At 62.2% G+C, this 115,343-nt stretch carries 88 protein-coding genes and 1 pseudogene (2 of these 89 only partly in view); 53 read left to right on the plus strand and 36 right to left on the minus strand.

The genetic code is table 11. The annotated features are described in order from the left end of the window. A protein-coding gene (locus tag FPL22_RS09900; protein WP_144230116.1) for a glycoside hydrolase family 5 protein crosses the window boundary here: on the plus strand, positions 1-1,373 show its 3' portion. 247 nt of this gene lie to the left of the window's left edge; only the last 1,373 of its 1,620 coding nucleotides appear in the window; its start codon lies off the left edge, out of view; it ends in the stop codon at positions 1,371-1,373. A gap of 63 nt (positions 1,374-1,436) precedes the next feature. After that, positions 1,437-2,801, plus strand: a complete 1,365-nt coding sequence (locus FPL22_RS09905; protein ID WP_144230117.1) for an alkaline phosphatase D family protein — start codon at positions 1,437-1,439, stop codon at positions 2,799-2,801. Between the two features lie 57 nt (positions 2,802-2,858). Here the strand turns inward: FPL22_RS09905 and FPL22_RS09910 are convergent, their stop codons facing one another. Next, positions 2,859-3,755: a helix-turn-helix domain-containing protein gene (locus FPL22_RS09910; RefSeq protein WP_144230118.1), complete on the minus strand. Its 897-nt coding sequence runs from the start codon at positions 3,753-3,755 to the stop codon at positions 2,859-2,861. A gap of 117 nt (positions 3,756-3,872) precedes the next feature. Here FPL22_RS09910 and FPL22_RS09915 point away from each other — a divergent pair, with 117 nt between their 5' ends. From FPL22_RS09915 to FPL22_RS09960, 10 genes are all read left to right on the plus strand, one after another. Beyond that, positions 3,873-4,718: a PEP-CTERM sorting domain-containing protein gene (locus FPL22_RS09915; RefSeq protein WP_238991371.1), complete on the plus strand. Its 846-nt coding sequence runs from the start codon at positions 3,873-3,875 to the stop codon at positions 4,716-4,718. 8 nt (positions 4,719-4,726) lie between these two features. Further along, a complete protein-coding gene (locus tag FPL22_RS09920) occupies positions 4,727-5,509 on the plus strand; it encodes a tyrosine-protein phosphatase (protein ID WP_144230119.1) in 783 nt (260 codons plus the stop codon). A 47-nt stretch (positions 5,510-5,556) separates the two neighbouring features. Continuing rightward, complete coding sequence (locus FPL22_RS09925) at positions 5,557-6,966, plus strand: glycosyl hydrolase (RefSeq protein WP_144230120.1); 1,410 nt, start codon at positions 5,557-5,559, stop codon at positions 6,964-6,966. Positions 6,967-6,982: 16 nt separating this feature from the next. Beyond that, positions 6,983-8,842 carry a heparinase II/III domain-containing protein gene (locus tag FPL22_RS09930; RefSeq protein ID WP_144230121.1) on the plus strand — a complete coding sequence of 620 codons (1,860 nt, stop codon included), beginning with the start codon at positions 6,983-6,985 and terminating at the stop codon, positions 8,840-8,842. Positions 8,843-9,335: 493 nt separating this feature from the next. Beyond that, positions 9,336-11,882, plus strand: a complete 2,547-nt coding sequence (locus tag FPL22_RS09935; protein ID WP_144230122.1) for a beta strand repeat-containing protein — start codon at positions 9,336-9,338, stop codon at positions 11,880-11,882. 79 nt (positions 11,883-11,961) lie between these two features. Continuing rightward, positions 11,962-15,579: a hypothetical protein gene (locus FPL22_RS09940; protein ID WP_144230123.1), complete on the plus strand. Its 3,618-nt coding sequence runs from the start codon at positions 11,962-11,964 to the stop codon at positions 15,577-15,579. Further along, entirely contained in the window at positions 15,576-16,337 is a 762-nt protein-coding gene (locus tag FPL22_RS09945) for a hypothetical protein (RefSeq protein WP_144230124.1), read from the plus strand. Before FPL22_RS09940 ends, FPL22_RS09945 begins: the two co-directional genes overlap by 4 nt. 118 nt (positions 16,338-16,455) lie before the next feature. Next, positions 16,456-17,628, plus strand: a complete 1,173-nt coding sequence (locus tag FPL22_RS09950) for a GntR family transcriptional regulator (protein WP_144230125.1) — start codon at positions 16,456-16,458, stop codon at positions 17,626-17,628. A gap of 126 nt (positions 17,629-17,754) precedes the next feature. Beyond that, a complete protein-coding gene (locus FPL22_RS09955; RefSeq protein ID WP_144230126.1) occupies positions 17,755-20,373 on the plus strand; it encodes an alpha-L-rhamnosidase in 2,619 nt (872 codons plus the stop codon). Between the two features lie 182 nt (positions 20,374-20,555). Next, complete coding sequence (locus tag FPL22_RS09960) at positions 20,556-22,916, plus strand: glycosyl hydrolase (protein WP_144230127.1); 2,361 nt, start codon at positions 20,556-20,558, stop codon at positions 22,914-22,916. Between the two features lie 104 nt (positions 22,917-23,020). Here the strand turns inward: FPL22_RS09960 and FPL22_RS09965 are convergent, their stop codons facing one another. Next, complete coding sequence (locus tag FPL22_RS09965; protein WP_144230128.1) at positions 23,021-25,528, minus strand: GH39 family glycosyl hydrolase; 2,508 nt, start codon at positions 25,526-25,528, stop codon at positions 23,021-23,023. 241 nt (positions 25,529-25,769) lie between these two features. Between FPL22_RS09965 and FPL22_RS09970 the strand changes: the two genes are divergently transcribed. Beyond that, positions 25,770-26,603: a PEP-CTERM sorting domain-containing protein gene (locus tag FPL22_RS09970; protein WP_144230129.1), complete on the plus strand. Its 834-nt coding sequence runs from the start codon at positions 25,770-25,772 to the stop codon at positions 26,601-26,603. Between the two features lie 78 nt (positions 26,604-26,681). Beyond that, a complete protein-coding gene (locus FPL22_RS09975) occupies positions 26,682-27,731 on the plus strand; it encodes a TolB family protein (RefSeq protein WP_144230130.1) in 1,050 nt (349 codons plus the stop codon). A 5-nt stretch (positions 27,732-27,736) separates the two neighbouring features. Here FPL22_RS09975 and FPL22_RS09980 read toward each other — a convergent pair whose 3' ends face one another. After that, complete coding sequence (locus tag FPL22_RS09980) at positions 27,737-28,780, minus strand: LacI family DNA-binding transcriptional regulator (RefSeq protein ID WP_144230131.1); 1,044 nt, start codon at positions 28,778-28,780, stop codon at positions 27,737-27,739. Between the two features lie 234 nt (positions 28,781-29,014). Here FPL22_RS09980 and FPL22_RS09985 point away from each other — a divergent pair, with 234 nt between their 5' ends. Genes FPL22_RS09985 through FPL22_RS10000 form a run of 4 tightly spaced genes read left to right on the plus strand, consistent with a single transcriptional unit; the run spans position 29,015 to position 32,151 of the window. After that, positions 29,015-29,746, plus strand: coding sequence for a DUF1559 family PulG-like putative transporter (locus FPL22_RS09985; RefSeq protein WP_144230132.1), 732 nt, complete (start codon positions 29,015-29,017; stop codon positions 29,744-29,746). Positions 29,747-29,783: 37 nt separating this feature from the next. Continuing rightward, the gene (locus FPL22_RS09990) at positions 29,784-30,629 is read left to right on the plus strand and encodes a hypothetical protein (RefSeq protein WP_144230133.1); all 846 of its coding nucleotides are present in this window, start codon (positions 29,784-29,786) and stop codon (positions 30,627-30,629) included. 31 nt (positions 30,630-30,660) lie between these two features. Beyond that, a complete protein-coding gene (locus FPL22_RS09995; protein ID WP_162525251.1) occupies positions 30,661-31,428 on the plus strand; it encodes a LamG domain-containing protein in 768 nt (255 codons plus the stop codon). Between the two features lie 18 nt (positions 31,429-31,446). After that, the gene (locus FPL22_RS10000) at positions 31,447-32,151 is read left to right on the plus strand and encodes a GDSL-type esterase/lipase family protein (RefSeq protein WP_144230135.1); all 705 of its coding nucleotides are present in this window, start codon (positions 31,447-31,449) and stop codon (positions 32,149-32,151) included. Here the strand turns inward: FPL22_RS10000 and FPL22_RS10005 are convergent. The 4 genes from FPL22_RS10005 to FPL22_RS10020 are packed head-to-tail and all read right to left on the minus strand — an operon-like array spanning position 32,141 to position 36,038. After that, on the minus strand, positions 32,141-33,007 hold the full coding sequence (locus FPL22_RS10005; protein ID WP_144230136.1) for a helix-turn-helix domain-containing protein: 867 nt from the start codon (positions 33,005-33,007) through the stop codon (positions 32,141-32,143). The genes FPL22_RS10000 and FPL22_RS10005 overlap by 11 nt on opposite strands. Before the next feature lie 53 nt (positions 33,008-33,060). After that, a complete protein-coding gene (locus FPL22_RS10010; protein ID WP_144230137.1) occupies positions 33,061-34,008 on the minus strand; it encodes an NAD-dependent epimerase/dehydratase family protein in 948 nt (315 codons plus the stop codon). Continuing rightward, a complete protein-coding gene (locus FPL22_RS10015) occupies positions 34,005-35,129 on the minus strand; it encodes a phosphotransferase (protein WP_144230138.1) in 1,125 nt (374 codons plus the stop codon). Before FPL22_RS10015 ends, FPL22_RS10010 begins: the two co-directional genes overlap by 4 nt. Before the next feature lie 12 nt (positions 35,130-35,141). Then, the gene (locus tag FPL22_RS10020) at positions 35,142-36,038 is read right to left on the minus strand and encodes a sugar phosphate nucleotidyltransferase (RefSeq protein ID WP_144230139.1); all 897 of its coding nucleotides are present in this window, start codon (positions 36,036-36,038) and stop codon (positions 35,142-35,144) included. An 83-nt stretch (positions 36,039-36,121) separates the two neighbouring features. Here FPL22_RS10020 and FPL22_RS10025 point away from each other — a divergent pair, with 83 nt between their 5' ends. The 9 genes and pseudogenes from FPL22_RS10025 to FPL22_RS10065 all read left to right on the plus strand — a co-directional run bounded on the left by FPL22_RS10025 (position 36,122) and on the right by FPL22_RS10065 (position 46,452). Beyond that, positions 36,122-37,201, plus strand: coding sequence for a substrate-binding domain-containing protein (locus FPL22_RS10025; protein ID WP_238991372.1), 1,080 nt, complete (start codon positions 36,122-36,124; stop codon positions 37,199-37,201). Between the two features lie 353 nt (positions 37,202-37,554). Beyond that, on the plus strand, positions 37,555-38,706 hold the full coding sequence (locus FPL22_RS10030) for a Gfo/Idh/MocA family protein (protein ID WP_144230141.1): 1,152 nt from the start codon (positions 37,555-37,557) through the stop codon (positions 38,704-38,706). A gap of 17 nt (positions 38,707-38,723) precedes the next feature. Then, a pseudogene (locus FPL22_RS18215) lies at positions 38,724-38,852 on the plus strand (LacI family DNA-binding transcriptional regulator); the annotation flags it as partial. Positions 38,853-38,884: 32 nt separating this feature from the next. Further along, positions 38,885-39,745, plus strand: coding sequence for a LacI family DNA-binding transcriptional regulator (locus FPL22_RS10040; protein ID WP_144230142.1), 861 nt, complete (start codon positions 38,885-38,887; stop codon positions 39,743-39,745). 35 nt (positions 39,746-39,780) lie between these two features. Beyond that, positions 39,781-40,431: a PEP-CTERM sorting domain-containing protein gene (locus FPL22_RS10045; RefSeq protein ID WP_144230143.1), complete on the plus strand. Its 651-nt coding sequence runs from the start codon at positions 39,781-39,783 to the stop codon at positions 40,429-40,431. Positions 40,432-40,482: 51 nt separating this feature from the next. Further along, positions 40,483-41,148, plus strand: a complete 666-nt coding sequence (locus FPL22_RS10050) for a type II secretion system protein (protein WP_144230144.1) — start codon at positions 40,483-40,485, stop codon at positions 41,146-41,148. After that, positions 41,145-43,067, plus strand: coding sequence for an endo alpha-1,4 polygalactosaminidase (locus FPL22_RS10055; protein ID WP_144230145.1), 1,923 nt, complete (start codon positions 41,145-41,147; stop codon positions 43,065-43,067). The genes FPL22_RS10050 and FPL22_RS10055 overlap by 4 nt, the downstream gene beginning before the upstream one ends. 69 nt (positions 43,068-43,136) lie before the next feature. After that, on the plus strand, positions 43,137-45,110 hold the full coding sequence (locus FPL22_RS10060) for a sodium:solute symporter family protein (protein ID WP_144230146.1): 1,974 nt from the start codon (positions 43,137-43,139) through the stop codon (positions 45,108-45,110). Further along, positions 45,100-46,452, plus strand: coding sequence for a right-handed parallel beta-helix repeat-containing protein (locus FPL22_RS10065; protein WP_144230147.1), 1,353 nt, complete (start codon positions 45,100-45,102; stop codon positions 46,450-46,452). Before FPL22_RS10060 ends, FPL22_RS10065 begins: the two co-directional genes overlap by 11 nt. A gap of 149 nt (positions 46,453-46,601) precedes the next feature. Here FPL22_RS10065 and FPL22_RS10070 read toward each other — a convergent pair whose 3' ends face one another. Next, positions 46,602-50,255, minus strand: a complete 3,654-nt coding sequence (locus FPL22_RS10070) for a hypothetical protein (RefSeq protein ID WP_238991373.1) — start codon at positions 50,253-50,255, stop codon at positions 46,602-46,604. A 115-nt stretch (positions 50,256-50,370) separates the two neighbouring features. Between FPL22_RS10070 and FPL22_RS10075 the strand changes: the two genes are divergently transcribed. Continuing rightward, the gene (locus tag FPL22_RS10075) at positions 50,371-51,393 is read left to right on the plus strand and encodes a LacI family DNA-binding transcriptional regulator (RefSeq protein WP_144230148.1); all 1,023 of its coding nucleotides are present in this window, start codon (positions 50,371-50,373) and stop codon (positions 51,391-51,393) included. Here FPL22_RS10075 and FPL22_RS10080 read toward each other — a convergent pair. From FPL22_RS10080 to nagB, 3 genes are read right to left on the minus strand one after another with little or no spacing between them, the layout of a single operon-like run. Then, positions 51,384-52,235, minus strand: coding sequence for a PIG-L deacetylase family protein (locus tag FPL22_RS10080; protein ID WP_144230149.1), 852 nt, complete (start codon positions 52,233-52,235; stop codon positions 51,384-51,386). The genes FPL22_RS10075 and FPL22_RS10080 overlap by 10 nt on opposite strands. Before the next feature lie 44 nt (positions 52,236-52,279). After that, positions 52,280-53,677 carry an ROK family protein gene (locus FPL22_RS10085; protein ID WP_144230150.1) on the minus strand — a complete coding sequence of 466 codons (1,398 nt, stop codon included), beginning with the start codon at positions 53,675-53,677 and terminating at the stop codon, positions 52,280-52,282. Between the two features lie 5 nt (positions 53,678-53,682). Then, entirely contained in the window at positions 53,683-55,593 is a 1,911-nt protein-coding gene (nagB, locus tag FPL22_RS10090) for a glucosamine-6-phosphate deaminase (protein ID WP_144230151.1), read from the minus strand. A gap of 74 nt (positions 55,594-55,667) precedes the next feature. Here nagB and FPL22_RS10095 point away from each other — a divergent pair, with 74 nt between their 5' ends. The 6 genes from FPL22_RS10095 (at position 55,668) to FPL22_RS10120 (ending at position 62,300) form a co-directional block, all read left to right on the plus strand. Beyond that, positions 55,668-56,552 carry a helix-turn-helix transcriptional regulator gene (locus FPL22_RS10095; RefSeq protein ID WP_144230152.1) on the plus strand — a complete coding sequence of 295 codons (885 nt, stop codon included), beginning with the start codon at positions 55,668-55,670 and terminating at the stop codon, positions 56,550-56,552. Between the two features lie 65 nt (positions 56,553-56,617). Further along, the gene (locus FPL22_RS10100) at positions 56,618-57,394 is read left to right on the plus strand and encodes a DeoR/GlpR family DNA-binding transcription regulator (RefSeq protein ID WP_144230153.1); all 777 of its coding nucleotides are present in this window, start codon (positions 56,618-56,620) and stop codon (positions 57,392-57,394) included. Between the two features lie 34 nt (positions 57,395-57,428). Next, positions 57,429-58,457, plus strand: coding sequence for a beta/alpha barrel domain-containing protein (locus FPL22_RS10105; protein WP_144230154.1), 1,029 nt, complete (start codon positions 57,429-57,431; stop codon positions 58,455-58,457). Positions 58,458-58,468: 11 nt separating this feature from the next. Beyond that, complete coding sequence (locus tag FPL22_RS10110; RefSeq protein ID WP_144230155.1) at positions 58,469-59,044, plus strand: D-lyxose/D-mannose family sugar isomerase; 576 nt, start codon at positions 58,469-58,471, stop codon at positions 59,042-59,044. 11 nt (positions 59,045-59,055) lie between these two features. Further along, on the plus strand, positions 59,056-60,090 hold the full coding sequence (locus FPL22_RS10115) for a carbohydrate kinase family protein (RefSeq protein ID WP_144230156.1): 1,035 nt from the start codon (positions 59,056-59,058) through the stop codon (positions 60,088-60,090). A gap of 8 nt (positions 60,091-60,098) precedes the next feature. After that, positions 60,099-62,300: a glycoside hydrolase family 2 protein gene (locus FPL22_RS10120; RefSeq protein WP_144230157.1), complete on the plus strand. Its 2,202-nt coding sequence runs from the start codon at positions 60,099-60,101 to the stop codon at positions 62,298-62,300. A gap of 5 nt (positions 62,301-62,305) precedes the next feature. Here the strand turns inward: FPL22_RS10120 and FPL22_RS10125 are convergent, their stop codons facing one another. Beyond that, on the minus strand, positions 62,306-63,460 hold the full coding sequence (locus tag FPL22_RS10125) for a glycerate kinase (RefSeq protein WP_144230158.1): 1,155 nt from the start codon (positions 63,458-63,460) through the stop codon (positions 62,306-62,308). Positions 63,461-63,658: 198 nt separating this feature from the next. On the opposite strand from FPL22_RS10125, the gene FPL22_RS10130 reads away from it, so the two are divergent. Continuing rightward, positions 63,659-64,843, plus strand: a complete 1,185-nt coding sequence (locus FPL22_RS10130; protein ID WP_203235136.1) for a sterol desaturase family protein — start codon at positions 63,659-63,661, stop codon at positions 64,841-64,843. Positions 64,844-64,881: 38 nt separating this feature from the next. Here FPL22_RS10130 and FPL22_RS10135 read toward each other — a convergent pair whose 3' ends face one another. After that, positions 64,882-66,264: a glycoside hydrolase family 16 protein gene (locus FPL22_RS10135; protein WP_162525252.1), complete on the minus strand. Its 1,383-nt coding sequence runs from the start codon at positions 66,262-66,264 to the stop codon at positions 64,882-64,884. Positions 66,265-66,572: 308 nt separating this feature from the next. Here FPL22_RS10135 and FPL22_RS10140 point away from each other — a divergent pair, with 308 nt between their 5' ends. Beyond that, positions 66,573-66,899 carry a YegP family protein gene (locus FPL22_RS10140; protein ID WP_144230161.1) on the plus strand — a complete coding sequence of 109 codons (327 nt, stop codon included), beginning with the start codon at positions 66,573-66,575 and terminating at the stop codon, positions 66,897-66,899. 153 nt (positions 66,900-67,052) lie between these two features. On the opposite strand, the gene FPL22_RS10145 is transcribed toward FPL22_RS10140, so the two are convergent. Next, the gene (locus tag FPL22_RS10145) at positions 67,053-67,256 is read right to left on the minus strand and encodes a hypothetical protein (protein ID WP_144230162.1); all 204 of its coding nucleotides are present in this window, start codon (positions 67,254-67,256) and stop codon (positions 67,053-67,055) included. A 156-nt stretch (positions 67,257-67,412) separates the two neighbouring features. Between FPL22_RS10145 and FPL22_RS10150 the strand changes: the two genes are divergently transcribed. From FPL22_RS10150 to FPL22_RS10170, 5 genes are all read left to right on the plus strand, one after another. Then, positions 67,413-67,739 carry a YbjQ family protein gene (locus FPL22_RS10150; protein ID WP_144230163.1) on the plus strand — a complete coding sequence of 109 codons (327 nt, stop codon included), beginning with the start codon at positions 67,413-67,415 and terminating at the stop codon, positions 67,737-67,739. An 8-nt stretch (positions 67,740-67,747) separates the two neighbouring features. After that, positions 67,748-68,275 carry a YbjQ family protein gene (locus FPL22_RS10155; protein WP_144230164.1) on the plus strand — a complete coding sequence of 176 codons (528 nt, stop codon included), beginning with the start codon at positions 67,748-67,750 and terminating at the stop codon, positions 68,273-68,275. Next, positions 68,275-69,075: a M48 family metallopeptidase gene (locus tag FPL22_RS10160; RefSeq protein WP_144230165.1), complete on the plus strand. Its 801-nt coding sequence runs from the start codon at positions 68,275-68,277 to the stop codon at positions 69,073-69,075. Before FPL22_RS10155 ends, FPL22_RS10160 begins: the two co-directional genes overlap by 1 nt. Before the next feature lie 171 nt (positions 69,076-69,246). Beyond that, on the plus strand, positions 69,247-70,320 hold the full coding sequence (locus FPL22_RS10165) for a glycoside hydrolase family 5 protein (RefSeq protein WP_162525253.1): 1,074 nt from the start codon (positions 69,247-69,249) through the stop codon (positions 70,318-70,320). A gap of 101 nt (positions 70,321-70,421) precedes the next feature. After that, a complete protein-coding gene (locus FPL22_RS10170) occupies positions 70,422-71,195 on the plus strand; it encodes a hypothetical protein (RefSeq protein WP_144230167.1) in 774 nt (257 codons plus the stop codon). A gap of 160 nt (positions 71,196-71,355) precedes the next feature. On the opposite strand, the gene FPL22_RS10175 is transcribed toward FPL22_RS10170, so the two are convergent. The 6 genes from FPL22_RS10175 to panC form a co-directional block, all read right to left on the minus strand. Then, entirely contained in the window at positions 71,356-72,375 is a 1,020-nt protein-coding gene (locus FPL22_RS10175) for a virulence RhuM family protein (protein ID WP_144230168.1), read from the minus strand. Positions 72,376-72,878: 503 nt separating this feature from the next. Then, positions 72,879-76,259 carry a M56 family metallopeptidase gene (locus FPL22_RS10180; protein WP_162525254.1) on the minus strand — a complete coding sequence of 1,127 codons (3,381 nt, stop codon included), beginning with the start codon at positions 76,257-76,259 and terminating at the stop codon, positions 72,879-72,881. Continuing rightward, on the minus strand, positions 76,256-76,669 hold the full coding sequence (locus FPL22_RS10185; RefSeq protein WP_238991374.1) for a BlaI/MecI/CopY family transcriptional regulator: 414 nt from the start codon (positions 76,667-76,669) through the stop codon (positions 76,256-76,258). The genes FPL22_RS10180 and FPL22_RS10185 overlap by 4 nt, the downstream gene beginning before the upstream one ends. Positions 76,670-76,980: 311 nt before the next feature. Next, positions 76,981-79,173: a bifunctional rhamnulose-1-phosphate aldolase/short-chain dehydrogenase gene (locus FPL22_RS10190; protein ID WP_144230170.1), complete on the minus strand. Its 2,193-nt coding sequence runs from the start codon at positions 79,171-79,173 to the stop codon at positions 76,981-76,983. Positions 79,174-79,441: 268 nt separating this feature from the next. Next, complete coding sequence (gene nadB, locus FPL22_RS10195) at positions 79,442-81,046, minus strand: L-aspartate oxidase (RefSeq protein ID WP_144230171.1); 1,605 nt, start codon at positions 81,044-81,046, stop codon at positions 79,442-79,444. Further along, positions 81,043-81,888 (minus strand): pantoate--beta-alanine ligase, encoded by an 846-nt coding sequence (gene panC, locus FPL22_RS10200; RefSeq protein ID WP_144230172.1) that lies wholly within the window; start codon positions 81,886-81,888, stop codon positions 81,043-81,045. The genes nadB and panC overlap by 4 nt, the downstream gene beginning before the upstream one ends. A 105-nt stretch (positions 81,889-81,993) precedes the next feature. Here panC and FPL22_RS10205 point away from each other — a divergent pair, with 105 nt between their 5' ends. Continuing rightward, positions 81,994-83,223, plus strand: coding sequence for an LL-diaminopimelate aminotransferase (locus FPL22_RS10205; protein ID WP_144230173.1), 1,230 nt, complete (start codon positions 81,994-81,996; stop codon positions 83,221-83,223). Positions 83,224-83,297: 74 nt separating this feature from the next. On the opposite strand, the gene FPL22_RS10210 is transcribed toward FPL22_RS10205, so the two are convergent. The 4 genes from FPL22_RS10210 to FPL22_RS10225 are packed head-to-tail and all read right to left on the minus strand — an operon-like array spanning position 83,298 to position 86,991. After that, complete coding sequence (locus FPL22_RS10210) at positions 83,298-83,948, minus strand: PqiC family protein (protein WP_144230174.1); 651 nt, start codon at positions 83,946-83,948, stop codon at positions 83,298-83,300. A gap of 17 nt (positions 83,949-83,965) precedes the next feature. Next, on the minus strand, positions 83,966-84,982 hold the full coding sequence (locus FPL22_RS10215) for an MlaD family protein (protein ID WP_144230175.1): 1,017 nt from the start codon (positions 84,980-84,982) through the stop codon (positions 83,966-83,968). Positions 84,983-85,010: 28 nt separating this feature from the next. Beyond that, positions 85,011-85,850 carry an ABC transporter ATP-binding protein gene (locus FPL22_RS10220; RefSeq protein WP_144230176.1) on the minus strand — a complete coding sequence of 280 codons (840 nt, stop codon included), beginning with the start codon at positions 85,848-85,850 and terminating at the stop codon, positions 85,011-85,013. A 10-nt stretch (positions 85,851-85,860) separates the two neighbouring features. After that, positions 85,861-86,991, minus strand: coding sequence for an MlaE family ABC transporter permease (locus FPL22_RS10225; protein WP_144230177.1), 1,131 nt, complete (start codon positions 86,989-86,991; stop codon positions 85,861-85,863). An 85-nt stretch (positions 86,992-87,076) separates the two neighbouring features. Here FPL22_RS10225 and FPL22_RS10230 point away from each other — a divergent pair, with 85 nt between their 5' ends. Next, the gene (locus FPL22_RS10230; protein WP_144230178.1) at positions 87,077-87,724 is read left to right on the plus strand and encodes an HAD family hydrolase; all 648 of its coding nucleotides are present in this window, start codon (positions 87,077-87,079) and stop codon (positions 87,722-87,724) included. Here FPL22_RS10230 and FPL22_RS10235 read toward each other — a convergent pair. Continuing rightward, on the minus strand, positions 87,717-88,178 hold the full coding sequence (locus tag FPL22_RS10235; protein WP_144230179.1) for a DUF2721 domain-containing protein: 462 nt from the start codon (positions 88,176-88,178) through the stop codon (positions 87,717-87,719). The genes FPL22_RS10230 and FPL22_RS10235 overlap by 8 nt on opposite strands. Positions 88,179-88,264: 86 nt before the next feature. Here FPL22_RS10235 and recD2 point away from each other — a divergent pair, with 86 nt between their 5' ends. The 5 genes from recD2 (at position 88,265) to FPL22_RS10260 (ending at position 95,055) form a co-directional block, all read left to right on the plus strand. Then, on the plus strand, positions 88,265-90,493 hold the full coding sequence (gene recD2, locus FPL22_RS10240) for an SF1B family DNA helicase RecD2 (RefSeq protein WP_144230180.1): 2,229 nt from the start codon (positions 88,265-88,267) through the stop codon (positions 90,491-90,493). A 29-nt stretch (positions 90,494-90,522) separates the two neighbouring features. After that, positions 90,523-91,431: a hypothetical protein gene (locus tag FPL22_RS10245; protein ID WP_144230181.1), complete on the plus strand. Its 909-nt coding sequence runs from the start codon at positions 90,523-90,525 to the stop codon at positions 91,429-91,431. Positions 91,432-91,524: 93 nt separating this feature from the next. Beyond that, entirely contained in the window at positions 91,525-92,145 is a 621-nt protein-coding gene (locus FPL22_RS10250; protein ID WP_144230182.1) for a hypothetical protein, read from the plus strand. Positions 92,146-92,289: 144 nt separating this feature from the next. Further along, positions 92,290-93,672 (plus strand): M16 family metallopeptidase, encoded by a 1,383-nt coding sequence (locus FPL22_RS10255; protein WP_144230183.1) that lies wholly within the window; start codon positions 92,290-92,292, stop codon positions 93,670-93,672. Positions 93,673-93,693: 21 nt separating this feature from the next. Further along, positions 93,694-95,055 (plus strand): M16 family metallopeptidase, encoded by a 1,362-nt coding sequence (locus FPL22_RS10260; RefSeq protein ID WP_144230184.1) that lies wholly within the window; start codon positions 93,694-93,696, stop codon positions 95,053-95,055. A 69-nt stretch (positions 95,056-95,124) separates the two neighbouring features. Here FPL22_RS10260 and FPL22_RS10265 read toward each other — a convergent pair whose 3' ends face one another. Continuing rightward, positions 95,125-96,447 carry an FAD-dependent oxidoreductase gene (locus FPL22_RS10265; protein WP_144230185.1) on the minus strand — a complete coding sequence of 441 codons (1,323 nt, stop codon included), beginning with the start codon at positions 96,445-96,447 and terminating at the stop codon, positions 95,125-95,127. An 81-nt stretch (positions 96,448-96,528) separates the two neighbouring features. Between FPL22_RS10265 and FPL22_RS10270 the strand changes: the two genes are divergently transcribed. The 4 genes from FPL22_RS10270 (at position 96,529) to FPL22_RS10285 (ending at position 99,579) form a co-directional block, all read left to right on the plus strand. After that, a complete protein-coding gene (locus FPL22_RS10270) occupies positions 96,529-97,395 on the plus strand; it encodes a helix-turn-helix domain-containing protein (protein ID WP_144230186.1) in 867 nt (288 codons plus the stop codon). A 48-nt stretch (positions 97,396-97,443) separates the two neighbouring features. Beyond that, complete coding sequence (gene panB / locus FPL22_RS10275; protein WP_144230187.1) at positions 97,444-98,232, plus strand: 3-methyl-2-oxobutanoate hydroxymethyltransferase; 789 nt, start codon at positions 97,444-97,446, stop codon at positions 98,230-98,232. Positions 98,233-98,324: 92 nt separating this feature from the next. Then, entirely contained in the window at positions 98,325-98,888 is a 564-nt protein-coding gene (locus tag FPL22_RS10280) for a flavoprotein (RefSeq protein ID WP_144230188.1), read from the plus strand. Positions 98,889-98,946: 58 nt separating this feature from the next. After that, entirely contained in the window at positions 98,947-99,579 is a 633-nt protein-coding gene (locus FPL22_RS10285) for a phosphopantothenoylcysteine decarboxylase domain-containing protein (protein ID WP_144230189.1), read from the plus strand. 9 nt (positions 99,580-99,588) lie between these two features. Here FPL22_RS10285 and FPL22_RS10290 read toward each other — a convergent pair whose 3' ends face one another. The 5 genes from FPL22_RS10290 to FPL22_RS10310 form a co-directional block, all read right to left on the minus strand. Then, positions 99,589-100,920 carry an acetylxylan esterase gene (locus FPL22_RS10290; protein ID WP_144230190.1) on the minus strand — a complete coding sequence of 444 codons (1,332 nt, stop codon included), beginning with the start codon at positions 100,918-100,920 and terminating at the stop codon, positions 99,589-99,591. Next, complete coding sequence (locus tag FPL22_RS10295; RefSeq protein ID WP_144230191.1) at positions 100,920-102,158, minus strand: MGH1-like glycoside hydrolase domain-containing protein; 1,239 nt, start codon at positions 102,156-102,158, stop codon at positions 100,920-100,922. Before FPL22_RS10295 ends, FPL22_RS10290 begins: the two co-directional genes overlap by 1 nt. A gap of 13 nt (positions 102,159-102,171) precedes the next feature. After that, positions 102,172-104,577 (minus strand): heparinase II/III domain-containing protein, encoded by a 2,406-nt coding sequence (locus FPL22_RS10300; protein ID WP_144230192.1) that lies wholly within the window; start codon positions 104,575-104,577, stop codon positions 102,172-102,174. A gap of 22 nt (positions 104,578-104,599) precedes the next feature. After that, positions 104,600-105,946 carry an acetylxylan esterase gene (locus FPL22_RS10305; protein ID WP_144230193.1) on the minus strand — a complete coding sequence of 449 codons (1,347 nt, stop codon included), beginning with the start codon at positions 105,944-105,946 and terminating at the stop codon, positions 104,600-104,602. 164 nt (positions 105,947-106,110) lie between these two features. Continuing rightward, positions 106,111-107,142, minus strand: a complete 1,032-nt coding sequence (locus FPL22_RS10310) for a LacI family DNA-binding transcriptional regulator (RefSeq protein WP_144230194.1) — start codon at positions 107,140-107,142, stop codon at positions 106,111-106,113. Between the two features lie 258 nt (positions 107,143-107,400). On the opposite strand from FPL22_RS10310, the gene FPL22_RS10315 reads away from it, so the two are divergent. Then, positions 107,401-109,350 (plus strand): beta strand repeat-containing protein, encoded by a 1,950-nt coding sequence (locus FPL22_RS10315; RefSeq protein ID WP_162525255.1) that lies wholly within the window; start codon positions 107,401-107,403, stop codon positions 109,348-109,350. A 62-nt stretch (positions 109,351-109,412) separates the two neighbouring features. Here the strand turns inward: FPL22_RS10315 and FPL22_RS10320 are convergent, their stop codons facing one another. The 5 genes from FPL22_RS10320 to FPL22_RS10340 form a co-directional block, all read right to left on the minus strand. Beyond that, positions 109,413-110,384 (minus strand): polysaccharide deacetylase family protein, encoded by a 972-nt coding sequence (locus FPL22_RS10320; RefSeq protein WP_144230196.1) that lies wholly within the window; start codon positions 110,382-110,384, stop codon positions 109,413-109,415. Positions 110,385-110,549: 165 nt separating this feature from the next. Next, positions 110,550-111,887, minus strand: a complete 1,338-nt coding sequence (locus FPL22_RS10325) for an acetylxylan esterase (protein WP_162525256.1) — start codon at positions 111,885-111,887, stop codon at positions 110,550-110,552. A gap of 140 nt (positions 111,888-112,027) precedes the next feature. Further along, complete coding sequence (locus FPL22_RS10330) at positions 112,028-113,080, minus strand: LacI family DNA-binding transcriptional regulator (RefSeq protein WP_144230198.1); 1,053 nt, start codon at positions 113,078-113,080, stop codon at positions 112,028-112,030. 81 nt (positions 113,081-113,161) lie between these two features. Then, positions 113,162-114,094 (minus strand): nucleoside hydrolase, encoded by a 933-nt coding sequence (locus tag FPL22_RS10335; RefSeq protein ID WP_203235137.1) that lies wholly within the window; start codon positions 114,092-114,094, stop codon positions 113,162-113,164. Positions 114,095-114,195: 101 nt separating this feature from the next. Beyond that, positions 114,196-115,343, minus strand: partial view of a beta strand repeat-containing protein gene (locus FPL22_RS10340; protein WP_162525257.1) — the 3' portion only. Its footprint extends 1,843 nt past the window's final position; only the last 1,148 of its 2,991 coding nucleotides appear in the window; its start codon lies beyond the right edge, outside the window; it ends in the stop codon at positions 114,196-114,198.

Consider the following 115,343-nt stretch of genomic DNA (forward strand, 5'->3'; position numbering starts at 1 on the left):
TCAGTTTCCGCGCCCGCTACGACAACATCGTCCACGGAAAAGAACAGTGGCACGACGGCCGCATCATCCTCGATTTTAAAGACGCCGGTGGCAAACGCCTCGCCAGCCCGTCGCCGCCCTACTTCAAAAAAACCTCCAAAGGGTGGATCGAGAAAACCCTCGAATTCACCGTTCCCGCCGGCGCCGTCCGCCTCGAAATCATGCCCGCCCTTTTCAACGTCAAGGCCGGCACCTTCGATCTCGATGACCTCACGCTCACTCCCGCCGACCCCGCGCCCATCATCGCCCGCCGCGAAGCGCATATCGCCGAACGCGCCGCCGACACCGCCCGCCGCGCCGCCGCCGTTAAACCCACCATCCCCGCCCCGCCCGCCGATAAGATGCCGCCAGCCCTCCGTGTAGTCGGGAATCAGATACAAACCGACACCGGCACCACCGTCTGGCTCCAAGGCCTTGCCATCCCCAGTCTCGAATGGGTTTCCAACGGCGAAAATATCCTCAAATCCACCGAGATCGCCCTCACCGAATGGAAGGCCAACTGCATCCGCCTGCCCGTCCGCGACAATTTCTGGACAGGCAAAGGCCCTTACCAAAAAGACGGCGGTGCCGGCTACCGCCAGTTGATCGAAGACGTCGCCAATCTCTGCGCCACTCACGGCGCTTACCTCGTTCTCGATCTCCACCGCTTCCGCGCGCCCGAGGAAGCCCACGTTGCCTTCTGGAAAGACGCCGCCACCCGTTTCAAAAACCACCCCGCCGTCCTCTTTGAGCTTTTCAACGAGCCGCACGACCTCTCTTGGGATGTCTGGAAAAAGGGCGGCTTTGTCACCGACGAGAAAAGCAACGCGACCATCGTCGCTGAAAACGGTGAAAAGCTCCGCGGCTTCCAATCCGTCGGCATGCAACGCCTGCTCGACACCATCCGTGAAACCGGTGCACAGAACATCGTCATCGTCGGCGGACTCGACTGGGGCTACGACCTCTCCGGCATCCTCAACGGCCACGCCCTCGATGATCGCGGCGGACGCGGTATCGTTTATTCGACGCACGTCTATCCGTGGAAGAGCGCCTGGCAGGGCAAGTTTCTCGCCCTCGCCGATAAATACCCGCTCTTCATCGGTGAACTGGGCGGCGAGGAAAAACCCATGGCCTTCCTCCGCCCCGACCAGCATGAGGATCCCTACACGTGGTCGCCCGACATGCTCGGCCTGATCCAGAAATATAAATTCCACTGGACCGGCTGGTCCTTTCACCACAAGGCCAGCCCGCGCATCTTGCTCTCCCTCGAAACTTACGAACCCACCCCCTACTGGGGCCAATTCGTAAAAGACGCCCTCGCCGGAAAACAATTCGAGTTAAAAAAACTCCGCTAATCCACGCCCATCCTTCCGTCTGTTCTCTGTCCTCTGTATTCCGTCCTCTGTCTTCTTCTCATAATGAACCGCGCTGCAACCGCCCCGATTCTTCGTCCACTCGGATCTCTCCGATTTCCCGCAAATCATCGCCGGAGCTTCTTCGCAGCCATCTTTTCGCTGGTCATTGGAGCCTGCGCGCAAGCCGCGTCCGTCGGCTGGGCCTGGACCGGCGGCGTCACCGAGTCGGTCGCCGTGATCACCGCCCGCATCGAATCCGCCGCCCCCGTTTACGTTAGTATCATGGATTCGGATACCGTTTTCTCTTCAGCCCTCACCGCGCCCATGAAGTCCGGTGCGCTCCACCGGTTTATCCTCGCCGGTCTGAAACCCGACACCGAATACCGCTATCGTTTCGTCGCCGACGACGGCACTGCGGTGGACGACGAACCCCGTTCGTTCCGCACCTTTCCCAAACCCGGCACTCCCGCCAGTTTCCGTTTCGCGGTCGCGTCTTGCGCCAAAGGAGCCAACTCCCCCGTCTTCGACGCCGCCGCCCACCAAGGCGCGCGCTTCTTTCTGCATACCGGTGATTTTCACTATTACGATATCACCGAGAATCGCGTGGAAGCTTTCCGCGACGCCTATGATTTTCACCTTTCCTCACCCCGCCTGCGCACCTTGCTCGCGACCACGCCGCTTTTTTATCAATGGGACGACCACGACTTCGGCCCCAACGACAGCAATCGAAACAGCCCGAGCAGCGAAGCCTCCCTCCGCAACTACCGTGAACTCGTCCCGCACCACCCGCTCGTCGGCGGACCTTCCGATCCGGTGGATCAGGCGTTCATGATCGGACGCGTTTATTTCATCATCTCCGATCTGCGCAGCCAGCGTGATCCCGACGGACGCCGCATGATGAACGCCGCGCAGGACGCGTGGTTGCGCGCCCAGTTACTCGCCGCTCGCGACGCCGGCTGTCCGCTGATTTTCTGGATGAGCTCCATTCCTTGGAATGGCACCGAGCTGCCTGTTGATCGCTGGCAGGGCTACTCCGCGCACCGCGCCGAAATCGCCGATTTCATCAAGGCCAACGGTCTTGCCGGTCGCGTGGCCATTCTCTCCGGCGACGCCCACATGACCGCCATAGACGATGGCTCGCACAGCGACTTCGCCACCGACGGCGGCGCTCCCGTCCGCGTCTTCCAAGCCGGCCCCATCGCCAACCGTGGCAGTTACAAAGCCGGGCCCTACAGTCACGGCGCCCGCTTCGAAACCGCCCCCGGCCAGATGCTCAATTATTTCGGCATGGTCGATGTCCAGGATGACGGAAAACAAATCCGCGTTACTTGGAGCGGACGCGATGGCTCCGATGGCATCGGCGACAAAGTCCTGCAATCCGAACGCGACGCCAAGGGCCCGATCCAATTCGAATTTACGGTGCGTTAAGCGGAGAACCCGCCGCGTCGCCGCCAACGCGTGCGGTCACTTGTCACTGGGTTCGTTTCAGGCATCGAGCGTCCGGTGTATCCGCCGGTATTCCTTCGGGCGCTGAGCCGTGTGCTGCTTGAACCACATCATGAAGTGTGAGTCGGAGCGAAACCCCAGCGTGTAAGCCACCTCCTTCACCGGCATCAGGCTGGTTTCGAGATGGCTCTTCGCGGCCTTCAGCCGTCGCTGCTCCCAGCACTTGCGCAATGTCATTCCGTATTCCGCCATAAACATCCGGTTGAGCTGCGCCTCACCCAGTCCGCTTTCCTTGCGCAGCGCCTCGTGCGGCAAGCCTTCTCGCAATGGCGCCATGTTGAGGCACCGCATCGCGCTCAACACCCGGTCGTCGCTCGTCAAAAGCCGCGAGAGATCCGCACCGCTTTGTTTTTGAATGTTAAACCACAACAGCAGCCACTGCTGGAACAGCACATGAAACGATAGGAACTGCTCATAGTCTGAAAAACAGCTGTAATACCGCGTATCCGCTTCCGGGATACTCTTTCTGACCATGCGCTCCAGCTGCGCCGCCTTGCGCTCCAGCAACGGATGCTCGCCGCCGGCGAACACCAGGCCGCCATTGCCCGACAGGATGTTTTCACCCGACGGCCACTGACACAAAAAGTGCAGCGACAGAATTCGCGCGTCCTCCGAAAACCGCTGCGTCATCTGCTCCGTCGGCACCAGCAGCCACATCCCCGGCCCCGCCTCATAGCGTTTACCCGAAGCCGTGCGCACCGACGCCTTGCCTTGGCGCACATACCACGCCCAGTAGCCGCCTTTCTCCTTGTTCACCTTGCGATCGCGATACACGGCCGGCACCTCGTGATCATAAATCCATTCCAACTCACTGTGCAGATAAGCCCACTCCCGCATGGGAAGACGCGCGTTCTGAGTGACTGCCGGATCATCCATAATGTTTAAAATATATAGTTTTTGTCGCAGTTTCTCAATTCATAAAATTTGGGATCCAAGCGGACGGCCATCACGTTGGGGATAGTTCAATCACCCCTAATCCGTCCCCTTCCGCATATGATGAAGCGCATCTCCCTCCCTGGGCTTACTATTTCCGTCCTCGCCCTAGTCGGCCCCGTGCAAGCAGTCACGCTGATGCTGGATTTCGGTCTCACTCCGGTCATCGACGATGCCGGCCCTGCAGATTCGCGCATCAACAGCCCCTACCACACAGTCAACGGATCGTTCACCGATACAGCCTGGAACCAGATCCAGACGGCGGACATCGCCTCGGGAAACTTGGTCCGGTCTGACAACACGGCCGCCACCGGAATCGCGCTGAACATCGGCGCCACCACCACCAACCTCAGCACCACGCTCAACTTGGCCAGCACCCCCAGCGGAAACTCTGCATTAGGCGGATTCACCAACACGGGCGTTTACGCCGACACCTCGGTTGGCAAAGACGGTATTTTCACCAGCGACGGCACCGGTGGCACACGCGCCGTGGGCTTTCAACTCAGTGGTCTGGCCGCCGGCACCTACGATATCTACATAACCGCTCGTAACACCAGTTTGGGCGGAAACCAGACGCAGAATCTCTACGTCGGCACATCGGCAGCCACGGGAAATTTCAACTTCAGCACCTACACCACCAAATCCCTTACTTATAGCAGCTCGTCGGTTGCCACCGGCAGCTGGACCGAAGACGCCAATTACGTCCACTTCAGCGTGTCGATCTCCTCCGGCGAAGTGCTTAACCTTGCCAGCTACGGCACCGCCGGCGCGGAACCACGCGGCTTCCTCAACTCCGTGCAGATCGTCTCGGCAATTCCCGAGCCGTCCACCTACGCTTCCTTCACAGGCATCGGCGTGCTGGCTCTCTGCATTGGCCGCCGACTTCGCGTTTCCCGCACCCCGTGATCCCAGCTATGAAAACCTACCCCTGTTTCCGTTTTCTTTCATCGAGTGTAGTGGGTTCTTTGATTTTCCCTCTCTCCGTTTTCGCCGCTGACACGCCCACTCCCGCCGTAGCGCCTCCTTCAAAGGCTCCGGCCAAATCGGTTTCCGAGGATCGCCTCATTCCCAACTACCACTCGCTAGGCGAAATCGCGAATCGCACCAACATCGTCCGCTGCGCCAATCCTGTGGACGGTATCGCCACCCGGTTGAAAGGCGCCGAACCCACCGACGCAGACCGGCAGCAGGCCAAGGCGCAGATGCAGCATCTCTATGATTTGGGCATCCGCACTGTCGTCTCACTCCAACGTCAGGAACCCCCGACGCCCGCCCTGCAAAACCCGGAATACACCGCCGTCATGCTCGAAAAGGCCGCCGCCAAGGAGGTCGGCATTACCTACGTCGCCTACTCCATGGCCAACCGCGGCAAGGATGCGCTCTCCCTTCAGTATATGCCCGACGACAAGGTGTTCACCCTCGTCGAGACCATCGGCAACGACATCGTTAAACGCTCCGAGACCGGTGGCGTGGCCTTCCATTGCAAGTCCGGCAAAGACCGCACCGGCCTGGTCGCCGCGTATCTACGAATCAAATACCAACACTGGAGCACGGACCAGGCGATCGCCGAGATGCGCCAGAACGGCCACGTCTGGAATAGTTTCCTGAAGCCCGGACAGTCATTTTCCTGGCACGAAAACCACCTGCGCTCCATCGCCGGAAAACTGTCTCCTGAATCCAAGGCGACGAGCCTGTAGTTGAAGGTTTTCATTGGAGGCGGGCATCGGCACGCTCTCCAGTCGTCGTGCTCTGTCACCTGCCCTCCTTTCTCTTTGCGGTCGCCGCGCTCTTTTTATCGGGGTGCGCCCACACGTCCGAGTATCCCGCACGCGCAGCGACTGTCTTGGGTAGCGTCCAGATCGTCCCTCCCGATGCAACGACCGACCGGGATCGAGCCACCGGCTTCACGCAACCCGGCGATGCGATCGTTTTTTCAGTTCCCGCGCCGCGCGATGGATTTTATCGCCTCGACCTCGTCTACTCAGCCGACGCCGAAAAACGCATTCCCGTCACCATAAACGGCTCCATGCAGGGCAGCCGGCTTTTCCCGAAAACCACCGGCTTCGAAACCAGATCCTTCGGGCGCATCCGTCTCCGCGCCGGCACCAACACCGTGCGCATCGGCACCGATTGGGGCTACGCCGACATCGCCTCGATCCGGATCAAGCGCACCTCGCCACCTCGCGAATTTCATCTCCGCACCACCCCGGTAAACCCCAACGCCTCGCACGAGTCCCGCGCTCTTTTTACCACGCTCACGCGTGAATTCGGGCAACGCACGTTCACCGGCCAGCACGAATCCAACCCGACAGTCCCTTCGCGCCTCGATTACATCACTCGCAACACGGGCGGAGCCACTCCGGCGATTCTCGGCCTCGATCTGATTTACTATTCACCTTCCTGGAATCAGCCCGGCGGCGACGGAGCCATTGAGGCCGCCCGCGACTGGGCGCTCAACCGTCACGGCATCGTCAGCTTATCCTGGCACTGGCTCGCGCCGCTTCACGCCGGACCGCTCATCTGGGACAGCTTCTCCACCAGCAAAACCCCTTTCGACGTCTCCCGCATCGCCGACGAATCCTCTCCCGAATACGCCGCGATCATCCGCGATCTCGATCACCTCGCCGAAAAACTAAAACCCCTTCGCGATGCCCGTATCCCCGTGCTGTGGCGTCCGCTCCACGAAGCCGAGGGCGGCTGGTTCTGGTGGGGCGCCCGCGGCCCCGATGCGACCAGGCAACTCTACCGGTTGATGTTCGACCGGTTTACCCGCATCCACCACCTCGACAATTTGCTCTGGGTCTGGACCTCCACCGACGACGATCGCTCGCTGGACTGGTATCCGGGTGATAACTACGTCGATATCCTCGCGACGGATCTTTACTTCAGTCCCGGAACCCGCGGCGATTTTTTCACTGTTTTTGACCGGCTCCGCGAACTGCACGGCGGCCGAAAACCCATCGCACTCGGCGAATGCGGTTCCATCCCCGACCTCACCGCCGACGCCCCCTGGCTCTGGTTTCTCACCTGGGATGACCTCATTAGCCGCCCCGAGCTCAATCCGGCGGACTTTGTTTATACAATTTTCCGAACACCTCGCGCGATTCTACTGAAGGGCCTCCAATCGGCTTCCCCCGCACCGCACAGTCGCTAACGTTTCGCGCTTCCCCATGCGCAATCTGCTCACCGCCCCGCTCCCCGAAAACGAAATCGCCGCGATCCTCGCCGCCACCGCCGGCCGCCCTTCGCTTCCCCTGCTGGGCGATCCCGTCTGGAGCGCCGTCCGTGATAATCCCGCCATCACCGCGTGGCTCCTGCCGCTGATCGCCCGCGCCGACGCCGAGGCCTCCGAACCGCTCCCGATCCTCACCGACGAACTTTACGCCGACTTCGCCAAGACCGGCGACCGTCTCCCCTTCGAGCGCCCCTACTTCGAACGCCGCCGCCGTCTCGGCCGCGCTGCCATGGCTGTGTTGCTTGGCGACGACGCCACCCGCACCCGCCTGCTCCCTTCGTTTATTAAAAAACTCGGCGAGATCATGGACGAGGAATCGTGGACTCTTCCCGCCCACGTCTGGAACGAACCCACCGGGAAAAATCCGTGGATGATCGACCTCTTCGCCGCGGAAACGGCCAACAACTTTGCCGATCTCCTCGTGGTCTTCGCCGCAGTGATCCCCGCCGATCTCACGCAGCGCATCAAGACCCGCCTGCACGTCCAGATCTTCGAAAACTACGTCAACCCGCGCACCACGTTTCACTGGCTCACCATCACCAACAACTGGAACGCCGTCTGCCACCAGGGTGTTCTCGGTGCCGCCCTCGCGGTTGAGGAAGACCACGCGCTCGTCGCCCGCATGCTGTCAGTCGCCGCCACCCGCCTGCCCGCGTTTCTCACTGGCTACGGCGCCGATGGCTCGACCTCCGAGGGACCCGGTTACTGGTCCTACGGCTTTGGCTGGTTCGCCGAACTCAACGCCCAGCTCGAACACCGCACACGCGGACAACTCTCCCTCTTCGAAGGCGATGAAAAAGTCGCCGCCATCGCCCGCTTCGCCCCGCAAGTGACGCTCGCCGAAGGCCATTTTGTTAACTTCTCCGATGGCGGCCGCACCGGCCGCCTGAGCTCTTCACTCCTCACTTACCTCGGCCAGCGCCTCGCCGACACCACCCTCACGGCGCAAGGCACCGCGATCTACCGCCACCAAGCCGACACCGGTCTCGATTTGGATATTCTTCGCACCGACTTCTTCTACCTCTCGCGCCTCGCGCTCCGCGTCGCCTCGACCGACGTGCTCGCCACCGCCCGCGAACCCGTGCACCCCGACGTCTTCTTTGACGACTACGGCGCCATCGTCACGCGCGGCACCGACGCCGGCGGCCACCTCTGGGAGTTTGCCGCCAAGGGCGGCCACAACGCCGAGCACCACAACCACAACGACTGCGGCAGTTTTCTCCTCAACGTCGACGGCGCGCCCGCGATCATCGAGATCGGCGCCCCCGAATACGTCCGCGCCTTCTTCAGCGACAAACGCTACGACTTCCTCGCCGCCCGCTCACTCGGTCACTCCGTCCCCTTCGTAAATGGCTGCGAACAACCCGAAGGCGCCGCCTTCGCCGCCACCATTCTCAAAACCGAAATCGGCGGTGATCGCGTCGAGTTCTCCGTGGACCTCACCAAATGCTACCCGCCCGAAGCGCGTTGCGTGAGCCTGATCCGCTCTTGGGTTTTTCAAAAATCCGCCGGCCGTATCACGATTTCTGATACCTACGAGCTCGCCGCCCCCGGCGTGATCGAATCACTCCTCATCTGCCCGCCCGCCGTCACCCGCGACGGCGCCGATGCGTTGATCACCACCCCGAAGGCCGTGCTCCGCATCACCCCCGCCACCGGCAGCACGCTGACCGCCGTGGAAACCTGCGATTATCGCGGACACCACGGCACCGACGAGAAAGTCAGCCGTATCCGTTTTGCGCCCAACGCACCCTCCCGCTCGGGAGTCATTGCGTATGAAGTCAGCCTGCGCTGATTCAGCCGGTCCGATCATGCTATAACCCCTAAGGGCCATCGCCCTTCGGACGCCGTGCCCGCGACCGCCCGACCGGTCCGGGTCCCACGCCGGATCCACGCGCCCATAGAGCCCGATCAGGGTCATCCGCACCTTGCCCTGCGCCTGCACAAACAGCGTGAGCACGATTGAAGACAGATGATACGAATAACCCAATCCAGTGCTGTAATAAATACGCCACCAAACTCCTCATCCGTAATCTCAGGCGAGCTACCACTCATGCATTCGCCCCTAAAATAAATTATTATTATTTATTAATTATAAGCATTTTAAGAAATATTAATCCCGCAAAAAACAGTTAAATTACCGGCGCACCCACAAAAACACATCACTTGATATAGTGCTTTACAAATCACCTGAATCAATTCTATGACTACAACCAGCCTCCCCGCCCTGAGCCCCTTTTACCCCTTAAACCCATCGCGGCTTCCGACTGCGAAAATCCCGCCCTCCCATGCCCCTCCACGCTCGCAAGTTTCACTCGCTCTCCAAATTTTGCCGCTTAGGCGCGCTCGTTCTGCCGGCCTTGGCCCTCCAGCCAATCTCAGCCCAGACCACCGGCTTTAACCAGACCGGCGCCGGTCCCCTTGATTACAACACCCCCGCCAACTGGGTCGGCGGCACGATCAACGGCATCTGGGACTCATCCCTCACCCTCACCGGAAACCAAGTGGTGACCTTTGCTGCGGATACCACGTTGTCGAACGGCTTGAATTTTTCCTACGCGGGCAACAACACGCTTATTCTGCGTGGAAGCGCCGCCAACCAGACCGTCATCCTCGGAGGGGACATCACGGTCAACAATGCCTCGGGCCAGCAGATCAACCTGGGAACCACCACTGCGAATCGCGCCCTTACGGTAGACCTGGGAGGCGGCACCCGTAATTTCGTCATTAACAGCGGAAAAACACTCGGCCTCATCAACACGGCCTCGCACGGCAATATCGCCGTAACCGGTGGTGGTCAGCTGAAACTCACCGGCAACGCAGCCACGTCCGATATCTCGGTCTCAGAGGGCTCATCCCTGAACTTCGACAGCAGCTCCGGCACCGGCACGACCCGCGCCAAGAGCGTCACGCTCAACCGCAGCACGCTGTCGATCTCCGGCAACGGCACTTCCAATTCCGTCGACACCATCACGAACGCCCTGACCACCGGCTCCGGTGCTTCCACGGTGACGCTCACCGCGACCAAAAACACCCAGCTCGTCGCCGGCAGCTTTGTGCGCGGCGCAGGCAGCACTGTTCTCTTCCGTGGCACCGGCCTCGGAACCGCCTCTGTCGCGTCGGCCACCGCCGCCACCAGCAACATCGTTTTTAATTCCACCGTCGGGTTGCTTACGGGCTCAGGCTCTTCCGGCACAACGATCGGAATCATCGCCGGTGCCTATGGTGACACTTCGTCGGCAGGCAGTGGATTTGCCACGGGCGGCCTCGTCACTTACGACGCAGCCAACGGCGTCCGTCTGCTTGGTGGCTCTGAATACACCGGCGCGATCATCAACGGTCAGACCCAGCTGGATAACGTCCGCTACGTCGCGACTTCGGGTTCGCCCATCAGCCAGAATCTCACCTCCGCACTCAGCACGATCAACTCCCTCTCCTTTTCCATCACTGGCGCCGGCACCAACTCGGGTGTCACGCTTTCAGGCGACGCGGGGTCGGTGCTCAAAATCGATAGCGGCGTGATCTACGCCTACCAAGGCGTCACCACTGCAGCCGCCACGGATGCCATCACCCTCGCTGTTCCCACGCTTAACTTCAACGGCAAGGAAGCCATCCTCATCGTCTCCACCACCGGCGACTCCAACAATCGCGCCCCTCTCGCGATCAACAGCGAAATCACCAACGCGACCGGCCTCACCAAATCAGGCCCAGGCGTCGTGTTCCTCGGCGGCACTGCGGCCAACAGCTACACCGGCACCACCACCGTCAACGCCGGCACGCTCGTCCTGAGCAAAGGATCCGACGGCACCACCGCCATCACCGGCGATTTGGTCATCAACGGCGGCAGCGTGCAAAACTTGAAGAACGAGCAGATCGCGGACACCGCCAACGTCACCATCAACTCCGGCACTTATACGCTGCAATACTCCAACTTCGGCGGTTCCTATAGCGAAACCATCAACAATCTCAGCCTGAACGGCGGCATCATCAACACCGGCTTCATCGGAAAAAACAACAGCCTCACCCTTAACAATCTGGCGATTACCAACACGGCCTTCACCGCCTACACGCCGGTCATCCTGGCGGGCGGCGATACCGCTATCAACGGCAGCAAGATGGTGCTCAAGGGCAATCTCACCTTCGTGGGCAACACCACCAATACCAATACCGCGGTCATCTCGACGGCCAGCGGCCATGCGTTCAAAGGCGCAGTCGCACTCGACGGTATCCGCACCTTCACCATCGGCGATGGCGCAGCAGCGACCGACCTCACCGTCACAGCGCTCCTGACCAACAACGCATCCACCACCGGCGGCCTCACCAAGACCGGTCTCGGCACGCTCGCGCTCACCGCCGTCAACACCTACACTGGCGCGACCAATGTGAACCAAGGCGTGCTCCTCCTCGGGGTTGCCAATGCGCTTTCCACGTCGAGCCCGATCTCGCTGGGCGGAGGCACCCTCAACGCCGGCGGCTTCAGCCAATCACTCGGCACCGTCGCCCTCACCGCCAACTCGACCATCGATCTCGGCACGGGCGATGTCGCCCTCCTCTTCGCCGCCAGTAACGCCGTCTCCTGGAGCAGCTCGGTGAGCCTGAGTTTCGTCAACGTGAATGCCGGCGACACCATCCAGTTCGGCTCCAGCAACACCGCACTGACCTCCGGCCAACTCGCCCAAATCACGATCAACGGTTTCGCCGCCATGATCGATGGCAACGGCTTCCTCACCGCCTCCGCGATTCCCGAACCGTCCACCTATGCGTTCTTCGCCGGCATGAGCCTGCTCGTGTTCGCCGGCGTCCGTCGCGGAAACCGCTCGTCCCGTCAGGCTTGATTCGCTGAACCGGCGGAGGGCATCCGCCCCGCCGGTTTCCGTTTCCGCCACCCCGTTCGCGCAACATCCTCCCCGAGTCATGAGCCCGCGCCCACGCCCTTCGCCGTCAGCCCTCCGTCGTCCGTCTTTTGATCAACGACGCGGCTTCGCGTTGCTCATCACGGTCACGCTCCTCGCCTTTTTGGTTCTTCTGCTCGTCTCCCTCGCCGCCCTCACCCGCGTCGAAACCCAGGTCGCCAGCAACAGCCAGACGATCGCGCAAGCCCGGCAAAACGCGATCCTTGCCCTCAATATCGCTCTGGGCGAACTCCAGAAATACGCCGGCCCCGATCAACGTGCGACAGCCCGCGCCGACATCGGCACCGCCCTCGACGGCACCCGCCAATGGACCGGTGTCTGGGGCAACGCCTCCAACCCTCAAGGCTCGACCAAGAGCACGCCCGCCCTGCTCCAATGGCTCGTCAGCGGCAATCACACCACCGCGTTTAACGCGACCACCGCCGTCTCCGGCACGCAGACCTCATTCGGTCAGATCATCACGCCACCGGCCGCACAAACCTTCACCCCGACAAAGCCGGTTACCGGCGTCATCGCCGGCAGCGCCGCCACGACTGCGATCACCATTGATGGCACCGACGCTGTTTTACTCGCCGCCAACGGCACCGCCGGCACCACCAACGCCACCGGTTACGTCGCCGCCCCGCTCGTCAACATCAGCGTATCCCCCTCACTCGTCCCCGGCGCGGGCACCTCCGGCGCCGACATCCGTATCGGCCGTTATGCTTACTGGGTCGGCGACGAAGGCGTTAAAGTCCGGCTTAACACCGTCGATCCCAACGTAACTCCGACCGACGCGATGGCCGCCGCCGGCGTCACCGCCGACACGAATTCCCTCTATCGATTGATGAGCCCGCAACGCTTCGGCGTGGAGCTGGTCGACGGCTACGCGCAATATCCCGCCAACAACGCCTCCCTCCGCCACGTGCTGGATCAGAACCAGGCCGGCCTCATTGTCCCCGGTCTTTCCACCCAGGCGCGACAGGCCGCATTTCATGATCTGAGCGCGGTTTCCCTCACGGTTCTGTCCGACCAGCTGCACGGCGGACTCAAGCGCGATCTCACCTACGCATTCGCCCGCAACTCCCTCTCGGAATACCGGAGCGTCATCCGCGACCCGCAGCGCACGATTTCCCAAACCGCGCCCAATCCCCTGCTCTCTGGCGCCCTCGACACGAGCGTCACCGATACTCCCGCCGTCCTCGACCCCGCCTTGATCGCCGAACAAGGCCCCACCTGGGAGCAACTCCGCAGCTTTGCCCGCATCGGCGCCGACATCGACGTTTCCAACCCCGCACTTCCGCGCATCCAGCCGCGTATCCAGACCGGAACTACGCAAGGCATCTATCCCGTGCTCGTCCAGGCACGCCTCGGCTTCGTCGGCGGCAAAACCGTCGAAGGCGCCACCGCCACGATGCAGCGGTTCATCTTCCGCCTCAGCCCGGTCTTCGTTCTCGCCAATCCCTACAACGTCACGATTGCCGCCGGCAAATACCGCGTGCGCGCCATATTCGACTCCACCGGCGCCGGCTACGGCGTCTACCTCGGCAGCAATGTGGACGGCACGATCCGCACCCCGATCTGGCGCAAAACGCTGCGCGAGCTCTTCGACGGCCAGGTTTACGAGCTCAACTGCCCCGATATCGCGCCGGGCCAGGCCCGCTTGTTCACCCTAGCCGGCGATGAAACCTGGGCGGCCCAGAAAACCTACCAGTTCGATAACGAGTTCGCCGAGACCATGATCTCCCTCGACACCGCGGCGGAGGTGACCGACGACGACATCAAAAATTATGGTCTGCACGCCGTCTTCTCCGACACCGGCACGCAGAACTCCTGGCGTCCCAACGGCACGATCAACGCCGCCGGCGCGACCGATGGCACCATCACTTGGGCGCTCACCACTGCGACGGACCAGGTTTATCAACGCTTCAGCAACTTCGTTGCCCGCGGCTCCGGCGCCTCCGTTTACGACGGCGGTTTCTTCAACTCCACTGGCGACCCCAAGGATGACCCCGAAGTGCGTGGCTACTTCATGTTCAAGCTCGGCGAGTCCGGTCATTTCCAACGCACCGGCGAGCTCAATCAGATAGATATTTATCCTTACTACGCATTGGGAAACATCCGCGCTCCGATGGTCGGCCGACCCAACTGGTATAAGGACAAATCCATCTTCTCTCCGCTGACCTTCAACCAAGTATTCAACAAAAGCGTGAACAAGGAACGTTTCCAGCACTGGATGCGTTTCGGGTCCAGTGATCCCACGACCTCCGCCGAGGTCGAGTGGCAGGGCCTCCTCAAGGTCGGCAGCATGGGCAACAGCACGCCCTCGCTCCCGCAGGCGCAGATGCGCTGGCCCATGGCCGATCTCCCTCGCGAGCCCGCCGGCCCCGCCCCCGGCCTTGTATCACTTGGACAACTACAACACTTCAACGCCGGCGGCTACAACGACGGCCAGATCCTCCCCTCGGCCGCCGATCTTGTGGCCACCCCCACCACCCGCCCGTCGAACAACGAGAGCTGGCGCGCCCGCCACATCGGCAACCCCAACCCCATCGGAAATTCACGCGCCAACCCGTTTGTGCGCCGCGACCTCGTCCGCACCCAGTGGCCCGCCAACGCCACCCGCGAACCGTTTCACGATCAAAGCTACCTGCTGAATCGCGAGCTCTTCGACGGTTACTTTTTCTCCACCTACCCGCAGGATTCATCGGTCGCCGTTGATCTGAATACCCGTCGTCTCGCCAACTCTTCCTTGCTGCCGTTCCGCTCCGACATCGCGGCCAACAATCCGGAATCATTTCGCGGCAGTGCCTCGACTTTCAATTCCACTGACGCCCTGCTGCCCGCCCGCAACTTGATCCAGCGGGGCGGCTTCAACATCAACTCCACTTCCGTCGCCGCCTGGCGCGCCGTGCTCGGCTCCCTCGGCGGCACGAACTTTAACGGCGAGTCGAGTCTCACCGGGCCCTTCGTTCGCTCCATCCGCCAATCCGGTGGATCCGCCAACGCAGGCACCGGCATTTCTCCAAACTCCTGGAGTGGTTTCCGCAACCTCACCACGGCCCAGATCGATGCCCTCGCCATCCAGCTGGTTGCGCAAATCAAACAGCGCGGCCCCGCCGTCAGCTTGGCAGATTTCATCAACCGCAAGCTCGTCGCCGACACCGCGGCCAATGCACCCGACGGTCTCGCCGGTCCCATTCAGGCCGCCATCGATGCCTCCGGCGTCAACTCCGCGCTCACGAATCAAATCAAGAACTGGGACAACATTGACGCGAACATCGCGACGGCCACCGCTGCGCCTCTCTACCCCTACCCCGCACACCTTCCCGTGCATCCACTGGAAGGCATCGCCGGCTGGCTTTCGCAGGCTGACATCGTTCAAGCCATCGCCCCGGTGCTCACCGCGCGCAGCGACACGTTCCGCATCCGCACCTACGGCGAGACCCGTAATCCCGTCACCGATGAGCTGACCGGTCGCGCGTGGTGCGAAGCCATTGTCCAACGCCTGCCCGACTACATCGTTCCCTCCGAAAACGACGCCATCGCGACCGGCACCGCCCTTACAACCAACAACCGCCAGTTCGGCCGAAAATTTATCGTGACCGGCTTCCGCTGGCTCACCGCCGACGAAATATGAACGCCTCCATCCTCCGTGCTCTGTTCTCCGTCCTCTGTCTTCTGTCCTCAGTCGTGCTCGCCCGGTCCGCCGACGCCCCCGCGCGCACCGAGATTCGTTTCATGAGCTGGGAGCTCGATCAAGAGGGGCTCTTCATCACCGAAAACGGCCGCGATTACGCGCCCATCACCGCTCCCGCCTACGCCTTCGGCGCGCCGATTTTTATCAGGGCCGATTCCCCGCTGCGGATCTACCGGCAAACCATCGGCCCCGACGGCCCCGTCTACACCATCGTCGGCGAGGCCTCGCTTCCTCCGGGCTCCCGCCTCGCGCAAGCTTACTTGATCCGCCAGTCCGATCAACTCACGCCGCGCGACTACCGCGTCATCGCCATGTCCAATGACCCGGCCGCCTTCGCGATCGGCCGTGTCCGTGTATTCAATTTTTCACCACTTGAAGCGGCCGTGAAAATCGGCGCCGAATCCGTGCGCCTGCGTCCGCTGGAGTGGAAGACCCTGACCGCCGAGCCCGACCGCAAACACCGCGTCTCCATCCTCGCCGCCCTGCAACTCACCGAGAACGACTGGACCCCGGGCGTTCGCGACATGGTGACCCTGCGTGAAAACTACCGGGGCAACGTCACGCTCCTCCACACCCGCATTCGTTTCGATCAGGACGGCCCCGTCCTCCGCACACCCGATCCCCGCATGCTCATCCGGACCTCGACCGATTACGTGAATCCGCAGGAGCCCAAACTGACCTCGCTGCGCGGACCCTAGGCTATCCTCAAAAATCAAGCTCCCTTAATCCTTTAGTTATAACATATAACCTTAAACTACAGTTGTTTAATTAAATTATAGTGCTGTATTGACGACAATAAACGCTTACCTACAGTCCGTGACTGTGCCGCGTCCCCAGCTCAAGTATCAGAACGTTGAAGAAAAAATGCGAAAGTTGGTCGCATCTCTCCCGGAAGGCTCGCGGCTCCCGTCTGAACGCGAACTCGCCGCCGAGTTCGGCATTAATTTCCTGACCGCCCGCCGCGGCGTCATGCGCTTGGTGGAAGATGGTATCGTCTGGCGCAAAGTCGGCAGCGGCACCTTCGTCAGCGCCAAGAACTCCGGCCAGACCTCCACCGCGGCCAAGAGCACCGCAACCGTCCGGCTCGGCATGCTCATTCCCAAAAACAGCGACGCCTACGCCCACCGGCTCATGCAAGCCGTGGTCGGGGCGGCCTCTCAGCAGAACATCGAAATCTCTTCCTGCTGGATTAACGACTACGGCCCATCCGCCCTCCGTCAGGCCGAGTTCATTAAAAAACAAGGGTGCATCGCGACCATGCTGCCTTGGTTCGAGCCTTCCCGGTCTTACGAGGTTCTGGAGCTCGCCAAATCCGCGTCCCTGCCCGTGTCGCACCCGCAGATTCTTTACGGCTTCGATGACAACAACTCATCCATCCGCCGTTCCCGTATCGTGCTTCAAAGCGCCTGTGCCTACTTGCGTTATGACAACACGGATACCCTCGCATTCCTCGGCCCCGACGAGCCCGAAAACACCTTCCTCCAGCAACGTCTCGGCGCCTTCAGCCTGCACTGCGCCAGCAATAACATCCCGCATATCGTCGGCCTGGTGAAAGAGGGCTCCGTCACCATGAACCGTCTGGCCGAACAATGGGTCGCCCATCGCGGAAACCTCTCGATCCTCGCCTATGACGACGACTATGCACTCCGGTTCATGACCGCCATGCATCGTCAGGGTCTTGTCGCCCCCGACGATTTCCGCATCATCGGCTTCAACAACACCGAGAGCAGCCGGTTGAGTGATCCCCTGCTCACCACCATCGCGCAGAACTTCGACCACATCGCGCACCAACTCGTGGACAACGCGCTCAACCTCGCCAGAGGCAAACCCGTCCGGTTCGGCGAAATGGAAGACATGCCCTTGATCATCCGGGAAAGCTGCCGTGGACGCGCCCTGCTGGCCGCCAATCCCGACATCAAATTTCCCGGCCTCGTCTGCTGCACCGAAGACGGCATTCCGACAGGTAATGCCGGCGCCCTCGTTTCGTAACCGGCGAGCCCCGCCTCACGCAGGCACCATACCGGTGGCCGGCAGAAAGAGTGAGCTGATCGTGCTATAAAAATCCCTGCTCGTGAAGGCGCCTCGTCGCGCCTTTCTGTTAATATCGGCGGCACCATGCCCCTCCGCCTCACCGACCTGCGCACCGAACATCTCGTCAACCCGCTCGGCCTCGACGAATCCATCCCGCGTTTCTCTTGGAAAATCGCCGACTCGCGCAACGGCGCCTCGCAACTCGCCTACCAGCTCGAAGTCTCCGCCCACAACGTCGTCGTCTGGGACTCCCGCCGCATCGACGCCGACACGTCCATTCTCGTTCCCTACGCCGGCCCCGCGCTCAAGCCCCACACGCGCTACGACTGGCGCATTCGCATCTGGGATCACACCGGCACCGCTTCCGCCTGGAGCACGCCCGCTTGGTTCGAAACCGGTTTCCTCAACGCCCTCGCTCCGTGGCCCGCCGCCGAATGGATTCATCGCCCCCTCGCCGCCGCGCCCGCCGACCGCCCCGCCGCCCACCTGCGCAAAACCTTCCGCCTCACCGCCGCCCCGCGCGAAGCCCGCCTCTACATCACCGCTCGCGGCATCTTTGAACCGCACGTCAACGGACAACGCATCGGCAACGACCACCTCACGCCCGGCTGGACCGACTACCGCCACCGCCTCGAATACCTGACCTACGACGTCACCGCGCAACTCACCGCCGGTGACAACACTCTAGAGGCCCTCCTCGCCGACGGTTGGTATTGCGGCTTCTTCGGATTCAAAACCCAACGCAATAACTACGGCGATAAACCTGCGCTTCTTGCCACCCTCCGTCTCGTCGAAGCCGACGGCTCAGTCCGCTGGATCGGCACCGACGCCTCTTGGAAAACGTCCCTCGGCCCCGTCGTCGCTGCCGACCTCTACAACGGAGAAGCCTTCGATGCCCGCCTTGCGCCCAAAACCTGGCAACCCGCCCGCGTTCTCGCTTTCCCCTCGCTTCCTCTCACCGCCAAAGCCTTCGGCCGGGTCCGCACCATCGAAGAACTCGCCACCGTCGCTCTCACCCAGCCGACGAAAGGCACCCACGTCTTCGATCTCGGCCAAAACATGGTCGGCAACATCCGCCTGCGTATCCGCGCTCCGCGAGGCACGAAGATCACGATCCGCTACGCCGAAATGCTCCAGGCCGACGGCACCGTTTATACCGCCAATCTCCGCGGTGCCCGCTGCACCGACACCTACATCTGCCGTGGCGGCGGCCTTGAGACCTACGAGCCGCGCTTCACCTTCCACGGCTTCCGCTACGTCGAACTCACCGGCCTGAAAACCAAGCCGCGTCCCGACGCCGTCACCGGCCTCGTCTGGCACACCGACATGGAGTCCACCGGCACCTTCACCTGCTCCGATCCGCTCGTGAACCAGCTCCAGTCCAACATCCGCTGGGGCCAGCGCGGCAACTTCCTCGAAGTCCCCACCGACTGTCCGCAACGCGACGAACGCCTCGGCTGGACCGGCGACGCGCAAGTGTTCATCCCCACCGCCGCCTTCAACTACGACGTCGCCTCCTTCTTCCGCAAATGGACGCGCGACCTCGCCGACGGCCAGCATCCGAGCGGCGCCTTCCCCGACACCGCGCCCGACATCTTCTTCAACATCTGGCCCGACAACACCGGCGGCACCGCCGCCTGGGGCGACGCCGGCGTCATCTGCCCGTGGACTGTGTATCAGAAATACGGAGACACCCGCATCCTCTCCGAAAACTACTCCGCGATGGCCCGCTCGGTCGCCTTCCAGGAAAAAACCTCCGCCGCTCTCATCCGCCCCGACACCCACTACGGCGACTGGCTCGCCCCCGACGCCTCCGAAGCCGGCTGGGGCGCCACGCCCAGCGATCTCATCGGCACCGCCTATTTTGCCCGCATCACCGCCATCATGGCCGACGTCGCGCGCATCCTTGGCCACACCGCCGACGCCAAACGCTTCAACGCGCTCCACGCCAAAATCCTCGCCGCCTTCAACCGCCGCTTCGTCACCCCCGACGGACGCCTCGCCGGTGACACCCAGACTGCCTACCTGCTCGCGCTCGGCTTCGACCTCCTGCCCGAAAAGCTCCGCCCCGCTGCGCTCGCCAACCTCGAACGCGCCCTCAAACGCCGTAACGACCACCTCGCCACCGGCTTCGTGGGCACCCCGCTGCTCTGCCCCGTGCTCAGTCGCTTTGGACGCACCGACCTCGCCTACAAACTCCTCTTCAACGACGACTATCCTGGATGGCTTTTCCCAGTCAAAAACGGAGCCACGACCATGTGGGAACGTTGGAACAGCTGGACGCCCAACAAAGGCTTCGGCGAAGTCGGCATGAACTCCTTCAACCACTACGCCTACGGTGCGATCGGCGAGTGGCTCTACAACACCACCGCCGGCATCAGCGAACTCGCCCCCGCCTTCAAAAAAATCCTCCTGCGCCCCCAACCGCACGACAAGCTCACCCACGCCACTGCAACACTCGACACGCCCTACGGTATCGTCAGCAGCGCCTGGAAACGCACCGCCAAAACGATCACTTGGACCGTCGTTGTCCCGCCCAACACCACCGCCCTCGCCGTCCCACCCGCCGCATCACTCGACGAAGTGCGCATCGCCAAAAAACCGTGGCGAGATACCGTCGGCATCTCCACCGCGACGCACGACAACCTCCCCGCCCTCGTCCTCCCTCCGGGGCGCTACGTCTTCACGCTCCCGGCCAAATAACGCCAAGGCGTCCGCCGGCCCGGTGAGCGGTCCCGCCGCGCCGTCCTAGTCTTACGTGGTGGAGTCCGAGCGTATTGCCAGCCGGAGTCCGCCTGTTCGATTCACGGTAGAATCCGCGCGTCACCCCTATCCCGACCTTCCGGTCGTGATGGCGCGCGGTCTTGGTTAAATTGGACCTACCCATGAGAATCACCGCTCCCCTCCGCGGCGTGCTGGCTGGCTTCACGCCGTTGGCTGTTCTGTCCTCCCTCCTGTTCATCACGCCGGCGCTCAACGCCGCGCCCGTCGCCATGGAAAAATTCGGGCTTTGTGTGAGACCACAAAGCGTTTCGGATCCCGCTGCTTACTGTGATCAACTGATCGCCTCCGGAGTAAAATGGGTTCGCATCTCCCCTGAATGGGGCTCGATCGAAACATCGAAAAACACCTATGACTCCGCCTATCTGACCAAGCTGGACGGAATTGTGGATCGCCTGCACGACGGCGGCGTAAACGTCCTTTGGATACTATGCTACACGGCACCGTGGGCATCCTCCCAGCCCACCTTGGCGTGGCCCCATATTACTCGGCGAAAACCCGCCAACTGGGCTGACTGGGAGAGCTACGTCTCGTTCATCACCGCCCGCTACAACGGCAAGATTTCACACTGGGAAGTCTGGAACGAGCCCGACTTGATCGGCTTCTGGGAGGACAGTGTGGCCGACTACTACACCCTGCTCCAAAAAGCCCATGCCAAGGTAAAGCTGACCAACCCGTCCAACACCGTTCTCTTGGGCGGCCTCGCCTTGTATGACGGCACCGCCGACTCCTACGGCCTCGGAACCTTCTTCGATAGCCTCATGGCGCTCGGCGCGATCAACTATTTCGATGTCACCAATTACCACGCCTACGGTGACTACGCGCGTCACGTCAAACTGCACCAAGGCATGCTCGATGTGATCAACAAATACGGCATCCAGAACAAACCGATCTGGATCACCGAGACTGGCTACACCACCTACGGCAACACCTCCTTGGAATCCGCCAAAGCCGACCGGGTCGATCAGATCCACACGGGCAACCTCGGCTGGAGCGATGTCTCCCGCTACTTCTGGTATTGTCATAGCAACCCCGTCATCACGCCGCCCAATCCTCAGGAGGAAAACTTCGGACTGACCTCCAACGACCTCACGCCGTTCAAGGCATTCCGGCACTATCAAGCGCTCGACGGAGCCCAAACCGATTTCGCCAAGCAGGCCGCATACCCGTCGCAGGCCGGAACGTTGCACACGCTCCTCTACGTTCCCACCACCAGCGGTGACGGCAGCTATGTCACGCCATCAGGCGACGACCGGGTCATTGCCGCCACCCGCTACATGTATTACCGCGTCAACGACGGCTGGCTCTATGACGGCAACAGCGGCTTGGACCGCACCGCTTACGTTGACGTCACCTTCCTCGATACAGGTTCGGGCAACTTCACCCTGCAATACGACGGCACCGCCAACGCCTACCAGAGCGTCTCCACTGTGCGCACCAACACCGGACTGTGGAAAACCGTCACGTTCACTCTCAACGACGTGAAGTTCGCAAACCGGCAAAACAACAGCGCCGACTTTCGTTTCTCCGCCGGCAGCACCGGTCTCACCGTTCGCAACGTCACCGTGCATAAATCCTTCAACCCGGGTTCGGTCATTCTTCAAACCACGCCGGCCTACAAACTGATCGACTACGTCATCGATCCCAACTCCGCCAACGAAGCCTACAATCCGGTCGCCATCCAAGGTGGGGTCGAATGCCGGTCCATCACGGGAAACAACAAATACTTTTACTTCAGAGTCAGTGACGCCCTCGCCCGGACCGGCGACACCGCCATCAACGTCTCCATCCGTTTTTGGGATGCCGGCACCGACAACCTCGCGCTCCAATACAACGCGATCAGCAGCACCCATAAGACCATCTCGATCACCAAAACCAATACCAACGCCTGGCGCACCGTCACCCTCTCGATCACCGACGCTCAGTTCGCCAACGCGCAAAGTTACTTCAGCGACTTTCGCATCACCAATGGCTTGGATGGCACCGCCGAATACGTGAGCCGCATTGACGTTACCGTCCTCAACCAAGCTTGGGCCGTCCTCGGGACCACGCCTGATTACAAGCGGCTCCACTATGTCATGACCGCCTCTGGTGAAGCCGCCAACGTCGTCGCCACCATCGGAGGCCTGGAATGCCGCTCCATCACCGCCAGCAATAAATACCTCTACTTCCGAGCCGACGACGATCTCGCCGGTTCGGGGAATACCGACGTCAGCATCGCCATCACTTTTTGGGATGCCGGCACCGACAAACTTACCCTGCATTACAATGCCGTCGGCAATGCCTACAAAGGCGTGAATATCACGAAGACCAACACCAACGCCTGGCGCACGGTCACGGTTAACGTCACCGACGCCAGCTTTACCAACGCTCAAAACTACTCCGCCGATTTCCGCATCGGCAACGGCTACGACACCGGCCCGACTGAATACGTGCGCCGCGTCGAACTGACCGTGAATAACTAAAACGCCCGACCGCACCGCGCTCTGCCGGTGACCTGAGACAGCGAAGGAACAGGCTCCTTCGCTGCTTCAGGTCGCGTCGGCTATCACGCGCTCTTTTCCGATCATCAACGCGCTGCCGGCTCCACCAAGAACAGCGGGAACCGTTCCGGCGCCTTGCCGTCACCCATGCCAGGCGCAAGGCGCAGCCATTGTTTGCGTCCGTCGCCGTCGTCATCGTTCACGATAAAGTTCACGCGGAACGGCTCAGCCGGCACCTGCTTCAGCCCGAGCGCCACCCAAGGCAGACGCACCTGATAGCGGGTCGTCGTGCCTTCACGCGTAATCGCCAGCGCAGTCTGCCGCGTCACCCGGCTGGTTCGCAACGTGGTGCGCGGTGCCATCTGATAAACCGCGCCGTTCAACTCGCCCTTTTCAGTCAGCGCAAAACCGACCTCGCTGTAATCAGTCGGCAGCCCCGAAAGCGCGATTCCGACCTGCAAAGAATCCTGCTCCCACAGATCGGTGTCCGTGTGGCTTTGCACATGGCGGTCATCCGTCACGCGAATATCCAACACGAGCGCTTCATCGGAAGCACTGAGCCGCGCGCTTCCCGAGAGATCGCTTGTGCCGCGCCAGTTCATCTCGGGACGGATGAGCGCCTCAAAGAGATTCACCACATCGTCCCGCTTGTTCAGCTCCAGCACCAGCGGAGCAGACTCGCTGCGCGGCACCACCCGCACGCCTTCATAGGGCAGCCGGAAAACGAACGGTTGCGCCGCGTCACCCAGAGTAATCCGGCCAACCAACGCCCCGCTCGTATCAGCCTTATCGATACTGAAAACCGTCGTTAACGCAGCCTCCGCGCCCGGGCCAACTGCACCCGATTTGTCGCGGCGGGTGATTTTCAAACCCGCACGATCCGACTCCCACTCAATCGACGGAGTCAGGTTTCGTTTCAGCGGATTGCGCACTTTAACCGCCGCTTCAACATCCCGACCCGCCACCAGCGCGAGCGTCTTGGGCAGCTCAAGAATCGGCTGCACCACCGGCAACATCGCCGGGCCGCTTAACCGCAGGTAAACCGGGCGGTCCGTCACTTCGATCAACACCCCGTCGTCCAATCCGGTGATTGCCAGCGGCTCACCCATCAGATCGGTCGCGGACACTACGCTCACGCCCGCCGGACACTCGATCCACATCGGCTGGCTAAACCCGCGGGATTCATTCCACAAGACGAGCACGTTGCCCTCGCCTGCAGCGGAGCCAGCATACAGGTGCATCTGCATCGCCCCGTCGATAGGCTGGGCGCTCGTAAGATATTTCCGGCCAGAAAGCTCACGAATGACCTGACGGTAAGCCGCATAGGCGGGCTTGAGCTGAAAGTCGCGACCAGTGAGCCCGAAGTGATGCTCTTTGTCGGTGGGATCCACGCCCTTGTCGCGCAAGTTATACCAAAGATATCCCGTGAATCCAAAGGCCGGCGAGGCAGCCATTTTTTTGGCCAACGTGATCGCCTGCTCAGGCTCCCCGCCGGGCATCAACGTGTGGAAGCCGCCCTCATTCACAAAGACCGGAGCCTTGGCCAAGGCATGGCCTTGGTAAGCCGCTTCGTGTTCGCGATGGCGCACGATCATATCCGGAAACGACATGTAGTCGTGATACGCGCGGATGTCCCAGTTGCGCGTTTCCGCCGCGGCGAGGAAGTCGCGAATGAACTCCGGGTTCGGCTTGCGCTTCACCATGGCAAAACCGCCGTTCATCACTTGCAGCGTGGGATCGACTGCCTTGATCGCGGCGGCCGTGCGGTCGAACAGCGTGACGTAATCCGCAACCGGCGCATTCCAGAAACCGATGTCGGGCTCGTTCCAGATTTCCCACCAACGAATGCGCTTCTGATAACGCTTCACCGTCGTCGTGACGAACTCGAGCCACGGCTCCATCTTCGGCGCGGCCTTGTTCCAGTCGGCATGGCTGCCTTGCGGATTTCCCAGGGTGGCCCAGCGCGCAGTGAAGCCCAGCAGCCACTGCTGTTCGATTTTACGCGCATCGAGTTCATCCAGGAGCGCATCGCTCGCTTCAAAGCGCCACTGCCCGGCCGCGGGCTGAATGCCGTTCCAGTCCAGAGAATCGCGGACCATGTCGATGCCGAGCCCCGAGGCGGCGTCCAGTTCACGACGAAGGTCTTCCGGCGTGTTTCGAAACAAATGGGTGCACACTCCGTAGCGGAAAAAACGGCCGTCGCTCTTCACCGGCTCGCCAATCGTCAGCGCAAATTCATCCGCACCCAGCAAGACGCCGGCCCCATCGCGCGCTTCGAGCCGCACGCGGAACCAACCCGTCCCGGGCGAAGGCACCGCGACTACGTTTCGACCGGACGTTTTTTCCGGACGCAGTTCACCGCCGCCGCGTTTTTTCTTGAGCCAATCGTCCATCGACCAACGCACGCTCGCCACGGCTGCACCTTGCGCGCCCAGATCGAAACGGATTTTTTCCTGCCCCCCATAAACCAGGATTACGCGGTCCGCCGGTTTGATTCCGGCCGAGGGAACCGCAGGCAACGCGGCCGTGGCGACCACAGAACCGAGGCACGCGGCCAGCATCACAAAACGACAAACAAGAAGTCGGAGGCTCATAAGCAATAGACGGGGTGAGGGTAGTTAAACGAAGCGGCCGAACAATAACAGGACATCCGCAGGTAACGACCGAGCCGCGAATTCAAAACCGGCACAATCACCCAAATATCTTCCATGTAAGACGCGCGCGCGAGCTGCACGCCCGACACCTGCACACCGCGCAATCCTTACGTGTAAGATTCCAAGCGCATTGTGGGGACACCGCCCCTGCGGTCAAAAGCAGGCAGCCCCCTTACCCACCATGAAATTATTTCGCCCCCTCGTCTGCCTCGCCGCCGGCCTCGGCCTCAGCCAATTCGTCTCGGCCCAGACCACCCTCTTCTCCCAAAACTTCGACACACTCGGAGCCACGTCGCCCATCACCAATAGCACCGGCACCCTCGGCAGCGGCACAGGACAGTTCAACTACAACCTCGGCTCTCAGCAGACTCTTTCCATCGCCGACAAAGGTAGCGGCAATTACGCCGTTCGCCTCAGCGACAACAACACCGCGGCCAGCAATTCGATTATCCAAGCCAATTTCACCGGAGTCAGCACCACCGGCACGGGTAACAACATCCTCAGTGGTTCGTTCGACTTCACTCCGCTGGCTCTGGGCAACGGCTCCCGCGGAAATTTGGTCTTCGGCATTGCCACGACAAACGCGACCTCCACCGGTGCCAACAACGCCGTCCAGTTTTTCATCAATGCTGATCTGACCGTCGGCTACACCAACGGAACCACGACAACGAACGTGCCGAGTCTCACGCTGGTGGCCGGAACCAGCTACCGCATCGGCATCACCGCCGATTTCGGAAGCGCCATCCAAGACACATGGGGCTTCAGCATCACCAACACGTCCACCAGCACCCAACTTACCTCCCTTTCCGGCCTCTCGACCCGGGGAGCCAACATCACCCCAGGCTCCCTCTACTTCTCAGCCGGGACCTTCGACGCCCGCAGCTCCTCGGATCCCCACGTCGAACTCGACAACATCAACTTCACCTCCACATCCGCGATTCCCGAGCCCGGCACTTACGCACTCCTCGTCGGTGCCGGCACGCTGTTGATGGTCGGCATGCGCCGCCGTCGTTGACCGCAGGAGAATTCTACGGATTCTAAGGGCTAACGTGGGCGAACTCCGCCCTGTTTGCTCGCCTCGTTCCTACCCCTCATGGACGCCATTCCCGTCACTCAGTTCTCAGACTTCGAATACCTCACCTACCCGCATTCCAACGGCTGGGTGGACAACGGTGCCGGTCTGATCCTCGCCCGTCGCGGGCCCACGATGACCGCCTTTGTGCGTCACGACGTCGCGTCCGGCCAAGCCACCGTCCTCGCTGAAGTTTCCCACGCGAAGAATGACGCGCGCTGCGTTTACTTCGATGTCGCTGAAAACGTGCTGGCCTGCCTGAGCGAGCTCACGCTCTTCACGCTCGATCTAGGCAACGCGTCCGCGAAACCGCACGCCGTGTTTACCTTCCCCGCCGATACGAAATACTGCGAGTTGTGCAGCCTGCATCCAGAGGGGACTCATGTCCTCGTGCATGCCCATTTTGAAGGCCGGCATCGCTGCTGGGAATTTTCACTTAGCGACGACACGCATAAAGAGCTCTGGAGTTCCGAGTGGTATGCCAACCACTTCCACTACGTCCCGCACAACCCTTCGTTGATCGGCTTCAGTCACGAGGGCCCCGCTCACGAAATCGCGGACCGCGCCTGGGTCTTCACCGCCGGCTCGCCCGAGACCGCCCGCTGCGTCTTTGACCTCAGTCACCTGCCCGTCGAAAAACGCCTCAACATCGGCCACGAGTTATGGGCGCACCACGCCGATACCGGTCTCGCGGTCGCGTATGTCGGCAGCAAAGGTCGCCCGCGCGGACTCTACGAAATCTACGCCGACGGACGCCCCGCACGCCTCGTCAGCGAAGGCGACCGCGACTGGCACTCCAATATTTCCCGCGACGGCACCATGGCCGTCACCGACACGAGCGCCCCGCTAGACCGCCCGGAAATCGAATTCAGTCCTGCCGACGCCGGCAGCGACATCGTGCTCATCGACATGGCCACCGGTGCCCGTCGCGTCATCGCCCACACGCTTTCCACGCCGCATCACCCGGCGCATCCGCATCCCACGTTTTCGCCCGACGGCCAGTGGGTGTATTTCAACCAAAGCGAACCCGGCAACCAACGCTATCGCGTGTGCCGTGTGAAGATCGCTTGAGGTAATCAGGACTCCGCCCGCCGGTTCGCCGTCGGACCGTCCATCCAGGTGCCCTCGACCAACGTGACCTTGGGCGACACCGGCATGCCGATCTCACTGCGGAAAAGCTGTCCTGCGAGCATGTCCATCGCCGCCATGCCGATGCTCGTGTTGTCTTGTTGCATACCGGCGATTTTCCCGACGCGGTCGCCGAGATCGAGCGTGGCGTAGCCCACCTGCGCGGGCACACTGATCTTATTATTTCGCAGCCAGTCGAGCGGCTGATCGCGCCACACGCCGATGACCGCGTCCGGACGCGTTTTCTTCACCCATTTCAAAAACGGGCCGTCGTCGTCAAAATCCTTGAACATCATCGGGGCAATCCGAGCGCCGCCAAAACGCCACTGTGCTCCCAGAAATCCAGTGACCCAAAGATGGCGCACCCGCGCACTGTCGGTCTCGTGCATCACCAGTCCGATGCGTTTGTGCCCGAGCTTTTTCAATTGCTGGTAACACGCCTCCATCAGGCTCACGTTGTCGTGCACCGTGCGGTGCAACGGAACCTGCCGGAACGAATAACCAATCGTCACCACCGCACGATGCGCCCAGTCCAGCTCCAGTGTGTGATGATCAACCGCCAGGGGCGCGAGGATCGCCCCGCGCACTCCGCGCGCGCCGAGGATTCGATCCAGCTGACGCGAGCGAAGCCCACGATCTCCGAGCCACATCGGCTGGAGCATAAAGCCCAACTCTTCCGCCCGCTGCCGCGCCCCTTCGAATTGTTGCCGATGCGACGGATGCTGCCGCCAGTCATCCTCACCGGAATGTGAAGTCAGATACGCGACCACTTCGCCCGAGGGCGCGATGCGGCGTCCGCGACGCACTTGCACCATGAGTGCGTTCACCAGTGCATTGGAATGATAGCCTGTTTTCTGCGCGAGGTCCTGCACCCGGCGGCGCGTCGCTTCCGCCACCGACGGATGATTGCGCAATGCCAGCGATACCGTCGTGTGGCTGATACCTAGACGCGCCGCGAGATCTCGAATATTGGGGGGAGGAGACGAGGACATCTTACGTGTCAGACTGAGCAGGGGTTGAGATCAATCAGGGAAGAACGAAACTGGTCTTATCTACCCAACCCCAGTCCGGATTTCGGAAAGCCAACCGATCAGATTGCACCGCCCACTGTAAGACAAAAAAAGAAAAATCCGTTGCGATCCCTTTCGGCAACCATTCGCGATAACCCGTTTTTTTATTTACCGCAGATCCGGAATAGTCCGGCACAATCAACTACCCCGCCCGCCATGCCCCGCCCCGTCCACATCTCCTTTTCGCTGCCCCCGAAAGGCCACACCAGCACACATAAATCCGGCCGCGGTTTCACGCTGGTCGAGCTGCTGGCGGTCATCGCCATCATCGGTATTCTCGCGGCGATTATCATCCCCGTAACCGGCAGTGTGCGCGAAAGCGCGCGCTCATCCCAATGCATGAGCAACCTCCGCCAAATCGGCGTCGGGATGAATCTCTACGCGCAATCCAACAAGGGTAAGTTTGCCGCTCCCCTCGCCACTCCCGTCAACGGTCCCTCCGACTGGTATAACGATTCTTGGATGACCGCGGTCCAGCCATACTTGGAGAATCGCAAGCCCGGCATCTCCGACAACGTCGGTAAACGTGCCGCGATTTGGGACAGTGTTTTCCGCTGCCCGAGCAAACCCGACTGGGCTCTTGAAGGCGCGGGCGTCACCGACATCCAGCGCATCTCTTACAGCATGGCCACTTACAACGAGGATCGCGCCATCGCCCGCCGCATAAACGAATTCGCCAAGCCCGCCGCCACCGCGCTGATCGTCGATTCCAACACGGGCACCGTTTTCATGCCGAACACCTCCTACATGTATCGCGACTTCACCGCCCTCTGGCACAAGCAGCGCGATCAGGTGCTCTTTGTGGACGGCCACGTCGAGGCCGTGGCCAAAAACGGACTCAGCTACTATCTGGTCAAATCGACCAACATCGAAGCACGTCCGTGGTAAGCACGGCCCGCCAACCCTCCGCTCGAAGCGCCCGCCCGTGATCACCGACGAACATCGCCGGAACCATTTGGACCGCCTGGTCGAGGCATGGGACGGCATCTTTGATCCAGAAATTGTGGGCCTGCGCCACTCGGGGCTCAAATCACCGCGCAACCCGTCGCCCGCCTGCGAGGAATCCCTGCACTACGCACTCGCATTGCTGGAAATGGCCGAGCGATCCCGTCAAGGCCGCGCCGAAGCGATCATCAACCGCCTCGTCGATCCATCAACTCCGCCTGGCACCGGCGCACTCACCCTCTCGTTGATCTGGCACCGTCACCGCCGCCGGCTCCCGTCCGCGTTGACCGAAAAAATCGCGCTCAACCTGGAAAAATCGGCAACCAGTATCCGTTATTCAGATACCAACCGCAAATCCGCCGTCCCGCCCGAAGCCATCAACGAGATCTTCGTGCTGCTCTCCGCCGCCCGAATTCTCGATGACGCAACTTTGCGCACGCACGCCATCAACCGGCTCAACACGCCTGCGGATAACCGCCCTCTTCCGGCGCGCGCATCCAAGGATGTCGCCGCCCGCGATCTGGCGGTCGCCCTGGCCGGCTTTCGTGCCATTGACACTTATATTGCAGGGGCCGATGCCGCGTCACTGATTGAACCCGCCCTGCTGAATTTTCAAAACGAAATCCTGCCACCTTTGCAGCTGCGCGCCGGACAAATCCGCGGCACCGACTTGCTGGCCCTTCTCGTGGATAACGCCCTCCGCGGCATCCAGTCCGGCAGTGCCGACTCGGCCCAACGCACGTTCGCCGCGCTCTACGCCTGCGTGATGAAAATCGAATCCACTCCCGTCCGCCTCGCGGATGAAGCCGCCCTCCCCGCGCGCTAAAATCCTGCGGCTACCTTCCCCTTTTTCCGTTATGAACTACCTCCAGAAACCCTCCCGCAACTTCCTCCGGTCCGCCTTGCTTGCCGCCGGCCTCGCTCTCCTTACCACGTCGCTCTCCGCTGCCGATCCCGAGCAGGCCCTCGTCGCCAAATGGACGTTCAAGAACGGCTCGCTCACCAGCGTTCCCGGCAACATTGCCCTGTCTTCTAGCCGCCCCTTCACCCCCAAATCGCAGAAGGGCGCCATCACTCTCAGCGACCGCCAATACCTGATTGCCTCCGCGCTCAACTCGGAAAAATTTCCCGCGCTCACCAGCGGCGTGACCATCTGGGCCCGCATTCGCATGGATGCCCTGCCCACGGATTATGAGATCAATCTCCTCGGCTTGCAGGACACGCCCGACACCGGCGATTGGTCCAACATGGTCTTCTCCCTTCTCTACCGCCCCGTCGGCGGCGACGTCACCCAGGCCGGTTTCTCCTTCCTGAGTCGCACCTCCAACGGCACGCAACTCGGCGTGGGTTCATCGCGTTTCCAACCCGCGCCCGTCGGCGAATTCATCGATGTCGCCCTGGTCTTCGACCCGGCTTTCAACGCCGCCAGCATGTGGGTCGACGGCGTCCTCGTCACCAGCCGCCACCACGATGCCCTCGCGTTGCCACGCTTCGGCGGACTCGGCATCGGCCAGCTCAAATCCCCCGGCTCGCTCATGGGCGTGACCACCTATGACGAAATCCGCGTCTACTCGCGCGCCCTCAGCGAAAAAGAACTCAAGGCACTGAAACCCACGCAGGATTAACCCGCCGCCGTCATCATCATGACAACCTCCTTCATTCGCACGACCATCGCGGCCGTCGCTGCCTTGCTGCTCGGTGCCGTCGCTTTTGCCGAAGCCCCCGTGCGCATCATGCAACTGGGCGATTCGCTCACCGCCCAGTCGGAGGCGCGCAAATTCCTCTACGACAAACTCACCGCCGACGGCATCTCCTTCGAGTTCGTGGGATCAAAAGGCGGCGCCCCGCTTCGCCACGAAGGCCACGGCGGTTACACCATCGGCCCCGACGAGAGCAAGCCGGGCAGCCTCTTTGCCAACATCGAAGAATGGGTTCCCGCCGCGCGCCCCGACATCATCACCGTCCTCGTCGGCAACAACGACTACAACGGCAAGGCAGGCGTCGATCCTTCCAACGCGCCCGAGCGCATGACCGCCTTTCTCGATCGTCTGCACACCCTCGCGCCCAAGGCCACCATCCTCGTTTCCTCCGTGCTTAAAATCGCCTGGAAAGACGACTACGCCGGCCCGCTCAACCGCGCCCTGCCCGACATCATCAAACAACAACAAGCCGCCGGCCGCAGCGTTCACTTCGTGGATCTGCACACCGAGGTGGACTTGATCAAAGGCGAGCGCCCCTACGACAAACCGGGTGGCGACTACATCGATGGCACGCACCTCAACGCCTCCGGCGGAAAAAAACTAGCCGACGGCTGGTATGCGCACCTGAAGCCTCTGCTTAAACCGTAGCCTGCTTCTCCCGCCATTCCCGAGGCGTGCAGCCCATGCGCGCCCGGAACTGGCGCGCGAAATAATTCCCGTCTCCAAACCCCGCCGCCAGCGCCGCCTCGGTCACGGTCGTGTCCGCATCGCGCAACAGGTGACACGCCCGCGCCAAGCGCACTTGCAGTAAATAGTCGATGGGCGAAGTTCCCGTCACCGCCTTGAACGCACGCTTGAACGTGCTCAGCGACATGCCTGCTTTTTTTGCCAGCACGTTCAGCTCAACCGCCTCCGCGTGTTTCTCCTCGATGTGCCGGATAGCCTTCTGCACCGCCAGCAACCGCCGCCCCGCGGGTGATGCATGTGCGCCATAGCTCCGCGCCAATCGCACCACCAACTGCGTGAACAACGCCTCCACCAGCACTGTTCCGCCTTTCATATAATCCCGCGTCTCGGCTTCCAGTTCGCGCACGAGGGTCGTCACGCGCTCCAGCTCTTCCGGCGGCAACCGCAGGTGCCCCGCGAAGCCCTGCGCATCGCGATACTTCGGTTCCGATTCAAACAATGCCTGCCACCCCGCCATACGGCGTAATTCGTCGGTTGGTTCCGGCAACCGTTTCGGCAAAAACAGCACGTTCACCAATCCCAGACCGCGCACATCAGCGAACCCGTGCGGTTGATCCGGCGGAATAAAAAATACATCCCCCGCCGCGATCGGATACCGTCCCTCGGCGGTTACATGCAGGGCCGTCCCCGCCGTAATGATCGTGAGCTCTGAAAACTCATGCCGATGCACCGCCATCGCTCCTTGCTCCGGCATCGAAATGACGACGACCGGCAGTTCCTTGACAAAAAAATAATCCGCGACGCGCAGTCGTTGCATAGGAGTGAGCCGAACGTGCTAGCCCACTTCCGCAACGTCAAATCCACCTTGCTTCAAGTAGGATCGTCGTGCTCGCGATACCACGCCAGCGTCTCGGCGAGCCCGGCTTCCAAATCGTAGCCCGGCTTCCAGCCCGCCGCGCGCAGTTTGTCCGCCGATGCACGCGAGTGCCGCACATCACCGGTTCGCGGCGCTTCGTGCACGATTGTGCCCTTGCCTCCGGTCTGCGCCAGAATGCGCTCGGCTATTGCGTTGATCGTAATGCTGCCGCCGTAACCGACATTGAACACGCCCGTGAGCCCCACCGTGGATGCCGCAAAAATATTCGCCGCCACCACGTCCTTCACGAAAACAAAATCCCGCGTCTGTTCGCCATCGCCATGGATCGTGATCGGTTGTTCCGCCAGCGCACGTCGGATAAAAATCGGCACCGCCGCCGCATACGCGCTGCGCGGATCCTGCCTCGGCCCAAACACATTGAAATAACGCAGGCACGCGGTCTCGATTCGTCCCGTCGCGGCGAACAACGCACAGTAATATTCACCATCAAGCTTGGTGATCGCGTAAGGACTCTTCGGCGCCGGACGCATATCTTCGCGCTTCGGCACCTCGGGATCATCACCGTAGATCGCCGCCGAACTGGAAAGCACCAGTTTGCGCACACCGGCGGCGGACGCTTCTTCAAGCACGGTCAGCAAGCCCGTGACGTTGAGTGAAACGCACTCGTGAATGCGCTCCATCGACTCCGGCACGCTGACGAGCGCGGCCAGATGGAACACCGCGTCACAGCCCCGCACCGCCTCGCGCACGATCTCACGATCCGTAATGCAGCCGCGCACGAGGCGCACCGGCAGATCCTCGATGTTGCGCAGATGGCCCGTGCGAAAATTGTCCAACACCACGACCTCCGCACCTTGTTCGAGCAACGCACGCACGAGATGCCCGCCGATGAAACCCGAGCCGCCGGTCACGAGCGCTTTTTTGATGGATACGGCGCTCATTGGGAAAGGGCTGAGACGATTTTTTCAAAGGCCGCCGACTGCGCCTCCAGGCTGCGCACCAGCGCGAACTGATTGCGCGCACGGTCGAGGTTGTGACCGGGTCGCTTGATCTTGAAATACACGTCGCCCTGCAGGTGGTCGGTCAGGAACCGCAGACCGATCTCGTAGGTGATCACCTGTCCCGCAACGACCAGGTGCGCGCGCTCGACGTCGTTGAGCGCCGCGCCGGCTCCGGCGAGAAACCCCTCTGCCAAAGCCGCGAAGATTTCCGGCCGCGCCACGACTTGGGTGAGATCGGTTTCGTCTTCGGCCGCTGCATTCGTTGCCGAGCGCACCATATCGCCGAAGTCATACAACGAGAGTCCGGGCATGACCGTATCGAGGTCGATCACGCACACGCCGGCGCCCGTGACGTCGTCGAGCATCACGTTGTTGAGCTTGGTGTCGTTGTGCGTCACGCGCTCCGGCACGAGTCCGGCGTCCAGCAGATCGGTGAGCGTGCGCGCGAGCGGTTCTTTGCTCCGCGCAAAGGCCACGTCCTCCGCGCAACCCGCCGCGCGTCCCACCACATCCGCCTGCGCCGCCGCATCGAAGGTCGCGTAGCGGCGCGGCGTGTGATGAAACGCCGGAATCGTCTCGCTCAACCGCCCGCCCGGCAGGTCGGCCAGCAGTCGCTGAAACTCGCCGAAGGCCTGCGCCGCGGTGCGAGCCTGCGCGGCCGACTCGATTTTATCGTAGGTCAAAGCCTGCTCGATGAAGAGATACGCGCGCCACCAGGCACCGCCGTCATCGCGCACATACGGACGTCCATCGCGCCCCGGAATCACCGTGAGCGAGCGTCGCGAGGCATCGCCCCCCCCCGTCGCCGTCAGCCGCGCCTGTTGATGCGAGGTGACGCGCAGAATGTTGTCCATCAGCGCAGGCACATCGGTGAAGATGCGATGATTGATGCGCTGGAAAATATAGCGCACCGCCGTGCCGGCCTGCGAAACCGTGACAGCAAACGTATCGTTGATGTGCCCGGAACCGTGGTGCGCCGCCGCAACGGCTTCGCCGTAGATCGAAAAACGGCGCGTCAGTTCGACGAATTCAGACAACGAGGGAAGGGTCGTGGTGGACATAGTAGAAAGGGATCAGGTGTTGAGCGGCGACGGATACGCGCCGGCGGCGACGAGCGCGGCGATGGCGGCTTGCACGCGCGGTTTGTCTTCACGGTAAGTCACACCGAACCACTGGTCCGCCGTGGGCAGCACGTGCACGCTTACTTCGCCAGCGGTGAGCAGGTCGTTCACCGCGAACGGCAGATAAAACTCGGTTTTCTCCGCCGTGCCGTTGATCGCGAGAAACGCCCGCCACCGCGCATCCAGCATCGGCAGAAAATCCGCGGTGAACCCCCAGCAGTTCATCGAAACCGTGACCTCAGGCGCATATTTTTTGTCCGAACCCACGCCCACCTCGGTCGCCAGAATGCCGGTGTGTTCCTCGATGCCTTGCAACACCCCGTCGGCTCCCACCGCGCACACACCGCGCGACACCGCGCCGTGTTCGGACAACGTGTTGGCGAGCGCGAAGCCCACCATCGCGAACTCTGGCGGATGCGCCTTCGCCGCTCCCGCCGCCCGCAGAAACGTCGCGAGCCGCTCAAACGATCCCGCCCCGTAAAAGTCGTCCGCATTCACCACCGCAAACGGTCCGTTGAGTGCCTCGCGCGCGCACCACACCGCATGCCCCGTGCCCCACGGCTTCGTGCGACCCGCCGGTAACACATGTCCCTCCGGCAGTGCGTCGAGCGCTTGGAATACATAGTCCACCTGCACGCGGCCCGCGAAACGCGCGCCCACCACCGCGCGAAACTCCGCCTCGAAATCACGGCGTATGATGAACAGCACGCGGTCAAATCCCGCACGGATCGCGTCATGCACCGAGTAGTCGAGCACGGTCTCTCCGGACGGCCCCATGGGATCGACCTGCTTGAGTCCGCCGTAGCGCGATCCCATCCCCGCCGCGAGAACCACCAGTGTGAGTTGCATGGCGACCAAACGAAACAAAAAATCCATGTATGCAACAAAATATCTTGTTGCAAAATGAAGCACGCCACCCTCGTGTTTCATTTATGCCGTCCCGCTCCTCCGAGCCGAAACCCAGCAAGCGCCTCGAACTTTTTTTGCGCACCCGCGCCGTTGACGACGCCTGGCCCGTCGATCGTCCGCTGCCCACGACCCGCGAGCTGGCCAAACGCTTCAAGCTCTCCGCCGCCACCGCGTTTCGCACGCTCCAGGAGCTCTCCCGCGAAAACCTCTTCTGGCAGCACACCAGCGGACGCTTCTATCGCGCCGCCGCACGTCCGATGCTCGACCGCCCGCGTCCCGCCGCGTGCCTCATCCGCCGCCTGGAATTATGCAGCGCCCTCTACAGTGAATTGCTCGAGGGCATCAGCGCCGGCTGCGGCGAAGCGCACCGCGCCATGCTGCTTTGGCACGACGACGTGCTCGTCAACCACGCCGACCCCGAGCGTCCGCCCGCCTTCGCAGGCGCTGACGCCCAACGCCTCCTCCTCAACAGCTTCCTCGAACGCCACGGCGACGATGCCGGCGGCTTTCTTCTCGATCACGTGTGGTCCGACGCCGTGCTAAAACGCGCCGGCGACCGCCTCGCGCCCGGCGTGCTTTTGTTTCGCAAAGCCCCCGCCGGCCTCCGCCTGTCCAATGTCCGCGCCGACTTCGACGCCGCCGCGACCCAGGCGCTCGCCCACCTGCTCGGCCGCGGCTTCACCCGCATCATCCCCGTCGAACCTTTCGCCGGAGATCCCGCCGTAACGGAATTTTTCAACGCCGTGGAAACCGCCGCCCGCGCCCTCGCCTGCTCCGATCGTATCGCTCCGTCCGTCCGCGCCGGCACACCCGAAGAAGCCGCCGCCCTCATTCGCTCGCTGCCGAAAACCACCCGCACCGCCCTGCTCATCCCCGAGGACCACGTCGCCGTGCGCCTGCACACACTCTTAAAAGAATCCGCCCGCGCCTGCCCCGTCGGCCTGCTCGCCGTGATGGGCACCGGCGTCAGCGCCCGCGCCGGACTCAGCCGGATCAGTTTCGATTTCCGCGCCATGGGCCGCGCCGCTGTCGGCCTGCTCGCGGAATCAAAATCGCGCAGCATCGCCTTTCCGCCCGTGCTCCATCACGGCGAAACCACCTGATTTTCAGCCCCAGGATCGAAGCCGGACAACTGGATACAGACCACGCTCCAGCTGGATTTTGCGCGTCACCCATCGTCGAAAATCGGGACTAAAACCCCGGTAATTCACGCGCGTAAAACACCTGCGCGCTCAAAATCGATCAGCCCGCACTTAAGGCAATTTACTGGCCGCGCTCTCGCAAGTATCCAGCAATCGCACGTTCCGGAAAATTTTATCATATATAAAATTTAATATCATCATCTTACAAAATCTCTGCGCCGTTTGCGTAACCACTTACATTTAAATCTTGTAACCGGTTACATCGTTGGCCTTAGTCCTGCTAAACCTACCCCGTTCACGCTCAAAACAAGCTCATGATTCGCCTCGGTCTCATCGGTATCGGTCAACGTCTCGCTCACATGGTGACGTGCTTCAAAGCCAGCGATCCCTCGCTGCGCATCGTCGGCGTCGTGGACCCCGACCGCGAAGGCGCCCTCGCCCGCCTCCCCGAGCCCGACCGCGCCCACGTTCGCTTCTTCGACAGCCTCGATGAATTGCTCCGCGAAGCCCGCCCGGACGCCCTCGCGATCGGCACCCGCTGCAATCTCCACACGCCCCTCGCCATCGCCGCCGCCGCGTCCGGCCTGCCCCTCTTTCTCGAAAAACCCGTCTCCGTTTCGTTCGCCCAGGCCCACGCCCTCGAGCAAGCCTTCGCCCGCTCCCGCTCCGAGGTCGTCGTGAGTTTCCCGCTCCGCGTTTCCCATCTCTGCCGCATGGTCAAAGCCCGCGTCGAAGCCGGCGAACTCGGCCGCCTCGAGCATCTCCTCGGCGTGAACTACGTCCCCTACGGCAACGTTTACTTCGACTCGTGGTATCGCGACTACGCGACGACCCAGGGCCTCTTCCTCCAGAAGGCCACACACGACTTCGACTACCTCACCTACCTCGCCGGCGCACCCATCGTCCGCGTCGCCGCCATGGCGCAACAGGGCCGCGTCTTCCGCGACCGCTCCCTCGAACCCGCCGAAGGCGACGACACCCGCACCTACTTCGACAACATCGGCCGCCCCGAGACCGGCATGAACGAAGACGCCTCCAGCGCCCTCCTCGAATTCGCCAACGGTATCCACGGAGTCTATACACAGGTCTTCTACTCCAAGCACGAAGCCCAGGCCCGCGGTGCCACGCTCAGCGGACGCCACGGCACACTCCGCTTCGACTGGTATCAAAACGAGCTCCGCCTCCACCCCCACGCCGAGGCCGCCACCGTCACCGACCGCCCCCCCGAGGGACTCAACCACTTCGGCGGCGACGGCGTGCTCGCCGAAAACTTCATCAACGTCATCCGCGGCCGCGCCGCCTCCGCCTCGCCGCTCTCCGCCGGACTCCAGAGCGTTTATGCCTGCCTCGCCGCCCGCGAAAGCGCCGCCACCGGCCGCTTTGTCGCCGTCCAGCAGGTCACCGAACTCGCCCCCGCCTCCGAGATTCCCGCCGAGTCCCCCGAACCCGTCGCCGCCTCCGCCTGAGCCATCCGCCACCCACCATGGATATCCGCACGTTCTCCTCCCTCATCGGCGTCTCCACCGCCACCGTCTCGCGCGCCTTCTCCGGCCGCGGTGTCGTCGGTGCCGCCACCCGGGAGCACGTGCTCAGCGAAGCCCGCCGCCTCAACTTCAGCCCCAACGTCCTCGCCGCCGCCTCTCCATGCAATCCAGCGGCGTGCTCGGCCTGTATTATAGTTTCGGCGACGAAGCCATTTTCGACTACTACAACATGGAGCTCGCGCAAGAGGTCGCCAAAGCCGCCGCATCCGCCGGCTTCGGACTCCACCTCGAACTCGCCCCGCGCCGCACGCCCGTCCCCACCGACCCCGCCGCGCAACTCGCCGCCCTCGCCGCCGGCAAAGCCATCGACGGCGTCGTCGTGGTCTCTGACGGACACGACAGCGCCCGCCACCTCCTCGCCCAACTCAAAGGCACGCCCGCCGTCATCCTCACCGGCGAACTCCACGCCGGCCTCGATTGCCTCGCGCAGGTCGTCATCGATTTCGAACCCGGCGTGCGCGCCGCCGTCGATCACCTCGTCGCCCAGGGACACCGCAACATCGGCTTCGTCCGCGGACTCGGCGACACCGCCAAACTCTCCGCCCTGCAAAAAGCCCTCGCCGCCCACGGCCTCAAGCCCGCCGACATCGCCATGCGCACCGGCCACAAAACCTTTGCCGACGGCCAGCGCGCCTTCGCCGAACTCCGCGCCGCCGGTGTCACCGCCGCGATCTGCGCGACCGACATCCTCGCCCTCGGCGCGATCCACGGCGCATCCGCCGCCGGCGTGAAATTGCCACAGGAATTTTCCATCATCGGCATCGACGACCTTGCCATCGCCGAACACTCGGTCCCCACGCTGTCGAGCATCGGCGTTCCCCGCGCAACGCTCGCCCGTGAAGCCATCGCCGCGCTCACGACCGCACTGCGCAAACCAGCCGAAGACGAGACTGCACCGACCGTGCTCCCCGTCTCAACCTACTTCATCCCCCGCGAATCCAGCGGGCCCATTTCCGCCTGAGAACATTCAACGTCAGCTTCAAAACAACACACATCATGAACACGCTCCACCGCCTGCTCGCCCTCCCGGTCCTCGCCCTGACCGTTGCCACCGCTAACGCCGGAACATTCGCCGAGATCAACTTGGTTGATAACAGCCTTGCCGACTGGACCGGCATTGTTGCGTCCGCCACCAACACCGGCGCTGGACCGGTAGACCAAATCTTCGTGTCCAACAACGACACGCGCCTTTTTATCCTCATCACATTTAAGACAAACACCAATATTCTGACGGACGGCTTTCGTCTGAACATCGATAGCGATGGTAATGCAAACACCGGTTTCCACACTTACGGAACACCGAGCATAGGCTCGGAGGTTCTTTTTGAAGGAGACACCGCTTATCGCCAGGCAGACGGAGTGTATAGCACCGGAACATCGGCGCCTTTTTCCTTGCTCATCGGGCCTTACAACCAAGCCGTCGCCGCGCTTGAGTTCGGCATCGTCCGCACAGCCATGGTCGATAGCACGCCGATCTTCCAAAGTGGCACAATCAACTTGGCGACTTATTTTGAATCGCCCGGCAGCTCCTCACTCATCGGGCCGATCAACTACACCTTCGCCTCCGCCGTCCCCGAGCCCTCCACCTACGCAGCTCTCGCGGGCATGGGCGTCCTCACACTCGCCTTCTTCCGCCGCCGCCGCTAAACCCTGAAGCCGTCGGGCGTTTTCCACCAACCGCAACTCATCGCACACGTCATGAACCACTCGTTCTCACGTCGGCGCCCCTCCGGCTTCACTCTCATCGAATTGCTCACGGTCATCGCCATCATCGGCGTGCTCGCAGGCATCATCTTCGCCGTCCTCGGCAACATCCGTCGCAGCGCCCAGCAAACCCAGTCGCTGTCCAAGCTTCGCAACATCGGTTCCGCCGCCTTGGTCTACGCGAGCGAACACCGCGGCGGCCTTCCCGTGTGGCACAATTACACCACGGGCACCTACTGGTGGCGCACGCTTCAGCCCTATATCGGCGAAGACCTCGAAGCCTTCCACAGCCCGGCCCACACCGGCTTCGACCCGTCGACTCCGGATCGTTTCACCGAGACCATGTCCTACGGGTGGAACTACGCCGTCAGCGGCCGCCACGTGGGCGACCCCAACCGTGGCAGCAACCACTCGCTGATCGTTAACGATTTCCCTAATCCCACCAAGGTCCTCATCGCCGCGGAAGCCCAGGAATCCGCCTACGGTTTCATCGCCGCGGACACACCTCCCGCCCAAGGCCGCTACGGTGAAAATGTCCCCTCCGTCTTCCTCGATGGGCATGTCGATAGCCGTCCCTACTCCGAGTTTCTACAGACCGCACCCTGGTTCGTCGGCCCCAAAGAAGTCCCCCCCTACATTCCCACTCCGTCTCCCCAATGAAACCGACCTTTCTGCTTTTCCTCGCCCTCCTCTGCGCCACCGTCTCCGCCCAAGCCCAGCCCTTCACCCAGCCCGCCGCCGCAACGACCGCCCCTGAAGGCACCGGCCTCATCGCCGCCAACGCAGCCGTCGCCAACGGCATCCTCACCCTCAGCCTCAAATCCAAGGGCGGCGAATTTACTGCCTGGACCCATGTCTTCATCGATGTCGGTCCCGCCGCCAAACCGTCCTACAACCACACCTCCGGAAAACCCGCCGGCAACGGCCTCGAAATCCTCCTCGAGGGTTCGCAGGCCTACCGGTTCAACAGCGATGATCCCCACGTCTGGTCCTGGACCCCGCTCGCCGGCGTCACCGTCGAACGCACCGTCACCGGCGACACGCTCACCCTCAAAACCGCCCTCGCCCCCCTCGGCCTGCCCTCCGGCGGCACGGTGAAAATCTTCGCCGCCACCTACACAGAGAACTACGCCGACACCCTCGACACGATCCCACGCGACACGCGTTCCTGGACCTTCACCGTTCCTAAATACAACGCCCCGCTCCCCGGTGCCAAAACCACCTCCGCCGTCACACCCCTGCCCGCCCGCACCGACGCCCGCACCGCCTTCAAAAAAATCCAGTCTTACTCCTGCTTCTACGGCCCGGGCCGCACCACCGACCTCCTCACCCGCGACGCCGCCATCATCGAAACCCGCGCCCAATCCGTCGCCGAAGTGAACGCCCTCCGCGCCGCCGGACGCCTCGCGATCGGCTACATCTCCATCGGCGAAGACTCCGAACTGCGCACCGGCGACACCAAAGGCCCCGGCGGCTACGACTCCGCCTACTTCGATCGCAACGCCGACAATCTCCCCGACAAAAACGAAACCTGGAACTCCTACTTCGCCAACGCCGCCTCCCCCGCCTGGCGCGCGCACTTCCTCGCCCGCGCCGACGAGATCATCAAGTCCCACGGCGTGGACGGCTTCTTCCTCGATACCGTCGAAACCTCCCTCAGCTACCGCGACTCCTTCCCCGCGATGGTCTCGCTCATCCGCGAGCTCCGCGCCCGCCACCCCGCCGCCGTCATCGTCCTCAACCGCGGCTGGGACCTCCTCCCCGACCTCGGCGCCACACCCGACGGCATCATGTTCGAAAGCTTCACCCTCAGCTACGACTTCGCCGAGAAACGCTACGTCACCATGCGCCCCTCCGCCTGGGACCACGGGCTCGAGGTCTGGCAAACCCTCATCCACCCCGCGCAAAAGAAGCATGGCCTCGTCGCCCTCGCGCTCGACTACGCTCCCGCTGCCGACAGTCCCGAGATCGCCCTCGCCTACGACCGCGCCGCCACGCTCGGCATGATCCCCTGCGTCACGTCCATCATGCTCGATGCGTTCTACGACATCGCTTACCAAGGCCGCACCGACGCCCGCTGGCTCTCCCCCGCCGAGACCGCCGACACCCGTATCGTAACCTTGGATACCGAGCGCAACGGCTTCCCCGCCGGCACCCGCGTCACCCCGAGCTCCAACTACGCCGACTACACCGTCGCCGCCGTGATCGACGGCGTCGCCGACAAAGACTCTCTCGGCTGGCGCGACCGCGCGTGGGCCTCCACCGAAAGCCGCACCGAGCACTCCCTTGAGTTCACCTTCCCGCCCGTCGCCTCCGCCACCGGCGTGACCATCGACTGGGCCCGCGACAACGGCCGCGCCTTTCCCGCCCGCGCCTTCCGCGTCGAAGTCCGCCCCGCCGGCCCCGACGCCACCGCCTGGACGCGCATCGCTCAAGTAAAGGACAACACCGTCGGCCGCAGCCTCATCACCTTCGATCCCGCCACGATCACCGCCCTGCGCATCGTCCAATCCGTCGCCGGCGGCGCCTCCGACCGCCCCAATCTGATGTGGGTCCAGCAAGTCAGCCTCGTTCGCTAACTGCCCCTCCGGCTACGTCAGTCCGTCTGTTCTCCGTCTTCTGCTCTCCGCCCTCCGTATTCCGCCCCCGTGCACACCCTCGACTGGCTCATCCTCGCCGTCTCCCTCTCCGCGCTGCTGATCGTCTGCGCACGCGCCGGCCGCCACATGAAAGGCGTGTCCGACTACCTCGTCGCCAGCCGCTGCGCCGGCCGCTACCTGCTCACGCTCTCCGAGGGCGCCGCCGGTCTCGGCGCCATCACCATCGTCGGCACCTTTGAAATCTTTTTTAACGCCGGCTTCGTCCCGCTCTGGTGGGGCTACTTCCTCGCCCCGCTCGGCCTCTTCATCGCCCTGAGCGGCTTCGTCATCTACCGCTACCGGCAGACGCGTGCCATGACGATGGCCCAATTCATCGAGATGCGTTACTCGCGCAAATTCCGCCTCTTCTTCGGCGCGCTCACGTTTGTCTCCGGCGTCATCAACTACGGCATCTTCCCCGCCGTCACCGTCCGCTGCTTCATGCAGTTCTGCGGAATCCCCGCCACGCTCGCCCTCGGCGGCGTCGACATCCCGATGTTCCCCGCCCTCATGGCACTCGAACTGGGCCTCGCCCTCGGCCTGGTCTGGATCGGCGGACAAATCACGATCCTCATCTCCGACTTCCTGCAGGCCGCCTTCTGCATGATCGTGTTCATCATTCTCATGGTGTTCTTCCTCTGGCTGATGCCGTGGGGCGACTTGCTTACCGGTCTCGCCGCCGCACCCGCCGGTGCCTCGATGGTGCATCCGTTCAAGACCGGCAACTCCGCCGACTTCAACACCGCTTACTACCTCATCGGCGCCTTCATGGTGGTTTACACCACCCGCGCCTGGCAGGGCACCTCCGGCTACAACGCCTCCGCCCGCTCCCCCCACGAAGCCCGCATGGCCGGCATCCTGGCCAACTGGCGCTCAATGGGCCAGAACCTCGCGCTCCTGCTCATGCCGCTCTGCGTTTACGCCGTGCTGCACAACCCCGCCTTCGCCTCGCAGGCCGCCGAGATCCAGGCGCTCCTCGCCAACATCTCCGATCCCGTCACCCGCGCGCAACTCACCGTCCCCGCCGGCCTCACCGTGCTGCTGCCCGTCGGCTTCCTCGGACTCCTCGCGACCGTGCTCGTCGCCGCCGCCCTCAGCACCGACAACGCCTACCTCCACTCGTGGGGCAGCATCTTCATCCAGGACATCGTTCTCCCCCTGCGCAAAAAACCGCTCGAGCCCGTGCAACACGTCCGCTGGCTCCGCCGCTCCTCGCTCGGCGTCGCGCTCTTCGCCTTCGCCTTCAGTCTCCTGTTCCCGCTGAAAGACTACGTCTTCATGTTCTTCGACATCACCGGCGCCATCTTCCTCGGCGGCGCCGGCGCCGCCATCATCGGCGGACTCTACTGGCGCCGCGGCAGCACCGCCGCCGCGTGGTCGGCCATGATCACCGGCGGTGTGCTTTCCACCGGCGGACTCGCCGTGCAAAGCGCCTGGCCCTCCTACCTTTCCCCGTGGCTGCAACACCTGTTCACCGACAACGCCTGGCTCCTCACCCACGCCGCCAAATTCCCCTTCAACGGCCGCGAAATCATGTTCGGTGCCATGCTCACCGCGTTGCTCGTCTATGTGATCGTCTCCCTCTGCGGGCGCACCCGTTTCGACCTCGAAACCATGCTCGGCCGCGAAGCCCGCGTCGCCCACGACCCGCTCGCCGCCCCGCGCTTCGGCTGGCGCGAACGCCTCGCCGAAACCCTCGGCAGCGGTCCCGAATTCACGCGCGGCGACCGCTTCATCTGCCGCGGCACGCTTGTGTGGACGCTCGCCTGGTGGCTCATCTTCGTCATCGGCACCCTCTACAATCTCGCTGTCGACGTGCCCGACTCCTCCTGGGCATCCTTCTGGAAATGGAACATCTGGATCAGCATCCCCATCGGCATCGGCGCAACCGTGTGGTTCCTCCTCGGCGGCATCCGTGACTTCCGCCAGATGTTCATCGACCTCCGCGCCCCCCGCACCGTCACCGCCGAAGATGGCCGTTAAATCACTCCGGTTTCCTGCCTTTATCCTGCTCGCGGTTCTCTGTGCCCATTCACTCGGAGCCGCGACCTACGTCGTCAGCCCCTCCGGGAAAAACACCGCCGCCGGCACGCTCGCCGCACCGTGGAAAACCCTCGCCCACGCCGCGACCAAAGCCCGACCCGGCGATACCGTCGAGGTCCGAACCGGCATCTATGCCGAACGCCTGCTCCTCACCCGTTCCGGCACCGCGCAGGCCCCGATTATCTTTCGCGCCCGCTCCGGCGAAACACCCGTGATCGACGGTGCCAAGCTCTCCACCGACTCCGGCTGGCTCCCGCTCTTCTGGCTCCAAGGCGTCAGCCACGTCACCATCCAGGGTTTCGAGCTGCGCAACTACTACACCGCGCAAAAAAACCGCGTGCCCATCGGCATCCTCATCAACGGCTCCGGCACAGGGGTGCGTCTGCTCAACAATCACATTCACCACCTCGGCACGACTTACACCGGCGCCAATGGAGGCGATGCCCATGGCATCGCCATCTACGGAGACGAAAACACTCCCATCCGCGACCTCGTTATCCGCGGCAACCGCCTCCACCACCTCAAGCTCGGTTCCAGCGAAGCCCTCGTGCTCAACGGCAACGTCACCGGCTTTCTCGTCGAGTCCAACACTGTCCGCGCCTGCAACAATATCGGCATCGACGCCATTGGACATGAGGACACCTGCCCCGACCCCGCGCAAGACGCCGCCCGCAACGGTATCATCCGTTTGAATACTGTTTACGGCATCAATTCCTACGGAAACCCCGCCTACGGTAAAAACCATTCCGCCGGCGGCATCTACGTGGACGGCGGACGCGACATCCTCATCGAGCAAAACACCGTTTACGATTGCGACATCGGCATCGAGCTCGCCAGCGAACACGCCGGCGAATCCACGAGCGGCGTCACCGTCCGAAAAAACCTCATCCACCACAACCGCATCGGCGGACTCTTCATGGGCGGCTACGACACGAAGCGCGGCCGCACCGAAGACTGCTTGATCGAGGAAAACACCTTCGTCGAAAACGACACGCTCCGCTACGGCAACGGGGAAATCCAGCTCCAGTTCGATGTGCGCGACACGATCATCCAAAAAAACCTCATCGTCACGAACACCCAATCGCTCGTCATCGGTAACTCCTACACCCAAAACACGGGCACCACCGTCGATTACACCACGCTCTACACCCCTGCCAAACCCCGCTGGCAGTGGAAAAACAAATCCTACTCCGGCCTTTCCGCCTGGCGCACCGCCTCCAAACAAGACACCCACTCCAAAGTCCTAAGCACCCGCCCCAAGAACCTCCCCACCGCTCCGTAGCGGAACGGCAGAACAACTTGTCGCGCGAAGGACGCTAAGTCCGCGAAGGGTTCTTAACTTACCTCCGTTCCTTCGCGTCCTTCGCGCTCTTCGCGAGACCCCTTCCTTCCCTCAGAGACTCCGTGCCCTCCGTCCTCTCTTCGCCACACTCAGTTCGCCTCCAGTTCCGTCAGCCACATGATGCCCGGTCGCTCCGGCGCACCCTGCCCCGGGCTCTGAGTCACCCGCAGCGTCTTCAGCATCTGACGCGGAAACGTGACCCGCGTCATCCGCTCGCCCGGCTTTGATTTCCAATTCGCGATCGGCAACTCCTGGCCAGTCGCCACTTCCCCAAGGATAACGCCCTCGCGTCCCGTGTAGGCCACGCCGCCTTCATGGTTCCAGTGGATGATCACTTCCTCCACCGCGACCGGCTGCGGGAATGCCAGCCGCACCCAATGCTCGCCCGGGCCGTCCTCCGACGCCCAAGCCGCCTCGTTCCACGCCAGATTCGCACCATCGGCCACACCGTCATTCAAAGCCTTCGCCGAATATCCGCCAAACGTGCTGTCCGCCGACACCTGCACACCCGGCCCGCTCGCCAGACTCTCACGCGCCGTGAGAAACACCACGCGGCACTCCTCCGCCCACCACTCCCGCCCGCCCGACGACAGCGTCATCTTCAACGTCACCGCCCCGCCCACCTTCGGACGCTCTACCGGCAGCGAAACCACTTCCTGCGCGCCCGCCGCCAACGTCACATTCTTCCGTCCTCCCGTCCACTCCACCACCGCCTCACGCGCCTCGGCGGTGTGATTCGTCACCGTAACCGCCACCGCAGTCTTCGCCTCACGCGTGACCACGCGCCGCCCCGGTCCGCTCGCCTCCACCGGCGAAACCGCACGCACCCGCACCACGCGCGAAAACTCCACGCCATTCACGCGCCACGCCACCACGCGCGTCTCCGCATCCGTCGCCGGCAACACCACCCGCAACTCCTGCGATTCACCCGCCGTCACCTTGACCGGCTCTCCTCCCGCAACGCCCACCGTGATCGTATCCGTCTTGTCATTACGCACTAAAATCCGCCACGCCGACGCCTCACCCGTGATCACCGCACCCGCCGGCGCAACATCCACGCGAAAACCCGCCGCCTGCTCACGCTCCAACGACTCCAGCGAGCGCAGCGCCGCCTTCGCCTCATCGCCGCCCGAGCGCCAGCCACCCAAAAACGCCCGCTCATCTGCGAACCGCTCCGGCGCCACCAAGTCGAGCACAAGTAACGCATGCGGCTCCAGCGCCACCGGCAACCGCGCACCCGCGTCCACCCAGCCGCCAAATCCCGTCAACGGATCCAGCCACGCCACCCGCCCGATCCCCGCCGGCATCACCAGCTCGGTTACCCGCCGCGTCTCGGTCTGATTCTGCAACGTCAGGTGCCACAGCCCGCCCGCCGCGCGACCAAACTGCTCCAACCGCACGCCCTCTGCATCCGCCAAGCGCGCCTCACGCACCGGCTCCCAGCCCGCGTCCGACACACGCCGCGTCAGCGGCACATACGTCTTAAAAAGATGCCGGTCCCGCTCCAGCAGCTTCACATCATGCCAGTAAGGATTGTCCGCCGCGTTGTGACTGAAAAAACTCGGCTGAAATCCATACGCCACGCACGTCTCGAAATACCGGCGCAACGGCTCGCCCTCGAACGTCTCAAAATCCGTGGACTGCAAAAACCCGAACGGCTTCCGCCCCGAAAGCGCCCTGCGGTAATCCAGCCGCGTCCGGCTGTTCGGGTTGTATTGCCCGCCGCTCCACCAGTCGGTCTCCTCGCCGGGAATATCGATCCAGCGGTTAATGAACGGCGAATCCACCAGCGAAAAATTCGCCATCAGGTATTTCCCGCGCGCCCGCAGCAACGCCCCGAGCGTCGCCGTGAATTCATACTGCGGCACATTCGGCGCCATCACCGGCACGCGCCCCGCACGCGTGTAAGTCCCCGGATAATCCGCCGCCTGAAACGCCGCCGCCGCGTGATCCGGCTGCACGATCGCATCCATCGAATCCAAATAAATGCCGTTCACCCGCGGATCATCCAACCACTCCGCGATGCGTTTCCATTCCGCCTCCGCGCGATTGAGTCCGTCCGGCGTTGCCCGCGCCAGATCCGGATCGCTGCTCACTTCCATGCGCGCGCCCTTGTTCCAGGGCAGGTCCATGAACTTCGTGTGGATGTCCCCATTCCCATCCCGCGCCGCGCCCGCCAATCCCGACGCTGCCAGATCGCGACTCCAACCCGAACCGAGCGCGGACAACTGCCGCACTTTCTCCAACGCCCGCGCCGGCGTGCGCGTCTCACCGTCGTCAAACGGAAGCCAGTATAGCCACGGCTCCGCATACATCAGCGTGAGAATCCCGTTCTGCTTCGCGTAATCCACATCCGCCCCGCGCTCGCCGACCTTTTCAAAAAACGAGAATCCAAAATCCTCCGCCTCCGGCAGCTTCGAGATATCCGAAAACGGCATCCACAAGCCCGAACGCGGCACGCGCCGTTCCGCATAATCCGGATACCGCTTATAAAACTCCGCCAGTGCCGCGCGAAATCCGCCTTCCTCTCCGCGCTCGACTGCATAAACCGAAAACCGGAATGTCGCCTGCCCCGGAAACTTCGCCGTCTCCGGCGTGAGCGCCAGATCGTAGTTGGCTTTCAAATACGTCGCTCCCGCGCCCAGCGCGAACACCCGCGGCTCCGCCGGATCGGTCTCGATCACCCACGCCTTCGCACCGTCTTCGACCACGCCGATCGGATAATACGACTGCCGCGCATCCAGCCCGTAACGTCCGCCCGCAAAATTCCCATACACCGGTTCATCCGTGCCGATCACGCGAGTCGTGCTCATGTCGTCCGCCCACGTTTTTCCGGCAAGCGGCAGCGCCAGCCCAGCCTCAATGCGCAACACCCGCGCCGCATCGTCGCGCAGCCAGCCCGTCACCCGCAGTTCGCCCGCACGCGGCGCATCCGCCACCAACACCCAAGAAACGCCCACCGCTTCGCCCGCCCACGCGAAATTATCGCCCTTCCGCCACATCCGCGTCGGCACCAACCCAACCGCCTCGCCGCCCGTCGCGTCGCGCAACGCCGCCTCCAACCGCGCCTCTGCCGGAAGCCCGAGCGCGCCCAGCCGTTCTGCCAGCGCCGCAAACGCCACGCCGCCGCGCACCGGTGTCCACTCGCTCAAATTCGGTCCGCCATTCAACGCCACCGAAAGCGATTTCGGCCGCATCGCCAAAAACGGCTCCATATCCACCGCTGCCGTTTCGGCAGGACGCGCCATCTCCTTCAACTTCGCCGGATCGCCCACCGCCGCCGCGCCGCTCGCCGGCCAGCGTTGCCCCACGTTCCAATCCGGCGTCGTCACTTCCGCGAACCAAGAAAACGGACGCCCGAATTCCGGCGCGCTCACGATGCACACCAACTCGCCCGCCTTCGCCTGAAACACCGGCGCGCCGATGCGATTCCACGACCACCCCGTCCCGCCCGCCGGATAGGCGTAGAACGACGGCCCCTCCACTAAAAAATCCGCCCCCGACGACGGCTCGCCCGCCTTCGGCTTCGTATCGAAATAAAACCGCATCCGCTCCGGCGCCAACGTGCCCTCGTGTTCCAAAATCACCGCCACTGCATCCGGCATCCCCGCCACGCGCTCCACCCGCGCTCCCGTCACTTGCGCATCCACCTCTTTCACCGACCCAATAAATCCAACAACCATCAGCAATCCAGTAACTAAGCCCATCCCTTGTTGCCCGTGAAACGCGGTCAATTTCATCATTTGCGTAATTAGTTACGCAAATAATCTCATCGTCAAGCCCCGACTCCTTTTTCGCCCTCCGGAGAAAGTAAATTTTGCACAAACGCCCGCCCGTGCGTTACTACTTTCACCGTTCATGGATATTAAGAAGTTCTCCGTTCTCGCCGATGTCTCCACCGCCACGGTTTCCCGCGCCTTTTCCGGCCGCGGACGCATCAAGGAAGAGACCCGCCAGCGCATTTTCGCCCTCGCCGCCGAGCACGGTTACACGCCCAACATCCACGCCCAGCGCCTCAACGCCCGGCGCACCGACATCATCGCGGTTTACTACAGCTTCAGCACCGCCGCGATTTTCGACTACTACAACATGGAGCTCGCCCAAGAGATCGCCAAAGCCGCCGCCGCCCGCGACTACACGACCAACCTCGAGCTGACCCAAAAAACCGCCGAGCCCTCCCTCGGTCTGCAACGCGCCGCGGCCGGTGGCGGACTCGACGGCATCATCTTGGTCGCCGACTCCCGCAGCGGCGCCCTCGCCTTCCTCGAGCGTTTCAAAACCCTCCCCGTCGTCGTCATCGCCAACCACGATTGGGATCTCCCCGAAGCCGCCGGCCTCGTCCGCATACACCAGGACTCCGGCATCGCCGAAGCCATCGCCCAGCTGAAAAACGCCGGCCACACCCGCATCGGTTTTATCCACGGCCTGGCCGACACCGCGAAACACGACGCCTTCCTCCACGCTCTCCGCGCCGAAGGCCTCGACGCCGACTCCGCCCCCACCGCATCCGGCCCACTCTCCTTCGAAGACGGCGAACGCGCCCTCGCCGAACTTCTCCCCACCGGCGTCACCGCCGTCCTGTGCTCGACCGACATCCTCGCGCTCGGCGCCATCAGCGGCGCGGACAAACACGGCCTGCGCGTGCCGAAAGACATCTCGATCATCGGCATCGACAACCTCTCCTTCGCCCCCTTCACGCGCCCGCCCCTCGCCAGCGTCGGCATCCCGCGCACCGAGATCGCCGCCGCCGCCGTGGAGCAACTTCACCAACTCATCGAAGACGCCACCGCACCCGTCCCCCGCGCCTCCGCCCAGTTGATCCACACGATCAACACCCGCTTCATCCCCCGCGCCTCCCTCGGCCCGGTTCTTCAGCGATAACGCGTCAGCCGTCCCGCGACATCCGCCTTCAAGCGCTCGATGTGCGCCGCGATAAACGCATTCACATCCAGCGTCGCATCCGTCACCAGCGGCGTCAGGTCCACTGCCCAGGTGATACCCGCGACTTTGTCCGACGCGTGCGACGTGTGAAACGTCGCGTTCGCACAACGCCGCCCGATCGTCGCCAGGTCGTAGCGTTTTCCTCCGCTGATCTGTGAATCGAACACCTTCAGCAAATCCGCCGCCAGCGCCGGATGCCGCCCCGAATCGAGGACCACTTTGTCCGCATCCACCAACCAATCGAGATCGCGCCACACTTCGCAGCCGAGCACGCGCTTCGGCCTGCGCTCCACTGGCAACGAGCGCAATGCCGTGAGGCAGCGCAGCAACACCGCGATGTGCGTGTCATGCTTGTCCGCCGGCTGGTGCAGATACACCACCTCGGGCGAACACGCCGAAAAAATCGCCGTCAAATCCGCCGCCACGCCCGCATGTCCCGCCTGCTTCACATCCGCGCTCGGATGCGCCAGCTGCACCTGAATCGCGTAGCTCCCGATATCGGCCGCCTTGCGCTGCTCCTCGCGACGGATCTCCTGCATTTGCTCGTCGGTGAACTGCGCATACGGTCCGATGCGCGACGATCCCGCGCCGTTCGTGACGACCACGCCGCCAAACGCCTTGTCCGCCGTCTCCAGACAATCCGAGATGCCCGCGTGCGCCATGATCTCAATGTCGTCCTGATGCGCCGCGACACATAGGTGCGTCACCGCCGCGAGGGCCGCCTCGGGCGAACGCGCATCACCGGGAACATACACATCAGCCTTGGAGTGGGAAAATTTCATGGGTGAATAAAACAGAGGGTTTCAAAAACAATTCAGCCGCAATCTCAAGCCGCGCCCACCGCCGGCAGACTCGCCGCCGCGACCGCCTGCCCGTGGCGCTTGTCCTTCTCGTCCGGCATCGCCAGCCGCACGCGTTCCGCCAGTCCGGAAAACTCGCCGCACAACACTTCGCGCGCTTTTCCCAAGATGACTTCGCCGCCCGCGCCCGACGTCACGCGACCGAGCACGAGCACATTACGCAGTTCATAAAAATCCGCGTAGTGCGCCACTGAATACCCGAGCTCCGTGCCAATGCTTTCGTAAACCGCCTGCGCGCGATCATCGCCCGCCGCCATCGACGCCTGCACCGCCACCAACCGCTCCGGCAGCGGCATCGCCTCGGGGAATTTGATCCCGGCGCGCAACGCCAACCGGTTCACGCCCTGCTGCGAGAAATACTGCACCCCACACCCGCGGTCGCCCGACCACTCGTCGGCCGGCGCACCCTCTGCGTAATCGATCGGCGCAAACGCCAGCTCGTTCAGCCAAGGCGTGATCCCGCCCTCCGGCGTCACATAACCCGCCGCCATGCTCGTGCCCATCGACACGCCGAGCACCGCATTGTCGCCGAGCGACATCGAGCCCGCCAGCGCCGTGACTTCGCCGTCGTTGACGACTTCAAACGGCACGCCGCTCCACCGCTCGCGCAGATCAAAAAACATCCGGCGGATGCTCTTCTCAAATCGGTCGCGCGGCACGCCGCGAAACAGCGACGCCACGCGCACTTCGTTGTTCACGTAAACACCCGCCGCGCTCCCGCCGATCGCGTCCACGCGCGGCAGATGGGCCGCCGCCCTCAATAGCGAATCCTGCACGCCTTCGATATGATACGCCGGGTCCGCCTGAAAATACGGGTCCCACGGAATCTCTTCCGTAAACACGACGTTCCCATCGATCACCGCCGAAACCTTGCGATCACTTCCACCCAGATCGAAGCCGATGCGGCAGCCGCTCAAATGGCGCCCCACGGCGAGCGCATCCGGCGCTTCCTTGGGCAGATCGTTCCACAGCCCCGCCTCCACCGTGAAGTCGCTTCCATACACTTCCGCTCCCATGAACCGATAGTCGAACGCCCGCGCGCCCCGCGCCGAATAAATCTTTTTTAATTCCGCCGCGATCTCCGGCGCGCCCACCACCATCACGCGACAACCCCCGCGTTGCCACAGCAGGAACTTCAGCAATCGTTCCACATAACGAAACGTGAGCGCCGCCTGCGGATGCCACGAGGGCAACACGTCACCGCGCCACACCGAGGAGCGTCCATCGGCCCGAGTCAGCGCGAGCGCAAAGGGACGGCTGCCGCGCGTCTCTTGAACGAGGACGCGGTAAGCGCGATTCCACAGCACGGCCGGAACGAAATCCGGATCAAGCGCCGGCGTAAATTGAGGAGAAATTTTTAGCATGGTAATCAAGCTCCGGGCATCCAGCGGCGAAAGGCTTCAATGGCTTCGTAATCGGCGAGACCCAACGCGTCATACGTCGTGGCGAGATCCCGGTTTTGTTTCTCAGCCTGCTGCCACGGTTCGCGCAGACCCGACGCCACCGCCGAGTGCCCGCGTTGCGAGCGATGCGGGAAAATCGCCTGCGTCTTCTGCGAGAGTTCACGCGGGCTCACCGGCACCGCCATGTCGATCTCCGCCGCGTCGCACGGCGTTTCCACCCCGTGATACAGCCACACGCGGCAGTCCGAAAACCAATCGTCACCGGCGAATCCTACACACGCATTTCCTACCAGCGAGAAACACACTCCCGCAACCGATGAGGGATCATCCCGGTCGCCAGTGACGAAAATCTGATGAGGCCGCACCTCCGCCAGCAGCCGCGCAATCGCCTCGCGATCCGCCGCCCCCGGCTTGAACTGCCGATAACGCCCTTCCTCGTAAAACGGCAGGTCGATGAACCGCACCGCCTTCTCCGCGAGTCCGCACAACTTGATCGAGGCCCGCGCCTCGCCGCGTCGCACGAGTCCCTTCAACCGCCGCACCTGCGCCGAGTCTCCCACGAACGCGGATTTCTCCAGCAACTCGCCGCGCACCACACGCGCAAATGCCTCCGCCGGTCCTGCCTCTCCGGGAAAACACCCCGCGAGATCCGACACAAAATCTGTCGCCATCAACGCGTCCGCATCCGGCACCGCGAGATTGCCCGAGGTCTGGTAAACCACCGTGACTTGGTGTCCTTGATCGACCAGCCGGCGTAGCGTCCCGCCCATGCCGAGCATGTCGTGCGACGGCTCGGGGCTGAACACCACCACGCGCTTCGACGCCGGCTCCGCCCGCTCCGGGCGATGCGTGTCGTCCGCCCCCGGCTTGCCGCCTGGCCAACCCGTGATCGTGTGCTGCAGCTCGTTAAAAATCCGGATATTCAGATCGTAAACCGATCCCTGCTCCGTGAGCAGATCCGCCATGCCGTGCTCGCTGTAATCTTCATCGAGCAGCTTGAGCACCGGACGCCCCACGGTGTGCGACAGCCACACCACTGCGCGCCGCGCCATCTCGGGCGTCCACGCAACCGGCCCGACCAGCCACGGGTGGCGCATCCGCGTGAGCGCCGACGCCGCCGACCCGTCGATGTAGAACCTCACATTCGGATGCCCCTGCAAAAAACTCGCCGGCAACGTGTCCACCGGCGCGGCTTCGACCGCCTGCGCCAGCACCCCCGCCTTCGACTCGCCCCACGCGAGGAGCACAATGCGTCGTGCATCCAGAATCGTGCCCACGCCCATCGTGATTGCATGACGCGGCACGTTGGCCTCGCCCAAAAAATCGCGCGCCGCATCGCGCCGCGTCAACCCGTCGAGTGTCACCAGCCGAGTGCGCGACTCGCGCGTCGAACCAGGCTCGTTGAAACCGATGTGTCCCGTGCGACCGATGCCGAGCACCTGCAAATCAAGCCCGCCCGCCGCCGCGATCTTGTCTTCGTAGGCGCGACACGAGCCAAACACCTCGCCGCGCGGCAACGTGCCGTTGGGCAGGTTGATCTGCGCCGCCGGCAGATCGATGTGGTTGAACAGCTGCTCGTGCATGAAGCGCCAGTAGCTCTCCGGATGATCGCGCGTCAGCCCGTAGTATTCATCGAGGTTGAACGTGATGACGTTCTTAAACGAAAGCCCTTCCTCCCGATGCATACGGATGAGTTCGCGATAAAGCCTCACCGGCGTGGAGCCCGTCGCGAGCCCGAGGACAACACCCTTTCCGGCCGCCGCGCGCTCGCGAATCAACGCGGCAATCTCGCCCGCCAGCTGACGTGACGCGGCGTCCGCATCGGCAAAAATCTCGGTCCGGATACGTTCGCGCTGCTGGGATTCGGAGGTGTGCATAAGTGGGACGGGGATAAATTCGATGCTTCCCACCCTACTCTTTCGCCGGCATATCGAGAATAGCTTTACCGCCTATGTTTTTAACAAAAACGCCAAAAAATAAAGCCCGTGCTTTTGCTTCACTCGCGACCAGCACCCGCCGCCTGCCCAGTCCGGACAGTCCGCTCCACGGCCAGCGGCGCCCCGCCCCGACCCTGCCGGAAAACATCATTTGTTTCCAACGCCGGTCGGGCACCGAGCTCAACCGGCCGCACACCGGACGCGCCATGCATCATCGCCATGTGCTCATCGTCCCGCTCCGAGGCAACGCAGTCGTCTGTGCCGACGACCGCGAGCTTCCGCTCGAACCCGGCAAGGGCCTGGTGATTCTTCCGTATCAATATCATCACTACGCGCACGCCGACAAAAACCTGCACTGGCTGTTCATCACCTTTGAATATGCGCAAGGCGTGGTGATGGAGCCGCTGCGCAACCTCACCTTTCCCGTGGATACGGAACTCGCCGGCCAGCTCGACACGCTGCTGCGCGCACAACGCAACCTCGCCGACGAAGGCCTGCCCGAGTTGCGCCTCGCCTTGCTGCTCGCGCAACTGACCCCGCCTCCGGGCCGCTCAGCGCCCGCCTCTCGCCCCAGCGCGACCATCGAACTTCAAGTTAACCACGCCGCACAAAAACTCCGTCCCGCCGCTCCCACGATCCGCGAGCTGGCCGCCGAACTCGGCATGAGCCCCAGCAATTTACGCACGCGTTTCCGCGCCTCCTGCGGCGTGAGCCTGGGCAAACACATGCGCGAACTCCGCCTCGAGCGCGCCTGCGGACTCCTGCGCATGACCTCCGCGCGCATCTCCGAAATCTCCGAGCAGTGCGGTTTCAGCTCACTCTTCAGTTTTAGCCGCACCTTCCGCACCCGCCACGGCATGTCGCCGCGCGCCTACCGGGCCAAGGCGGCGAACGATTGATCACTCGTGATCGTTTTGATCGTTAGTGGCGTTTATTTTCGCCTTCACCACTCCATCCGACATGGATGGGTCTCGTGCTCGCCCCTGAACGACAACGTCTGTTGCTTCGCATCCTTGCCGAACAAGGACGCCTGACCATTAACGAGGCTTCGTCACGGCTGGCGGTTTCACTCCCCACCATCCGGCGTGATTTTGTCGCACTCGCCGCATCCGGCTTCGCCCGGCGGGCGCACGGCGCACTGCTTCCCGTGGACTTCGGACTGGTGGAGCCCAAATACACCCGTAAAGCCGAAAAAGCCGTCGCCGCCAAAGTCCGCCTCGGCCGCGCCGCCGCCGCTTTGCTGCCGGAGCAGGGCAATCTCTTTGTGGACGCCGGCACCACCTGCCTCGAAGTGGGCCGCGTGTTGATCGAGCGTCCCGGCCTGCGCATCCACACCAATTCGATTCCGCTGCTGGCTCTAGCCAGCGAAGCCCGCGCAACCTTGATCGCTCTCGGCGGCGAAGTCCGTCCGCTCAGTCTCGCGCTCACCGGGGCACTTACCCAGCACTGGCTCGAAAATCTGCGTTTTGATGCGGCGGTGATCGGCGCCTCCGGGCTTGATGCCGCCTCGGGTGCGAGCACCACCGAGCTGGGCGAGGCCGCGGTCAAAACCGAGGCCCTGCGCCGCTCACGGCGCCGCATCCTGATCGCATTGGGCGATAAATGGAACCAGCCCGCCGCGCTTCGTTTTGCGCCGTGGGACGCCTTCAGTGATCTCGTGACCGACCACCCGTTTTCCCGCGCCGAACGCCTTGCGCTCAGTCGCAACGGCCTTCGCCTGCACGCACCGGCTATTCGCTGATTCCCGCGTCCCGCCACCTCACTTCCTTTAAAAAATGTCCGCCGCACCGCTCAAATCGCTCGATCAAAAACTCGCCCGCATTCACGCCGATCCTGCGGGTTGTCGTGACTTCATCCTGGCCGACGCCAAGGACGCGGACATGGCCTTTGGCATTGCCGCACCCGGCCCCCGCTCCGGTGAAAGCGGTTTCAAATCCCTGGCGGATTATCGCGACCAGATCCGCGAAATCGTCCGCCAAGGTCTGGTGGACATCATGCTTCTCTCGGCATCCAACGTGGAAAAACTCGCCATCGAAGAACGCTGTTTTGCAAAGAGCACGGTCACACCTGCCGCCCGGGCCAACGACACGTCCGACATCTGGGTCGTGCGCGGCGGAAAATATCCGCGACTGCCCTCGCGTTCGTTTCGCACCGCGACGCTCGATCACATCATGCACGCGCGCCTGGACGTTCCGGCCGGCACGCCCGCGACCGGCGCCGACCTCGGCCTCTACTCGATCACCTTCACCAACAACCTCGATCAGGATCATCAGGCGCTGCAGGATTACCGCGACTTCCGCATCGAGGCGGAGCGACGCGGCTTCCGCCACTTCCTCGAGGTTTTCAATCCCAACGTCGATCCCGGCATGGACGCCGCCACCGTGCCCGGGTTCCTCAACGATCATGTCGTCCGCACTCTCGCAGGCGTCGCTTCCCGCGGATGCCCGCTCTTCCTTAAAATTCCCTACAACGGTCCCGCCGCCTTGGAGGAACTCGTCGCCTATGATCCCCACCTGATCGTCGGCATTCTCGGCGGCTCCGCCGGCACCACTCATGATGCCTTCATGCTCATCCATGAAGCCCGCCATCATGGCGCGCGTGTCGCCCTCTTTGGACGGAAGATCAACCTCAGCGAACACCCGCTCACTTTCATCGGCTACCTGCGCGCCATCGTGGACGGATCGATTGCCCCCGTAGAAGCCGTGCGGGCCTACCACGGCGACCTCGCCCGACTCGGTATAAAACCGCTTCGATCCTTGCCCGCCGACTTGGAGCTGACCGATCAGACCATGAGCTATCGTTAAGCCCCCGCCCCATGAAACGCTCCGACATCAACCGCGCCTTTCGCGACGCCGCCGCGTGTTTCGCCGCGCATCACTGGACGCTGCCACCCAACGCCGCGTGGGACATCACTGACTTCGGTCTCGGCGATTTTGCCCGCCACGGCCTCACCCTCATCAACCTCGCGGAGGAGCCCGAGTATTGTGAAAAATTGATGTATGCGCGCCGCGGCCAGACCACGCCCGGCCACACGCACGCGAAGAAAAAAGAGGACATCATCTGCCGCTCCGGCGAACTCACGCTCGAGCTCTGGGCTGTGCGCCCCGGCCCCGACGCGGTGCAGCCCGCGAGTTTCACGGTTCCGGTCAACGGCTTGCCTCACGTGCTTCGCAGTGGCGAAAAACTGGTGCTTCCCGCCGGCTCGCGCGTGACGCTCATCCCCGGCATCTGGCACGCCTTCTACCCGAGCAGTGAAGAATGCATCATCGGCGAAGTCTCGACGGCCAACGACGACGTGAACGACAACATTTTCACCAACCCCGATATCGGCCGCTTCCCCGGCATCGAAGAAGACGAACCCGCCGCCCTGCGTCTTCTGTCCGAAAAGTAACGCCACCCCTTATGCCCTCTCCTCAACGCTCCGGTGTGCTCGCCGCCGGCAATTGGCTGGTCGACCGGGTCAAGACCATCGACGCGTGGCCCGCCCAGGACGCACTCGTCTTTATCCTCTCACAGACGGTGGGCAACGGCGGTGGCCCTTACAACGTCCTCAAGGACCTCGCGCGTCTCGGGGCAACGTTCCCGCTCGCCGGACTGGGCTTGCTCGGAGACGACGCCGACGGCCGCACCATTCGCGAGGATTGCACGGCGCATGGCATCGACGCCTCGCGCCTGCACACGACGTCGCTTGCGGACACGAGCTTCACCGACGTGATGACCGTGCGTGACACCGGACGCCGCACGTTCTTCCACGCTCGCGGAGCCAACGCGCTGCTCGCCCCCGCGCACTTTGATTTCAGCGGCGTCACCGCTCGCTGGTTCTATCTCGGCTACCTGCTGCTCCTCGACACCCTCGATGCTCCCGATCCGGCATGTTCGGATCAAGCCCCTCTTGCTCGCGACGTGTTGCGCCGCGCCCGCGCGGCCGGACTCCTGACCGCGCTGGACTGCGTGAGTGCGTCGCCCGAACGTTTTCGCACCGTGGTCACTCCCGTGCTGCCGGAAGTCGATGTGCTCTTCGTGAACGATTATGAAGCGGAGCAACTCACCGGTCTCGACCTCGGACGCGGCGCTTCACTCAACCGCAACTCCGTCGAACAAGCCGCCCGCGCTTTGATCGCGCTCGGCGTGCGCCGCCATGTGATCCTGCATTTTCCCGAAGGCACCTGCGCCGCCTCGATTGACGGAACCGTGGTCTGGCAGCCCGCCGTGCGCATTCCCGCCCCCCTCATCGCCGGCGCCGCGGGCGCAGGCGACGCCTTTGCGGCCGGCTGCTTGCTCGCCCTTCACGACGACCAGCCCCTCGCGGCCGCGCTGGAGCTCGGTGTCTGCACCGCGGCCACCTCGCTGCTTCACCCCACCTGCTCCGAAAGCGTGCGGCCCGCCGGCGATACCCTCGCCTTTGGTCGCGCGCACGGATTCATAACGCTCCCCTGATTTCATCCATGGCCATCCGACCCCTCGCCCCGCTCACCTGGCAACTCGCCCGCCTGTCAACCGCCAGTGAGGCACCCGCATCCACCGATTGGATACCGGCACATGTTCCGGGCGCCGTGCAGCTGGACTGGGCCGCAGCACGTGGTCTGCCCGATCACAACTACGGTCAAAACGTTCGCGCCTACGACGGCCTTGAGGACTTTTTCTGGCTCTATCGCACCACCGTGCCGGCCGTAAAACTGGCCGCCGGAGAACGCCTCGTTCTCACCGGCGGCGGCATCGACTACCACGCCGATTTTCGCGTCGCCGGACAAACCGTGCTCACCCACACCGGTCTCTGCACCCCGTTCGAGCTCGATCTCACGGACGCCCCCGCCGGAAGCCCGCTGGAAATCCTCATCCACCCCGCACCCAAACGCCAGGCCCTGCCCGCCGATCGCTCGCAAGCCGCCCACGTCACCAAGCCTGCGGTGAGCTACGGATGGGACTGGCATCCGCGCCTGATCACGCTGGGCCTGTGCGCAGACATCCGCTGCGAGGTCCGGCCCGCCGCCCACCTGCGCCACGTCGATTTCAGCTACCAGCTGGCCGGGGATTTCTCCTCCGCCCAAATCACCGTCACGGCGGAAACCAACATACCGTCGGCCTTCACGTGGAAACTCCGCGATCCCGAGGGCAACGTCGTCATAGAGTCCGCGACCCCGACCGACACCCTCGCCGCCCCACGTCTGTGGTGGACTCATGACCACGGGGAGCCGGCGCTCTACACGCTCGAAGTCACACTCACCGCGCCGGGGGCCGACACACACACTCGTCGCGTCGGCTTCCGCAGCGTGCGCCTCGTGATGCACGAAGGCGCCTGGGGCCAGCCCGCCGGTTTCCCCAAGTCCCGCAGCACCCCGCCCATAACGCTCGAACTCAACGGCCGCCGCATCTTCGCCCGCGGCACCAACTGGGTCGCCCCGGAAATTTTCACCGGCGTCATCACCGCCGACACCTACCGCCCGCTGCTCGAACTCGCCCGAGACGCGCACATGAACCTGTTGCGCTGCTGGGGCGGCGCCCAGGTTTCCAAAGAAATTTTTTTCGATCAATGCGACGCTCTAGGCCTGCTCGTCTGGCAGGAATTCCCGCTGGCGTGTAACTATTATCCGGATACGCCATCTTATCTCGCGGATCTAGATCGCGAATCCCGCGCGATCATCCGCCGCGTGCGCCAGCATCCTTCGCTCGGTTTCTGGTGCGGCGGCAACGAGCTCTTCAACGCGTGGTCCGGCATGGACGACCAGTCCCACCCGTTACGCCTGCTCAACCGCAACTGCTTCGAGCTTGATCGCGACTCGCCCTTCATTCCAACCGCACCCATCGGCGGCATGGGCCACGGTGACTACCGGTTCCGCGATGAAACGGGCCGTGATATTTTCCAGATTTTCCAAGGCTCCGCCAACACCGCCTACAGCGAGTTCGGTTGCCCCGGTCCTTCGCCCGTCGCCTACCTGAAGACCTTCATACCCGAGGCCGAGCTCTGGCCCGTGAGACCCGGCACGAGCTGGGAAACCCACCACGCGTTCAACGCCTGGGATATGGAGCCGACCTCCTGGCTCTGCACCGCCATCATCGAGCACTACTTCGGTCCCGCCACGTCGCTTGAACAACTCGTCGCCCGCGGCGAATGGCTCCAATGCGAAGGCTACAAATCCGTCTACGAAGAAGCCCGCCGGCAGGCGCCGCGCTGCTCGATGGCGTTGAACTGGTGCTACAACGAACCGTGGCCCTCCGCCGCCAACAACAGCATCATCAACTACCCCGCACTGCCCAAGCCTGCCTACTACTCCGTTCAGGCCGCCTGCCGTCCGCTCCTCGCCAGCGCCCGCATTCCAAAATTTCAGTGGAACGCCCACGAGTTGTTCAGCGCCGAACTCTGGCTCCTCAACGATCATCCCGCCGCGCAGACCGGCGGCGAACTCATCGCCACGCTCGAACACGACGGCCAACTCACCGAACTGGTGCGCTGGAATTTCTCCGGACTCGCCCCGCAGCAATCTGTCGCCGGCCCGTCCGTGCGCATGGTTCTGCCTGACACCCCGTGCGGCGAGTTCACCCTCGTCCTGTCCGTCACCGGCCATCGCGAATGGAACTCAAGCTACCGCCTGAGCCTGAAGCCCGCTCGCAGACCCGTGCCCGTCTCCACGGCGACGATGAACGCCTAAGCCATTTAACCGGGATTAAACGTTTTTTCCGTTCGCTGACGAAGCCACGCCCCTGCCTTCGCCAGCGCCTGAGCCAGCGGCACATCCCGCGGCGAGACTTCGTGCAACGTCACACCCGGCGTCTCCTGCGCGTCCACACGCCCGGCGAACACATGCACCGGCTTACCCAAGGCCACCGCCGCCCGCACCAGCGAACCCGGCCCCTTGCCTTGCAGTGAACTGTCGTCGAAACGCCCTTCGCCCGTGATCACCAGATCGGCCGCCGCCAATCGCTCTTCCACGCGCAACCAATCGCTCACCAACTCGAAGCCCGGCACGAGCCGCGCTCCCGTGGCCGCCATCAGCCCGAACGCGATCCCACCTGCCGCCCCCGCGCCCGGCGTTTCCGCCAACCCCGCATCCACTCCGCAGCTCGCGCACAACAGCACCATCATGCGCGCGCTTTGCGCTTCCAGTTTCACCAACGCCTCCGATTCCAATCCCTTCTGCGGGCCGTAAACCGTCACCGCTCCTCGCGGCCCGAGCAGTGGATTGGTCACGTCGCACGCGATCCAGATTGGCGGTAATTTCCGCAGGCGCTCCGCCTTGAGGCTCACCACGCGCGGCCACTTGAGCGGAGCTCCACTTGTCATCAACTGACCATGTTCATTGCACAACTCGAGTCCCAGCATGCCCAACGCTCCGAGCCCGAGATCACTCGTCGCGCTCCCGCCCACGCCCAACAAAATCCCCTCCACACCGCGCTCCGCCGCCGCCGCGATCAACTCGCCGGTTCCCCTGGTATCCGTGCGCCACACATCACGTTCATCGGGACGCAACAACGCCAGTCCGCTCGCCGCCGCCATCTCGATCACCGCCAGTTGTCCACCGCTCGCGCACCCGAGTCGCCGCAAAACTGCCGCCGGCAAGAGCTTCGTTTCAATCACACCAAAGCCTGCCTCAACCTCCGCCCCACGCGGCCCGGTCACACGGCACACCACCCACTCGCCACCCACCGCCTCCGTCAAAATAACCGCGAACCCTTCGCCGCCATCCGTCAGCGGACACTGCTCCACGCTCCATGTAGGCTGCGCACACCGCACCCCCACCGCCATCTCCGCGCATGCCTGCCCCGCCGTGAGTGAGTCCTTGAATTTATCCGACGCAATGAGCACCCGCATGGCCAATTTGCTTACACGCCGGCCAGCCAAGTTCCATGACTATTTGTGCGCCGATTCGATGCGCCCGCTGCATTGATGCGCGAACCATCCTCAACGGCATTAACCCTTTATCATATCCCAAATACCACCGGAATCGTGAGGTCCGCGTGGCGCAGGCTCGACCGAACGGCGGCTATCGTGTTGATGGATTCACTTACCATGAGCTTACGCACCAGACTGCTCTCCGAATTTGAAGCGCCCGAAGCCCTGCGTCGTTTCGGCAGCGGGTGGTTGAGTGGCGTGATCGGCGTTATCCTGGGACTGGCGAGTCTGGCACTGGTTTTGTCGCTCCTCGCACCCGGAACCTTCTCCACGCCGGAACTGACCGCGCTGCGTCAGGGCCCCGGGTTTCGCATCATCTTGAATGTCCTGCTAGTCTTGGCCTTCACCTGCTCGGCGTTGAGTCTGGCACTGCGTCGCCAAGGACCGCTGCTCGGCATCGCCGGCGTTTCACTCTCGCTGATCGCCGTCCTGCTCGGCGGCTCCAACGCCCACTCGGTCGTCGGTGATCCGTCGCCGGCTTACTTCGGCCTCGATTTCTTTGTGCTGCGCATGGCGTTCACCGGCATCCTGTTCATCCCCGTCGAGCGCTTGTTCGCGCATCGTAAAGAGCAGCCGGTCTTTCGCACCGAGTGGCGCGAGGATCTCTTTTATTTTCTGCTAAGCAGCATGCTGGTGCAGATCCTCACCTACCTGACCTTCGCGCCCGCACGCTCGATCCTTGCCTTCGCTCCGCTGACGGAAACCCGCGCCTGGGTGAGCGCCCTGCCGTTTGTCGTCCAGTTCGCCGTCATCATGTTTTTGACGGATGTGGTGCAGTATTGGGTGCATCGCTCCTTTCACCGGATTCCCTGGCTGTGGAATTTCCACGCCGTGCATCACTCGGCGCAATCAATGGACTGGATGGCCGGCGCGCGCATGCATTTTTTTGAAATCGTCGCGCTGCGCAGTCTCACCGTGATCCCAATGTTTGTGCTCGGCTTCGGCGCCGGCCCGATGAACGCCTACATCTTTGTCGTCTATCTCTACGCGACATTCGTGCACGCCAACATCGGCTGGAAATTCCCCGTCATCGAAAAGTTCTTCGTCACACCGCGTTTCCACCACTGGCACCACGGCATCGAAAAGGAAGCCATCGACGTGAACTTCGCGGTGCACTTCCCGCTTCTCGACAAACTCTTCGGCACGCACCACCTGCCCGAAAACCGCTGGCCGGAAGGCTACGGCATCGAAGGCCACCCCGTCGAACGCGGCTACTGGGCGCAGTTCATGCACCCATTTCGCCGGAAGAAGCCCCAACAACCGGATGTCGCCGCGGAAAAACAAACTCCGTCGGAAAGTTAATCCGCCGCAGACATTCAAGATCCCCCTGCCCGCTTCACTTACTCGGACCGCCAAATCTTAAGCGAACGCAGCACCATCGCGCCCGCCCCTTGGTCATAGGGCGAATCCATCTTCGCCTTCACCGCGACGTTGGTCAGCGGATACCAGTTCTGGCCCTTGAACGGGTTCGCGTAGCGCATCGTCTCGATGCCATCGATGAACATCGTGATCCACTCCGGATCGACCGTGACCGAGAAGACGTGGAACTCGCTGTCGAGCGTGTTCGCCAGTCCAAAACTGGACATCTTCATGTTCATCCCAGGCCTGGTGAACGTGCGCACCTGGTTCTTGCCGCCGTGCAGGTTGGTCGAGAGATCCGACGCGAACTTCCACGATCCGTTGTAACCGAAACCTTCATACACATCGATCTCCGGCGGCCACCCGCCAGTCGGCACCAGCCACAGCGCGGGCCAGGAACCGGGGCGGTTGGGCATCTTCACCACCCATTCGACGCTGCCATACTTAAACCAGGACTCCGGTGTTTTGTGTCCCGACAGCATCGTCGCGAGGAACGGATACTCCATAGCCGGTGCCCCCACTTTCATGGACTGATCGAGCCGGCGTGACGACAACACCAGCCCCTCTTCAGTGCGGCTGAAACCACCCATATCCACCGTGCCATAATAACCGGTCTCGCCATTGCCGACCTGCGTTCGGCCGTGTGCCAGCGCCGTCGAGAAAGTCATCGGGCCGCCCTTGTCGTCATAGCGGATCGTCCGCCCCGTTTCGCTGTAGGTGAGCGTGCCCAGTGGGGCGAAGGCGAGCGGTGCACGGCCGACCTCGATAGGCACGTTGACCGCGCCCGCCTTGGCTGTGATCACGATGCCGCCGCCCTGACGGGTGGCACCATCCGGAACCTGCGCCTGCACCGCCTTGAGCGTGTTGCCTTCCTTCATGTCACTCACGGCGAAACTTGCCGTCTTCGTGAGCGGATCGCCCGGCCGGAAAACCACCGGCTTCGTCGCGTCGGGCACCGCGCGACCGCCGTCTCCGTTATAGACCCGCACATGTGCAACAACGGTATTAACGCTCGGCTTGTCCAGCGTGACAGGCACATGCACCACCGTCGCGCCCACCGGCACGTCGAAATCCTCGATCCGCACCTTCGCAATCGCCGGATACTTTTTTCCACCGTCATAAATATCGCTCGCCGCGAGCTCTTGCTTGGCGATGTAAGCGTCCAGCTGCTCGGTGATGCGACCGACGGCGTCTCGCGCGGTTTCCACATGCTTGCGCCCGTCCGGAGCTGTCACCGCTTTGCCGAGCTGATCAATGGCCGTCGTGGCGGTTTCCGCATCCTTGCGGAGTCCCTGGGCTTGCTCGCGCGTCAAAGTCTGCGCCTCGAGCTGAAGGCTTAAACCGGCGAGGGCGACAACGATCACCGAAGTGCCAACCGTGCGCTTAAGCGAAATAAAGAATGGGGAAAACAAGGGAGTTAAAGGGGTTGATGGCGTTACTGCGGATGCAGGGGCTTCAGGAGCATCTCCGCCCAAAAGCATATCACATCCAGCCCTGAAACGGTGAGTCCATATCCGACTTCGTCCTTGTGTATTCCCGACCGGAAAGAGGCTCGCCCAAAGCACCGTCCGCCTCGCGTGCAGGCCGTGCGGGTTAGACCCCATGGTTGCGAGCGGACAATTGCTCCATAATCGACGTCTTCACGTCTCATCAAAATCCAACGCAATACATTATGTCCTACCAAATCAGCCCCACCACCAACTCCAAGTTCATGTTCAATCTGAAGGCGGAGAACAATCAGGTGATTCTTACCAGCCAGGTCTATGAACAGAAGCAATCCGCGCTCGACGGTATCGCCTCGGTGCAAGCCAACGGTCCGTTCTCAAAAAACTTCGAGCACCTGACTTCCACCGCCAGCGAACCCTACTTCGTTCTAAAAGCGCAGAACGGCGAAATCATCGGCAAGAGTCAGATGTATTCCTCCCAAGCCTCTGCCGAAGCCGGCATCACCTCGGTGCAAATTAACTCCCGCTCGGAAGTCATCACCACGACCGAGTGAGTTAATTCACACGCCAGCGCGCCACCCCGTTAGTTTTTTCTCGGAGCGCGAGGCGACGCCTCCGAAACCAACACCTCACGCGGCACGAATGGCAGACCAACGTCATCCGCATCCATAAATAAACGGAGACGCGTTTATGCCTCGTGAATGGACTCAAGGCCGCAGCTTGCCGGAGTCGGGCTGCGAGCTCTCACGCTGACGCGTGGTAGCCGCCATGTTGTCCACCAGGTTCGGATAACGCCGGCCGGCGGCTTTGGCGCGAGCCCGGGCCCACTCGATTGATTCCGGCGTGAGCTTGGTCTTCGTTGATGAAGCACCCGCCGTCGGCTTCGTCTGTTTCCAAGGAGGAGTCGACATGGCGGGAAGTTTTCGCGCCGACAGCTAAAGCTCAAGCCAAGCGGTGATTTCACCGGCTGTTTAATCAAACAACCCCGACTCATTGGAGCGCGCCAATTGCAGGCGATCGTCATCTTGCAATCACCGGGGGCACTCGGCAGCGTCCGCGCAATCTTCATGAACACACCCATCATTCTTACGAATTTGGAAACCGTGCCCGGCCGCAGCATCATCGAGCATTACGGCTTGGTCTCTGGCAGCACCGTCCGCGCAAAACATGTCGGTCGCGACATTGCCGCCTCGCTCAAAAATTTTGTTGGCGGCGAACTCAAGGGCTACACCGAGTTGCTCACGGAATCGCGCAACGAAGCGATCAGCCGCATGGAAACCCAGGCGATTGCGCTCGGCGCCAACGCGGTGGTGAACATCCGCTTTTCGACCTCGTCCGTCGCCCAGGGTGCGGCCGAGCTCTATGCTTACGGCACCGCCGTGCGCGTCGAATAACCCGCACCATGAACGCGGAGAACCCGGAGACGCTGGTGATGGTCCTGACCATCGCCTTCTACGTGTCGCCTTTCATTTTCATGGTGATCATGGGCTTGATCGGGCGCTCGTTGGAAAAGACCCATTTCGCATCGATCCGCACCCGCGAAGCCGCCACGGCGAAGCTTCCCGTGATCACAAGCAAGCATGGCGACTCCACATTGCGCGTGGTGAAGGCCGAGATGGTCACGGGCTCGGTGGTTGTGTCGCTGGACCACTTCAAGCGCTTCCTGGCCAGGCTGCGCATGATCTTCGGCGGTCGCGTCACATCCTACGAGACCCTCCTGGATCGTGCCCGGCGTGAAGCGACTTTACGCCTGAAGGAAAGCTGCGCGGGAGCCGACATCGTGCTCAACTTCCGCATGGAAACATCGACCATCGCCAACACTAAGGGCAAGCAAGGCGCCGGCGGCGTGGAGGTCCTGGTCTATGGCACGGCAATCACCTACGGCGGGCCGATCGCCACGCCTCCTCCGCTGGTGCCGGTGGGTTCGTAATGAAATTCGTCCAACGCGACATGGGAGCCGCCGCCGAGGCGAGTAGCGGCGGCGGCGACCGGCAGTTGGCCCGCGAAATCGGCATCATCTGCGCGGCGACCACCGCCCTCTTGCTCGCGTTGTATTTCTCCATCGGCTGGCTCGTGGACTTCACGTTGCCGCGCATTTCGGCGGAGACCGAAGTCGCTTGGTTTCGCGAATTCGTTCCCGCCACTACAGCGACAAATTTGAAACCCGAACAAACCGCCCAGGTTCGCAAACTGCAGGATCTCGTGGACCGGCTCGCCCTCGGTCCGGGCGTGCCGCGGATTCCCTTTCGCGTGGTGCTGTTTGATACGGACGAGGTGAATGCGTTCGCCTTTCCCGGCGGGACCATCGCCGTCACCCGCGGGCTGCTCGAAAAAATAGATACCGATATCGGACTCAGTTTTGTGCTTGGCCACGAGATCGGCCACTTTGTGCAACGGGATCATTTGCGCGGGCTCGGGCGCACGTTGGGCCGTGGGATTGTCTTCAGCCTGATCTTCGGCGGAGGCGGCGAGGTGTTCACCAGCCACACGGCCAATCTGCTGGATCTGAGCTATTCGCGCGCGCAGGAAAAAGGCGCCGACGAAATCGGCCTGCGCCTCACCTACGCGCTCCACGGTCAAACCGAAGGCAGCGACGCGCTCTTCCGTTGGCTGGCAAAGAAACAGACGAACTCCACCGGACTGAACCTTCTCTCAACCCACCCCCAAAGCGAAAGCCGCATAGCCGACCTCGAAGCCTACGCGGAGAAATTAAAGCGCGAGTCCCGGTAGTTGATCAGCGGCTCCGGCGAAGCGCGTTGTCCTTTTAACCCGACTCGTCCAAAACCTGAACACACGCCCTGCGTTGGCCTGCTGCTCGCACTACCCCGCTCTCCGATGAATTACCCTGTCCGTCTCCCCGTTTTCGCCGTTCGAATTTCCCGGACTTTCTTCCTGCTGGGCATGATCGCATTCCTGTTTTGCTCGCGGAACGCCAGTGCAGCATCGGCGGATGAGCACCTCTGGCTGAAGGTCGATGGTCCGCGGATTGTCACGTCCGCGTTCAGCGAAGGCGGCGAGCGTCCGTTTATTCCCGTCGGGATCGGCTATGCGCGCGACGTCATCATTCGCGCGCAGGACGATGCGGTGATGAAGTTTTGCAAAGAACGCGGCCTCAACACCGTCCGCCTCGCCTTCTACACCCGCTATTTCAACAACAAGAAAGACCGCCCCATCGACATCGAACAGCACATCAAGGATCACATCGAACCGGTGATGGTCGCCGCCCGAAAACACGGGCTCTATGTCATCCTCGACGCCCATGAATACATGAGCGCCGAGATCGACGAAGCCACCGCCCGCGAGAAACAAACGGGCAAGGGCTGGGACGAAGAAACCATCCAGCACTGGATCCAGTCTTGGGTCGTCGTGGCCAGGCACTACAAGGACGACCCCTACGTGCTCGGTTACGAATTACTGAACGAGCCGCACGACATCGCTGCCGAAGACGCCCGCAAAAACTATACCCGCTGCATCCGTGCCATTCGTGAAGTCGATCAACGTCACATCCTCATCGTCGGTAATCACAGCTGGTCTCACGCCCGCTCCTTGGAATCAACGTGGGGGCCGGTCGCCGCCACCGTGGATGCGCCTTATAACAACATCGTTTTCGCGTTTCACGATTACCCCACCGACAACCACCCGTGGATCGTCCAACGCCACATTACCCGCTTTCGCGACACCCATAACGTCCCGGTCATGTGCACCGAGTTCGGCGCGACACATTGGAACAAGAGCGAAACGGTCTGCCGCGAATTTTTGGCCGGCATGCACACCCTCTTCGCCAAGGAAGACGTCGGCTGGATGATCTGGGCGCTCAAGAAACTCGAGGACAGTCCCCGCGCTCCCTACAACGAGGTGGATAAAACCGGCCTCGGCCCGCCCCGCCAATACGACTCCTGCCCCTACAGTGACCTCTGGGTGCCCGCTGCGCGCATCATGGCCAGCCCGATGCCCCAACCCAAAGCCGGCTCCTGATCGGTGCGGGCACGTTTCAGCCCGGCCCGTGGGTGCGCAGACGTCTTATGTCGCATACGATATGACTTGGACGGACGGACTCGCTCCGGTTGTTTTTCAGTATGAAGTTTTTCAGCCACCCGCGCCTTGCCCTCGGTTTCGTATTCGTCTGCGTCTGCCTGGGTGCGCCGCTTTCCCGTGCGGCGGATTCCGACGAGCAGATCTTGGCGAATTTCCAGGTGGAATCAGCCCGCTTGAAGCGCGAAGTTCACGAAGCCGGCGAAGACATGGCGAAGGTGGCGGATCTGCAAAAACAAATGCAGGCGTTGATCAAAGAGGTGATGGGCAAAGTCAGCCCCAAGTCGCGAACCGCGTTCGAGGTCAGCCTGCAGGTGATCAATCCGCTGATGGACGGCGGCATCGTCTACACCGAGGCTCTGCAAAAATACATGGATGCGAGTGGCTTTGATTACACGTCCGCAACCAGCACCAAAATAATCGATCGCCGCCTCGAAGAACTGGCCAAGCTTGAGAAACTAAATGAGGGCCTGCTGAAGCGCGCCATCTCGCTCGAGACCGACATCGAAGCCGTGCTGAAAGCCAGCAAAATGAGCGCCGGAGAACAGGCCTCTTTCCTAAAAGGATTTCAGTCATCGATGAACGGCCGCATCGGCGCGATGCGGGCCGTGCGCACCTTGGACGCCCGTCTCTACGTAGAAGTGCGCGGCATCTACGGACAACTCCGCGAACAGCTCGGCAAGTGGGCCGTAAAAGAAGACGTGCTCACCTTCGAAGATGACGCCCAAGCCACGATCTACAATTCCCGCATCGAACGCATCAACGTCATCGCCGAGCGGCAGGAAGTTGCCCAGCGCCGAGCCTTGGACGTCAAGTAAGCTCGCCGCGTTCGTTCAGTATGGATCGGGTGAAACCGGTCCTGAAACGTAAGCTCTAATCCTTGTCCGATGGTTGGAGGGTTCCAAAGAAGAGATAGGCCTCAAAGCTAGACTAGCAGCGTAACTCCGTTGGCTCGTCGGCCCAACAGCGTGAACGGCATTAATCGTTCGGCGGCTTCCTCGTGAGTTTCTTTTCCGCCTCTTCCAGTGATTTGATGTCCGCGCGGTCAGCTTCGAGCGCTTCGGCAGTGCGGCGGTTTTCGTCGAACTGCGTGTAGCGCTGCTCGGCGATGGTTTTCATCTGCTCGTGACTGACGGAACCTGCGTTTTTCAGGATCGGCTGGTCGTTGAACTCCAGCAAGCGGTCCACGTTGCTGCGCCAGTAGTCGAGTGTGAGTTGCTTGCCGCCCTTCACGCGCAACTCGGCCTGTTCGAGAAAGAGCACGACGATGCGGTTGAGTGTATCGACCTCGTCATGCGTGAGGTAGTTTTTGGCGACGATGACATCGCGTTTGCGCACGCGGGTGCCGCTCCACGCCTGCAACGCCATGTTGGGCTGCGCAGGATCGGCCCGTCCGACAATGATCTCGGCAGCCGTATGCCGGGTGACCGCGTAGAGCATCTTATTCTGCGTCTCGGCAAAAAACTGACCGGCGACTTCGGGATCGTCGCGGTAATCGGTGCTAAGCGCGAAGAGATCGCGGACTTTCTGGTAAAAGCGTTTCTCCGAAGCGCGAATCTCGCGGATGCGAGCGAGCAGTTCATCGAAGTGATCCCAGCCGCCGGGATTTTTGAGCCGCTCGTCGTTCATGACGAAACCCTTCACCAAATACTCGCTCAAGTTCGCCGTGGCCCACTGCCGAAACTGGGTGCCGCGCGGACCTTTCACTCGGTAGCCGACGGCCAGAATCATCTCTAGGCGGTAAAACAGCGTCTTGCGTTTTACTTCACGATTACCCTCTCGCTGAACCGTCAAGGATTCCTTGACAGTTGCCTCAGCTGTCAGCTCCGACTCTTCCAAGATATTATTGATGTGAAGACTTACGTTTTGCTTGGTGCTGCCGAACAGCTCGGCAATTTCGAGCTGGGACAGCCACACGGTGCCGTATTCGACCCGCAGCTGGATGTCAGGCCGGCCGTCTTTGGACGGGTAGATAATGACCTTGGCAGGATCGCTCACAGGAGAATCAGGGCCTGGGTATCGCGGCGATTAAGCATGACGACGACGGTGCGGCTTTCATGCCACCGGGCAAGTCTGCCGTGGGGTTCGATCCGGGTGTCTCGCGAAGGACGCCAAGGGCGCGAAGGGTTCGAGCATAGGGCCATTTTTCGAATACTGAAGGCCCGACCCCGTTGGCTCGTCCGCGAGCACGGAGTCCACACCCAAGGAAACCCTACAGAATCGCCTCACGCCTTTTCCGTCCAAACCAAAACTAGCAACTAACGACCCGAACCCCGTTGACCTAAGCCCCGTCACGCAGGGAATGAGAGCGCAGGATTACCGAGAGGCAAACCGACGCCATAATCTCCTGCCCTCCGGGATTCCGCAGGGGGGCGAAAAACTCGGCCAACGGGGCGGATCCGAAACGGGCGGCTCGACCTCCGCGTCCGTCCGGCTGGCCTGCTCCCAAATACAACAATACTCGGCCCGATCCCGTTGGCGCCTCCCAACGCGAAATTGTTTCAACGCACTGCCCGTTTTAACAAAAAGGTCTCGCTCACGTCCGATTGTGAAGCCGCATAAGCTGGGGACTCAAAGGCCTCATAACCTTCCGCCTGAATACGAAACTTATGAGCCTGCCCGAACCAATGTGTTTCCCAAGTGAACTGTCCGAGCGAATGCGTCTGCGATGTTTTTTCGTCCCACCACACATCACTATCATCATAGGCGCGGCCCGGAGATACTTTGAAACTCGCAACCGGCTTCTTGGTGTCGGCATCGAGCACCTTGGCGCGCATCCGCAAACCAGGCTTGATCTCGATCAGCTGTTCTTCGGCCTTCGGACTGAGCGGCAGACCGCTTAGAAATTTGCCCCCTTGGCACGCACCGAAAACAAATGTCACCGGCTCTTCCGGCGCGCCTTTCCAAGTGAACCGACCGTCCGCATCCGTCTGCGTGGAGAAGGCCAGCGTGCGCACCTTTTTCCAGGTATCGACACCCACGTTCATGCCTGCGCACGGCGCACCGCTCTCATCTACAACCCGTCCCCGAATGACGCCGCCAGTGTGTAACCGAACTTTGAGCGGCTCGGTCAAAGGCAAGGATAGCTCCAATGTTTGCGGCTGATGAGTTAAGGATTCGACGGTGAGCGTGAACGGACCCGGTGGAAGATTTTTTAACGAGAAACCTCCGTCCGCATCGCTTTTTCCCTCAGGCGGGTTCGAGCCATGAATATCACGCCCCACCACAAGGCGGGCATTCCTCACAGGCAGGCCATTCACGTCGCTCAAAGTCCCGTTGAGCGACTCTCCACGCTTTAACGTATAAGCCCACGACCTGTCTTTCAGAACCGAATACTCCAATCCGGTGCCTCTGCGAAAATCCTCGTAGCCATAGGCCGTCGATGCCTGAAATCCCGAGGCATGGATACGGAACCCGAGCCCGCTCAAGTCCGCCGGAAAATCATCCAGTTGCCAGAAACCCTTCGCATCTGTGACCGCTTTTATTTCCCACAATGCGAAGCGATCCTCGAAGACACCCGAAGCCCCATTGCGTCCGGTTCTCCACACACGCACCTCCGCATTGCTCACTGGCCTGCCTTCCTCGTCGATGACTTTTCCGCCGATGGGCGATCCGGGCCATAGCTTCGCGAGGTAAGCCTCCGGGATTTGTAAAGCGTCTCCCTGTTTCTGCCATCTCACCGACTGTCTCGCGAACCCGGGGATGGCCGCCGTTACTCCCAAGTAAGTGATTTCCTCGTCAGGCAATGGTATCGCAAGCTGCCCCTTGGCATCGGCGCGAAGCTCGACAGGCGCATTACGATTGATGGTCACAGTCGCGACCACCGAAGCCACCGGGCGAAGCGGCTTGGTCGCATCGGTGTAGCTGATGACGAGCCGAGGATGCCGAATCGGTTTCCCCTCTTTTGCGATGTATTCCGAGCCAGGCCGCTTGGGCATCTCTGTGATCCCCGCAGGCAATGCATTCAACACGTCCAACTGAGTGACTTTGATATCGGAAGTGGTCTTCGCCTTTTCGTTAGCATGGGTCCGCTGATATGCTAGCGCATACCGTGCACCCGAAGACGTCCGGCCAATCTCTCCCGCCTCCCACCGACTCGGATAGTTGGGCGTGCGACTTGGCCGAGCAAACTCGTAGAAAACCAACATATCGTCTTCGGCCGGGTCCACGATGAACGTTTGCTGCTGGTAGACCTCTCCGTCTTCACGATTAAGCTTCTGTCGGATTTGAAGCGCCGGTCTACCCCGCCAGATCACCGGCTCAATGCTATGATTGGATTCATGGGTAAACAGACTCCCCGTTCCCAACATTACCCGGGCGATTTGAAGCAAATCCGTTGACTCCTGCAGTCCCAGATAAAATTGCAAGCCCTCCGGCGAACGTGGACGAAAAGCATCAAAATCGTAATCATCATACGACAGATAACTCTTTCCATCGTTGATGGCCGTGCTGTCGTTGATTGCGAACGGAGACGCGCCGTCAATCCACACCAACACCCGTGGTCGATACTCCACCCGGTGAATACCCGTCCACTGGTCCACCCAGGCCTCCATTTTTGTCGGTTGCGGGCTGATGCGAATCTGCCCCGCTTCTTCACGACGCGTCGATTCCTCCAGCTTGAAGTGGAGAAACCGCAATGCGCCCAGCCGCCTCAGCGTATTGTCCCTCACCCTCTCGAGTTGCTTCCGCTCCCAATCGGACAACTTCACGATCTTGTGCGGCTTGACCGCGGCCACGCGGTCATTCGCCGCCTGCACCACGTAAAAGGAAGCGGTTGCCAGCGAAACAAGTCCCAGAGCGACCACCACGCCGACACCGAGCCGCCCAATCCGACCACGCCAGGGATTAGCATGTAACAAAGATCGGATACGTTTTTCCAAAGACCGGTAACCCACCATCGGAACACCGACTGCCGGGACCGCCTGCCCACCCGCGGCGATTTCCACCAGCGTGGCGGCATAGTTCTCGCCTTCGGGCCGATGCAGCAAAACAGCATCGTCGGCCGCGCCTTCGGCCTCGGCATTCATCTGCCTAGCCGACCACGCGACCAATGGCTGCCACCAGAACACGCAGGCGCCCAGACGTCCGATCAACTGCCAGAATTGATCACCTCGCCGCCAATGAGCGAGTTCGTGCAAAAAAATCTCCTCGCAGCGCTGTGCCGTCCAGCCCTGAGCCGTTTCCGGAAGATAGACACCCGGATATACCCACCCGGCCATCAAGGGGGAATGCAGACCGCGCACAATCCACACCCGCGGACGACGCCGAAGTTTCAGCAGCGTGGCGGCCGTTTCGGCCTTCTGCTGAAAGGCTGCACCCGCGACTCGGGCATTCTTTCGCAACGTCCAAAAACCGACGCCCATGCGAGTGAATGCAATCAAACCAAAACACCCTGCAACCGCCCACCAGCCAAACACCAGCCGATCTTCCAGTTGCCGCCACGGCGTAGGGCGAAAATCCTCCATGCTCACATTGTGAAAACTCGAATGATGCCAAGGCGGCACAACCGTTCCCGCGGGGAGATCCTCAGATGCTTTTGCTTCGCGACGAGCCTTCATCTCTTCCTGCGAATACACCAGATGCAACGCGTTCGCCTGCCTCGCAAAATCCTGAGAACTTTCCTCAGACAGCGAATGCCTCCAGGCAACGCGCAACCGGCCCGTCAGCGCCGCGCCAAAATCGAACAACGGCAGCGCCAGACATCCTGCGAGAACCGCCCGCCACACCCAGCAGCGAGCTGCGGCTGAACGCTTGCGAAGCATCACCGCGCCCAGACCGCCCAGCGCCACGATCGCCAGGCTCTTCACCGCGCAAAGCAGGAATGTAGCGATAACCGGATAATAAACCTGAAAAAGGACAAACTTGGAGAGAAGCGCGTTCATTCGATGCGTGCCTCCTTGATGAGCTTCATCAGCGTGTCCGCCTCTTCCTGCGAAAGCTTCAGGTTTTTCTGGCCGAGCAGTGCGCATGCCGCCTCGCCCGCCGAATTATCAAAGAAATTTCGCACGAAAGCACGCAACGCCCCCGTCCGTGCGGTTGCCGGTGCCATACTCGGCGCATACCAATCGCGCCCGTCCGCCGACTCTTTTCGGACCAGACCCTTGTTCACCAAAATGCGCAGGATCGAACGCACCGCGGAATATGTGGGTGCATCCGTCAATGCGCCCTCGATATCGCGCGCCGTCGCCCTCTGCAGACGGACGATGATCTCCATCACCTGCCTCTCACGCTTGCTCAAATCGCCGGACAAAGGATCAGAACTCATATTGGGTGTTGAAATATCAACACCCAAGACATGTCAACAGCCATGCTGAAATTTCAGCATGCAATAAAACAAAAGCCGCGCACCGTTTCGGGTGCGCGGCTTCTTTTTCCCTAACTTGTAACATCCCGCGCTGGGTCGTAATCAGCGTGGGAAAGTGGTTTTCCAATCCGGTGTCTCGCGATGGCGGCGAAGGGAGCGAAGGGTTCGGAAAAGGTTCGGACCTTGCTTCCGTTCCTTCGCGTCCTTCGCTCCCTTCGCGAGACCCTCCCGGAAGCGGGCGCGCACGAGGCGCGCCCCTACGGTCGGAAAGGCACGCCGCGAGCGGCGGCCCTACACGATTAGCGCAGGAAGGCTTCGTGGAGGCCGCCGTCGACGGTCACGATTTGGCCCGTGGTTTTGCTGAGGCGCTTCGTCACGAGGAGGAAGTAGGCTTCGGCTTGGTCGGCAGGGGTGATCGGGCTCTTGGTCAGCGTGCGGTCGGCGTAGAACTGGGCCAGCTTCGTCACGAGGCTGTCCGTCGCTTCGTCGTCCGTGTAGGGGATCGCGTATTTCGCCAGCGACCCGATCACGCGGTCGCGGGGGAACATGGCGGATCCTTGCACGACGGTCGCGGGGGCGACGCCGTTGACGCGGACGAGCGGGCTGAGTTCGATCGAGAGTTCGCGCACGAGGTGGTTGGCGGCGGCTTTCGAGGTGTCGTAGGCGAGCGAGCCTTTTTTCGCGACGGCCGCGTTGGCCGACGTGGTGAGGACCAAGTTGCCGCGGAGGCCTTGTTCTTTCCAGGTCTTGAACGCTTCGTCGGCGACCAAGTAGCTGCCGGTGACGTTGATGTTGAAGGTGAGCGCCCACTTGTCGTCGGGGATGTGGCCGGTGGTGTCGCTGGGCACGAAGATGCCGGCGGTCACGCAGATGCTGTCGAAGCCGCCGTAGGCGAGCGCGACTTTGTCGAGCATCGCGCGGATGCTGGCGCGGTCGGTGATGTTGGCGGCGAGTCCGATGGCGGGGCCGCAGTTGGACACGCCCGTGCCGGCGACGCCGATGCCGACGCCGTATTTGGCTTCGATCTCCTTGGCGGTGGCCTGGGCGGCGGCTTCGTTGAGGTCAACGCACACGATGTGGGCGCCTTCCTTCACGAGGCGGTGGGCGGTTTCCTTGCCGATGCCGGAGCCGGCGCCGATGACGATGATGGTCTGGCGGGCGAGTTCTTTCTCGGCGGGCATGCGCTGGAGTTTCGCCTCTTCGAGGAGCCAGTATTCGATGTCGAAGGCTTCTTGCTGCGGGAGGGAGATGTAGGTGTCGATCGCTTCGGCTCCGCGCATGACTTCGACGGCGCAGTTGTAGAACTCGGCGGTGACGCGGGATTCGGATTTGTCCTTGCCCCAGGCGATCAGGCCGAGGCCGGGGATGAGGACGACGGTCGGGTTGGCATCGCGGATGGCGGGCGAGTTGGCGCGTTTGCAGGCGGCGTAGTAGGCGGCGTAGTCCTTGCGGTATTGGTCGAGGCCGGCGGCGAGCTGGGTCTTGAGCTTGGCGGCGTCGTCGGTCTGCGGATTCCAGTCGATGTAGAGGGGCTTGATCTTGGTGCGCAGGAAGTGGTCGGGGCAGCTGGTGCCGAGTTCGGCGAGGCGGGCGGCGTCGGCGGAGTTGACGAAGCGGAGGATCTTCTCGTCGTCCTGCACGGTGCCGATGAAGCGTTTCTGCTGGGAGACCTGGCCGCGGAGCCAAGGGAGGATGGCGGCGAAGGCGGTGGCGCGGGCTTCGGGGGCGAGGGAGGCGTATTTGGGTCCACCGAAGGCTTTGGCGTCGCCACCTTTGGCGGCGTATCTTTGCTCGATGTAGGCGGCGGCTTTTTCGATGAGGTCGAGGGTGCGGGTGTAGCAGACCTTCTCGTTGTCATCCCAGGAGATGAAGCCGTGCTGGCCCATCATGATGGCTTTGACGGCGGGTTGCTTGCGGGCGACTTCCTGCATGGCGAGGCCGAGCTCGAAGCCGGGGCGCATCCAGGGGACGTAGGCCATGTCGCCACCGAAGATTTCCTGGGTGAGTTTCTCGCAGTTCTTGGAGGCGGCGATGGCGATGATCGCGTTGGGGTGCATGTGATCGACATGCTTGCCGGGCAGGAAGGAGTGCAGCGGCGTGTCGATCGAGGAGGCGCGGGGGTTGAGGTTGAACGTGGTGTGGAAATACATGTTCACCATCGCGTCCTCGGCCTCGGACTTGATGCCTTTGTTGGCCTTGGCGGCATAGACCTGCTGGAGGCCGATGAGCTTGTCCTGGTAGAGGGAGGAGAAGTTGTCGCGGTTGCTGGTGCGGAGGTCGCCGCCAGAGCCTTTGACCCAGAGGACTTCGGTGGATTCGCCGGTGAGCGGGTCGTTTTCCTTCAGCTTGGAAGAGGTGTTGCCGCCGCCGGTGTTGGTGATGCGTTGGTCGCTGCCGAGGAGGTTGGAGCGGTAAACGAGGCGGCCGACGGGATCGAGGGACGCGGCCTTGGCGTCGTCCCAGAGGAAGTTGACGAATTTGTAGGAGGACATGGGGGGATTAAAAAGAGGTTACAGCCCACATTTGGTAGATTTTGATAGATTTCGACCAAAATCTACCAAACGAGCTCAATTCCACCGCTGGCAGACCAATCCAGTTTGTAACTTATTAAGTTACAAACTGGATTTTAACATTGATAACCAATAGCTTGTAATTCAAAAAGACCTCCTTGACCCCGCGTAGTTTTAAGCATGCGGGCTCGAGGATGGGCGCTGTTGCAAATGAGCACCTGACACCCGTGCGAAGAGCAGCGCAGAGCGCTCAGGTCTTCCGGATGCGGGAGTCGCGGGCGACTTTTTTGGTCTTCGGGTAGTCCGCGATTTCGTGGAGTCCGCGGCTTTCTTTGCGCTGCAAGGCGCAGGCCACGATCAGCTCGGCGACCTGCGTGAGGTTGCGCAATTCGAGCAGCCGGGAATCCACCGAGAAATTCCAATAGTAGTCCTGAATCTCGCGCGTGAGTGTCGCGATGCGCGTGCGGGCGCGCTCGAGGCGGCGCGTCGTGCGCATGATGCTCACGTAGTCCCACATCGTGCGGCGCAACTCATCCCAGTTGTGTGCGACGACCACGCGTTCATCGATGTCGCCACCGCCGAGATCAACCCACTTGGGGATTTTCATCGCGGGAAGACGGCGGGCTTTTTTCAGATAAGCATCGACCGAGATCGATCCGCGATGCGCCATGACGACGGCCTCAAGGAGTGAGTTGGAGGCGAGGCGGTTCGCGCCATGCAAGCCGGTGCAGGCGACTTCGCCGCAGGCATAAAGACCCGGCAGCGCGGTCTCGGCGGAGAGGTTGGTGGCAACGCCGCCGCAGGTGTAGTGCGCGGCGGGCACCACGGGAATCATGTCCTTGGCGATGTTGATCCCGAGGTTTTTGCAGGTCTGGTAAATCTGCGGGAACCGCGTGCGCAGGAAGGCTTCGTTGCGGTGAGTGATGTCGAGCCACACGTGGGGCGCGCCGCTCTTTTTCATCTCGGCGTCGATGGCGCGGGCCACGATGTCGCGTGGTGCGAGGTCGGCCATCGGGTGGTAATCCTTCATGAACCCGTCGCCGGCGGCATTGCGCAAAATGGCGCCTTCGCCACGCACAGCTTCGCTGATCAGAAAACGTTTTCCGGTGATCGAGTAGAGCGCGGTCGGATGGAACTGGATGAACTCCATGTTGCGCACTTCGACGCCGGCGCGATACGCCATCGCTATGCCGTCACCGGTGGCGATGTCGGGATTCGTCGTATAGAGATACGCCTGCCCCGCCCCGCCCGTGGACAACATCACAACGGGTGCCTGGAACGTGACCACGCGGCCGTCGCGCACATCGAGCGCATAGACGCCGAGCACGCGATCAGACCCGCGCGAACGCGGTCCGGCGACCTTGCGGCGCGTGATCACGTCAATCGCGAACATGTGTTCAAACATCGCGATGCGCGGCTCGCGCGAGAGGGCTTTGATGAGCGCGGCTTCGATGGCCTTGCCCGTCATGTCCTTCACGTGAAGCACGCGGCGCTCGGTGTGTCCGCCTTCGCGGCCGAGGTCGTAACCGCCGGCTTGATCGCGCGAAAACTTCAAGCCGAGATCGACCAGCTCCTGCACGCGCGCCGGACCATCGGTGATGATTTCGTGCACGACTTTTTCATCACACAGGCCGTCGCCGGCGATGAGTGTGTCGCTCACGTGTTTTCCAAAATCGTCGGTCTGCCCGGTGACCACCGCGATGCCGCCTTGCGCGTAGTTGGTGTTGGATTCGGCCTGGTTCTTCTTGGTGAGAATCGCGACCGAGTGGCCGAGGCGCGCGACCTTGAGCGCGAAGCTCAGGCCGGCGATGCCGCTGCCGATGACGAGGACGTCGAAAGAAGGGCCCGCGCTCACAGGATTTGGTTGTCGATCAGACGCACCTCATCGACCCACACGGCAATCGTCATGACGTCCTTGCCGGGAACGATTTCGCCTTTGATGGCCACCATGGAGACGAGGTCCACCACCGACACATAAATGATGCGCACGCGGCGTTGCTGGCCGATGAGATGCGTCGCCTCGGCGATCAGGCGGTCCACGCGGCGCTCGCCGGCGGCCACCATGTCGGAGGCCTTGCGGAGCGCGCGGCTGATCACCAACGCCTCGACGCGTTGGGTGTTGGTGAGGTAGCGATTGCGCGAGCTCATCGCGAGTCCGTCGGCTTCGCGCAACGTCGGCGCGACCACGATCTCGACGTCGAAATTAAGATCGATGGCCATCTTGTTGATCACGGCGACCTGCTGCGCGTCCTTCTGGCCGAACACCGCGAAATGCGGGCGCACGATATTGAAAAGTTTCGCGACCACCGTGGTGACTCCGCGGAAATGCGACGGGCGCGAGGCCCCTTCGAGCGGTTTTGCGATGTGCTCTTCCAATACAAACGTCGAGTAACCCTTCGGATACATCTCCTCCACTTCCGGCGCGAACACGTAGTCCACGCCCGCCGCTTCGCATGCGGCGGTGTCGGCCTCAAGCGGGCGAGGGTATTTCGTGTAATCCTCGCTCGGCCCGAACTGGGTGGGATTCACAAAAATCGAAACGACCACGACATCCGCGATATCCGACGCGATTTTAACGAGGCTCAGATGCCCCTCGTGCAACGCGCCCATGGTGGGCACGAGGCCGATGCGCTGACCTTGGACGCGCAGTTGCCCGACCAGCGACTGCATCTCGGAGACCGACTTGATAATTTGCATGAAACGTGGGGACGCGCGGGGTAACGCGAGGCTTGAACAAAGCCCCGCCGCCGCGCTTATTCAAGTTTTTCGCCCGATAAGTCCCTATTTTCAAACGTTCATCACATGATCCGCATCAACGAAAATTACCTCAAGCTGAAGGCTTCCTACCTGTTTTCCGACATCGCCAAGCGCGTGACGGCCTACACCACCGCCAATCCCGACAAGCCGATCATCCGCCTCGGCATCGGCGACGTCACCGAGCCCCTCGCTCCGTCCGTCCTGAAGGCCTTCCACGCCGGCGTCGATGAGATGGCCGCCCGCGCCACCTTCAAGGGCTACGGCCCCGAGCAGGGTTACGCGTTTCTCCGCGAAGCGATTGCGACCCACGACTACATTGCCCGTGGCTGCCCGATCTCGGCCGACGAAATCTTCGTCTCCGACGGCTCGAAGTGCGACTGCGGTAACATCCAGGAAATCTTCGCCACCGAGGGCCTGAAGCTCGCGATCCCCGATCCCGTGTATCCGGTTTACGTCGACACCAACGTCATGGCGGGCCGCACCGGCCCCAACCTCGAGGGCCGCTACTCGGGCGTCACCTACCTCGATTCTACACCTCTCAACGGCTACGTCCCCGCGATCCCCACGGGCGCGAGCGACCTCATCTACCTCTGCTTCCCCAACAACCCGACCGGCGCCGTCGCCACACGCGCGCAGCTCGAAGCCTGGGTCGCCTACGCCAAGGCCAACAAGGCCATCATCCTCTTCGACAGCGCCTACGAGGCCTACATCCGCGATCCGCAGATCCCCCACTCCATCTACGAAATTCCCGGTGCCGACGAAGTCGCCATCGAGTTCCGCAGCTTCTCCAAAACCGCGGGCTTCACCGGCACGCGCTGCGCCTACACCGTCGTTCCCAAGAAGCTCGTCGCCTACGACCTTCTGGGCAACTCCCACCCCGTCCACGCGCTCTGGAACCGTCGCCACACGACCAAGTTCAACGGCGTTTCCTACCCCGTGCAGAAGGCCGCCGCCGCGATCTACACCGAGGAAGGCAAAGCCGAGGTGAAGGCGATGACCGACTTCTATCTCGAAAACGCCGCGCTCATCCGCAAAGCCGTGGTCGATCTCGGCTTCACCTGCATCGGCGGCGACAACGCCCCCTACATCTGGGTCAATACCGGCACCGATTCGTGGCAGTTCTTCGACAAGCTTCTCAACGAAGCCCAGGTCGTCTGCACCCCCGGCGCCGGCTTCGGCAAATGCGGCGAAGGCCACGTGCGCATCAGCGCCTTCAACAGCCGCGCCAACGTCGAGACCGCCCTCGCCCGCATCGCGAAGGCCCTCGGCAAGTAAGCGTGTTCCCCGGCCTGCGCCTCATCGCGCAGGCCGCCCGCAAAAAAGCCCCGGCATTTCCGCCGGGGCTTTTTTTATTTCGCCGGCAACGCGGCGACTACTTCCGCCGTCAGGGCGGCCACGCTTTCGCTGAGAGCCGAGGCGAGGGCGCTGAAGTTTTTGCCGTCCCACTCCGTCTCGGGCGCGGTGAAGACTTTGCGCAGGATGATCGCGCCCGCCGGTTTCGCTTCGGTCACCTCGACCAGCGCGGAGAAACTCGCGAACGACTTGCCGTCCTGGCGCTCGCCTTCGCAGCGGAACACGCGGATCGACACGTCGTAATCGCGCTCCACTTCAAACGAGAAGGGCTGCGCATACACGCGCGACACCTTGTCGGCGCGCGCCAGGCGGCCGGCCACCGTGCGGCCGATGCTCGTCGTGAGCGGTTCGGCCCAGCGGGCGAAACTCTGGTAGGCGATTTCGTTGCCGCCTTCGCGCACGACCATGTCCTTGCCGTTCAAATACGGGGCGATCTCGATGCGTTTCAGCCCCAGCACCAGCTCACCCGTTTTGGCGGGACGCTCGACTTCCGACGGCGTGCCGGTGAGCACATAATAACGCGTCGGATCACTCGCCGGCGCCGGCACGAGCGAACAGCCGGCCAGACTCAGCACGACGGAGGACAGGACCACGCATGACAGAAGACGGACGGCGGATATGCGGCGGAGGCGGGAGGTAAAGTTCATCGGGCGTGGCAAAGGAATCACTTGGCGGGAGGAGGAGTCGGCTGCTTGCGACCCGTGATGAGGGCGCTCGGATTGCGTTCGAGATAATCGGCCAGTTCGCGCACGGCCGAGGCGGCTTCGCCGAGCCGGATGAGCGCCTGCGAGGCGTCGTCGCCGAGGCTTTGCTGGGCGTTGATAAATTTCTGCGCGGTGGCGACCGTGCTGTTAAACGTCGTGATCGTCGCGCGGATTTCGGTCAGGGTCTGCGTCATCGCTTCGCCCTTCGGTCCGTTCTGCGCGTAGTCGGCGAGGATGGCATCGAGCTTGCCGGATGCGGCGCCAAGGTTGACCAGCGTTTGTTTGACCTCGGGGGACTCGGCGAGTCCGCGCATGGAGGCACCGGCCTTGGTCCACTCGGCAATCAGGCCGTCGGTGTCCAATCCGTTGATTTTTTTGCGCGTGTCGGCGACGAGCCCCTGCACTTCGCGGGAGAGTGCCGCCAGGTCCACGCCTTTGATGTTGGTGAGGATTTCATCGAGGCTGCGCAGCAACTCGGCGCTCTTCGAAGGGACGGCGGGCATCTCGACGTATTTGGAAACCAAGTCGGGGCGCGGCGTCGCCGGATAATTCACGGGGTCGAGAAAATCGATTTCCACATAGAGCAGACCGGTCGCGTAGCCGATGACGCCGAGCTGGGCGCGCATGCCACGATCCACCAGTTGCTGCAGTTTACCGTCCTCGGTGACGTCGATCATGCCGCCCTTGCCGTCGGCGATGAGGTTGCGGTTCAGCTCGCAGGAGACCGCCACGAGCGACCCGCCGGTGGCCGGCTCGTAACGCAGGCCGATATCGACGACGCGGCCCACGCGCACACCGCGCAGCTTGACCGGCGAACCGAGATCAAGGCCGTGAACCGACTCGTCGAAATACACGACGAACCGCTCGGGCTTGGAAAAAAAGTTGATGCCGCCGAACGAAAACAAGGCGACAAGCCCAAGGACAAGCGCGCCCAGGACGAACAAACCGACGACGGCGGGACTGACTTTGGTCTTCACAGGAAAAGAGAGTTAGGCGGGAGCGGGTTCAAGGGGAAGGCTGCTTTTGCACGAGGGCGGCGGCTTTCGCATCTTCGCCGCGGCCGAGGAATTCACGCACGCGCGCGTCCTTGCCTTCTTTGACGAGCACGCGCGGGTCGCCATCGGCGATGATTCCCTTGGTCTGCTTGTCGAGCATGATGACGCGATCGGCGATGGCGAAGATCGAAGCGAGTTCGTGCGAAACCACCACGCACGTCATGCCGAGCAGATCGCGCAGGTTGACGATCAACTCATCGAGATTGCGCGAGCTGATCGGATCGAGGCCGGCCGAGGGTTCGTCAAAGAAGACAATCGCCGGATCCAGCGCGAGCGCCCGGGCAAGGCCGGCGCGTTTCTTCATACCGCCGCTGATCTCGGACGGATAATAGCTGTCGTAACCGGAGAGGCCGACTTGCGCGAGTTTCATGCAGGCGAGTTCGGCGCGCTCCGCGGCGTCGAGCGGCGTGTATTCCTCGAGCGGCAGCATCACGTTTTCCAGCAGGTTGAGGGAGCTCCACAACGCGCCGCCCTGATAGAGCACGCCGATGCGTTGCAGCATCTCGCGCTGACGGTCGCCAGAGGCTTCGTTGTAGCACTCGCCGAAAAATTTCACCGAGCCCGCCAGCGGCGGATTCAGCCCGATGAGATGGCGGAGCAGCGTGCTCTTGCCGCAACCGGAGCCGCCGATGATGAAGAAAATCTCCCCGCGCTTAACCTGGAAGTTCAGGTTCTTCAGCAACGCCACGCCGTCGTAGCCGCAATCCAAGCCGGCGACATCGAGTGCGGGTGAATCGGCGTTGGCAGCGGATGCGGAAACCGGGGCAGGCGTGGAGTTGTCGGTGTTCATACGCGCGGGATCACCAGCCAAAGATGTTGAATATCACGGCGAACAACGCGTCCGAAACGATAATCAGAAGCAGGCCCATCACCACGGCCGAGGTCGTCGCCTTGCCCACACCGGCCGCACTGCGCTCGGCGCGCAAACCGCGATGGCAACCCGCCAGACCCACGAGCACACCGAAGAACGACGCCTTGATGAGGCCCGTCGAGATGTCGGACAAATCAATGGCCGACTGCGTCTCCACCCAGTAAGCCGTCGGCGGGATGTCGAGGAGGCCCAACGACACCGCCATGCCGCCGAGAATGCCCAGGCCGCTCGCGTAGAGCGCGAGGAGCGGCATCATCAAGCCGAGCGCGACGAGGCGCGGCATCACCAGAAAATCCACCGGACGGATACCGAGCGTCTGCAACGCATCGATCTCCTCGCCCGCCTTCATGTTGCCCAGTGTGGCGGCAAACGCCGCGCCGGTGCGACCCGCGAGAATGATCGCCGTCATCATCGCACCCATCTCCCGCACCATGACCAGACCGACCGCGTCGGCCACGTAAATGTCGGCGCCAAACTGCCGCATGAGCACGGCCGATTGATACGCCATGATCAAACCGACCAGCAAACCGATGAGGCTCACGATGGGCAGGGCCATCGCACCGCATTGCTGCATCTCGTCGAGACAGTCGCGCCAGCGGAATTTATGCGGACGCTTGAGGAGACTGACCGCGCTGATCACGCATTCGCCGACGAACGTCGCGATCTCCTTGGTCTTCGCCCACACATCCTCGGCGGCCAGACCCACCACGGTGAGAAAATTATGCGAACGGTCGAAGACCATGCGCGTCTCGTTCACCACCACGAGTTGGCGCAACAGTTTTTGCAGCGCATCAGGCAGGTCGGAGAGATCGCAGTAAACGCCCTTAACGCGGCACCACTGACGCACTTCAAAAACAAACAGCAGCAGCGCACTGTCCCAGTTGCCGAGATTGCCCCAGACGATCTTCACGCGCACCGGCGAGTTGTCGCCGATCAACACCGCCCACGATGGACGCGGCTCGGTGATACGCCACACGCCTTGCAACTCTACCAGCATCCACTCGCCCTCGGTGCGCACTTGCACACGGCTGTCGGGAGTGATCGTGATGGATTCGGACATCGCAAACAGGTTGAGCGGACACGCGGCGCGAAGGAATGCAAATTTTGTATCGTTCGAAGGAAACCTCGCCGCGTAGTCTGGCGGGATGCGTTTCAACACCGTGTTGTTCGACCTTGACGGGACCTTAATGGATCACCTGCCCGCGATCCATCGCTGCTACGCGCACACGTTGCCGCAGCTCGGCCTGCCGGCCCCCACCTATGAACAGGTGAAACGCGCCATCGGTGGCGGACTCGAAAACGCCATGGTAAAGTTTATCCCCGCGGCCCGCCTCGGCGAAGCCCTCGCGATCTACCGCCCGTTCTGGGACGCCAATCTCCTCACGGGCGCCGATCCCATGCCCGGCGCGCTCGCTTTGCTGGAACGCCTTCACGCGCGCGGCATCGTCTGCGCGGTGTTCACCAACAAGCTCGGCACGTCCGCCCGCCAGGTCTGCGCCCACCTCGGCTTCACTCCGCATGTGCTTCAGGTGATTGGCGCCAAGGACACGCCGTGGCTCAAGCCGGCCCCCGAGTTCACCGCCCACGCACTCAAGCTCCTCGACGCCGATCCCGCCACGACGTGCCTCGTCGGCGATTCACCCTGGGACGTGCAAGCCGCGCACAACGCCGGTTTCCCGTGCTTTGCCGTCACCACCGGCACGCACACCGCCGACGAGTTGCGCGCCGCCGGCGCCGATGGGATTTACGAAAACCTCACCGCACTCGGGGCGGCGGAATTCCTCGTCACTTGACGGCAGGTTCTGCGAGCGCGCGATCCACCTCCATGCCGAGGGCGCGCAACGTGAGGTTGATGTCGCTCAGGAAGTAACCGAGCGCCGTCAGCAGGAAACCGATCGCGCCCATAAACAGCGCGAGGATCAAAGGCGCCGCCTCCACGCCCGCCAGCGCGCTCACGAAAATCACCACCACCAGCATGCCCGAGGTGAACATGCCCAGGGTGTTAAACATCACCGCCAGCCGCACGAATTTCGCCCGGCGGTAAAGAATACGCAGCTGCGCCTCAAGGAGCCCGCGCGTGTCGTCCTTGGCCGCGTGCGTCTGCCCCGCAAGAATGCGTGTGCGGTCCACGATGCGCCCAAGCCGGTTGGTCATGGTCAGCATCAGCGAACCCAGACCCGTGATGAGGATCACCGGAGTGATCGCCAGCTGGATCATCGGGAGCAGGGAGTTGGACTCGATCGCCATAGTCCGTCACTCCGCAGCAAATCCGCACGACTGGCAATTCCCCGCGTTTGATTTTTCCAAGGAAGCCGTGTTCATGTTCGCCGCACGTGGCCGTTTCTCCCGCCAATTCCGACAACCTGACCGGCGTTCTAGAACGCATCATTTTCTTCAACGAGGAAAATCATTACACCATCGCGGAGTTTCGTCCAGACTCAGCCGAGGACAAAGCCGCCAAGGTTACCATCACCGGGCCGCTTCCCGGCGTGCAATGCGGCGAGACGCTCCACTTGCGCGGCAGCTGGACCAAACACGCCCAGCACGGCGACCAATTTAAAATCGACTCCTTCCGCTCCGAGCTCCCGTCGAGCGTGTATGGCATCCGCAAATACCTCGGCTCCGGCCTCGTCGAGGGCATCGGCAAAGTTTACGCCAACAAGATCGTCGACGCCTTCGGCACCTCGACTTTCCGCGTGTTGAGCGAGGAATCCGGCAAACTCCACGACGTTCCCGGCATCGGTAAAAAACGCGCCTCCGCCATCAAGAAAGCCTGGGACGACCAGCGCGCCTTCCGCGAGCTCTACATCTTTCTCCAGACTTACGGCGTCACCACCGGCCAGTGCGTGAAGCTCATCAACAAATACGGTGGTGATGCCAAACGCATCCTGATGGAGGAGCCTTACCGCGTCGCCCGCGAAATCGACGGCATCGGCTTCAAGACCGCCGATCGCATCGCCATCAATCTCGGTTACGCCAACGACGCCCCGCCCCGCCTCGACGCCGGTCTGCTTTACGCGATGGAAACCCTCCAGGAGGAAGGCCACACTGCCATCCTCGAGGCCGGCCTCATCGACTACGCCGCCCCGCTCCTCGAAACCGAAGCACGCTACCTCGAAGCCCGCATCAACGCCCTCGTCGAAACCAAACAGCTCGTCCGCCACGCCCCCGCCGGCGTCGCCGCCCCGCTCCCCGGTTCGTCCCTTATCCAGCTGCCCGTCAACGACCGCGCCGAACAAAAAATCGCCGCCACCATCACCCGCCTCGGCAAAACCGGCAGCGGACTCCCCCCGATCAAGACCGATGCCGCCGTCGAATGGGCCGAGCAAAAAGCCGGCTTCACCTTCGCCGACCAGCAGCGCGTCGGCCTCAAAAATGCCCTCGTCTCCAAAATCTCGATACTCACCGGCGGTCCGGGAACGGGTAAAACCACCATCCTCCGCGCCCTCGTCGATATTCTGAAAGCCAAGAAAATCCGCGTGCACCTCGCCGCACCCACCGGCCGCGCCGCGCAACGCCTTGCCGAGACGACCGGCGGCTTCGCGTCCACCATCCACCGCCTCCTCAAATACGATCCGTCCAAAGGCGGTTTTGTTGCCAACGAGCACCAGCCCCTCGCCACCGATTTCCTCATCGTGGACGAGGCCTCGATGCTCGACACGCGCCTCGCCGCCGCCCTTCTGCAAGCCGTCCCGTCCCGCGCCCACCTGCTCCTCGTGGGTGACATCGACCAGCTCCCGTCCGTCGGCGCCGGTAACGTCCTAAAGGACTTGATCGCCACGGAGCACGTCCCCGTCACGCGCCTCAACGTCATCTACCGTCAGAAGGGCCAGAGCCAGATCGTCACCACCGCGCACGCCATCAACGCCGGCGAACCCGGCCTCCCCCCGTCAGTCAACGAGGTCGCCGCCGCCCAGGCCTGGTCCGATCTCACGTTCATCGTCGCCGACTCCGCCGAGGACTGCATCCGCAAAACCATCCAGCTCTGCACCGAGTTCATCCCCGCGCATTATCATTGGTTCAATCCGATCAACGACGTGCAGATCCTCGCCCCGATGCACAAGGGCACCGCCGGCGTGAGCAACTTGAACGTCCAGCTCCAGGCCGCGCTCAACCCGCACAGCAAGGGCCTGCGCGGCCCGCACGGTGAATATCGTCCGCGTGACAAGGTCATCCAGCTGCGCAACAACTACGACAAAAACCTCTTCAACGGCGACATCGGCGTGATCACCGCCATCGACACCGAGACCGGCACCTTGACCGCGAAGTTCGACCACGACGAACACACCTTCGATCGCGGCGAATTCGGCGACCTCGCCCCCGCCTACGCCATCAGCATCCATAAATCCCAGGGCTCCGAATACCCCGTCGTCATCGTGCCGCTGCTCAAAGCGCACTTCATGATGCTCCAGCGCAACCTGCTCTACACCGCGATCACCCGCGGCAAGAAAAAGGTCTTCATCGTCGGCGAACCCGCCGCCTACGGCATGGCCGTCCGCGCCAACGACGCCCGGACCCGCACGACCCACCTGCGCGAAAAAATCACCGGTCCCGCCGCGTAACAAATCGCGTCGCGCCCCATTTCGAGACCATGCCCGCCCGCCACTCCGCGTCATTTTTCCTCGTCCTCATCGACGCCCGTCCGCTCCAGCACGCAGCCTGGTCCGAATTCCACGCCGCCCGCAAACTCGCCGAAAAGGCCGCCCGGGATCTCCACCGTCACGAGGAAACGGATACACTTGCCTACGAGCGCTGGCTGCACGGCACGTTTCCCCAGCTCGTCACCACCCTCCGCGAACTCCACGCCGAGGTTACGCGCAAAGCGCGTGACATGCACCACGCCCAGTTCATGGCCAACGTCACCGGCCGCTCCGTCAAAAAAGTCTGGAAGGAAAACCGCGAAGACGAGGCCGACCCCGCAGCCGACGAACGCGACCACGAACCCGAATCCGAACACGAATCGTCCTCCCACTCCGACTACACGCGCGCTGACGACGATGGGGATGATGATGAGTTCGCCTCGCGACCATCCGCGCCCACGCCTGACAGTCCCGCTGCCCGCGACATCTACCGCCGTCTCGTCCAACACCTGCACCCCGACCGCGGCGGCGAGTGGACACCCGCGCGCGAAAATCTCTGGCACCAAGTCCAGCAAGCCTGGGCCGCGCGCGATGCCGATTGGCTCTCCCGCCTCGAAATCGAATGGGACACCGCCAACGACCAGATCGGCCCCGATTCCTCGTTGAGCCGCTTGCGTCGCGCCATTGCCGAGCTGCACGCCGCCCGCCGCGACACCGAACGCAAACTCCGCAACTACCGCCACTCCCCCGCCTGGCGTTTCACCTTGTCCGAGAAAAAACGCCCCCAACTCCAGCGCCGCCTGAACTCAGAGCTTCAGGAAGACCTCGTCGCCCTCCAGCGCCACCTCGCCTACCTCAACGACACCATCGCCGCCTGGGAATCACCGACTCCCTCCGAGCGCCGCCACCGCGCAAAGTAACCCGCCAGGTTACATTTCTGCGCACACCTCGTTCCGGGAACATCAGCGGTCTCTTGCCTTTCCCTTTAACCCCACCTTCCGTTTCCTCCCCCAATGAACGTTCAAGCCCGCATCTCCAAGGAATGGCGCCGCCGCATGACCATGATGGCCCTCATGCTCAATGGCTCGGCGCTCTGGTTCTGCTACGACGGTTTTATCGCCTGGCCTTCCGAGGAAGCCCGCTACCAGCAGCTTGTCACCCTCACCGCCGGCTCCCTCGCGGTGGACGAAACTCCCACCGATAAAAACCCCGAGGTCGTCCGCGCGTGGACCGCTTACGCCGCCGCCAACAAACTTCCTGAAAAACTCCCAAAGCATCGCAGCGAGGGCGACCTGTCCGGACAACGCACCATCGGTGGCATCCTTCTGGCCATCGGCCTCGGCTTCGTCGGCTGGGTGCTCCTCCAACACCGCAAGAGCGTGCGCGCCGATGGCGACATCATCACCGGTGCCGGCGGTGAAACCGTCCACCTCGACACCATCGTGGACATGGATCGCCGCAAATGGGCCAACAAGGGCATCGCCTACGCCATCTATGAAGTGGACGGCAAACGCCGCCGCCTCTGCCTCGACGACCACAAGTTCATCGGCTGCGAGGCCATCATCCTCGAGGCCGAGCGCCGCATCGCCGCCCGTTCCACACCTCCGGCCACCGATCCCACGGTGGTTTCGTAAACCGCCGGTCTGTCCGTCAGCGACGTCGCGGCGCGTATCATAAACTGGCGGACCAGGGTGCAACTGCCCTTGCACCGTTTCGCGTGTCGTTTCACTTTTTCGCGGACCCTCCGCACTTCGGCCGGGTCACAGTTTCTCCACTCCATGATCACACCTCGCCTGTTTCTGTGCGCCTTGCTGCTGCCGGTTCTTGCCGCCCGCGCCGCCGACACCCCCGCCCCCGTCACTGCTGAAGGCTTCAAGTATGTGAAGACCCTCGGCGGCATCTCCGAATACACGCTCGATGCCAACGGCCTCCAGGTCCTCGTCCTCCCCGATCACTCCGCGCCCGTGGTCACCTTCATGGTCACCTACCGCGTCGGCTCGCGCAACGAGGTCACCGGCACTACTGGCGCGACCCACCTCCTCGAGCACCTAATGTTCAAGGGCACGCCCAACTTTAATCGCGAGAAGGGCAACAGCGTTGATCAACTCCTCGAGCGCGTCGGCGCCGTTTACAACGCCACGACATGGCTCGATCGCACCAACTACTACGCGAATCTCGGCAAGGACCACCTCGATGCCTACGTCGCCATCGAGTCCGACCGCATGCGCAACCTCTGGCTGCGCGACTCCGACCGCAAACCCGAGATGACCGTCGTGCGCAACGAATTCGAGATCGGTGAAAACAATCCCATCCAGGCCCTCGACAAGGAAATATCCGCCGCCGCCTACGTCGCACATCCGTATCACCACTCCACCATCGGCTGGCGCAGCGACATCGAGAATGTGCCCATCGAAAAACTGAAACAGTTCTACGACACCTTCTACTGGCCCGACAACGCCACTGTCACCGTCATCGGTGATGTCGATCCCGCCGCCGCCCTCGCGATCGTCAAAAAACATTACGGCGCCATCCCGAAGTCCCCCTCGCCCATCCCGCAGGTTTACACCGAGGAGCCCGCGCAATCCGGCCCGCGCCGCGTCACCGTCAAACGCGCCGGCCAGCTCGGCGTCGTCGGCATCGCCTACAAAACCCCTGCCGCCCGCCATGCCGACACCCCCGCCCTTCAGGTCCTCGGCTCCATCCTCTCATCGGGTAAAAACAGCCGCCTCTACCGCGCCCTCACCGACAAAAATCTCACCACCGGCGTGAGCGTTGACACGGGCTTTTTCCACGATCCGTCCCTCGCCACGATCTACGCCAGCCTCGCTCCCAGCGCCCAGCACGCCGAGGTCGAAAAAATCGCCCTCGCCGAAGTCGCTACGCTCAAAAAAGACGGCGTCACCCAAGCCGAGGTAGATTCCGCCATCAGCCAGTTGATCGCGTCCTCCGCCTACGCCCGCGACGGCGCGTTCGCCATCGCCAGCAACCTCAACGAATTCATCTCCAGCGGCGACTGGACGCTCTACGTCACCATCGACGAGGCCATTAAGAAGGTCACTGCGGCCGACGTGAAACGCGTAGCCAACGAATACTTCGACGAAGACCAAAGCACCACCGGCTGGTTCATCCCCGTGCTCCCGCCCGAAGCCGCCGCCCAGTAATCACGACGCGCCCTCCCTACCATGAAACGCACTTCTCCGTTCTCCGTCCTCCGTCTTCTGTCCTCAGTCACAGCCGTCCTCTGTCTGCTGGCCTCCGCTCCGCTCGCCCGCGCGGCCATCGCCGACCACGTCGTGCGCAGCACCATCGCCGGAGTCGATGTCGTCGCCTACAAAACCGGCGTGCAGGATGTCGTCACCTTCCGCGGCTCGCTCCCCGCCGGTGATTCGTTTTCACCGGCCGAAAACCTCGCCATCGCCACCCTCACCGGCGGCATGCTGGACAAGGGAACAACCACGCAGGACAAATTCGCCATCGCGCAAAAACTCGACGCCGTCGGCGCCGAACTCACGTTTGCCGTGGACGACACCATGCTCGTATTCAGCGGCAAGTGCCTGAGCAAAGACGTCCCGCTCGTCATCAGCCTGCTCGCCGAACAACTCCGCTCGCCCGCGTTTTCCGAAGAGGAATTCACCAAGCTCAAGAAACAGATCGCCGGCCGTCTCCAGCGCGCGCTCGAACAAACCGGCTACCGCGCCGGCCAGGCCTTCGCCGCCTCGGTGTATCCGCCTGGCCACCCCAACTACGAGCCGTCCACCGACGCCTTTCTCGCCGCGCTCAATACCGCAACCGTGGCGGATCTCCGCGCCTTCCACGCCAAATACTACGGTCCGGCCGAACTCACGCTCGTCGCTGTCGGCGATGTCGACATCGATGCCCTCAAGGCCGACGTCACCAAAGCCTTTGCCGGTTGGTCCGGCGGTGTGAAGCACCCCGACTATCCGCGCATCGCAACCGAAAAGGATTTCGAGCGCGACCAGACCGTGTTCATGGCCGACAAGCCCAACGTGAGCGTGATCCTCGGCCAGGCCAGCGGGCTCCGCTACACGGATCCCGATGCCCTGCCCCTGCGCGTCGCCACGACGATTCTCGGCAGTGGTTTCACCGGTCGCCTCATGGCCACGGTGCGCGATCAGGAAGGCCTCACCTACGGCATCGGCGCACGCATCGGCAACGACACCTTTACCGAAGGCGACTGGCGCATCATCGCCAACTTCGCGCCCGATCTCCTCGAAAAAGGTCTCGCCTCCACCCGCCGCGAATTGAAGTCGTGGTATGAACAGGGCGTGACCTCCGCCGAAGTCGACCGCACCAAGACCAACCTCGCCGGCAGCTTCCAGGTCGGCCTCGCCACGACCGACGGCCTCGCCGGCGCGATCCTCACTACGATCCACCGCGGCTACCCGCTCGGCTGGCTCGACGACTACACCAACAACCTCAACGCCGTGACGCTCGACCAGGTCAACGCCGCCATAAAAAAACACCTGAACCCCGACAACTTCGTCCTCATCAAAGCCGGCTCCGTCCCGACGATCGCGAAGTAATCCTCGTTTCGTCCTCACAAAAAAGGCCGCGCAAGTCATCGACTTGCGCGGCCTTTTTGTGGCGGTTGCTCAGACAAACGCGCCCTGCTTACGGAGCGTTTCACGCAACAATTTCGCATCGAGGTCGCGCGTCGATTTCAGGCCCAGCTTCACGCACAGCGCCGCCGCCGCGCCCGCGCCTTCGCCGATCGCCATCACCTGCGGGGTGATGCGGATCGCGGCATGCGCCTCGTGCGAACTGTCCACGCAGCGCGAGGCAATCAGGAGGTTGTCCACACCTTGCGCACGAATCGTGCGGTAGGGCACGCCATACCATTTACCTTCGGGCGGATACACGCGCTCCGTGCCTTCACCCGTGGGGCTGTGGATGTCGATGAACCAGTTGCCGCAGGCAATGCAGTCCTCGAACGGCGTCACCTCGACGATGTCCTTTGTGGAGACCGTATAATCTCCACGGATACGCCGCGATTCACGCACGCCGATGTGCGGCGCGGTCTCGGACACCACGGCATTTTCAAAGCCCGGGATATTCTTGCGCATAAACGCGGCGACCTCCGCCACCTGGCGGCGCGCCTCGACCATCGCATCGGTCACATCGCGCAGCTTCGTCGCATCCTTGCCCACGATGCGCGTCGTGTTGAAATTCCATTCGCCCGGCTTCGGGTTGCGACCGGCCAGCACGTCTTCGCGCGGCACGGTGATTTCGCCGCGCGCCTTCGCCGCCTGCCACGCTTTGGCAAAATCGGGATCGGCCTGCTTCGAAGCCACCGCTCGCTCGTCGTCGACGCCGGTCATTTTGAAGATCATCGTCATCGGCTGCACGCCGCCGTCGCTCTCACGGCCTTTGTCCGCCGGCACGCCGGCCATCACGCTGACATCACCGTCACCCGAAGAATCGATCACCATCTTCGCGAGGATGACCTGACGGCCCTCCTTCGATTCGATAATCACGCCGCGAACACGGTTGCCCTCGCGGATGACCGCCGCCGCCTGCGCAAAGAACAACGGCGTCACTCCCGAATCCACGACCAGCCGGTCGAGCGCAACCTTGGCCACTTCGCTGTCGTAGGTGCCGCCGCCACCCCAACCGTCGTGTGCGCCCCAGTGTCCTTCATTCCAACCGCCGCGCTCCTGCCAAGCGCGCACGACTTCCGCGAAAATGCCCTTCACATACGGATAAGGCATGATCGCGCTCAGGATCCCCGCAGTCCACGTGCCGCCAAAGCTGCCGAAGCGCTCGACGAGGATCGTGTTCGCGCCATTGCGCGCGGCCGAGACCGCCGCTCCGATGCCGCCGGGGCCGCCGCCAACGACCAGCACATCGCACTCGGCGATGACGGGCAACGTGCGCGCAGGCTCTTCGTAAAAACCAAGGACAGGGGTGGAACTCATGCCCACACGCTGCCACTGCGCTTCCAACTACGCCATCGGCGACGCTTGATAAAATTACATATAAAGTTGTAGTATTTAAGCATGCCGCCCGCCGCGTCCGCGCCATCCACACTCACCTTTGAAGACTGGTCGTTCCTGCACACCCGGCTGCTCTGGTGCTACGAAGGCGAAGTCGATGCGCCCAACCAACACCGGTTTTCCCAGCGCAACCAACTCTCCGCGTGGTGGATTCAAGCCGGCGCGGTCACCGTCAAACGCGGTCGTGACACTTGGACCGCGCGCGCCGGGGAATGGATGTTTTGCGGCCCGCATCCGCTGCACCAGAACTTTTCTCCCGGCGCCCGCATTCTCTCGATCAACTTCAAGCTCGAGTGGCCGTCCGGCGATTCTCTGGTCGAGCAGATCGTCGTGGCCTCCGCCGCCGGCCACCCCGCCCTCGGCAAAGCCGCCCGCTCGCTGTTGCGCTTCATCAGTCGCTGCTTCCCCGGCATCGTCACCGCGCTTCAGCCGCAGTCCGTTAAGCTCACGGACTTCTTTGAAACCCAACAGCTCTTCGCCGCCTGGACCCAGGCCTATCTGAAAACCGTGCTGGCCGCCGGCGTCGTGCCCGCGCGCATGGGCGGCCTTGATCCGCGCGTGCTCGAAGCCCTCCGCCACCTCGACCGCCACGACTGGCGCACGCCCTTCCGTGAAAAAAACCTCGCTGCCACCGCCGGCCTGAGCGCCGGCCATCTCGACCGGTTGTTCGTGCAACAACTCGGCCTCACCCCGCGCGCCTACCTGCAAAAACGCCGCCTCGAATCCGCCACCGCCACCCTCGCCGACTCCGCCGTCCCCGCCAAAAAAATTGCCTACGACCTCGGGTTTTCGTCGGCCTCGCACTTTTCGCACTGGCTGCGTCGCGCCACCGGAAAATCCCCCCGCCAGGTGCGCATCGGCACGACTTGAAGCCAGAGTTGGCTTTTTCCCGCCAACCTGCGACGGTTGCCGCCCTGTATGAAGTCCGTCCTCGAATTCAAGGCCCGCAAGGGCAAGGGCCGTATCAGCATGTCCACCGCCTACGCGCACTGGGAAGCCCGGCTCCTCGCCGACTCGCCTGTCGATTGCGTGCTGGTCGGCGACAGCGTCGCCACCGTCGTGGACGGTGAAGCCACCACGTTTGCCGCCACGCCCGAGATCATGGCGCGCCACACCGCCGCCGTGGCCCGCGGGCTAGCCGGTTCCAAGTTTCTCATCACGGACTTCCCTTTCCTCGCCGCGCGCAAAGGCATCGCCGCCGCCGTCGAGTGCGCCTCGCTGCTCATGCGCGCCGGTGCCCACGCCGTGAAGATCGAGGGCATCGACGGACACGAGGACGTCATCCGCCACCTCGTGCAATCCGGCGTGCCGGTCATCGGTCATCTCGGCCTCACCCCGCAATCCGTCCACGCCCTCGGCGGCTACAAAGTTCAGGGCAAGACCGACGCCACCGCCGCCGATCTGCTGCGTCAGGCGCAGGCGGTCGAAGCCGCCGGTGCGTCCGGCCTCGTCCTCGAATGCGTGCCGACGGATGTCGCCCGCGAAATCACCGAAGCCCTCACGATTCCCGTGATCGGCATCGGCGCCGGCCCGCACACCGACGGACAAGTGCTCGTGTTCCACGACATGCTCGGCCTGAACACCGGCTTCAACGCGAAGTTCGTCCGCCATTTCGCCGACGGGAATAAAGTCATGGGCCACGGGCTCGCATCCTACGCCAAGGCCGTCGCCGACGGCTCCTTCCCGAGCAAAAAAGAATCTTACTGAATAGTTTAAACACAGAGTTCACAGAGGACTCAGCGTCCGTTCCTTCCGACCTCCGCGATCTCTGCGTTCTCTGCGTTAAAAATCCGCCTCCCATGACCACCGCCCGCAAGCCCCGCCTGCTCTTCCTGCTCACCGGCTCGATCTCGTGCTACAAGGCGTGCTTCGCGATTTCGCGGCTCGTGCAGGCCGGCATCGAGGTGCGCACGGTCGCCACACCTTCGGCGCTAAAATTTGTCGGTGGCGCCACGCTCGAAGGCCTCACTGGTCATCCCGTCGCCAGCGATCTCTGGGAGTCCGGCAAGGCGATGGACCACATCAACCTCGCCCGTTGGGCCGACCTCGCGCTCGTCGCACCTGCGACCGCGAACACCATCAACCGCCTCTCTTCCGGCCTGTCCGACGACCTCGTCGGCAGCCTTTTCCTCGCGTGGGAAATCCAGAAGAAGCCCTGGTGGATCGCCCCCGCAATGAACGTCGCGATGTTCAACCATCCGCTCACGCAGGCCTCGCTCAAAAAACTCACCGACACCGGTGTGCGCGTGCTGCCCACCGGCTCCGGCGCCCTCGCCTGCGGTGAAGAAGGCGAAGGCCGACTGATCGAGCCCGAGCAACTTCTCGCCCAAGTCCTAGCGGAACTCGGTTCGAAAATTGCCTGAGCCGTCCGGCTGGTTGCCTCCGAATCTCAACTCTCAGCCCTAAACTCTCAACTCGATCGTGCGCATTCTCATCACGTCCGGCGCGACTCGCGAGCCGATCGACGCGGTTCGTTTCCTTTCCAACGTAAGCACCGGCCGCACCGGCGCACTGCTCGCCGACGCTCTCACAGCACACGGCCATGTCGTGACGTTGCTCCACGGCGAAGCCGCCGTCCGCGCGCAACACGTCGCGGCCTCCGAGTCGTTCTCATCGACCACCGATCTCCAGTCGCAACTCCGCCGTCTTCTCGGCACGGGCAACTTCGACGCCGTGATCCACGCCGCCGCGGTGTCTGATTATCGTCCGTCCGAGACGCGCGACGGCAAGATGTCGTCCTACGCCACCGAGATCACCTTGCGCCTCGTGCCGACGCCCAAACTCCTCCCCGAGCTTAAGCAGTGCGCGCCGCATCCCATCAAGGTCATCGGCTTCAAACTCACCGCCGGCGCCGACACCGAGGCGCGCTCAATCGCCGTTTCGAAGCTCTTCGCCGCCGGCACGGTCGACGCCGTCATCCACAACGACATGGACGACCTTGCCACCGGCGACTCGCGCCCGTTCTCCGGCTGGCGCGCCGGCACGCATACGCCCGAACCGCTAGCCGGCATCGATGCGCTGACCGCGTGGCTGCACGCATTTGTCAGCGTCTGAGCCCCGAGTTTATTGCGCGGCGGGCGGCAGGGTCTTGCCCGTGAGCACCGCTTTTTTCCACTGGGCCGCCCGGCTGAAATAGGCGTTCTGCGCGCCGCCAGTTCCATGGTGATTGGAGAGCGGCAGGATCAACGCTTCCTTCGTGCCTTTCAGCACATTGATCGCCGCCGCGACGCCGGTGGGCCGCGAGGTTTCATCAGCCAGACCATACGCGACGAGCGAAGGGACCTTCACACGTGCCGCAAAATTAATGCCGTCAAAATAACCAGCGGTGGTTTCGACTTTCTTCATGTCGCGATCCCGCGGTCCCCAGGTGGATAACCAATACGGCCAGCCAAACGCACGGCCGGCCCGAGGAGCATAATTGTCACAGCCTGCGGGCACTACAGCCATGAGTCCGGTGACCTTGGGCGAAAGCGCGGCTGTCGCGAAAGCTTGAAGGCCGCCTTGCGAAGCACCGGTGACAATCAGTGTTTTTCCATCCCAGTCGGGACGTGAAGCCAGGTATTCAGCCGCGCGCGCGCAACCGAGAAACATGCGCAGGAAGTAGGACGTCTCGCGATCCTCGCTGCCAATGTAGATGTAGTTCTTCAGCGCACCGTCCTTCAGGTTTTTGTAGAACTCGGGCGATTCGTCGATCGGCAGATCGTGCGCGCTGATGTTCAGCGTCAACCAGCCCGACTTCGCGTCGGAAACGACAGTGTTCTGATCCAGAGCGTAAACGCCGGCGAACTGGACGACGAGCAGCGCGGGATATTTACCCTCGGCCGAGGGGCGCGCGAGCTGTCCGCGCACCTTGGTGCCGCGAATGTTGTCGAGCGTGACCTTGTAATAATCGACGCCCGCGGTGTTTTTCGCGTCGGGTATTTTCTCGAGCACGGGCTTGACCGGAACCTTGGCCAGCTCGGCCAGCTTTGACTTCCAGAATGCATCGAAGTCCGCCGGCTCGGGCGCGGCGGGCTTGATTTTATCCGGTGCGTAAATCGCCCCGCCCACCGCAAGTGGAAGCGCGTATTTTTCGGGCGGCATCACCTGAATGATGAGCACGCCGGCATCGGCACGACTGGAGGACAACACCACCGGCCCGGCGCTCAGGTCGAGCTTGCCTTCGGAAACGACCACCTCGCCGTCCTTCTTGATTTTGTAGACTAAATCCGGCGCCGGCACACCGGCTTCACTCTTTAAATTGACCGTCCAGGAAACGGTTTCACCAGGTGTGTAAACGCCTGCAGCCTTGTCGGGCACGATGGTCGGAACGGGCGCGGCCGAGAGCCACAGCTGGCTGACGAGAAAGAGCGGAGCGAGGCAACGCAGAGCAAACCGACGGGGTAACGTGATCATTAAAGTGAAGGTAATTTAAGGGCGGCCACCATCGCGAGATAACCGGACGCGCACCAACTCTGGCGCTGCAACACGGGGTAAATCTCCATGCCGGCGCGCTCATGATGTTCCTGCAGTCCGCCATAAGGCTGGCCCGTGTCGGGATGAAATACCTCGATAAAACCACCGTCGCGGCAGGCCTTCGCGGCGAGAGAAACGAGTTCGCGGCGCGCAAGGTCTTCGCGCCCGCGGGCGACACAGGCCAGCGCCCACGCAGCGTTGACCTGCGGCCAGATCGGACCGGAGTGACGTCCGTATTCACCGCGTTCAGCGTAACGTGAATAGGTCGGCCACACGCAGGGAATCCCATGTGCACTGAGATGGATGGTCTCAAAAACCCGACGCGCTTGCGCCTCATCGGCGACACCGAAGAGCAGCGCAAACGCATGCCCCAATCCTTCCTGGCGGTCATCGTTGCCCGGTGCATCGACGAGGTAACGGTAACGCCCGAGTTCGTCGCTCCAGAAGCGCGTGTTAATGGCGGTGCGCAACGCCTGCGCCTTGCCTTCCCACGAGGCATTCGGAGCTACGCCGAGCGCGTCGGCCATCAGCAACGCGACGCGATACGCGCGGTAATAAAGACAGTTCGTCGAAAGCGCCTTGCACGGCATGCCTCCGCCGGTGGGAAACCGTTTGATCTTCGCCACCTCGACCCACACATGGATTCCGCTGAACGGCGGATCTCCCGCCTGCGGTGCGTAGTAGTCGGGATAACCGGCCACGCCGTCTTGAAAACAAGCGCCGCCGCGAAACAGGCCGTCGGCGGAATCAAACTCCTCGGCCTCGAAACGCGTGAGCGAATTGCTCACCGCTTCGAAGGCGAGCGCAAGAAATGTCCGGTCATTGGTAACGCCATAATGCTCCCACGCGCCCTGCGCCCAGATGATTGCATCCCAATATTGTCCGCCGATGCGCACCGTGCCATCGTCGGTGCGCTCGAGCACAGCGAGCAACGTGTCGCGGGCCACACCGGGCGCGAGGCGCGACAAGGCAAACCAGGTGTTGAAGGCCGCGTCACGCGTCCACGGGGTCACGTATTCAAGCCCCGCGATCAGGCAGGGGGCGGGCGCATCGAGCAGCCCGTCCTTGAACGGCTGCACGTTGCCCAGCAGATCGCCCACCGCGATGCGGAAGGCTTGGTCGAGTTGCGCATCGCCTGAGCGCAGACTGAGCGCGTTCGTTGCAAACGATAGAGCCATGGCGATGTCGTGATTACGGAGCGGTGATCTTGATCGTGATCGTCGCCTCGGAGACCGGGCTGGAGAGGTTGATGCCGAGACGGCGGACCTTGCCCTCGCGGGATTCATCCTTGAGGACCTCGTTCGTCACGGTGAAAGGTGCATTGCCAGTGGTGGCGATTTCAGCGCGCAGCGACTGGCCTTTGTAGGTGATGAGCCAGACGCCGGGCTTTTCCTCGCGAGCTTCGCCGTAAGTGGTGAGCGCCGTGCCGAAGACCTGCGGAGAGGTGAACACAACGCGATCCGTGATCATGAAACCACCCTTGCCCTGGCGGGAATAATCAAAGCGACGCGTCAGCTCTTTGAGCGAAGGCAATCCATAACCGGCCGTCAGGTCCAACGTGACCGAGTCGAAGGAGTCGGTGAATTTTCTCTCCTTCACCGTCGCGGCGTATTGCGAACCGCGTTTTTGCGGCTGGCCGGCGACGAACGGCACCGAGTGGCCGTAGGATGATTTCACCTGATAATCGAAGGCGTTGGGCCCCATGGTGCGGGCGTTGTAAATGGGCACGCCGGGATCGGTGATCACGGGTTCACCGCCGGTCGCGACGACAAACGTGCCGAGGTCGTTGTGACCGTGACTCACACCGTTGTTGCTACCCTTAAAGGAAACGCTGATGCCCGCGGGGCCGGCCGACTGGCGGCCCACGTATATCTGGCTTTGTTCAAACCAGTCGCGCAGGGCGTGGTCCGGCAAGGAGACGCTGCTCTTGCCCGTAACAGGCGCGGCCTTCGCGTCGAAAGACAGGATGGCGCCATAGGAATACAGAAACGCACTATAGGTCGGATCGGGATAAAACGCGCGCACGGAACCGTCGTTGAGACCGTAGCGGCGGTCAATGATGTGAAAGAGCCAGGAGCTCGGGACCTCGGCGAGTTGCGCGTCACCATAGGCTGGATACAAACCGGCCTGCATCTCGAAGCGACGAGGGAACTGGGCCACGAGGCGGATGTTGTCGCGGTCGTAGAAGTTGACCTTGCCCTTGGTCGCGACGAGCACGGCTTCGGACATCAGGACATAATGGCCGAAGCCATATTTCCAATAGCCCATGCCCTCGGGCGAATAACCGTCGGCAGGAAAGCCTTTGATGTAGAACTGCGTTCCCAACTCGGCGGCGGCGATGATCTCGGCACGCTCCTCGACCGAATCGTTCAAGGCCAGCGCGGCGCCGACGATGCCGCCGTGAACGACGGAGTTCCAGTTGTTGGGATCGATGGCCCACCACTCGGGTTTGGTCTCGCCGCGAATCTCGGCGAGGTAGTGAACGAAGAGACGCTCACGCACGCGATCGCGGATGGTTTTGCGCAAGCCGGCAGAAAGTTTGTCGCCGAGCATCGTATCCACGGCGGCAAGATTCCAGGCGGTCATGGCGGTGCCGAGATCATTACGACCAAAGGTGAATTGAACGTGGCCCGAGAGAATCCAGGTGGGCTCGTCGCAAATGGCGGCGACCTCTTTCTCGATGGCAGGAATGAAGCGGCCCTGGTTTTCCATGCCCTCGGCAATGACGAGCGTGGTCAGGCGAAAACGGCGCTGGCTGGTGACGTTGTCGATCTTGCGATCACCGCTTTGCACCGAGGCTTGGTAAGCTTCTGCGGTGATGGCTGGTATAGGCTCGTTCATGAACCGCACTGCGCGGGCGATGTTTTTCTCGCTGGTCGCGGGGTCGGATTTGAGAGCGTCCCAGATGGCGCGATCGGCCAAGGTTGGGCCGAGGCCCTTGGGTTTGGCCGGCAGACAGGAAGCAATTTCCTTCACGCGGGCCGGATCGGGCGTGAGAGCATTGGCCGATTTGGCGCCGGATGAAGGAGTGCTCGCGGCGGAAGTCGTCGACACGGAGGCCTCGACGGGTGTCAGGGAGAAGTCGTCGAAATCGGCGAGCACGGGCCGTTTGCTATATCCATGGACGGCGAGTGAAAAATACTCGGTGCCGGCGGGCGCGGTGAAGTTGAGCTGCTGACGCGTCCAGTCGGACGCATCGGGCAGGAGTTGCAAAGTGAGATCACCGTTGGCCGGTTTGATGGGCTTGCGGTCGTAGTCGTAGAATTGAACCCACACGCCGATGCCGCTGGTGGAGACAACGCGGGACCAGAACTCGAGGCGGTAGGCTTGTCCGCCGACAACAGCGATGCGCGCGCTTTGCAGCCACGAGCCGGGCGAACCGTCTTGTTGGGTAACACGCAGACCGGCTTTTCCGGTGTGCGCAGCCTCGGGTTTGACCTGACTCAGGCCGGCGGCCTGATCGTTTTTATCGAGGACCCAGCTCTCCAGGCCGGACTCGAAACCGGGGTTGGGAAACGGCAGGGGCTCCGCGGCGGAGAGGAGACCGGCGGTGAAGACGAAACTGGTGAGCAGGGAAAGGCGGGCGGGGGTAAACATGAGAAAAGGTCGTGAGCGAAGGTTACTTGGCGGACGAGAATTTAGCCTTCATCTCGTCGAGATGTTTTTGTTCGGCGGCGGCCACGGCAGGCCAGAGTTTCATGCCGTCGATGCTGTGCGTGCTGTCCACCTGCGGGATCATTTCCTTTTTGGTGGGGACCTGATTGTAGGCGGCATAGACGCCCGTGGGGGGGCAGGTCGTGTCGATGAAACCTTCCCACATGTAAACCTGGGCTTTGACGCGCGAGGCGAAATTGACCGTGTCGAAGTAGCGCGAGGTTTCGAGCACGAGTGGATCGGGGTTTCCATCGACCACGGGAACGACTTTGGGCCAGCCGGCGATACGGCCGACGACCATGCCGGTGTGGTCACACATGGCGGCGTTCATCGCGGTGATGAACGTCACGCGATGATCCAACGCGGCACCAGCCATGGACTGCGCACCGCCCTGACTGCCTCCCTCGATGATGAGCGTGTGCCCATCCCATTCCGGTTGGGAGGCGAGGAAGTCCAGGGCGCGCACCACACGCAGATACATGCCGAGGAAATAATAGGTGTCGCGGGACGAGCTGCCGTCCTTGCGGTAGTTTTTGAGGCTGCCGTTGGCGAGGTCGGCATAATAGGATCCGGGCTGGCCGTTGAGGATGCCATGCGCGTTGATCGACAGAGACAGCACGCCGCGACCAGCCCAACGCGCGGAGGCCAGCAAGTCGCCGCTACGCACGCCAGCGCCGTCAACGTAGAGGCGGGCGGGATGGCCTTTGGGCGTGGTTTTGAGCGGACGCGAATAGTAGCCGGAAACAGGAGCGCCGATGCTGTCGACCTTGAGGTCAAACACCTCGATGCCGGGGCGATCAGCGGGAGCGGGCACCGGTGTCAGCACCGGGTTCATGGGCACGGCGGCGAGGCGTTTTTTTTGAGCATCCCAGAACGCATCGAAATCGGCGGGAGCGGGCATGCTTGGTTTGATTTCAAACGGATCAATGCCGGCGGCGGCGGCAGCGACATACGCAGTCTTGCCATCTTTGAAGGTGACCTGGCATTGCAAGAACCCGGGCTCGCCCAGTGAACCGGTCACGGTGGCGACACCGTCTTTGAGAGTGATGGTGCCCTTCTGGTAAGGCGCCACCGTATCCTTGGAGATCAGGTAATCGACCGCTTGATCGGCGGCGGGTTTCTGCTGATGGAGCAACGTGATTTTGTAGGTGACGGTCTCGCCCTGCTTGTAGATGGCATCGGGGCGTTCGGTTTCCACAGAGAGCACGTAATCGACGGCTTTTTTTCCATCCCACGACGAGGCGGCATCAACGGATGCGACAAAGGAAAGAGGCAGCGCGAAAAAACAAAATGCGCGGTTAAATGCGTTCATAAAACGAAATGGAGGGTTCTCGGAATAACGGACGATTTAAAGCAATGCGTCCGAGGGGGGACGTCATGCAGCCACCTCCGGCAAAGGTGAACAAGGACACGGAGGTTCTATCAATAGAATCACCACGCGGTTTACGCATGTGATGCGCGTTGCCACGGGAGATCCTAGACCACGGCCGGCCGGATGGATTTGCCCTCGACCCACTCGCTCTCGACGAAAAACTGAAAGCGCTTGGGCGGGATGCCGCGTTCATTGCGGTGAAGCATGTCGATGAGGAAATCGACGGCCTTATGCCCGATGAGCAGATCGTTTTGATAAACGCCGGCGAGAGATCCATCGAGCGCAGTGACGCTCAGCGAGGCGGAGCCGCATTGTTTCGGCGTGATCTTCAGCAGGCGAAGAAACTCGGCCACCGTGGGATAAATATAGAGGATGACATCGGGCTTGTGGCGGCGATACCACGCGGCGAACTCCTTGCACTCGGTGGCGATCGTCGTGTCCTCGAGCACCAGCGGCGGAATCCGGTTTTCGGGAAGGAAATCGTGTTGCTCGGAAAGGAATCCGGCGCGGAAATTCTGGTCAGTGCGTTCGTCGGTTTCGCGTGTGGTCACGAAGCCGAGCCGGTGATAACCGCGGGTTCGGAGCATGCGCACGGCCAGGCGCGACGAACTGTATTGCGCGTTGGTGATCAGGTGGAGCCGGGGCCAGCTCAAGGTGAACCCGAAGCAGACCGACGAAAATTCATTCCAATCGAAATCGAGATGGGCGCGGCTGTGCGCCTGAGGCGGAATGAGCAGACCTTTGATATTGCGGGCGCGCAGCACGCTGGAGAGGCGGCTGCCGCCCAGTTCGGAAAAATAAAAGACCTCCAGTTTATAGCCGAGCTCGGTGGCGCGCTCCTCCGCTCCTTTTAAATAATGGGCAAAACCTTGAGGCCCGTGGCTCTTGATAGTGGGCGGACACAACCAGGCCAGCGTCCCCTGATGATGGATACGCTTGGAACGATTCCGGTAAACCGTGAGTGCCGACAGCATCGGGTCGGGCGTGTAGCCCATTTCCATCGCCAAATCCTGGATGCGTCGCCGCGTGGTTTCGGCCAGCCGGGGGTCATCGCGCAACGCCAGTGAAACGGTGGTTATGTGAACACCCGCCTTGAGCGCGATGTCCTGCTGTCTGACGTAGCCGGGGGTAGCCATCGCACTCTGCTAAGCCAGCCGCCGCGGCCAAATCCAAGACAATTTTTCGACACAGCCCGGCCGGAACAAGGTTTCACGTCGGGCGCAGCCGGCCTGCGATAGACATTAAAACCATCCAGAAATTTCTAATGTTAGAAATTTGAGCGGCTTGGAGGGGGCTGATCGCCGCCTTAAGCGTCGGACAACCCCGTCTGTCGCTCCTTTGATATCCCCAACGGAGAATCGATGCACGCAGGTCTATTCTTACCCCATCAGCATATGAAAAAGTTACCCTTCACGCTTACCTCCGCATTATTCCTTCTGGCCGGCGGAGTGCGTGCCCAAAACGTTTGGAACGGCGCTGGCGTCACGGGCGGCACAGCCGGCACAGATTGGACTGCTGCAGCCAACTACACGGCGACGCCCGCGTTCAACGCGACGACCGACTTGAAGTTCTCTACCATCACGAACGCATCGGGCGGCGTGACCTTATCGGCGGGAACGGGCGGCGCGTATGCGGTGAAGGATCTTTATTTCGGCGACACGACGACACTGGGAAGCGGCCAGACCAGCACTCAGGCTATCACGCTGAATGGCAATGGAATTGCTGGGCAGACAATCATCGATCTCGCAGGCAATATTTTCCTGCCCTCGACCAATGCTTCTAAAATCACACTGGGGGCCGATTTGACGCTCAATCTGAGCACCGCCGCCCACCAAATTAATTTCAAGGCCAACAGTAACGTGACCACGGTCAATACCACGGCGCCGGTTCTGGTGGTCAATGCCTTGGTGACGGGTGGTGGAGCAAGTGCGACATTTACCCCGCGGTTTTCCACTTATGGAACCAGCGGCGGCACGGCGGCCATCGTGCTCACCAATAACAACAGCTCGTTTGTCGCGACCCAGAACCGCTTCGACAACTACGTCGGTTTCACGTCGATCGGCAACGTAGGCGGAGGCAACAGCAGCATGGGTAACGCCACGACAACAAGCACGGGCACGATCAGTTTAGGCAATGGCGGCAACTTGAATTATATCGGCACGGGCGACCAATCCACGGATCGCAACCTGGCACTGACGAGCACCAACGCCCTCGGCAATTCGTCCGTGGGCACGACACTCACCTACAATGGCCAAATGACCGCCGGCAACACCGTGATTCTGCGCACCAATGTAATTGGCGGAAGCACACTGGTCATTAACAGCACCTTGGCAGACGGTCCGTCGGCGGCGGCGTTTACGATCAACAAGCAATTTACGACCACTTATTACGACACCACCGGCGCGACAGCCTCCAATGACGGCACCGGCACACTGGTTCTAGGCGGCGACAATACGTTTACAGGAGCAGTCAACATCTCGGCCGGCACCGTGCGGATCACACATGCCAACGGCTTGGGCGGCACCACCGGCGCAACGCTCGTATCAAGCAATGCTACGCTGGATCTTAACGGTCAGACGGTAGGCGCGGAAGCAGTAAGCCTCACCGGCACCGGCGTGGGCAGCGTAGGTGCGTTGAGGAACAGCAGTGCATCGGCTGCCAGCCTGGGCGGCAATGTCACGTTGACAGGCAATACATCAATCGGCGCCACCGGAACCCTGAAGCTTACCGGTGTCATCGGTGAATCCGGGGGCGTTCGCACGCTTACCAAGATTGGCACCGGCGAACTCACGCTCAACGGTATCAATACTTACACCGGCACGACCACGGTGAGCGCCGGCACGCTCGGTGGCATCGGCTCGATCTCCACGGGTGCGGCGACCTTTGCCACCGGCACCACGCTCAATCCCGGCGATGGCGCGACCACCGGCCAGTTCAGTTTCGGCGGTAATCTCGCGCTGAGCAACGACGCGATCTTCAGCGTCTCGCTCAACCAGTCAGCTGGAAATGGCTACGACCGCGTCGCCGTCGCCGGCACGACCAACATCACCGGCTCCATCCTCAGCGTCGGCTTCGGCACCAGCTTCGATTCCACCGCACAGGTCGGCCAGACGTTTAGCATCCTCACGAGCATTGGCACGCTTACCGGTCAGTTTGATCAAGGCACTTCCATCACCGCCACATCGGGCACGGCCACCTATGATTTTGGCATCAGTTATACCGGCAACATCGTGACACTTACCTTGAACAACATCTCGGCGATTCCCGAGCCGTCGACGTGGGCACTCATCGCGGGCGCGGCGTCGATGCTCGCCGTTGTCGCTCGTCGTCGCCGCCACAACTAATCAAAGCGGACTTCGATCCGCTTATTTCACTCACCGCCGCCGGAATTCAAGCCGGCAGCGTTTTACTTGATCACGATGTCGCCACCGTCGGGGAGTGCGTCGAACTGCACTTCGCCGTTTTTAACGGTCTTGGTCTGGCGGACACTTCCCTGAGTGATGGTGACGCGCTTCCACTCCGCCGGCACTGCGACGGCCAGGGTCAGCGGTTGATCGTAGAGAGCCGGGTCACTTTCCGAGGTGAGCGAAAGCCGCAGGATCGTATCCCCCGACTCGATCACGCGCACTTGGGCCGTGCGGCGTTCGGTTTCGTATTTATGATAGGAAAGCGGATCGGTCAGCCACAATTCGCCCGAGCAGGCATCCAGTTTGTCGAGCAGCGCGAGGAAGTAATTGATCGGCGCACTGTGCCAGTCACCCCCGACGCCATGAAACGCCAGATGGCGCATCTCACCCTTCGCAATGGCTCCATCCACCCAATCAATCATTTCGGCGGTTGTCTTGATTGAAAACGGCGGACCGAAAAATGGCGGACGCTCGATCATGTGGTGCTTCGCCAGCACGGCCTGGATTTCGGCTTCGCTGATTTTCCATTGCTCACGCGGAACGCCGGGCCGCGCCCAGTCGCGCAAGCGCACGGCGGGCCGGTGCGGATAAAGCCGGTCGATGACTTCGTTCGCATCGGCAATTTCACTATCAAACTCGGCGACACTTGGCGCGCCGAGATGTTTGAACGTGTGATTGGCGAGTTCGATGAGCGGACTCGCAGCCTCCTTTTCCCACGCGACTTGATGGCTCTTGTAGGGACCATTGCCGGGGTTGATGTAGAACGTCCCGGGAATGCCGCGGTTCTTTAGCGCGGGAATGGCAAACTCCAGGTGGGACGGCGCGCTGTCGTCGAACTCGACCATGAACACGGCGCGCTTCCCGTCTTTCCATTTCAGCACGCTGGCTTTGCCGGCGCCACCGGCGGCGACATTCGCTTTTGAGGCGGCGGTTTTTCGACGGTTTCCGGGGTGCATGGACGGGGCAGACATGAGCCTTGGCCTGAGGTGCCCGGTGCCACGGGTCAATCGATGTGGTTTTCGATCAATAGAACGCCTGTGCCGACGGAGCCGGTGCCAGGCGTCCGTCCACAAAAAGGGGCGCGCTAGTTATGCGCGCCCCGCGTGGCTGACGACGTTGCTTGATTTTGCAGCGTCTTACTTCGCGTGCATTTCGGCGGTGTGCGCCAGCACGAGCTTGCGCATATCGTTCCAGATTTGCGGACCGATGTCGTGGCCGCGATCGGGCCAGGTGATCATTTCCTTTTTTCCACCGAGGTTATTGTAAGCGGCGTAGCTCGCCGTGGGCGGACAGATGATGTCGATGAAGCCTACTTCCATGTGAACGGGAATCTTGATGCGCGCGGCGAAGTTAACGCCGTCATAGTAACGCATCGCTTCGAGAACCTTTGCGTCGGGTTTGCCATCGGCACCGACCGGGATCGCCTTCGGCCAGCCGGCGATGCGACCGGCAACCATTCCCGTGTGATCGGTGAGACCGGGAACATTGGAAACGATGAACGTCACGCGCTGGTCGAGCGCGGCACCGGCCAGCGAAAGGCCGCCGCCCTGGCTGCCGCCGAGGATGATCAGCGTCTTGCCGTCCCACTCCGGTTGCTCGGTCAAAAACTGTAGCGCGCGCAAAACGCGGAAATAAACGCCTTGGAAATAAAAGGTGTCGCGGGATTCGCGTCCGCGTTTGCGGTAGTCGCTCAACTCACCGACGTCCAATGCGCCGTAGTATTCGCGGGTTTCTCCGTTGGCGATGCCGTGCGCATTGATCTCGGCCACGATCATGCCGGCCTTTGCCCAGCCGGCCATCGAATCGAGATTGGCGCTGCGCACGCCGGCGCCCGGCACGAAGAGCACGGCGGGCAGGCTCTTGGGCTTGGCGCCGATCGGGCGTCCGTAAAAACCAGTCGAGGGCGCACCGATGCTGTCCACAACAAAGCTGAAGGTCTCGGCGCCGTCCCGATTGGCCGGAGGCGGAACGGAGGTGAGCTTCGTGTTCATCGGAACCGCCGCGAGGCGCTTTTTCTGAGCAGCCCAAAATGCATCAAAGTCGGCGGGCGCAGGCATGCTGGGTTTGATCGCGGCGAGATCGATGCCGCCGGCGGCCAACGCGCTGATCGCGGGCTTCGCTCCCTTGAAATTCACTTTGCACTGGAGAAAGCCCGGCTCCTTGAGGCTGCCAGTGACGACTCCTCGGCCCGCCTTGAGCGTGAGTTTACCCGTTTGAATGGGAGCCACGCCGTCCTTGGAAATCGTCCATTCGATTTCCTCGGCGTCCGCAGGTTTCTGATTCTGCTGAAGCTCGACGTTGAACGTCACGGTTTCGCCCTGGCGATAAATCGCATCCTTACGGTCGGTCTCGACCGAGAGCACGTAGTCGACGGGCGTCTTACCGTCCCACGACGACGCGGCACGCGCGGATTGGCTGAGCAACAACACTGCGCCCAACAAGGGGACACAAAGAAGGAAGAGATGACTACGCATGCGCGATAAGGCTTGGGCCCTTGGGCCAGGGTTGTGGGGACGAACGAGGTAAACCGACAGAGCCATCATTCAGGAAAAACCCGTGGAAACAAAATCACCATGGTTCTACCAATAGAACACAGCCAAGGCGCTTGTGGTGGTTAAACGGATACCTTTTTCGCCCGCTTCTGGACGTGGAGGGTTTTCCCATCGACCCATTCGCCCTGGATCATGAACTGGAATCGATCCGTCGGGATGCCGCGCTCGTTGCGATGGATCATGTCGATGAGGAAATCCACCGCCTTCCGGCCGATGATCGTGTCGTTTTGATAGATGCCGGCGAGCTGGTCGTTCTTGTTCTTCAGGCTCAGGGACGCCTGTCCGCACGTCTTTGTATCCAGTTTCAGGCGACGCATTAATTCCGGCACGGTCTCGTGCAAAAACATGACGCAATCCGGCCGGTGCTCGTCATACCAACGAGAGAACTCGTCCACTTCACTCTCCATGGAAAGGCACGTCAGCGTGAGGAGTGGCAGCCGGTTCTCCGGTTCGAATTTTCGCTGCTCGGAAAGGAAACCGGCGCTGAAATTCTGGTCAGTGCGCTCGTCACTCTCACGGGCGGTCACAAACCCGATGCGACGATAGCCGTAGTTTTCCCGCAACGCGCGGACCGCGGTGCGAGCCGAGCTGTATTGCGCGTTGCTGATGACGTGGAGCCGCGGCTCGGTGAGCGTGAACCCGAAACAGATCGAGGAGAAATGCTCCCAGTCAAAGTCGAGGTGGACGTGGCTGTTGGTTTGAGGCGGCAGCAGCAAGCCGGTGATGTTGCGGGCTTGAAGCACCTTGGAGAGACGCGGCCCGCCCAGATCGGAAAAATAAAACTCTTCCAACTGATAACCCAGTTCCTTGCAGCGCTCCACCGCGCCTTGGCGATAGGGCATGAAGGAGGAGTGCCGCTCGCCTTTTTGGGTGTGAGGATTGACCCAAGCGAGCGTGCCTTGGTGGTGAACGCGCTTCACGTGATTACGATAAACGGTAAGTGCCGAAAGCATAGGATCGGGCGAGTAACCCATTTCCTTCGCGAGGGCCTGAATACGCTTTCGAGTGGTCTCGGGCAGACGTGGATCGTCGCGCAGGGCGAGTGATACCGTCGTGATGTGCACACCGGCGCGCTCGGCGATATCGCGCTGTCTGACGTGGTTGGGGTTAACCATTGTGCTATAAGTAGAATGGCCGGTCGGAAAAACCAGTTAATTCCAAGGTGAGAGCCCCTCCCCGCGTGAAATCGCTGTCGATCAACCGGCCTGTCCGAGCAAGCGGGCAGTCAGGTGATCGTGAAACGCCGGAAGGTTTTTCCAGCTCATGGCGACGCGCGCGGTGTAGGGCCCTTCGGAATCCCTCACCGTGAAACCATCATCGGTGATGTTGAAGCGGATGATCTCGGTGTTCACGAAGTCTTCGGCGTAGGCGAGATACACCGCGACGCAGTCGAAGAGGACAGTGGAGCGTATCGCGAAATAATCGCAGTGCATCCAGTCAACGCGCGGCGCGAAGACGCAGTAGTTCTCGATCAATGCGCGCAGCGCGGGGTCGCCGGTGGCGCTCCAGATGCGGTGATAGTTTTCTCCGTCGAGCACGGCAAAGTTACAGGTGTCGAGCGGCGTGAGCAGCACATCCAGCCACGGCGCGGCCATGACGGCGCGGAAGGAATCGGGCGCGAGGCGGACGTTGGTCTCGTTACTCGCGGGCAAGCCGCCGGTGTAGCCCACATCGAAGCTGCCGAACATGCCGACGAGGCGGCAACGCGCGGCGATGTGCGGAGCGCGAGCCAGCGCGATCGCGAGATTGGGTGAAGGCGCGATGGCGATGATCGTGACCGGCACCGGCGAATCCTCGATGATCTGGATCATGCGACCGATGCCGTCCTGGGCGATTTCACCGGGATACTTGGCGAGATCGTAGCCCTTGATCCACGGCTCTTGGTTGCGCACATTAGGCGGGGTGGGAATCGAGCTTTCGCCGATACCGAGAGGAATATCGGTCCGGCCGGCAACCTCCATGAAACGAGCGGTGACGGTGCTGCGAAACGTCATGTCGCCGGCCGCCATAAGAATGAGCTTGGGATCCAGTTCGGGGCAACGGAAGAGCTGCGCGAGCGCCCAAGTATCGTCGATGTCGGTGCCGAGATCGGTATCAAGAATGACGGGAATGCGGGACAAGGTTTTCACAAAGATAAGGGAGTCGGGGTCTGCCGTAAGCGCACAAAAAATGCCGGTGGATAAAATCCACCGGCATTGGGACTAACCAGATTTTTGTCGGTTACACGCTCTTAGTTGGACCGACGGCGACGAGTCGCGGCGGCCCCGAGGGCGAGAACGCCAAAGATGGCCGCGTAGGTGGACGGCTCGGGAACGGCGGAGACGGAGAGAATGCCGGCATTGATACCCGAAGTCGCGAAAGTGAAGTCGAGACCGTTGGCGGAGCCGGTCCAGATGCCCGAACCGTTATCGGTCAAAGAAGCGAGATAAGAACCCGTGAGGCTCACGCTGCTAAAATTGCCGGCCAGGGCGCCACCATTGGCGGAGAATAGCGTAAAGCTTTCGCCACCGGTGAGGGATGCGGTGATGTTCAGGCCCAAGGTGCCGGCAAACGTGAGCGTGCCCGTGGTGCTGATCATCGTGCCATAATTAACGCCAGCAAGGCCGGCCCCCGCGATACTGATCCGATTCGAACCATTCATCGTGAAGTTGGCTCCGCTTGCGAGAGTGCCGGAATCCACCGCAGTGCCGCCTGTATAGGTGTTGAGTCCGGAGAGGGTTTGCACGCCGTCACCAATCTTGGTAATGCCTACTTTGGCGGTGACGCCATCCTTGATAATGCCTGCAAAGAGGGCCGTGGCGTTGCCATCACCGAGGGTGAGGGTCGCGGTGCCGCTGCCGGCCGCATTGTTGGTCACAAAGACTTGGGGAGTCGATCCGCTGCCGTTCAGCGAAGTGCCTGTCCCGCTGACAAGTCCATTGATGGTTTCGTTATAGCCGTTGAGATCCAAAGTTCCTGTGCCCGTGGTTGAGCCTGAGAAAATGGTCACATTGCCTTTGCCGGCCCCATTGGTAATGACTTCGGATGCACCCAATTTTACGACAATCGCACCCGTATTGAACGTGGTGGTTGACGACGTGATTCCGGTGTGAATGGCCAAACCTCCGGTAAAGTCGTTGCCCGTGTTGGACAGCGTAACACTACCACCGGCGGCCGAATTGGTGGTCTGGGTGATTTCGAGACCGAAATTACCCGTGATCTTGCCGCTAATGGTGCCTGCGGCGTTGGTGGCTATACGAGTGTCCCCGAGCAGGGTGAGCGTGCCGTGCAAGTCGGCGGCGGCACTAAAACCGATCACGCCGGTAAAGTTGCTCAAGCCAGGTCCTATGCCGCCGACATTGAAGTTATTATTAAAAGTCCCGGAGGCACCCAGAATAG

This window comes from Rariglobus hedericola, assembly GCF_007559335.1.
GTDB lineage: Bacteria > Verrucomicrobiota > Verrucomicrobiia > Opitutales > Opitutaceae > Rariglobus > Rariglobus hedericola.

What these genes read in the sequence shown, in the direction of transcription:
- FPL22_RS09905 (WP_144230117.1), top strand. Translation starts at nt 1,437, where the DNA reads ATGAACCGCGCTGCAACCGCCCCGATTCTTCGTCCACTCGGATCTCTC.
- FPL22_RS09910 (WP_144230118.1), bottom strand. Translation starts at nt 3,755, where the DNA reads ATGGATGATCCGGCAGTCACTCAGAACGCGCGTCTTCCCATGCGGGAG.
- FPL22_RS09915 (WP_238991371.1), top strand. Translation starts at nt 3,873, where the DNA reads ATGATGAAGCGCATCTCCCTCCCTGGGCTTACTATTTCCGTCCTCGCC.
- FPL22_RS09920 (WP_144230119.1), top strand. Translation starts at nt 4,727, where the DNA reads ATGAAAACCTACCCCTGTTTCCGTTTTCTTTCATCGAGTGTAGTGGGT.
- FPL22_RS09930 (WP_144230121.1), top strand. Translation starts at nt 6,983, where the DNA reads ATGCGCAATCTGCTCACCGCCCCGCTCCCCGAAAACGAAATCGCCGCG.
- FPL22_RS09935 (WP_144230122.1), top strand. Translation starts at nt 9,336, where the DNA reads ATGCCCCTCCACGCTCGCAAGTTTCACTCGCTCTCCAAATTTTGCCGC.
- FPL22_RS09940 (WP_144230123.1), top strand. Translation starts at nt 11,962, where the DNA reads ATGAGCCCGCGCCCACGCCCTTCGCCGTCAGCCCTCCGTCGTCCGTCT.
- FPL22_RS09945 (WP_144230124.1), top strand. Translation starts at nt 15,576, where the DNA reads ATGAACGCCTCCATCCTCCGTGCTCTGTTCTCCGTCCTCTGTCTTCTG.
- FPL22_RS09955 (WP_144230126.1), top strand. Translation starts at nt 17,755, where the DNA reads ATGCCCCTCCGCCTCACCGACCTGCGCACCGAACATCTCGTCAACCCG.
- FPL22_RS09960 (WP_144230127.1), top strand. Translation starts at nt 20,556, where the DNA reads ATGAGAATCACCGCTCCCCTCCGCGGCGTGCTGGCTGGCTTCACGCCG.
- FPL22_RS09965 (WP_144230128.1), bottom strand. Translation starts at nt 25,528, where the DNA reads ATGAGCCTCCGACTTCTTGTTTGTCGTTTTGTGATGCTGGCCGCGTGC.
- FPL22_RS09970 (WP_144230129.1), top strand. Translation starts at nt 25,770, where the DNA reads ATGAAATTATTTCGCCCCCTCGTCTGCCTCGCCGCCGGCCTCGGCCTC.
- FPL22_RS09975 (WP_144230130.1), top strand. Translation starts at nt 26,682, where the DNA reads ATGGACGCCATTCCCGTCACTCAGTTCTCAGACTTCGAATACCTCACC.
- FPL22_RS09980 (WP_144230131.1), bottom strand. Translation starts at nt 28,780, where the DNA reads ATGTCCTCGTCTCCTCCCCCCAATATTCGAGATCTCGCGGCGCGTCTA.
- FPL22_RS09985 (WP_144230132.1), top strand. Translation starts at nt 29,015, where the DNA reads ATGCCCCGCCCCGTCCACATCTCCTTTTCGCTGCCCCCGAAAGGCCAC.
- FPL22_RS09995 (WP_162525251.1), top strand. Translation starts at nt 30,661, where the DNA reads ATGAACTACCTCCAGAAACCCTCCCGCAACTTCCTCCGGTCCGCCTTG.
- FPL22_RS10000 (WP_144230135.1), top strand. Translation starts at nt 31,447, where the DNA reads ATGACAACCTCCTTCATTCGCACGACCATCGCGGCCGTCGCTGCCTTG.
- FPL22_RS10005 (WP_144230136.1), bottom strand. Translation starts at nt 33,007, where the DNA reads ATGCAACGACTGCGCGTCGCGGATTATTTTTTTGTCAAGGAACTGCCG.
- FPL22_RS10010 (WP_144230137.1), bottom strand. Translation starts at nt 34,008, where the DNA reads ATGAGCGCCGTATCCATCAAAAAAGCGCTCGTGACCGGCGGCTCGGGT.
- FPL22_RS10015 (WP_144230138.1), bottom strand. Translation starts at nt 35,129, where the DNA reads ATGTCCACCACGACCCTTCCCTCGTTGTCTGAATTCGTCGAACTGACG.
- FPL22_RS10020 (WP_144230139.1), bottom strand. Translation starts at nt 36,038, where the DNA reads ATGCAACTCACACTGGTGGTTCTCGCGGCGGGGATGGGATCGCGCTAC.
- FPL22_RS10025 (WP_238991372.1), top strand. Translation starts at nt 36,122, where the DNA reads ATGCCGTCCCGCTCCTCCGAGCCGAAACCCAGCAAGCGCCTCGAACTT.
- FPL22_RS10030 (WP_144230141.1), top strand. Translation starts at nt 37,555, where the DNA reads ATGATTCGCCTCGGTCTCATCGGTATCGGTCAACGTCTCGCTCACATG.
- FPL22_RS10040 (WP_144230142.1), top strand. Translation starts at nt 38,885, where the DNA reads ATGCAATCCAGCGGCGTGCTCGGCCTGTATTATAGTTTCGGCGACGAA.
- FPL22_RS10045 (WP_144230143.1), top strand. Translation starts at nt 39,781, where the DNA reads ATGAACACGCTCCACCGCCTGCTCGCCCTCCCGGTCCTCGCCCTGACC.
- FPL22_RS10050 (WP_144230144.1), top strand. Translation starts at nt 40,483, where the DNA reads ATGAACCACTCGTTCTCACGTCGGCGCCCCTCCGGCTTCACTCTCATC.
- FPL22_RS10055 (WP_144230145.1), top strand. Translation starts at nt 41,145, where the DNA reads ATGAAACCGACCTTTCTGCTTTTCCTCGCCCTCCTCTGCGCCACCGTC.
- FPL22_RS10065 (WP_144230147.1), top strand. Translation starts at nt 45,100, where the DNA reads ATGGCCGTTAAATCACTCCGGTTTCCTGCCTTTATCCTGCTCGCGGTT.
- FPL22_RS10070 (WP_238991373.1), bottom strand. Translation starts at nt 50,255, where the DNA reads ATGATGAAATTGACCGCGTTTCACGGGCAACAAGGGATGGGCTTAGTT.
- FPL22_RS10075 (WP_144230148.1), top strand. Translation starts at nt 50,371, where the DNA reads ATGGATATTAAGAAGTTCTCCGTTCTCGCCGATGTCTCCACCGCCACG.
- FPL22_RS10080 (WP_144230149.1), bottom strand. Translation starts at nt 52,235, where the DNA reads ATGAAATTTTCCCACTCCAAGGCTGATGTGTATGTTCCCGGTGATGCG.
- FPL22_RS10085 (WP_144230150.1), bottom strand. Translation starts at nt 53,677, where the DNA reads ATGCTAAAAATTTCTCCTCAATTTACGCCGGCGCTTGATCCGGATTTC.
- nagB (WP_144230151.1), bottom strand. Translation starts at nt 55,593, where the DNA reads ATGCACACCTCCGAATCCCAGCAGCGCGAACGTATCCGGACCGAGATT.
- FPL22_RS10095 (WP_144230152.1), top strand. Translation starts at nt 55,668, where the DNA reads ATGTTTTTAACAAAAACGCCAAAAAATAAAGCCCGTGCTTTTGCTTCA.
- FPL22_RS10100 (WP_144230153.1), top strand. Translation starts at nt 56,618, where the DNA reads ATGGGTCTCGTGCTCGCCCCTGAACGACAACGTCTGTTGCTTCGCATC.
- FPL22_RS10105 (WP_144230154.1), top strand. Translation starts at nt 57,429, where the DNA reads ATGTCCGCCGCACCGCTCAAATCGCTCGATCAAAAACTCGCCCGCATT.
- FPL22_RS10110 (WP_144230155.1), top strand. Translation starts at nt 58,469, where the DNA reads ATGAAACGCTCCGACATCAACCGCGCCTTTCGCGACGCCGCCGCGTGT.
- FPL22_RS10115 (WP_144230156.1), top strand. Translation starts at nt 59,056, where the DNA reads ATGCCCTCTCCTCAACGCTCCGGTGTGCTCGCCGCCGGCAATTGGCTG.
- FPL22_RS10120 (WP_144230157.1), top strand. Translation starts at nt 60,099, where the DNA reads ATGGCCATCCGACCCCTCGCCCCGCTCACCTGGCAACTCGCCCGCCTG.
- FPL22_RS10125 (WP_144230158.1), bottom strand. Translation starts at nt 63,460, where the DNA reads ATGCGGGTGCTCATTGCGTCGGATAAATTCAAGGACTCACTCACGGCG.
- FPL22_RS10130 (WP_203235136.1), top strand. Translation starts at nt 63,659, where the DNA reads ATGAGCTTACGCACCAGACTGCTCTCCGAATTTGAAGCGCCCGAAGCC.
- FPL22_RS10140 (WP_144230161.1), top strand. Translation starts at nt 66,573, where the DNA reads ATGTCCTACCAAATCAGCCCCACCACCAACTCCAAGTTCATGTTCAAT.
- FPL22_RS10145 (WP_144230162.1), bottom strand. Translation starts at nt 67,256, where the DNA reads ATGTCGACTCCTCCTTGGAAACAGACGAAGCCGACGGCGGGTGCTTCA.
- FPL22_RS10150 (WP_144230163.1), top strand. Translation starts at nt 67,413, where the DNA reads ATGAACACACCCATCATTCTTACGAATTTGGAAACCGTGCCCGGCCGC.
- FPL22_RS10155 (WP_144230164.1), top strand. Translation starts at nt 67,748, where the DNA reads ATGAACGCGGAGAACCCGGAGACGCTGGTGATGGTCCTGACCATCGCC.
- FPL22_RS10160 (WP_144230165.1), top strand. Translation starts at nt 68,275, where the DNA reads ATGAAATTCGTCCAACGCGACATGGGAGCCGCCGCCGAGGCGAGTAGC.
- FPL22_RS10165 (WP_162525253.1), top strand. Translation starts at nt 69,247, where the DNA reads ATGATCGCATTCCTGTTTTGCTCGCGGAACGCCAGTGCAGCATCGGCG.
- FPL22_RS10170 (WP_144230167.1), top strand. Translation starts at nt 70,422, where the DNA reads ATGAAGTTTTTCAGCCACCCGCGCCTTGCCCTCGGTTTCGTATTCGTC.
- FPL22_RS10180 (WP_162525254.1), bottom strand. Translation starts at nt 76,259, where the DNA reads ATGAACGCGCTTCTCTCCAAGTTTGTCCTTTTTCAGGTTTATTATCCG.
- FPL22_RS10190 (WP_144230170.1), bottom strand. Translation starts at nt 79,173, where the DNA reads ATGTCCTCCTACAAATTCGTCAACTTCCTCTGGGACGACGCCAAGGCC.
- panC (WP_144230172.1), bottom strand. Translation starts at nt 81,888, where the DNA reads ATGCAAATTATCAAGTCGGTCTCCGAGATGCAGTCGCTGGTCGGGCAA.
- FPL22_RS10205 (WP_144230173.1), top strand. Translation starts at nt 81,994, where the DNA reads ATGATCCGCATCAACGAAAATTACCTCAAGCTGAAGGCTTCCTACCTG.
- FPL22_RS10210 (WP_144230174.1), bottom strand. Translation starts at nt 83,948, where the DNA reads ATGAACTTTACCTCCCGCCTCCGCCGCATATCCGCCGTCCGTCTTCTG.
- FPL22_RS10220 (WP_144230176.1), bottom strand. Translation starts at nt 85,850, where the DNA reads ATGAACACCGACAACTCCACGCCTGCCCCGGTTTCCGCATCCGCTGCC.
- FPL22_RS10225 (WP_144230177.1), bottom strand. Translation starts at nt 86,991, where the DNA reads ATGTCCGAATCCATCACGATCACTCCCGACAGCCGTGTGCAAGTGCGC.
- FPL22_RS10230 (WP_144230178.1), top strand. Translation starts at nt 87,077, where the DNA reads ATGCGTTTCAACACCGTGTTGTTCGACCTTGACGGGACCTTAATGGAT.
- FPL22_RS10235 (WP_144230179.1), bottom strand. Translation starts at nt 88,178, where the DNA reads ATGGCGATCGAGTCCAACTCCCTGCTCCCGATGATCCAGCTGGCGATC.
- FPL22_RS10245 (WP_144230181.1), top strand. Translation starts at nt 90,523, where the DNA reads ATGCCCGCCCGCCACTCCGCGTCATTTTTCCTCGTCCTCATCGACGCC.
- FPL22_RS10250 (WP_144230182.1), top strand. Translation starts at nt 91,525, where the DNA reads ATGAACGTTCAAGCCCGCATCTCCAAGGAATGGCGCCGCCGCATGACC.
- FPL22_RS10255 (WP_144230183.1), top strand. Translation starts at nt 92,290, where the DNA reads ATGATCACACCTCGCCTGTTTCTGTGCGCCTTGCTGCTGCCGGTTCTT.
- FPL22_RS10260 (WP_144230184.1), top strand. Translation starts at nt 93,694, where the DNA reads ATGAAACGCACTTCTCCGTTCTCCGTCCTCCGTCTTCTGTCCTCAGTC.
- FPL22_RS10265 (WP_144230185.1), bottom strand. Translation starts at nt 96,447, where the DNA reads ATGAGTTCCACCCCTGTCCTTGGTTTTTACGAAGAGCCTGCGCGCACG.
- FPL22_RS10270 (WP_144230186.1), top strand. Translation starts at nt 96,529, where the DNA reads ATGCCGCCCGCCGCGTCCGCGCCATCCACACTCACCTTTGAAGACTGG.
- panB (WP_144230187.1), top strand. Translation starts at nt 97,444, where the DNA reads ATGAAGTCCGTCCTCGAATTCAAGGCCCGCAAGGGCAAGGGCCGTATC.
- FPL22_RS10280 (WP_144230188.1), top strand. Translation starts at nt 98,325, where the DNA reads ATGACCACCGCCCGCAAGCCCCGCCTGCTCTTCCTGCTCACCGGCTCG.
- FPL22_RS10290 (WP_144230190.1), bottom strand. Translation starts at nt 100,920, where the DNA reads ATGATCACGTTACCCCGTCGGTTTGCTCTGCGTTGCCTCGCTCCGCTC.
- FPL22_RS10295 (WP_144230191.1), bottom strand. Translation starts at nt 102,158, where the DNA reads ATGGCTCTATCGTTTGCAACGAACGCGCTCAGTCTGCGCTCAGGCGAT.
- FPL22_RS10300 (WP_144230192.1), bottom strand. Translation starts at nt 104,577, where the DNA reads ATGTTTACCCCCGCCCGCCTTTCCCTGCTCACCAGTTTCGTCTTCACC.
- FPL22_RS10305 (WP_144230193.1), bottom strand. Translation starts at nt 105,946, where the DNA reads ATGAACGCATTTAACCGCGCATTTTGTTTTTTCGCGCTGCCTCTTTCC.
- FPL22_RS10310 (WP_144230194.1), bottom strand. Translation starts at nt 107,142, where the DNA reads ATGGCTACCCCCGGCTACGTCAGACAGCAGGACATCGCGCTCAAGGCG.
- FPL22_RS10315 (WP_162525255.1), top strand. Translation starts at nt 107,401, where the DNA reads ATGAAAAAGTTACCCTTCACGCTTACCTCCGCATTATTCCTTCTGGCC.
- FPL22_RS10320 (WP_144230196.1), bottom strand. Translation starts at nt 110,384, where the DNA reads ATGTCTGCCCCGTCCATGCACCCCGGAAACCGTCGAAAAACCGCCGCC.
- FPL22_RS10325 (WP_162525256.1), bottom strand. Translation starts at nt 111,887, where the DNA reads ATGCGTAGTCATCTCTTCCTTCTTTGTGTCCCCTTGTTGGGCGCAGTG.
- FPL22_RS10330 (WP_144230198.1), bottom strand. Translation starts at nt 113,080, where the DNA reads ATGGTTAACCCCAACCACGTCAGACAGCGCGATATCGCCGAGCGCGCC.